General features: G+C 47.1%; 123 protein-coding genes, 10 tRNA genes, 4 rRNA genes, 1 pseudogene and 2 other annotated features (1 of these 140 cut by a window edge). Of the genes and pseudogenes, 134 read left to right on the plus strand and 4 right to left on the minus strand.

Features of this window, described 5'->3' with window-relative positions:
• Positions 1-250, plus strand: partial view of a 16S rRNA (cytidine(1402)-2'-O)-methyltransferase gene (rsmI, locus tag HUG15_RS00555; RefSeq protein ID WP_425504041.1) — the 3' end only. The gene continues 623 nt to the left of window position 1, outside the view; the window shows 250 of its 873 coding nt (coding positions 624-873); its start codon lies beyond the left edge, outside the window; the stop codon is at positions 248-250.
• Positions 251-290: 40 nt separating this feature from the next.
• Here rsmI and HUG15_RS00560 read toward each other — a convergent pair whose 3' ends face one another.
• Positions 291-587, minus strand: coding sequence for an AbrB/MazE/SpoVT family DNA-binding domain-containing protein (locus HUG15_RS00560; RefSeq protein WP_200126292.1), 297 nt, complete (start codon positions 585-587; stop codon positions 291-293).
• An 808-nt stretch (positions 588-1395) separates the two neighbouring features.
• Between HUG15_RS00560 and metG the strand changes: the two genes are divergently transcribed.
• From metG to spoVT, 21 genes are all read left to right on the plus strand, one after another.
• Positions 1396-3369: a methionine--tRNA ligase gene (gene metG / locus HUG15_RS00565; RefSeq protein WP_200126294.1), complete on the plus strand. Its 1974-nt coding sequence runs from the start codon at positions 1396-1398 to the stop codon at positions 3367-3369.
• 24 nt (positions 3370-3393) lie between these two features.
• Positions 3394-4167 (plus strand): TatD family hydrolase, encoded by a 774-nt coding sequence (locus HUG15_RS00570; protein WP_200126296.1) that lies wholly within the window; start codon positions 3394-3396, stop codon positions 4165-4167.
• A 61-nt stretch (positions 4168-4228) separates the two neighbouring features.
• Positions 4229-4816 carry a ribonuclease M5 gene (gene rnmV / locus HUG15_RS00575; RefSeq protein WP_200126298.1) on the plus strand — a complete coding sequence of 196 codons (588 nt, stop codon included), beginning with the start codon at positions 4229-4231 and terminating at the stop codon, positions 4814-4816.
• Positions 4813-5679: a 16S rRNA (adenine(1518)-N(6)/adenine(1519)-N(6))-dimethyltransferase RsmA gene (gene rsmA / locus HUG15_RS00580; protein ID WP_200126300.1), complete on the plus strand. Its 867-nt coding sequence runs from the start codon at positions 4813-4815 to the stop codon at positions 5677-5679. Before rnmV ends, rsmA begins: the two co-directional genes overlap by 4 nt.
• Positions 5680-6266: 587 nt before the next feature.
• Positions 6267-7139: a sporulation peptidase YabG gene (gene yabG, locus HUG15_RS00590; RefSeq protein ID WP_200126304.1), complete on the plus strand. Its 873-nt coding sequence runs from the start codon at positions 6267-6269 to the stop codon at positions 7137-7139.
• A 182-nt stretch (positions 7140-7321) separates the two neighbouring features.
• Complete coding sequence (locus HUG15_RS00595) at positions 7322-7576, plus strand: Veg family protein (RefSeq protein ID WP_200126306.1); 255 nt, start codon at positions 7322-7324, stop codon at positions 7574-7576.
• 115 nt (positions 7577-7691) lie between these two features.
• Positions 7692-7871, plus strand: a complete 180-nt coding sequence (locus tag HUG15_RS00600) for a small, acid-soluble spore protein, alpha/beta type (RefSeq protein ID WP_200126308.1) — start codon at positions 7692-7694, stop codon at positions 7869-7871.
• A gap of 252 nt (positions 7872-8123) precedes the next feature.
• On the plus strand, positions 8124-8984 hold the full coding sequence (gene ispE / locus HUG15_RS00605; RefSeq protein ID WP_200126310.1) for a 4-(cytidine 5'-diphospho)-2-C-methyl-D-erythritol kinase: 861 nt from the start codon (positions 8124-8126) through the stop codon (positions 8982-8984).
• Between the two features lie 61 nt (positions 8985-9045).
• A complete protein-coding gene (gene purR, locus HUG15_RS00610) occupies positions 9046-9867 on the plus strand; it encodes a pur operon repressor (RefSeq protein ID WP_200126312.1) in 822 nt (273 codons plus the stop codon).
• An 18-nt stretch (positions 9868-9885) separates the two neighbouring features.
• Entirely contained in the window at positions 9886-10263 is a 378-nt protein-coding gene (locus tag HUG15_RS00615) for a RidA family protein (RefSeq protein WP_200126314.1), read from the plus strand.
• Positions 10264-10549: 286 nt separating this feature from the next.
• Complete coding sequence (gene spoVG, locus HUG15_RS00620) at positions 10550-10837, plus strand: septation regulator SpoVG (protein WP_200126316.1); 288 nt, start codon at positions 10550-10552, stop codon at positions 10835-10837.
• Positions 10838-11096: 259 nt separating this feature from the next.
• Complete coding sequence (locus tag HUG15_RS23560; RefSeq protein WP_425504042.1) at positions 11097-11213, plus strand: helix-turn-helix domain-containing protein; 117 nt, start codon at positions 11097-11099, stop codon at positions 11211-11213.
• A 21-nt stretch (positions 11214-11234) separates the two neighbouring features.
• Positions 11235-11792: an RNA-guided endonuclease InsQ/TnpB family protein gene (locus tag HUG15_RS22785; RefSeq protein WP_246516605.1), complete on the plus strand. Its 558-nt coding sequence runs from the start codon at positions 11235-11237 to the stop codon at positions 11790-11792.
• Between the two features lie 11 nt (positions 11793-11803).
• Positions 11804-12055: a zinc ribbon domain-containing protein gene (locus tag HUG15_RS23565; RefSeq protein WP_425504023.1), complete on the plus strand. Its 252-nt coding sequence runs from the start codon at positions 11804-11806 to the stop codon at positions 12053-12055.
• Between the two features lie 284 nt (positions 12056-12339).
• Positions 12340-13704 (plus strand): bifunctional UDP-N-acetylglucosamine diphosphorylase/glucosamine-1-phosphate N-acetyltransferase GlmU, encoded by a 1365-nt coding sequence (gene glmU / locus HUG15_RS00640; RefSeq protein WP_200126324.1) that lies wholly within the window; start codon positions 12340-12342, stop codon positions 13702-13704.
• Between the two features lie 58 nt (positions 13705-13762).
• Complete coding sequence (locus HUG15_RS00645) at positions 13763-14713, plus strand: ribose-phosphate diphosphokinase (RefSeq protein ID WP_200126327.1); 951 nt, start codon at positions 13763-13765, stop codon at positions 14711-14713.
• A 118-nt stretch (positions 14714-14831) separates the two neighbouring features.
• The gene (locus HUG15_RS00650) at positions 14832-15458 is read left to right on the plus strand and encodes a 50S ribosomal protein L25/general stress protein Ctc (protein ID WP_200126329.1); all 627 of its coding nucleotides are present in this window, start codon (positions 14832-14834) and stop codon (positions 15456-15458) included.
• 184 nt (positions 15459-15642) lie between these two features.
• On the plus strand, positions 15643-16203 hold the full coding sequence (pth, locus tag HUG15_RS00655) for an aminoacyl-tRNA hydrolase (RefSeq protein WP_200126331.1): 561 nt from the start codon (positions 15643-15645) through the stop codon (positions 16201-16203).
• Positions 16204-16324: 121 nt separating this feature from the next.
• Positions 16325-16555: an anti-sigma-F factor Fin gene (locus tag HUG15_RS00660; RefSeq protein WP_200126333.1), complete on the plus strand. Its 231-nt coding sequence runs from the start codon at positions 16325-16327 to the stop codon at positions 16553-16555.
• Between the two features lie 179 nt (positions 16556-16734).
• Positions 16735-20283: a transcription-repair coupling factor gene (gene mfd, locus HUG15_RS00665; RefSeq protein WP_200126335.1), complete on the plus strand. Its 3549-nt coding sequence runs from the start codon at positions 16735-16737 to the stop codon at positions 20281-20283.
• A gap of 176 nt (positions 20284-20459) precedes the next feature.
• Positions 20460-20999, plus strand: a complete 540-nt coding sequence (gene spoVT, locus HUG15_RS00670) for a stage V sporulation protein T (RefSeq protein WP_281393577.1) — start codon at positions 20460-20462, stop codon at positions 20997-20999.
• A gap of 302 nt (positions 21000-21301) precedes the next feature.
• Here the strand turns inward: spoVT and HUG15_RS00675 are convergent, their stop codons facing one another.
• Positions 21302-21451, minus strand: coding sequence for a hypothetical protein (locus HUG15_RS00675; protein ID WP_200126337.1), 150 nt, complete (start codon positions 21449-21451; stop codon positions 21302-21304).
• 358 nt (positions 21452-21809) lie between these two features.
• Between HUG15_RS00675 and HUG15_RS00680 the strand changes: the two genes are divergently transcribed.
• Positions 21810-21998 (plus strand): hypothetical protein, encoded by a 189-nt coding sequence (locus HUG15_RS00680; protein WP_211202316.1) that lies wholly within the window; start codon positions 21810-21812, stop codon positions 21996-21998.
• Here the strand turns inward: HUG15_RS00680 and sda are convergent.
• Positions 21964-22161, minus strand: coding sequence for a sporulation histidine kinase inhibitor Sda (gene sda / locus HUG15_RS23570; protein ID WP_200126341.1), 198 nt, complete (start codon positions 22159-22161; stop codon positions 21964-21966). The genes HUG15_RS00680 and sda overlap by 35 nt on opposite strands.
• Positions 22162-22601: 440 nt before the next feature.
• Between sda and HUG15_RS00690 the strand changes: the two genes are divergently transcribed.
• The 3 genes and pseudogenes from HUG15_RS00690 to HUG15_RS00700 all read left to right on the plus strand — a co-directional run.
• Positions 22602-23960 carry an RNA-guided endonuclease TnpB family protein gene (locus tag HUG15_RS00690; protein WP_200126343.1) on the plus strand — a complete coding sequence of 453 codons (1359 nt, stop codon included), beginning with the start codon at positions 22602-22604 and terminating at the stop codon, positions 23958-23960.
• 114 nt (positions 23961-24074) lie between these two features.
• On the plus strand, positions 24075-25004 hold the full coding sequence (thpD, locus tag HUG15_RS00695) for an ectoine hydroxylase (protein WP_200128788.1): 930 nt from the start codon (positions 24075-24077) through the stop codon (positions 25002-25004).
• A gap of 53 nt (positions 25005-25057) precedes the next feature.
• Positions 25058-25459: pseudogene (locus tag HUG15_RS00700) on the plus strand (transposase); the annotation flags it as partial.
• A gap of 707 nt (positions 25460-26166) precedes the next feature.
• On the opposite strand, the gene HUG15_RS00710 reads toward HUG15_RS00700, so the two are convergent.
• Positions 26167-26661, minus strand: coding sequence for a cob(I)yrinic acid a,c-diamide adenosyltransferase (locus tag HUG15_RS00710; RefSeq protein ID WP_200126347.1), 495 nt, complete (start codon positions 26659-26661; stop codon positions 26167-26169).
• A 67-nt stretch (positions 26662-26728) separates the two neighbouring features.
• Here HUG15_RS00710 and HUG15_RS00715 point away from each other — a divergent pair, with 67 nt between their 5' ends.
• From HUG15_RS00715 to cwlD, 108 genes are all read left to right on the plus strand, one after another.
• Positions 26729-27289, plus strand: coding sequence for a cysteine hydrolase family protein (locus HUG15_RS00715; protein ID WP_200126349.1), 561 nt, complete (start codon positions 26729-26731; stop codon positions 27287-27289).
• A 208-nt stretch (positions 27290-27497) separates the two neighbouring features.
• Positions 27498-28973: a bifunctional methyltransferase/pyrophosphohydrolase YabN gene (gene yabN / locus HUG15_RS00720; protein ID WP_200128789.1), complete on the plus strand. Its 1476-nt coding sequence runs from the start codon at positions 27498-27500 to the stop codon at positions 28971-28973.
• Between the two features lie 9 nt (positions 28974-28982).
• Entirely contained in the window at positions 28983-29243 is a 261-nt protein-coding gene (locus tag HUG15_RS00725; protein ID WP_200126351.1) for an RNA-binding S4 domain-containing protein, read from the plus strand.
• A 180-nt stretch (positions 29244-29423) separates the two neighbouring features.
• Positions 29424-29726 (plus strand): sporulation protein YabP, encoded by a 303-nt coding sequence (gene yabP / locus HUG15_RS00730; protein ID WP_200126353.1) that lies wholly within the window; start codon positions 29424-29426, stop codon positions 29724-29726.
• The gene (gene yabQ / locus HUG15_RS00735) at positions 29723-30268 is read left to right on the plus strand and encodes a spore cortex biosynthesis protein YabQ (protein ID WP_200126355.1); all 546 of its coding nucleotides are present in this window, start codon (positions 29723-29725) and stop codon (positions 30266-30268) included. The genes yabP and yabQ overlap by 4 nt, the downstream gene beginning before the upstream one ends.
• Before the next feature lie 40 nt (positions 30269-30308).
• A complete protein-coding gene (locus tag HUG15_RS00740) occupies positions 30309-30710 on the plus strand; it encodes a septum formation initiator family protein (RefSeq protein WP_200126357.1) in 402 nt (133 codons plus the stop codon).
• Between the two features lie 109 nt (positions 30711-30819).
• On the plus strand, positions 30820-31188 hold the full coding sequence (locus HUG15_RS00745; RefSeq protein WP_200126359.1) for a S1 RNA-binding domain-containing protein: 369 nt from the start codon (positions 30820-30822) through the stop codon (positions 31186-31188).
• A 412-nt stretch (positions 31189-31600) separates the two neighbouring features.
• Complete coding sequence (gene tnpA / locus HUG15_RS00750) at positions 31601-32032, plus strand: IS200/IS605 family transposase (RefSeq protein ID WP_200123369.1); 432 nt, start codon at positions 31601-31603, stop codon at positions 32030-32032.
• 664 nt (positions 32033-32696) lie between these two features.
• Positions 32697-32773: transfer RNA gene (locus tag HUG15_RS00755), tRNA-Met, on the plus strand.
• A 539-nt stretch (positions 32774-33312) separates the two neighbouring features.
• Complete coding sequence (gene spoIIE, locus HUG15_RS00760; RefSeq protein ID WP_246516449.1) at positions 33313-35799, plus strand: stage II sporulation protein E; 2487 nt, start codon at positions 33313-33315, stop codon at positions 35797-35799.
• A gap of 157 nt (positions 35800-35956) precedes the next feature.
• Positions 35957-36697 carry a VWA domain-containing protein gene (locus HUG15_RS00765; protein WP_200126362.1) on the plus strand — a complete coding sequence of 247 codons (741 nt, stop codon included), beginning with the start codon at positions 35957-35959 and terminating at the stop codon, positions 36695-36697.
• A complete protein-coding gene (locus tag HUG15_RS00770; protein ID WP_200126364.1) occupies positions 36678-37655 on the plus strand; it encodes a serine/threonine protein kinase in 978 nt (325 codons plus the stop codon). Before HUG15_RS00765 ends, HUG15_RS00770 begins: the two co-directional genes overlap by 20 nt.
• 39 nt (positions 37656-37694) lie before the next feature.
• Positions 37695-38453 carry a threonine/serine exporter family protein gene (locus HUG15_RS00775; protein ID WP_200126366.1) on the plus strand — a complete coding sequence of 253 codons (759 nt, stop codon included), beginning with the start codon at positions 37695-37697 and terminating at the stop codon, positions 38451-38453.
• Between the two features lie 11 nt (positions 38454-38464).
• Entirely contained in the window at positions 38465-38899 is a 435-nt protein-coding gene (locus HUG15_RS00780; protein ID WP_200126368.1) for a threonine/serine exporter family protein, read from the plus strand.
• The gene (gene tilS / locus HUG15_RS00785) at positions 38889-40286 is read left to right on the plus strand and encodes a tRNA lysidine(34) synthetase TilS (RefSeq protein ID WP_200126370.1); all 1398 of its coding nucleotides are present in this window, start codon (positions 38889-38891) and stop codon (positions 40284-40286) included. Before HUG15_RS00780 ends, tilS begins: the two co-directional genes overlap by 11 nt.
• 58 nt (positions 40287-40344) lie before the next feature.
• Positions 40345-40887 carry a hypoxanthine phosphoribosyltransferase gene (hpt, locus tag HUG15_RS00790; RefSeq protein ID WP_200126372.1) on the plus strand — a complete coding sequence of 181 codons (543 nt, stop codon included), beginning with the start codon at positions 40345-40347 and terminating at the stop codon, positions 40885-40887.
• 159 nt (positions 40888-41046) lie between these two features.
• Positions 41047-43116, plus strand: a complete 2070-nt coding sequence (gene ftsH / locus HUG15_RS00795) for an ATP-dependent zinc metalloprotease FtsH (protein ID WP_200126374.1) — start codon at positions 41047-41049, stop codon at positions 43114-43116.
• 109 nt (positions 43117-43225) lie between these two features.
• Positions 43226-43990, plus strand: a complete 765-nt coding sequence (locus tag HUG15_RS00800; RefSeq protein ID WP_200126377.1) for a type III pantothenate kinase — start codon at positions 43226-43228, stop codon at positions 43988-43990.
• A 220-nt stretch (positions 43991-44210) separates the two neighbouring features.
• Positions 44211-45110, plus strand: coding sequence for an Hsp33 family molecular chaperone HslO (gene hslO / locus HUG15_RS00805; protein WP_200126379.1), 900 nt, complete (start codon positions 44211-44213; stop codon positions 45108-45110).
• 86 nt (positions 45111-45196) lie between these two features.
• The gene (cysK, locus tag HUG15_RS00810) at positions 45197-46126 is read left to right on the plus strand and encodes a cysteine synthase A (protein ID WP_200126381.1); all 930 of its coding nucleotides are present in this window, start codon (positions 45197-45199) and stop codon (positions 46124-46126) included.
• Positions 46127-46289: 163 nt separating this feature from the next.
• Positions 46290-46880: an anthranilate synthase component II gene (locus tag HUG15_RS00815; RefSeq protein ID WP_200126383.1), complete on the plus strand. Its 591-nt coding sequence runs from the start codon at positions 46290-46292 to the stop codon at positions 46878-46880.
• A 96-nt stretch (positions 46881-46976) separates the two neighbouring features.
• The gene (folP, locus tag HUG15_RS00820) at positions 46977-47765 is read left to right on the plus strand and encodes a dihydropteroate synthase (RefSeq protein ID WP_200128791.1); all 789 of its coding nucleotides are present in this window, start codon (positions 46977-46979) and stop codon (positions 47763-47765) included.
• Entirely contained in the window at positions 47758-48117 is a 360-nt protein-coding gene (folB, locus tag HUG15_RS00825) for a dihydroneopterin aldolase (protein WP_200126385.1), read from the plus strand. Before folP ends, folB begins: the two co-directional genes overlap by 8 nt.
• The gene (gene folK / locus HUG15_RS00830) at positions 48118-48651 is read left to right on the plus strand and encodes a 2-amino-4-hydroxy-6-hydroxymethyldihydropteridine diphosphokinase (protein WP_200126387.1); all 534 of its coding nucleotides are present in this window, start codon (positions 48118-48120) and stop codon (positions 48649-48651) included.
• Positions 48603-48830, plus strand: coding sequence for a helix-turn-helix domain-containing protein (locus HUG15_RS00835; protein WP_200126389.1), 228 nt, complete (start codon positions 48603-48605; stop codon positions 48828-48830). Before folK ends, HUG15_RS00835 begins: the two co-directional genes overlap by 49 nt.
• 5 nt (positions 48831-48835) lie before the next feature.
• Positions 48836-49825, plus strand: a complete 990-nt coding sequence (dusB, locus tag HUG15_RS00840) for a tRNA dihydrouridine synthase DusB (RefSeq protein ID WP_200126391.1) — start codon at positions 48836-48838, stop codon at positions 49823-49825.
• Between the two features lie 60 nt (positions 49826-49885).
• Positions 49886-50023 carry a hypothetical protein gene (locus tag HUG15_RS00845; protein WP_200126393.1) on the plus strand — a complete coding sequence of 46 codons (138 nt, stop codon included), beginning with the start codon at positions 49886-49888 and terminating at the stop codon, positions 50021-50023.
• 92 nt (positions 50024-50115) lie between these two features.
• Positions 50116-51612 carry a lysine--tRNA ligase gene (gene lysS / locus HUG15_RS00850; RefSeq protein ID WP_200126395.1) on the plus strand — a complete coding sequence of 499 codons (1497 nt, stop codon included), beginning with the start codon at positions 50116-50118 and terminating at the stop codon, positions 51610-51612.
• Positions 51613-51981: 369 nt separating this feature from the next.
• Positions 51982-53538 (plus strand): 16S ribosomal RNA (locus tag HUG15_RS00855).
• A 197-nt stretch (positions 53539-53735) separates the two neighbouring features.
• Positions 53736-56671, plus strand: a 23S ribosomal RNA gene (locus HUG15_RS00860).
• 69 nt (positions 56672-56740) lie between these two features.
• Positions 56741-56857 (plus strand): 5S ribosomal RNA (rrf, locus tag HUG15_RS00865).
• Between the two features lie 9 nt (positions 56858-56866).
• Positions 56867-56942 (plus strand) — tRNA-Val (locus HUG15_RS00870).
• 4 nt (positions 56943-56946) lie between these two features.
• A tRNA-Thr gene (locus HUG15_RS00875) sits at positions 56947-57022 on the plus strand.
• A gap of 16 nt (positions 57023-57038) precedes the next feature.
• A tRNA-Lys gene (locus HUG15_RS00880) sits at positions 57039-57114 on the plus strand.
• Positions 57115-57119: 5 nt separating this feature from the next.
• A tRNA-Gly gene (locus HUG15_RS00885) sits at positions 57120-57194 on the plus strand.
• A gap of 3 nt (positions 57195-57197) precedes the next feature.
• A tRNA-Arg gene (locus HUG15_RS00890) sits at positions 57198-57274 on the plus strand.
• 103 nt (positions 57275-57377) lie between these two features.
• A tRNA-Pro gene (locus HUG15_RS00895) sits at positions 57378-57454 on the plus strand.
• Between the two features lie 13 nt (positions 57455-57467).
• Positions 57468-57543 (plus strand) — tRNA-Ala (locus HUG15_RS00900).
• A gap of 100 nt (positions 57544-57643) precedes the next feature.
• Positions 57644-59200 (plus strand): 16S ribosomal RNA (locus HUG15_RS00905).
• Together the 16S, 23S and 5S rRNA genes with 9 tRNA genes alongside form the textbook arrangement of a ribosomal RNA operon.
• A gap of 104 nt (positions 59201-59304) precedes the next feature.
• Positions 59305-59381, plus strand: a tRNA-Ile gene (locus HUG15_RS00910).
• 48 nt (positions 59382-59429) lie between these two features.
• Positions 59430-59505: transfer RNA gene (locus tag HUG15_RS00915), tRNA-Ala, on the plus strand.
• 529 nt (positions 59506-60034) lie between these two features.
• On the plus strand, positions 60035-60505 hold the full coding sequence (locus HUG15_RS00920; protein ID WP_200126397.1) for a CtsR family transcriptional regulator: 471 nt from the start codon (positions 60035-60037) through the stop codon (positions 60503-60505).
• Positions 60506-60525: 20 nt separating this feature from the next.
• Positions 60526-61068, plus strand: a complete 543-nt coding sequence (gene mcsA, locus HUG15_RS00925; RefSeq protein WP_200126399.1) for a protein-arginine kinase activator protein McsA — start codon at positions 60526-60528, stop codon at positions 61066-61068.
• On the plus strand, positions 61068-62156 hold the full coding sequence (gene mcsB / locus HUG15_RS00930) for a protein-arginine kinase McsB (RefSeq protein WP_200126401.1): 1089 nt from the start codon (positions 61068-61070) through the stop codon (positions 62154-62156). Before mcsA ends, mcsB begins: the two co-directional genes overlap by 1 nt.
• On the plus strand, positions 62153-64609 hold the full coding sequence (locus tag HUG15_RS00935) for an ATP-dependent Clp protease ATP-binding subunit (protein WP_211202317.1): 2457 nt from the start codon (positions 62153-62155) through the stop codon (positions 64607-64609). Before mcsB ends, HUG15_RS00935 begins: the two co-directional genes overlap by 4 nt.
• A gap of 90 nt (positions 64610-64699) precedes the next feature.
• Entirely contained in the window at positions 64700-66085 is a 1386-nt protein-coding gene (radA, locus tag HUG15_RS00940) for a DNA repair protein RadA (RefSeq protein WP_200126405.1), read from the plus strand.
• A gap of 18 nt (positions 66086-66103) precedes the next feature.
• Positions 66104-67177, plus strand: coding sequence for a DNA integrity scanning diadenylate cyclase DisA (gene disA, locus HUG15_RS00945; RefSeq protein WP_200128792.1), 1074 nt, complete (start codon positions 66104-66106; stop codon positions 67175-67177).
• A 151-nt stretch (positions 67178-67328) separates the two neighbouring features.
• Positions 67329-68447 (plus strand): PIN/TRAM domain-containing protein, encoded by a 1119-nt coding sequence (locus tag HUG15_RS00950; RefSeq protein WP_200128793.1) that lies wholly within the window; start codon positions 67329-67331, stop codon positions 68445-68447.
• A gap of 255 nt (positions 68448-68702) precedes the next feature.
• Positions 68703-69419, plus strand: coding sequence for a 2-C-methyl-D-erythritol 4-phosphate cytidylyltransferase (gene ispD, locus HUG15_RS00955; RefSeq protein WP_200126407.1), 717 nt, complete (start codon positions 68703-68705; stop codon positions 69417-69419).
• Positions 69391-69870: a 2-C-methyl-D-erythritol 2,4-cyclodiphosphate synthase gene (gene ispF / locus HUG15_RS00960; protein WP_200126408.1), complete on the plus strand. Its 480-nt coding sequence runs from the start codon at positions 69391-69393 to the stop codon at positions 69868-69870. The genes ispD and ispF overlap by 29 nt, the downstream gene beginning before the upstream one ends.
• Before the next feature lie 75 nt (positions 69871-69945).
• Positions 69946-71421, plus strand: coding sequence for a glutamate--tRNA ligase (gene gltX, locus HUG15_RS00965; protein ID WP_200126410.1), 1476 nt, complete (start codon positions 69946-69948; stop codon positions 71419-71421).
• A 5-nt stretch (positions 71422-71426) separates the two neighbouring features.
• Positions 71427-71637 (plus strand) — a binding site (T-box leader).
• 93 nt (positions 71638-71730) lie between these two features.
• Positions 71731-72378, plus strand: coding sequence for a serine O-acetyltransferase (gene cysE / locus HUG15_RS00970; RefSeq protein WP_200126412.1), 648 nt, complete (start codon positions 71731-71733; stop codon positions 72376-72378).
• Between the two features lie 7 nt (positions 72379-72385).
• Positions 72386-73792, plus strand: coding sequence for a cysteine--tRNA ligase (cysS, locus tag HUG15_RS00975; protein ID WP_200126414.1), 1407 nt, complete (start codon positions 72386-72388; stop codon positions 73790-73792).
• Entirely contained in the window at positions 73789-74199 is a 411-nt protein-coding gene (locus HUG15_RS00980; RefSeq protein WP_200126416.1) for a Mini-ribonuclease 3, read from the plus strand. Before cysS ends, HUG15_RS00980 begins: the two co-directional genes overlap by 4 nt.
• Positions 74186-74944, plus strand: coding sequence for a 23S rRNA (guanosine(2251)-2'-O)-methyltransferase RlmB (rlmB, locus tag HUG15_RS00985; protein WP_200126418.1), 759 nt, complete (start codon positions 74186-74188; stop codon positions 74942-74944). The genes HUG15_RS00980 and rlmB overlap by 14 nt, the downstream gene beginning before the upstream one ends.
• Positions 74941-75450, plus strand: coding sequence for an NYN domain-containing protein (locus HUG15_RS00990; RefSeq protein WP_200126420.1), 510 nt, complete (start codon positions 74941-74943; stop codon positions 75448-75450). Before rlmB ends, HUG15_RS00990 begins: the two co-directional genes overlap by 4 nt.
• Positions 75451-75610: 160 nt before the next feature.
• Positions 75611-76261 (plus strand): RNA polymerase sporulation sigma factor SigH, encoded by a 651-nt coding sequence (gene sigH, locus HUG15_RS00995; RefSeq protein ID WP_425504043.1) that lies wholly within the window; start codon positions 75611-75613, stop codon positions 76259-76261.
• Positions 76262-76667: 406 nt separating this feature from the next.
• Positions 76668-76808 carry a preprotein translocase subunit SecE gene (secE, locus tag HUG15_RS01000; protein WP_246516450.1) on the plus strand — a complete coding sequence of 47 codons (141 nt, stop codon included), beginning with the start codon at positions 76668-76670 and terminating at the stop codon, positions 76806-76808.
• A gap of 73 nt (positions 76809-76881) precedes the next feature.
• On the plus strand, positions 76882-77415 hold the full coding sequence (nusG, locus tag HUG15_RS01005; protein ID WP_200126424.1) for a transcription termination/antitermination protein NusG: 534 nt from the start codon (positions 76882-76884) through the stop codon (positions 77413-77415).
• Positions 77416-77589: 174 nt separating this feature from the next.
• Positions 77590-78015, plus strand: coding sequence for a 50S ribosomal protein L11 (gene rplK / locus HUG15_RS01010; protein WP_200126426.1), 426 nt, complete (start codon positions 77590-77592; stop codon positions 78013-78015).
• Positions 78016-78106: 91 nt separating this feature from the next.
• The gene (gene rplA, locus HUG15_RS01015) at positions 78107-78805 is read left to right on the plus strand and encodes a 50S ribosomal protein L1 (RefSeq protein ID WP_200126428.1); all 699 of its coding nucleotides are present in this window, start codon (positions 78107-78109) and stop codon (positions 78803-78805) included.
• 35 nt (positions 78806-78840) lie between these two features.
• Positions 78841-79011 (plus strand) — a sequence feature (ribosomal protein L10 leader region).
• 53 nt (positions 79012-79064) lie between these two features.
• A complete protein-coding gene (gene rplJ, locus HUG15_RS01020) occupies positions 79065-79571 on the plus strand; it encodes a 50S ribosomal protein L10 (RefSeq protein WP_200126429.1) in 507 nt (168 codons plus the stop codon).
• A gap of 27 nt (positions 79572-79598) precedes the next feature.
• Positions 79599-79967 carry a 50S ribosomal protein L7/L12 gene (gene rplL / locus HUG15_RS01025; RefSeq protein WP_200126431.1) on the plus strand — a complete coding sequence of 123 codons (369 nt, stop codon included), beginning with the start codon at positions 79599-79601 and terminating at the stop codon, positions 79965-79967.
• Positions 79968-80042: 75 nt separating this feature from the next.
• Entirely contained in the window at positions 80043-80642 is a 600-nt protein-coding gene (locus HUG15_RS01030; RefSeq protein ID WP_200126433.1) for a class I SAM-dependent methyltransferase, read from the plus strand.
• A gap of 356 nt (positions 80643-80998) precedes the next feature.
• Positions 80999-84541, plus strand: a complete 3543-nt coding sequence (gene rpoB, locus HUG15_RS01035) for a DNA-directed RNA polymerase subunit beta (protein WP_200126435.1) — start codon at positions 80999-81001, stop codon at positions 84539-84541.
• A gap of 240 nt (positions 84542-84781) precedes the next feature.
• Positions 84782-88399, plus strand: a complete 3618-nt coding sequence (gene rpoC / locus HUG15_RS01040) for a DNA-directed RNA polymerase subunit beta' (protein ID WP_200126437.1) — start codon at positions 84782-84784, stop codon at positions 88397-88399.
• A gap of 405 nt (positions 88400-88804) precedes the next feature.
• Entirely contained in the window at positions 88805-89218 is a 414-nt protein-coding gene (gene rpsL / locus HUG15_RS01045) for a 30S ribosomal protein S12 (protein ID WP_200126439.1), read from the plus strand.
• A 30-nt stretch (positions 89219-89248) separates the two neighbouring features.
• A complete protein-coding gene (gene rpsG / locus HUG15_RS01050) occupies positions 89249-89719 on the plus strand; it encodes a 30S ribosomal protein S7 (protein ID WP_200126441.1) in 471 nt (156 codons plus the stop codon).
• Between the two features lie 60 nt (positions 89720-89779).
• A complete protein-coding gene (fusA, locus tag HUG15_RS01055) occupies positions 89780-91858 on the plus strand; it encodes an elongation factor G (RefSeq protein WP_200126443.1) in 2079 nt (692 codons plus the stop codon).
• Between the two features lie 93 nt (positions 91859-91951).
• Positions 91952-93142: an elongation factor Tu gene (gene tuf, locus HUG15_RS01060; protein ID WP_200126445.1), complete on the plus strand. Its 1191-nt coding sequence runs from the start codon at positions 91952-91954 to the stop codon at positions 93140-93142.
• Positions 93143-94399: 1257 nt separating this feature from the next.
• Complete coding sequence (rpsJ, locus tag HUG15_RS01065; protein ID WP_200126447.1) at positions 94400-94708, plus strand: 30S ribosomal protein S10; 309 nt, start codon at positions 94400-94402, stop codon at positions 94706-94708.
• A 30-nt stretch (positions 94709-94738) separates the two neighbouring features.
• The gene (rplC, locus tag HUG15_RS01070) at positions 94739-95362 is read left to right on the plus strand and encodes a 50S ribosomal protein L3 (protein WP_200126448.1); all 624 of its coding nucleotides are present in this window, start codon (positions 94739-94741) and stop codon (positions 95360-95362) included.
• A gap of 25 nt (positions 95363-95387) precedes the next feature.
• Positions 95388-96011, plus strand: a complete 624-nt coding sequence (gene rplD, locus HUG15_RS01075) for a 50S ribosomal protein L4 (protein WP_200126450.1) — start codon at positions 95388-95390, stop codon at positions 96009-96011.
• Positions 96011-96298, plus strand: coding sequence for a 50S ribosomal protein L23 (rplW, locus tag HUG15_RS01080; protein ID WP_200126452.1), 288 nt, complete (start codon positions 96011-96013; stop codon positions 96296-96298). Before rplD ends, rplW begins: the two co-directional genes overlap by 1 nt.
• Before the next feature lie 26 nt (positions 96299-96324).
• Entirely contained in the window at positions 96325-97167 is an 843-nt protein-coding gene (gene rplB / locus HUG15_RS01085; RefSeq protein ID WP_200126454.1) for a 50S ribosomal protein L2, read from the plus strand.
• Between the two features lie 90 nt (positions 97168-97257).
• Entirely contained in the window at positions 97258-97536 is a 279-nt protein-coding gene (rpsS, locus tag HUG15_RS01090) for a 30S ribosomal protein S19 (protein WP_200126456.1), read from the plus strand.
• Positions 97537-97557: 21 nt separating this feature from the next.
• Positions 97558-97899, plus strand: coding sequence for a 50S ribosomal protein L22 (gene rplV, locus HUG15_RS01095; protein WP_200126458.1), 342 nt, complete (start codon positions 97558-97560; stop codon positions 97897-97899).
• A gap of 3 nt (positions 97900-97902) precedes the next feature.
• A complete protein-coding gene (rpsC, locus tag HUG15_RS01100) occupies positions 97903-98562 on the plus strand; it encodes a 30S ribosomal protein S3 (protein ID WP_200126460.1) in 660 nt (219 codons plus the stop codon).
• A 2-nt stretch (positions 98563-98564) separates the two neighbouring features.
• The gene (rplP, locus tag HUG15_RS01105) at positions 98565-98999 is read left to right on the plus strand and encodes a 50S ribosomal protein L16 (protein WP_200086938.1); all 435 of its coding nucleotides are present in this window, start codon (positions 98565-98567) and stop codon (positions 98997-98999) included.
• Positions 98989-99192: a 50S ribosomal protein L29 gene (gene rpmC, locus HUG15_RS01110; RefSeq protein WP_142089651.1), complete on the plus strand. Its 204-nt coding sequence runs from the start codon at positions 98989-98991 to the stop codon at positions 99190-99192. The genes rplP and rpmC overlap by 11 nt, the downstream gene beginning before the upstream one ends.
• Positions 99193-99208: 16 nt before the next feature.
• Positions 99209-99472, plus strand: a complete 264-nt coding sequence (rpsQ, locus tag HUG15_RS01115) for a 30S ribosomal protein S17 (protein ID WP_200126462.1) — start codon at positions 99209-99211, stop codon at positions 99470-99472.
• 30 nt (positions 99473-99502) lie between these two features.
• On the plus strand, positions 99503-99871 hold the full coding sequence (gene rplN, locus HUG15_RS01120) for a 50S ribosomal protein L14 (protein ID WP_200086943.1): 369 nt from the start codon (positions 99503-99505) through the stop codon (positions 99869-99871).
• Positions 99872-99926: 55 nt separating this feature from the next.
• Entirely contained in the window at positions 99927-100235 is a 309-nt protein-coding gene (rplX, locus tag HUG15_RS01125; RefSeq protein WP_200128795.1) for a 50S ribosomal protein L24, read from the plus strand.
• Between the two features lie 30 nt (positions 100236-100265).
• The gene (gene rplE, locus HUG15_RS01130) at positions 100266-100805 is read left to right on the plus strand and encodes a 50S ribosomal protein L5 (RefSeq protein WP_200126464.1); all 540 of its coding nucleotides are present in this window, start codon (positions 100266-100268) and stop codon (positions 100803-100805) included.
• Positions 100806-100831: 26 nt separating this feature from the next.
• Positions 100832-101017 carry a type Z 30S ribosomal protein S14 gene (locus HUG15_RS01135; RefSeq protein ID WP_200086959.1) on the plus strand — a complete coding sequence of 62 codons (186 nt, stop codon included), beginning with the start codon at positions 100832-100834 and terminating at the stop codon, positions 101015-101017.
• Between the two features lie 30 nt (positions 101018-101047).
• Positions 101048-101446: a 30S ribosomal protein S8 gene (gene rpsH / locus HUG15_RS01140; RefSeq protein ID WP_200126466.1), complete on the plus strand. Its 399-nt coding sequence runs from the start codon at positions 101048-101050 to the stop codon at positions 101444-101446.
• Positions 101447-101474: 28 nt separating this feature from the next.
• Complete coding sequence (rplF, locus tag HUG15_RS01145) at positions 101475-102011, plus strand: 50S ribosomal protein L6 (protein ID WP_200126468.1); 537 nt, start codon at positions 101475-101477, stop codon at positions 102009-102011.
• 50 nt (positions 102012-102061) lie between these two features.
• Positions 102062-102424, plus strand: coding sequence for a 50S ribosomal protein L18 (gene rplR / locus HUG15_RS01150; protein ID WP_200126470.1), 363 nt, complete (start codon positions 102062-102064; stop codon positions 102422-102424).
• Between the two features lie 21 nt (positions 102425-102445).
• Complete coding sequence (rpsE, locus tag HUG15_RS01155; RefSeq protein WP_200126472.1) at positions 102446-102943, plus strand: 30S ribosomal protein S5; 498 nt, start codon at positions 102446-102448, stop codon at positions 102941-102943.
• A gap of 12 nt (positions 102944-102955) precedes the next feature.
• Complete coding sequence (gene rpmD / locus HUG15_RS01160; RefSeq protein WP_200126474.1) at positions 102956-103144, plus strand: 50S ribosomal protein L30; 189 nt, start codon at positions 102956-102958, stop codon at positions 103142-103144.
• A gap of 31 nt (positions 103145-103175) precedes the next feature.
• Entirely contained in the window at positions 103176-103616 is a 441-nt protein-coding gene (gene rplO / locus HUG15_RS01165; protein ID WP_200126476.1) for a 50S ribosomal protein L15, read from the plus strand.
• Positions 103616-104911 (plus strand): preprotein translocase subunit SecY, encoded by a 1296-nt coding sequence (secY, locus tag HUG15_RS01170; protein ID WP_200126478.1) that lies wholly within the window; start codon positions 103616-103618, stop codon positions 104909-104911. Before rplO ends, secY begins: the two co-directional genes overlap by 1 nt.
• Before the next feature lie 43 nt (positions 104912-104954).
• Positions 104955-105611 carry an adenylate kinase gene (locus HUG15_RS01175; RefSeq protein WP_200126480.1) on the plus strand — a complete coding sequence of 219 codons (657 nt, stop codon included), beginning with the start codon at positions 104955-104957 and terminating at the stop codon, positions 105609-105611.
• The gene (gene map / locus HUG15_RS01180; protein ID WP_200126482.1) at positions 105608-106354 is read left to right on the plus strand and encodes a type I methionyl aminopeptidase; all 747 of its coding nucleotides are present in this window, start codon (positions 105608-105610) and stop codon (positions 106352-106354) included. Before HUG15_RS01175 ends, map begins: the two co-directional genes overlap by 4 nt.
• Positions 106355-106444: 90 nt before the next feature.
• A complete protein-coding gene (infA, locus tag HUG15_RS01185) occupies positions 106445-106663 on the plus strand; it encodes a translation initiation factor IF-1 (protein ID WP_114373692.1) in 219 nt (72 codons plus the stop codon).
• Positions 106664-106700: 37 nt separating this feature from the next.
• A complete protein-coding gene (rpmJ, locus tag HUG15_RS01190) occupies positions 106701-106814 on the plus strand; it encodes a 50S ribosomal protein L36 (protein ID WP_200086976.1) in 114 nt (37 codons plus the stop codon).
• A gap of 21 nt (positions 106815-106835) precedes the next feature.
• Positions 106836-107201: a 30S ribosomal protein S13 gene (rpsM, locus tag HUG15_RS01195; RefSeq protein ID WP_200126484.1), complete on the plus strand. Its 366-nt coding sequence runs from the start codon at positions 106836-106838 to the stop codon at positions 107199-107201.
• A gap of 13 nt (positions 107202-107214) precedes the next feature.
• Positions 107215-107607: a 30S ribosomal protein S11 gene (gene rpsK, locus HUG15_RS01200; protein WP_200086994.1), complete on the plus strand. Its 393-nt coding sequence runs from the start codon at positions 107215-107217 to the stop codon at positions 107605-107607.
• 152 nt (positions 107608-107759) lie between these two features.
• Positions 107760-108704 carry a DNA-directed RNA polymerase subunit alpha gene (locus HUG15_RS01205; RefSeq protein ID WP_200126486.1) on the plus strand — a complete coding sequence of 315 codons (945 nt, stop codon included), beginning with the start codon at positions 107760-107762 and terminating at the stop codon, positions 108702-108704.
• 38 nt (positions 108705-108742) lie between these two features.
• Positions 108743-109099 (plus strand): 50S ribosomal protein L17, encoded by a 357-nt coding sequence (gene rplQ, locus HUG15_RS01210; RefSeq protein WP_200126488.1) that lies wholly within the window; start codon positions 108743-108745, stop codon positions 109097-109099.
• Positions 109100-109238: 139 nt separating this feature from the next.
• A complete protein-coding gene (locus HUG15_RS01215) occupies positions 109239-110075 on the plus strand; it encodes an energy-coupling factor transporter ATPase (protein WP_200126490.1) in 837 nt (278 codons plus the stop codon).
• Positions 110051-110923 carry an energy-coupling factor transporter ATPase gene (locus HUG15_RS01220; RefSeq protein WP_200126492.1) on the plus strand — a complete coding sequence of 291 codons (873 nt, stop codon included), beginning with the start codon at positions 110051-110053 and terminating at the stop codon, positions 110921-110923. Before HUG15_RS01215 ends, HUG15_RS01220 begins: the two co-directional genes overlap by 25 nt.
• A 2-nt stretch (positions 110924-110925) precedes the next feature.
• Entirely contained in the window at positions 110926-111726 is an 801-nt protein-coding gene (locus HUG15_RS01225; protein WP_200126494.1) for an energy-coupling factor transporter transmembrane component T family protein, read from the plus strand.
• Positions 111727-112001: 275 nt separating this feature from the next.
• A complete protein-coding gene (gene truA, locus HUG15_RS01230; protein ID WP_200126496.1) occupies positions 112002-112751 on the plus strand; it encodes a tRNA pseudouridine(38-40) synthase TruA in 750 nt (249 codons plus the stop codon).
• 153 nt (positions 112752-112904) lie between these two features.
• Positions 112905-113342 (plus strand): 50S ribosomal protein L13, encoded by a 438-nt coding sequence (gene rplM, locus HUG15_RS01235; RefSeq protein ID WP_200128796.1) that lies wholly within the window; start codon positions 112905-112907, stop codon positions 113340-113342.
• An 18-nt stretch (positions 113343-113360) separates the two neighbouring features.
• Positions 113361-113753 carry a 30S ribosomal protein S9 gene (gene rpsI / locus HUG15_RS01240; protein WP_200126498.1) on the plus strand — a complete coding sequence of 131 codons (393 nt, stop codon included), beginning with the start codon at positions 113361-113363 and terminating at the stop codon, positions 113751-113753.
• A gap of 350 nt (positions 113754-114103) precedes the next feature.
• Complete coding sequence (locus HUG15_RS01245; protein WP_200126500.1) at positions 114104-114535, plus strand: DUF2521 family protein; 432 nt, start codon at positions 114104-114106, stop codon at positions 114533-114535.
• A gap of 64 nt (positions 114536-114599) precedes the next feature.
• On the plus strand, positions 114600-115304 hold the full coding sequence (gene cwlD, locus HUG15_RS01250) for an N-acetylmuramoyl-L-alanine amidase CwlD (protein ID WP_200126502.1): 705 nt from the start codon (positions 114600-114602) through the stop codon (positions 115302-115304).
• The last annotated feature ends 39 nt before the right edge of the window (positions 115305-115343 follow it).

Genomic DNA, 115343 nt, shown 5'->3' on the forward strand with positions numbered 1-115343 from the left:
GGAAGAATTGGCGAGGATCGGGCGTGAAAACGGTTGGAGAGGAGAATGTTGCTTGATTGTAGCGGGAGCCTCGGACGAAGAATTGGAAGAAGATCAAACCTCCCTTTGGTGGAAGGGGATGTCGGTCATTCAACATGTGAATGCTTATGAAGCTATGGGATGGGATCGGAAGGCCGCGCTTAAACAGTGTGCCGCCGATCGAAAAATGAGCAAAAACGATGTGTATGCCATTTATCATGGGCTAGAATAACAAAGACGGATCGCGTCGGACGATCCGTCAATTAATATGATTAAGAGATGGTTGATTTTGAATTTTCCACGTATTGCTGAAGTTGTCCGATGATCTGCTCGGCACCTTCAGGACTCAAGACGATATTCCCGTCGGCGATCGATAGATTATCGTTGGATACTTCCCCTGTGACTTGGCACGTTTTGGAAGGTGTATATTTTTGTAGAATAATCTGGTCTTCACTGACGTAAATCTCCATCGCATCCCGATTGGCGATATCCATTGATTTCCGTAACTCCATCGGAATGACTATGCGTCCGAGTTCATCTACTTTTCGAACAATGCCGGTAGATTTCATTTTTTTTAGCCTCCTTGAATTTTTTATAGTGCATGATGCGAGTGTTGATTTTCAACACTTTTTCTCTCTATTATAATTAGAATACCAAGAATGTAAATACAAGTCAATTAAAAACATATCATACCATTTATCTACTAATAGAGTGTACGATTCGTTTTTGACGACAGGGCAAAGTCAAAGTACAATAGTTTATTAATCGAATAAGGTTCTACTTTCCATTTTGTGGATTATTTTATTTCCTTTGTTCCTCTCAGCACATCTCGACCTCCGTTTGGGGGATTACTTGTGACCAAAATGTTCTCAACGAAGGGAACGCTACTTCGTGAGGGATCGGAAGCGAGATGTGATCCCAAAATGAGGGAATAGATATTTTCGTGTCTCCGACTCAGCGACACAGTGCTTATATTTGGACGAGATATGTTTTTGGTGATCACCCACCTTGACAGATGGCTTTGACTTTTCTATCCTTTTAATTAAGTATACGAATAGCAATACGTTCCTGCGAACGGATGAGTAAATGCTCACGTGTCTACAGAGAGCCGAGACTGATGAGAACCGGTGGCAAACGAGGCATTGAAGATGGTCCGGGAGGTTTTTTTCTCGAGCTGTTTGACAGTAAGGGGAGGACGTCTGTCTGCGTTATTGACCGTCGCCGGTGGATAAAACCGGCGATCCTAAGCTCTTGATCATCGCAATCAGGAGGAAAAAGGGTGGTACCGCGTGAGTGAACTCTCGCCCCTGTATAGGGGCGGGAGTTTTTTGATTAACGATCGGGAAAAAAGCCCATGATGAAAATAAGGAGGTTCTTATGTCTAAGCCAACGTTTTATTTAACAACACCGATTTATTACCCGAGTGGAAAGTTGCATATCGGCCACGCGTATACGACGGTGGCCAGTGATGCATTGGCTCGTTACAAACGTCTGAAAGGCTATGATGTTATGTTTTTGACGGGCACAGACGAGCATGGCCAAAAGATTGAGCGAAAAGCTGAAGAAGCGGGAACGACTCCGCAAGCATTTGTGGATGGGATTGTCGAGAGTATCCGTTCCCTTTGGGATAAACTGGATATTTCCTATGATGATTTTATTCGGACAACGGAAGAACGGCATATCCGATCCGTTCAACAAGTCGTTGAACAACTGAAAGAGCAAGGGGATATTTATTTAAGCGAGTACGAAGGTTGGTATTCCGTTTCCGATGAAACATACTATACGGAACTGCAACTGGATGATCCGGTCAAGGAAAACGGAAAAATTGTGGGTGGCAAGAGCCCGGACAGTGGGCACCCCGTTGAATGGGTGCGGGAAACGTCCTATTTCTTCCGGATGTCGAAATACGCGGATCGCTTGCTTGCTTTCTATGAAGAAAATCCTGATTTTATCCAACCGGAAACGCGTAAAAATGAAATGATCAATAACTTCATCAAACCGGGGCTTGAAGATCTGGCTGTCTCCCGTACGGCATTTTCCTGGGGCGTCCCGGTCAAAAGCGATCCTGAACATGTGGTGTATGTATGGATTGACGCCTTGCTAAATTACATTACCGCGCTTGGCTATGGGACTGCAAATGACGGGAAATACCAACATTACTGGCCGGCGGATGTTCATGTCGTCGGAAAAGAAATTGTCCGTTTTCACACGATTTATTGGCCGATCATGCTGATGGCGCTTGATCTCCCGCTTCCGAAAAAAGTGTTTGGCCATGGCTTCGTGCTTATGAAAGATGAAAAAATGTCGAAGTCGAAAGGAAATGTCGTATACCCCGAAACATTGGTGGAGCGGTATGGCCTGGATGCAGTTCGCTACTATTTGCTTCGTGAAGTGCCGTTCGGCGCCGATGGCCTGTTTACGCCGGAAGCATTCGTTGACCGCATTAATTTTGACCTCGCGAACGACCTCGGCAACTTGCTAAACCGGACGATCGCGATGATTAATAAATATTTTGACGGCAAGCTGCCTGAATATATTCGCGACGGAACGCCATATGACAGCCAGCTTGTGGAGCTTGCCTACGCGACGGTGACGAAGGTGGAGAACCATATGGAAGACATGGAATACTCCGTCGCGTTGACGGCAATCTGGCAATTCATTAATCGCGCCAATAAATATATTGATGAAACGCAGCCATGGATGCTTGCAAAAGACGGTGATCGTGAGCCATTACAAACGGTCATGTATCATTTGGCGGAATCCCTCCGTTATATCGCCGTTTTGATCCAGCCGTTTTTGACGAGGGCTCCGCTTTCGATTGCAAACCAACTCGGTTTTGAAAATCAGGAAGCGTTGTTGGCGTGGGATTCGCTTGAAACGTTTGCCCAACTGCCGGCGGGCACTAAAGTGATTGAAAAAGGAACGCCGGTATTTCCGCGTATCGACGTAGAAGAGGAAGTTGCCTACATCACAGAGCAAATGACGGGAGGCGCTTCGTCCCCAGATGATGACGCCGAAGGAACAGAAGGGCTCATAACGATTGACGACTTTAAAAACGTTGAATTGCGGGTAGCGGAAGTTATCGAGGTAGAACCTGTGAAAAAAACCGATCGTTTGCTGAAAATCCAACTGGATTTGGGAACGGAAAAACGTCAAGTCGTATCCGGCATCGCCGAGCACTATGATGAAGCCACACTCCTTGGCAAAAAGCTTATTTGTGTGAGCAATCTTAAGCCGGCAAAATTAAAAGGCGAAGATTCGCAAGGAATGATTCTGGCCGGTCAAGCGGATGGCGATTTACGTGTCGTCACCGTTGATGGCGATCTGCCAAACGGCACGGTCATTTCCTAATCTCCGGGAAAGAAGGAAAAGCATATGGTTCAATTATTCGACACTCATGTCCATTTGAATGTGGAGCAGTTTGACGAAGATAAAGAAGCGGTGATCGATCGAGCCCGCGAAGCCGGCGTTACGATGATGAATGTCGTCGGCTTTGACCGCGATACGATAAAAGGGGCGATCGATCTCGCTGAAATGTATCCTTTTATTTATGCAACGGTCGGCTGGCACCCTGTAGATGCTGTTGATATGGCACCGGAAGACTTGGATTGGATCGAATCTTTGGCGGCACATCCCAAAGTGGTCGCGGTAGGAGAAACTGGCTTGGATTATCACTGGGATAAATCTCCGGCCGATATTCAAAAGGACGTGTTTCGTAAACAAATTGCATTGGCGAAAAACGTCAATCTTCCTCTTGTTATTCACGGTCGCGAATCACAAGAAGACATCGCGGTTATCATGGAAGAAGAGGGACTGGGCTCTGCCGGAGGGATTATGCACTGTTACAGCGGGGATCTGGAAACGGCAAAACGCTTTTTGGCGCTCGGTTTTCATCTTTCTTTTGGTGGGCCCGTTACGTTTAAAAACGCGCAAATGCCGAAAGATGTTGCAAAAGAAGTGCCATTGGATCGATTGTTAATTGAAACGGATTGTCCTTTTCTAGCCCCACATCCTTATCGCGGGAAACGTAATGAACCGGCGTATGTTGTAAAAGTGGCGGAGAAGCTGGCGGAACTTCATGGCCTTACGTATGAACAGTTAACGGATGTAACCATGAACAATGCAAAACAATTGTTTAATATTGATTAGGGAGCGCACCGGTTTAAAGTGCCAGATTATCTTACCGGAAGCTTGACGAAGGAGTGCTCGAATGGGAAAAACCAAACCCGTGGTGGAAGAATGCATCGTTGTTGAAGGCAGAGATGATACGGTGGCGGTTCAACGTGCTGTTAAGGCAGACACAATTGAAACGATCGGTTCGTCGGTGCCGCCACACGTGATCGAGCAAATTAAACTCGCTGCAAGCCGCCGCGGTGTTATTATTCTCACGGATCCGGATTATCCCGGCGAACGCATCCGCCGGATCATCACGGAAGCTGTTCCCGCTTGTAAACATGCGTTTATAAGCAAAAAGGACGCAAAGACTGCTGACGGAAAAAGAATCGGTGTCGAACACGCCCAACCGGAAACGATCCGACGTGCACTTGAAAGCGTTCGGGAGCCTGTTATCCAGCACCAAGAAAAATCGGAACTATCCATCGGGGAAGTGCGTGCAGCCGGTCTCTTATCCGGCCCGAACGCGCGCGAGAGGCGTGCCCTCGTTGGTGAATGCCTTAATATCGGGTATGCCAACGGCAAGCAGTTTTTGAAACGGTTGCATATTTTTCGTATTGGCCGTCAGGAGTTTCACGATGCCGTAGCCAAAGTGAAGCAACAAAACGAGGAGTCTTCGCAATGACTAAAGAAATCGCTACGCCGTCAAGAACAAGGGAAATCATGGATCAACACCATCTTTCTTTTAAAAAAAGCCTTGGGCAAAATTTTATGCTGGATGGGAATATTTTGAATAAAATGGTGGACGCCACGGAAGTAACTCCCGAAGATGGCGTTATTGAAATTGGTGCCGGCATTGGCGCACTTACGGAGAAACTTGCAAAACGTGCGAAAAAAGTCATCGCTTTTGAGATTGACCGGCGTTTCCTCCCTGTACTGGCAGACACGCTTTCGGCTTACGAGAATATAGATATTCGCCATCAAGACATCTTGAAAGCGGATTTGCAGGAACTTTGCGAGACGACATTTAATGATACGCGGCATATTGTTGTGGCCGGCAATTTGCCGTATTATGTTACGACACCGATCTTAATGGGGTTTTTGGAGCAAAAACTGCCGATTAAGACGTTGACGGTCATGATCCAAAAAGAAGTCAGTGAACGTTTGGCCGCCGTACCGGGCACAAAAGCATACGGTTCTTTGTCCATTGCTGCGCAATATTATGCGGAAGCAGAAGAAATCATGTCAGTGCCTGCGACTGTGTTTATGCCGCGCCCAAACGTAGACTCGATGATTATCCGTTTTAGGATCCGAAACCAACCGGCTGTAGATGTGGAAGATGAACGTTTATTTTTCGAGTTAATAAGGGCTGCGTTCGCCCAGCGGCGCAAAACGCTTACGAACAACTTGCGGCAATGGCTAGGGAAAAAGGCTGATTTACAAGAAGTGTTTCAGCTTGCCGGCCTTGATGGCACACGCAGGGCGGAGACGCTTGCGTTGGAGGAATTTGCCGCATTGGCCGATGTTTTGTCAAAAAAAAGGTTATAGTCAGGTGTTTCCTGAACAGGCAGGCGCTTTGTTCAGGAATATTTTTTGTCGCCCCGCCCTCGGTCGCTATGAACCGGTCATGAAGCCTGAAATCGTCGCTCCGCCCCTGATTCGGTCGCCATGAATGGCCCATGGCACCCGGAATCGCCACTCCGGCCCTGATCCGGTCGTCATGAACCAGTCATGAGCCCCGAAACTGCCGTTCCGCTCCCGATTCGGTCGCCATGAATGGCCCATGGCACCCGGAATCGCCACTCCGGCCCTGATCCGGTCGCCATGAACCAGTCATGAGCCCCGAAACTGCCGTTCCGCTCTCGATTCGGTCACCATGAACGGCCCATGGCACCCGGAATCGCCACTCCGCCCCTGATCCGGTCGTCATGAACCAGTCATGAGCCCCGAAACTGCCGTTCCGCTCCCGATTCGGTCGCCATGAATGGCCCATGGCACCCGGAATCGCCACTCCGCCTCGAATCCGGTCACCATGAACGGCCTATGGCACCAGAAACCGCCCCGCCCCGCCGTCTCGACATCATTCACCCTGCCCACGTCCTCCGCATAGGCTAATGCATGAAGGAGGAGTCGCGATGTCATTAGAAATCGGTGATCTCGTTACCCGCTATTCCTATAACGAAGATGTTTTATTTCGGATTACGCGCATTCACGATGACGGGATGTATGAATTGAAAGGTGAAGATTTACGGTTGGTTGCGGATGCGCCATATGAAGATTTGCATAAGATTGATGACGATGAACGGGCCAAACGGGAAAAAGAACAACAAAAAAAAGAAGAGCAATGTTATCATCTTTTTCGGCAAGATTTCCGTTTGCTTAGAGAAAAAAACGATTATGAAATGTCATCAAACTATTCCACTTCCAGTCCCCTCTACTTTGAAATGAGGGGTCGTGTTTTGCATTTGGATGGGGATCCTGCTTATTTACAAAAATGCACGCTTATGTACGAACGGTTGGGAATACCTGTGTACGGTGCCCATATGAAAGAAACGGAAATGCAAAATCAAGTGGCTTCACTTCTTGAAATGGTGCAGCCGGAAATCCTTGTTATCACCGGCCATGACGCATATTCCTCGGCACAGGGAGGTCGAAGAGACAAAAAAGCCTATCGGCATTCTTATGCTTTCGCACAGGCGGTGAGGGAAGCGCGAAAAGTTGTCCCGCAATTGGATAATCTCATCATTTTCGCAGGAGCCTGCCAATCATATTTCGAAACGCTTATCCGAGCAGGGGCGAATTTTGCGAGCTCTCCGGCACGTGTGAACATTCACGCGCTTGATCCGGTTTATATTGCCGCTAAAGTGAGTATGACCCCTTTTATGAATCGTGTGCAATTACATGAAATATTGCGCAACACCCTCTCTGGTGAAGATGGCTTAGGCGGCATTGACACAAAAGGGGTTTTGCGGCGCGGAATGCCTTTGCGTGACGAAACAGAAATGTAAATGTGCCTTTTCCGATGATCTGTATAATTACGTGTTTGAATGCACATGATAAGGGAAATCTTGCCGTTTAACAATTAGGTATTGACAGGACAGAATTGAACTTGATACAATTTATTGTTTTGTATGATTTGACATGAACGGTAATATATGATATCATCATATGCGTGAGGTGGGGTGAAGAGATGGGTGAAACGTTAGTTGAGATTAAGGAATCCCTTGAAGAAAACGTCGGAAAACGGATTACGCTGAAAGCCAATGGCGGGCGCCGCAAAATCGTTGAGCGCTCAGGGCTGTTGGAAGGAACATACCCCTCGGTTTTTATTGTGAAATTGGATCAGGATATACACAAAATTGAACGTGTATCCTATAGTTACACGGATATTTTGACGCAAACCGTCCAACTTACGGTTTGCGCAGATGAAGAACTACAAGCGTGAAAATAAGCCAGAACGATAGCTGTCATTTCCGTTAGAAAATGACAGCTATATTTTTATGGCCAAATATGTACACTATAAAAGTACGGCATATTAAAATTGCGGGGGGATGGTTCTTTTGAGCCGGAAGCGCGGAATAATGTCAGATGCTTTAAAAGAAGAGATCGCCAAAGAAATCGGGGTTTATGATACGGTCCAACAAGAAGGTTGGGGTGGCATAAAATCAAGAGATGCCGGAAACATGGTCAAACGGGCCATCGAGATGGCTGAAAAGGATTTGGCAACCAAGCATCAGTAAAAATGCCGTGCACTCCGGGGTAACATAATGCCCCGGGGTTTTTAGCGGGTAAGAAAGTATAAATCAACTTTCTTACCCGCATAAGTGCAACTAAGGTTTTTCTATGTATAAAGCGTGGCTGTAGCTGTACAGTGACGCATTTTTCCACTAAAATGATTTTAAGTGATGATCGTGAGAAATTACATTGCACCATTGACGGCGCTTATGCTGGTGAATTTTCGGATAGTTGAACGAAAAAAGGAGCAATAGACGTTGAAGTGTTCTCTAAAAGCCCCCGCTAAAATAAATTTATCGTTGGATGTGATCGCCAAACGCCCGGATGGCTATCACGAAGTTGAAATGATTATGACAGAAGTGGACTTGGCTGATCGGCTGGATTTTGTGACTCGCGACGACGGGGAAATCGTTGTGGAAATGTCTGAAGGATTCATCCCCCAAGATACACGCAACCTCGCCTATCAAGCAGCACAATTGCTGAAATCCAAATTTCAGACGAGCGAAGGCGTACATATATACATTAAAAAAAATATTCCGGTAGCAGCGGGGCTGGCAGGAGGAAGCAGTGACGCGGCAACGGTTTTACGGGCGCTTAATGAGATATGGGGGCTTTCACTTTCCATGGAAGAGCTCGCGGAGTTAGGCGCAACTATCGGATCCGATGTCGCGTTTTGTGTTCATGGCGGTACGGCAAAGGCAACCGGACGTGGGGAAAAAATAGAAAAACTACCGGCACCGCCCCCTTGTTGGGTGATATTGGCAAAACCGCCAATCGGCGTTTCGACCGGAGACATTTACAGTCAAATTTCCGTTCCTAACCGCTCTTATTCTCCGGCCTCCGAAATAGAAGATGCCATTTACGCCAAAGATTACGCTCGGATTTGCAACCATCTCCATAATGACTTGGAAACCGTGACGCTCGCTCTGTATCCGGAAGTTCGTCGTATTAAGAAGCGTATGATAGAATCCGGTGTGGATGCAGCATTAATGAGCGGAAGCGGTCCGACTGTATTTGGGCTCGTCAAGCATGAAAACCAGGTGAATCGTGTGTATAACGCTCTTCGGGGTTTTTGTGAACATGTGTATGCCGTTCGTCTCCTGACAGAAACTTGCTAAAACCGAATGATAATGATATATTTTCTTTAAATATTCGTGTTTTGGCAAGAGGTGGCGGGATATGAAAAAATTAAAACGAAGTGGTCGTCTCGTTGATATGACTAATTTTTTACTCAAACATCCGAATCAGTTAATTCCTCTCCACCGTTTCTCGGAACGTTATGCGGCGGCGAGATCATCGATTAGCGAAGATTTGGGAATTGTAAAAGAGATCTTTGAAAACGAGCAAATGGGATATTTAACGACGGTACCGGGCGTAAGCGGTGGTGTGCGATATGAACCTGCGGTTTCTGCCCGGGAGGCAGAAATCCTTGTTGAAAGGCTTTGCCGACAGTTGGAGGAACCTGATCGGTTGCTCGCGGGTGGTTATTTATACATGATGGATGTTCTCGGGCAACCGGGATGGATGAATGAAATTGGCCGTTTGTTTGCGGGGATTTATCGGGGAGAAAACATTGATGTTGTTATGACTATGGCTACCAAGGGCATTCCGTTGGCTTATGCAGTTGCTGCTTATCTTGATGTGCCGATATGCATTGCCCGGCGGGATCATCGTGTCACGGAGGGGTCAGTCGTAAGCATCAATTACGTATCCGGATCTGCTAAACGGATTCAAACAATGTCTTTGGCACGCCGAAGTATACCCGAAGGCAGTGATGTATTAATCGTTGATGATTTCATGAAGGGGGGTGGAACGGCGAGAGGGATGAGCGAATTATTAGCAGAGGTAAATGCGCATCTCGTTGGCATCGCCGTACTCGTTGAAGCACGTCACAGTGAAAGGCTTATCGACGATTACATTTCATTGGTCCGCCTTGATGAGGTGAACGAACAAGAGAAAAAAATTAATGCGTGCCCGGGAAATTATACGGCCTATTTATAACGAATAAGGAGTGTTAGCATGAAAACCATTTATACGAATCAAGCCCCTGAAGCGATCGGTCCATATTCACAAGGGGTTATCGTCAACAACCTATTTTACAGCTCGGGTCAAATCCCGCTAACCCCAAATATGGAAATTGTCGGGGATGGCATCCATGAACAGACGGAACAAGTGCTCAAAAATGTGCAAGCTGTGCTGAAAGAAGCGGGAGCATCCATTGACTCGGTTGTAAAAACAACAATCTTTATTAAAAATATGAATGATTTCCCCGTGATAAACGACATTTACGGGCGTTATTTCAATGAACATCAACCGGCTCGCTCTTGTGTTGAAGTGGCGCGGTTGCCAAAGGATGTTCAAATCGAAATTGAAGTGATCGCATTGGTGAACGAATAATGGAGAGGCCACCTTTTCCTAAGGTGGTTTTAAACACTTTAACTTTGTTAAAGTATAGGTAAAACTCAGGCTTCCACTATAAAGACTTGGTGGAAGCCTGAGTTTTTCTAAAATCTTTATAATTGCACAGGGGGAGCTCGACGCAGTGCCAAAACGGGTTTAAATTTAAGAGACGTTAAAATTTTAATTTTTTTACCTTTTGAAAAGGATTTTGTCCGTCCGGTGTGGAACATTGTAGCCCAGAGATCTTTTAAGCACTACATTAAAAGGTGGTGAAAAAGAAAAAATGGAAGTTACAGATGTCAGACTCCGCAGGGTGAATACATCCGGTCGTATGCGAGCCATTTCTTCCATTACGATCGATCAGGAGTTTGTTGTTCATGATATTCGTGTGATCGATGGAAACAACGGTTTATTCGTTGCGATGCCGAGTAAACGGACCCCTGACGGAGAATTTAGAGATATCGCCCACCCGATTTCTTCCCGGACGCGCGAGAAAATCCAAACGGCTGTGTTGGAAGAATACGAACGGCAAGGGGAATATGTGAAATATGAAGAAGCAGGGGTTTCCTAAAGAGCCAAGGGCCTTGTACGCGTGATGTACAAGGTCTTTTCAATGAAATTCACACACGAAAAAATCGCTTCGACATCAGTATGCAGGAATGTTTTAAATGCCGCATTACTTTTTTCAATCTGATTGAAGTTTCACTTTATCTCTAAACGTGTTTGCTCAAAAATTACAAAGGTAAAATGTAGATCAAAGTATGGTATACTTTAAAATGGGGATGCCTATGAGCCACAGCGCCTATAAGTTCAAAATTGAACCGGATGAAATGCAAAAAGAAACAATTCTTCAAACCCTTTCCCTGTGTCGATGGCTCTACAACACTGCTTTGGAACAACGTATTTATGAATACAAGACACATAAACAGACCCTAAAATGTACTTGAACGATTGGATAAAGCCTATCAATCCTTTTTCAATCGGTTAAAGAAGGAAGAAAAGGCGGGTTTTCCCCGCTTCAAAGGAAAAAACGTTATCATTCTTTTGTCTATCCTAAAAGCGGTTTTTCCTTAAAGGGAAAGTATATTTTTCTCTCCAAAATTGGCGATGTACGAATCAAAAAACATCGAGAAATGAGAGGGGACGTAAAGGCCTGCACAGTCATCCATAAGAATGGAAAATTCCATGTGTCTTTATTGTGTGAAATCGAACCACAAGAAAACCCTATGACCGATAAAGCAAAAAAACCAAAAGCCATAGGTATTGATCTTGGTATTTCTCACTTAGCGATTACATCAGATGGCGACTTATTTGACAATCCAAAACACTCGCAATATGAAGAACGAAAATTGAAACACCTTCAACGATTGGTATCAAAGAAAAAGAAGGGATCCAGCAGGCGCAAAAAGGCTGTACAGCTCCTCGCAAAACAGCATGAACGAGTGGTCAACAAACGAAGGGATGCCGCTCATAAAACTCACGACAGTTGGTTAACCACTATCACATCATTGTATTTGAAGACTTGAATATTCAAGGGATGGTGAAAAATCACCGCTTGGCAAAAAGTATAACAGACGCTGCTTGGCGACAGTTGATCAAGTTCACGACTTACAAAGCTGAGAATGTTGGTAGTGAAGTGCGACTGATCAATCCCTATAACACAAGTCAAATGTGTTCTGGTTGCGGTGCATTTGTGAAAAAATCATTATCCGAAAGGACACACCGCTGTTCTTGTGGATATGAAGAACATCGGGATATCCTGCAAAAAACATATTACACCTTGGCTTGATCGAAGAACTAAAAGAAACCTCATAACAAAATAACAGGTGCGGAACGTGCCTTCGTGGAGAGCACGAGGTTGCTCGGCTCTATGAAACGAGAAACATCAAAAGATGTATCTGATTTTTTTCAGATGCTCGTCATTGAAATGACGAGAGGTTCACGATATATTCGTAGTATGAAAAAAACACTTATCGAATGTAAACAGTAGCAATAGAAGTGGAAGCAATAGGTTTTCGCATTTTCTAACCTCTAACCTCTCACTTCCCACTTCTAGCATTGGGAGGATTTCGGATGGACAATCGATATGCAATCGTTCTTGCCGCAGGCAAAGGAACACGAATGAAATCAAAAAAACCAAAGGTTTTACATACCGTAGGCGGTAAGCCGATGGTTTCACATGTCGTGGACCAGGTTCAGACTGCCGGATTTGAACAAATCGCCGTGGTAATTGGCCACGAAGGCGAACAAGTGCAACAAGTGCTTGGGAATGACGTCGACGTTGTCTGGCAAATAGAACGTTTGGGGACGGGACATGCCGTTCAGCAAGCGGAACCCCTGCTCGGAAATAAAAAGGGCGTGACCCTGGTGATTAGCGCTGATACCCCGCTGATTTCAGCCGTTACCATGCAAGCGCTAAGCGACCATCACGAGCATAGCGGTGCGGCAGTAACCGTTTTAACGGCGCGTATAGATGATCCCACAGGGCTCGGGCGCGTGATTCGCGATACCCGGACGGGTGGTGTGGAAAAAATCGTTGAACATAAAGACGCAACCGCTAAAGAACGGGGTATATCCGAAATCAATACAGCCACCTATTGCATTGATAACGAAGCACTTTTTTCCGCGCTTCAAGAAGTGACGAACGATAATGCCCAGCAAGAATATTACTTGCCGGATGTCATTGAAATTCTCAAAGCGCGGGGAGAAAAGGTTTCGGCTTGGGAAACGCCCGATGCTTCCGAGGCGCTCGGGGTCAATGACCGTGTGGCATTGGCGGATGCCGAACAAGCCATGCAAAAGCGGATCAACGAATATTGGATGAAACAAGGCGTTACCTTTGTGGACCCTGCCCATACATACGTATCGGCCGATGCCGAATTGAGTCCCGATACGATGCTTTATCCGGGCACGATGTTGCGCGGGCGAACCGTTGTTGGAGAAGGTTGTGTCATAGGGCCCCACTCGGACATCAGCAACAGTACCATCGGCGATATCACAACGATTAAGCAATCGACAATTTCATCAAGCGCGATAGGGGAGCAGGTTCAAATTGGTCCATTTGCACACATTCGTCCGGAAACGAATGTTGCCGCAGGGGCAAAAGTAGGCAACTTCGTCGAAATAAAACAGTCAGATCTCGGGAAAGATTCAAAAGCGAACCATTTGAGTTATATCGGGGATGCCAAAGTTGGTGACGGCGTTAATCTTGGTTGCGGTGCGATTACGGTCAATTACGATGGGAAGGAAAAACATTTAACGACCATTGAAGATGGGGCTTTCATCGGCTGCAACGCGAATCTTGTTGCGCCGGTAACCGTCGGGAAAAACTCATTTATCGCTGCCGGCTCAACGATTACTGAAAATGTGCCCGGGGACACGTTGTCCATTGCACGATCCCGGCAGTCAAATAAAGAAGGCTACATGAAAGGAAAATAGGACGACCGGCGATCACCGCCGTCGCTCACTCTTACCCAGTGCGAAGGAGAATGGAAACATGTCCATGTATAATGATCCAGCGTTGAAAATTTTTACGCTGAACTCAAACCCGAAACTTGCTGAGGAAATCGCCAAACATATCGGTGTTGAATTAGGTGAAACGTCCGTCAAGCGTTTCAGTGACGGCGAAGTGCAAGTGAATATTGAAGAGAGCATTCGCGGGTGCGATGTTTACCTCGTTCAATCCACGTCCGATCCGGCCAATGAGCACCTTATGGAACTGCTCATCATGATCGATGCTTGTAAACGGGCATCTGCAAAAACGGTGAACGTCGTCATTCCTTATTACGGGTATGCGCGTCAAGACCGAAAAGCACGCTCCAGAGAACCGATCACTTCCAAGTTGATTGCCAATTTGCTGGAGAATGCAGGGGCAACAAGAATTTTAACCCTCGATTTACACGCTTCACAGATCCAGGGCTTTTTTGATGTTCCGGTTGATCAGCTACTTGCCACCCCACGATTTGCCTCTTATTTTAAAGAGAAAAACCTGGATGATATTGTGGTCGTTTCCCCGGATCACGGAGGGGTTGTGCGGGCAAGGCAAATGGCTGACCGCTTGGATGCACCGATTGCGATCATTGATAAACGCCGCCCGCGTCCGAACGTCGCGGAAGTCATGAACATTGTCGGTGAAATTGAAGGGAAAACCGCCATTATTGTGGATGACATTATTGATACAGCCGGCACGCTTCAATTGGCAGCCGAAGCGCTTATTGAGAAAGGGGCTAACCGAGTGTATGCCTCTTGTACGCATCCGGTCCTTTCAGGCCCGGCAATATCACGTATTCAAGAGTCAAAACTCGAGGAACTGGTGGTAACCAATACGATCGCCCTTCCGGCGGAAAAACAAATCCCGCAGATTACCCAGCTCTCTGTCGGTTCACTTATGGCAGATGCGATCATTCGGGTGCATGAACAAACATCAGTGAGCTCGCTTTTTAATTAAAAAATGTTGCATTGAGCCCCATCTAATGCTATTATATCGTATTAGAGTGCGTGTGCTTTGATCGAGGGAGCGAAAAAAGCTAACGATAGAACTATTGAAAAATAGATGAGGTGAAAGTATGGCAACATTAGAAGCGAATAAAAGAGAAGATTTGCGTCGTTCCGAAACGCGTAAGTTAAGGGCCGAAGGCTATGTGCCGGCGGTATTGTATGGAAAGAAGACAGATAGTACACCTGTCTATGTTCCGAGCATTGCATTCACAAAGACATTGCGCCAGGTGGGATGGAATGGCATTATCGATTTGACAGTCGATAATGGCAGCAAACATCAAGTGATGGTACATGATTTGCAAAAAGATGTAATCAAAGGGCATAACACACACATTGATTTTTTTGAAGTGGACATGACCTCCGAGATGGATGCTGATGTCGCTGTCAACCTCGTTGGGGATGCGCCGGGTGAATCCGAAGGTGGAGTGCTTTCCCACATGCTCTATACAGTCTCGGTTCGCGCGCTTCCGAGGGATATTCCGGAACAAATTGATGTCGATATCAGTGAGCTCGGCATTAATGACTCGATCTTAGTAGGCGACTTAAAAGCAGGCCAAAACTTTGAATTCAGCAGTGAAGCGGAAGAAACGATCGTTTCCGTGCTTCCGCCGACAGAAGAGGAGCCTGAATCTGAAGGCGACGAAGAACAAGAGCCTGAGCTCGTTGACAGCAAAGAAGACGAAAACGAAGAATAAGATGTGCGGATTGGAAGGGCATAGCCTAAAGGTTATGCCTTTTTTACACTATCAGAATGTATAAATTGTTCGGATGATAGTATAAGAAAAGACTTTGACTTTCGCCATCCTTGGCGATAAGTCAAGTTTTTCTACCACCATTTTTTCTACCTTTTTCCGTAGCTCCTTTAAAGGAGGTTTACATTTGAAAGTACTTGTTGGACTCGGCAATCCCGGGTTAAAATATACGAAGACCCGCCACAACATTGGGTTTATGGTGATAGATGATCTCGCGAAAGAATTGGACATCAAGCTAAAAAAACATAAGACGTTTCACGGGGAATATAATGAAGGGACCATTAACGGAGAACGTATTTCGTTATTGAAGCCGTTAACGTATATGAACCGCTCAGGGCAATCTGTTCAAGCGGTTATCAATTATTTTGACATTGATCCCGCGAATGTCCTCATCATTTATGATGAACTTGATTTACCTGTCGGGACGGCGAAGTTTCGAAAAACAGGTGGACATGGGGGGCACAATGGCCTTCGTTCCATTATCGAGCATGTGGGCACGAAAACATTTAATCGTGCGCGTATTGGCATAGGACGCCCGCCCGAAGGGAAGTCGGTAACGGCGCATGTGCTTGATCGTTTTACCAAAGAAGAGCGTTCTGAAATCGAGCAAGTGCGCCGGCATGTCACAAAAGCTTGCAACAATTGGCTGGAAAAAGATTTCGATCACGTCATGAACCAATTTAATTAAGCGAAGGCTGTAAGGTTTCTTCTCACCTCCAACCTCTCACTTCCCACATCTGATTAGTATATCTCCGTTTTCAATCGTTGACACTATGGATAAGTGTGAATGGAAAGGAGAGCGGCTGGTGATGGCCATTTATTACCATTGCAGGCAATGCGGAACAGAGATGGGCACAATTTCAACATCCGAAGCAAAACAGCGGGATCTCGGATTCGATGTCCTCTCCCGGCAAGACCAAGAAGAAATGATGCATGTGGATCAGGCGGGTCATGTTCATATGGACATTCTTTGTGAATCCTGTCACGAAGCAACAGCACTAAACCCTGAGCTTCATGAGCAACAGCGTTGGGTTCATTAGATAACGCGAAAGAAAGGCTTTGGACATCCTCCAGAGCTTTTTCGGGTGTTCAGGAGGAGATTCACGGGGAGATGCGTTTAAGAATAGTTTGAAAAATAAATAGATGAGTGAATCATCATGTGGTTTCGATCTCGCCATACTGAAAAGAAATGAGTTGTAGCAGGGGAGGAGTCGTGCTCATGAAGGCGATTACACAGAAGTTAATGGAAAATAAGCATATTCAAAGCATAGAGGAAGGTTTGGAAAACGGATTACACGAACAACTGTTGACGGGATTGAGCGGTTCGGCGAAAACGATCCTATCATCTGCGCTTTATCATTTGGGGCGAAAGCCGCAAGTGCTTGTCACCTATAATTTATTGCAAGCGCAAAAATGGCAAGAGGACTTAAGTGATTTACTTGGAGAGGAAAATGTCTATTTATACCCCGTGAACGAATTGATATCCGCGGAAATTGCGGTTGCCAGTCCGGAGATGAGAGCACAACGCATGGAGGTCATGAATGCGCTTTTTGCTGATTTTCAAGGGGTGGTTATCGTGCCAATGGCGGGGCTCAAGCGATTGTTGCCGCCAAAAGCGGTTTGGGGAAAGAGCCAACTATCCCTTCATGAGCAAGATGATCTGGACGTGGATGATTTGTTAAAACGCTTTGCTTCAATGGGGTATTCACGTGTTGACATGGTTTCCGCTCCGGGGGAATTTAGTGTGCGCGGCGGAATCATCGATGTTTATCCGCTAACCGAACAACATCCACTCCGTATTGACTTGTTTGATACCGAAATTGAATCCATTCGTTACTTTAATGCGGAAGATCAACGTTCGTTGGAAAAAATTCGTCATGTTCAGATCGGCCCGGCAGATGAGGTTGTTTTGTTTGATGAACACTGGCAACGCGCGAACGAGAAACTGGACGCAAATTTGGACGAGACCATTAAACAGGTAAAAGACGCGGAAACAAAGGACCTCTTGCAGCAAAAATTGTCGCAGGAGCGTGATCTGTTAAACGAACAGATTCGCTTTCAAGGCTTATACAAATACATGACGTATTTTTATACGGAAGCAAACACGCTTGTGGACTATTTGCCTGAGAATGCGCTTGTAATGATCGATGAAATTAGCCGTGTTCAAGAAACAGCAGAACAATTGGATCAAGAAGAAGCAAATTGGCAAATGGCATTATTGGAACAAGGGGATGCCCCGCGCGGGATACGTGTGTCTGAATCTTTCCAAGATGTGCTGCAGGCGATTCAACAACAAATCGTCTATTTCTCATTGTTTTTGCGAAGTGTTCCGGCGACGCAACCGCAAAACATCGTTAATGTTAATTGTAAAGCCATGCAACAATTTCACGGACAGATGCCAGTGTTGCAGGGAGAGATGGAACGATGGATGCGGGGGGATTTTACGGTTGTTTTCGTTGCAGCCGATGAAGAGCGTGGCCGTCGTTTGCAACATATCTTAAGCGATTATAAGATTGATGCGGAATGGGTGTCGCGTGACACGGAATTGCAAAGCAGGCGTGCGTATATCATGGAAGGGGATTTACACAACGGTTTTGAACTTCCCTTCGATCAACTTGCCATCGTAACGGAACGGGAGACGTTTACAAAGAAAGTCACCCGTAAGCGAAAACAACAAAAATTATCGAATGCAGAACGGATTAAGAGTTATTCCGAGCTACACGTCGGAGATCTTGTTGTTCATGTTGATCATGGAATTGGCAAGTACTTAGGTGTGGAAACACTGGCTGTCAATGGATTGAATCAGGATTATATCCATATTTCTTACGCAGGCAATGACAAATTATACGTTCCGGTCGAACAGATTGATCAAGTGCAAAAATATGTCGGTTCCGAAGATAAAGATCCGAAAATTTATAAACTTGGAGGGCAAAGTTGGAAAAAAGTCAAGCGGAAGGTACAGTCGTCCGTTGAGGATATTGCTGACGATCTCGTCAAGCTGTATGCCGAGCGCGAGGCTTCACAAGGGTATGCTTTTTCAGGGGATCAGCAGGAGCAACGAGATTTTGAAGCATCTTTTCCTTACCAGGAAACAGAGGATCAGTTAAAAGCCATTAACGAAATAAAAGAAGACATGGAGCGGGAGCGTCCGATGGATCGCCTGCTATGCGGGGATGTCGGTTATGGGAAAACGGAAGTGGCCATCCGCGCGGCTTTCAAAGCGATCATGGATGGGAAACAAGTGGCGTTGCTCGTCCCGACGACGATTCTTGCCCAACAGCATTTTGACACAATTTCCGAACGTTTTTCCGATTATCCCATCAACATCGGGCTTCTTAACCGTTTTCGCACGCGCAAGCAACAAACGGAAACTCTCCGGTCTTTAAAAACCGGCGGACTCGATTTGGTGATCGGGACCCATCGGCTGCTGTCCAAAGACGTTCAATTTAAAGATCTCGGCTTGCTGATCGTCGATGAAGAACAACGTTTTGGCGTGACACACAAAGAAAAAATCAAGCAATTGCGCGCCAATATTGATGTGCTTACACTAACCGCGACACCGATTCCGCGAACCCTTCATATGTCCATGCTCGGGGTACGTGATTTATCGCTTATCGAAACGCCTCCGGAAAATCGTTTTCCTGTGCAAACGTATGTGTTGGAATATAACCCGTCGCTCGTCAAGGAAGCGATTGAACGTGAATTAGGCCGCGGAGGGCAAGTGTTCTTTTTGCACAATCGTGTAGATAATATTGAGCGAATGACCGAGCAGATTTCCATGCTCGTTCCCGAGGCCGAAGTGTCCTATGCCCATGGCCAAATGCAGGAGCAAGAATTGGAAGCAGTCATGATCGATTTTCTCGAAGGGCATAAAGATGTATTGGTAACGACAACGATTATTGAATCCGGTGTGGACATCCCGAATGTTAACACCTTAATTATCAATCATGCGGATCGTATGGGGCTTTCCCAGCTGTATCAAATCCGTGGCCGTGTCGGTCGCTCGAATCGAGTCGCTTATGCCTATTTTTCGTATCAGCGGGATAAAGTGCTTACGGAAGTTGCGGAGCAACGCTTGCAAGCGATTAAAGAATTTACGGAGCTTGGGTCTGGGTTTAAAATCGCTATGCGGGACTTATCGATCCGGGGAGCCGGAAACTTGTTGGGAGCTGAGCAACATGGTTATATCGACTCCGTCGGTTTTGACATGTATTCGCAAATGCTGAAAGAAGCGATTGATAACCGCAAAGGGGTACAGGAAAAAGTGGAAACGAAACATTCCGATATTGAACTGGATGTGAAAGTGGAAGCTTATATTCCGGAAGATTATATTAAAGACGCCAAACAAAAAATTGAAATGTACAAACGTTTTCGCGGCGTAGAGACGTTTGATGACTTAAGCGATTTACACGATGAAATGATTGACCGTTTCGGTGAATATCCGGATGAAGTTCGTGCCCTGTTCTCGATTTCGAGGATTAAGCTATTTGCCCAACAGGAAGGGGTAGAGGCGATATCGGAAAGTAGCGGCAAATGCACAATCATGCTCTCGGAGGAAACCTCAAATGTCATCGACGGAGCCTTGCTCTTTAAATTCGTCAATGAATTGGGCAGAGATGTCGTTGTCGGGACCGAAGGAAAGAAAATTAAGCTGATCATCCATGCCAAACGTTTATCCTCGGCGGTTTACGTCTCTTTGCTCGAACGAATTCTCGCCCGGATTCCGGAAGTAAGGAAAGACTATATGTCAGAGTCGGTTTCTTCGTGAATGGATGGATACCCACTTCCATTGCTGATTTTGCTAGTGGCGGGTGCCGGTATGTTAAATTTCTTTGATGATGGGTGAATAGTTCTTTTTTGGATGACGGATACTACCAGTAATCACGTAAAGCAGGCAAGTTTGGTCACTAAAAGAAAATTCATCTAGGAAAGAGAGGCATCAGCATGAAAGCTACTGGTATTGTCCGTCGAATTGATGATTTGGGCCGTGTGGTCATCCCGAAAGAAATAAGGCGAACGCTTAGAATACGTGAAGGCGACCCGTTGGAAATTTTTGTCGATCGAGATGGGGAAGTAATTTTAAAGAAATACTCCCCGATCTCCGAACTCGGTGATTTTGCGAAGGAATATGCCGAAGCTTTGTATGACAGCTTGGGACATCCGATTCTTGTTGCCGACCGTGATTCTTACATTGCCGTATCCGGAGGATCCAAGAAGGATTACGCCCACAAAAGTATTGGTGACGTCGTTGAGTCAGCAATAAACAAAAGACAAACGATGGCAGAATTTGAACATGGGGAATATAACCTTGTTAGTGATCACCGTGATGCGATGCAAGGGTACGTCGTTGCCCCGATTATTGCAAATGGCGACCCGATTGGAGCGGTTGTCATGGTGGCTAAAGACAAAGCGCCGGATGAACAAGTTGCCCGTACACTCATTGAGACCGCTGCCGGATTTCTCGCGAGACAAATGGAGCAATAAACATCGCCATGAGGGATCAAACCTGGCTTCTTATTTTTACTAGATAGGAAAAAAACAGCCGGAGACGCTTTAGAAGATGCCGGCTGTTCCGGTATTATGACATAAGGATTGACCCCAAATATCATACTCGAAGCAGGCTCGTCTATGAGCCTGCTTTACACATTTATATTTATAATATTAAGACATTTAAATGTTGAAAAATCGTATGGGTGATGAGGTAGAACCAGTGTGCCTGCGAAGGAAATGTTCTGTATATGGATCAGCTTATTAGGGTTAACTGAGTCCACCTCATCAAGTTTATTTCACATTTTGCGGAAAAAGCGTCTGAATTTCTTTTTCTGTTGTTTAGGCTCCGTTTTTATTTCATGCGCTTTGTTTTCACCTGCTTCCGCCTTTTCCTGTTCAGCGAGGTCTTTCTCGATCAGTTCGCGGCCTTTTGTATAAATGAGCATTTTAATCCTCCTTCATCTCTTTAATTATTCTCACTATTCATATGCAAAGAAACAGGTGGCAGTACTTTTTCTTTTTTTCATCTCCTTTCTTTTCCATAAGGTTTAGCGCAATTTCGCAATTTATTTAAATTCTTGATTCATCGCAAGCATATCACAGTATTATTCATTTTGGGAAGAGGGAGTGTGTGGAAATGGAAAGTATCATGAAGCGTTTGGCGAATGCTACATATGGGTAAATAATGATATCTTGGTAGGTAAGAAAGTAAAAATCAACTTTCTTACCTATATAAGTTGGGCTAAGGCTTTCGCCATAAAAGCTTGGCGAAAAGCCAAGTTTTCTAAAACGGAAGGGATGAGAATGTTGCCAACCTTTGATGTTAAAGTTTCGTTGAAAAATGGACATGTGATTCATATGGAAGAAGAAGGCGAAAATGAAAACGAAGTCAAAAACGAATTTATGGGAGAAAGCGGTACGTACAACAAAAACGGCGTTTCCTTTTATAAGGAGCACGTCATCTCGGTAGAAGTATCCGAGCATTCGAATTAAGCGCCTTGCGGGGCGCTTTACTATTGGTTGGCCAAAATCGTTGTGTATGTTCCGTGCGTTTGCGAATTTCCGTTTCAAGCAGCAACAAAAAAACTTGATCGAAATCATTGCCTTTCGCTAATTCGTATGATTCTAATAAAAGTTCATTTGTAATATGTTTCATTATATCTCCTTCTCAAATAATTCTTTAAGCCTAGTACATATGGATTATACAAGACAAAAAATAATTGTACAACCATTAGGATAAAAAAGAAGGGCGTTAGCCACTGCTAGAAAAAGGAATAAGCTGAAAAAATGGGCTGATTTTGATCACAAAATTTCACAGATTTTCTGATGTTGATAGGAAGCGGCACATCGTTTATAAGTCGTTTGCGCTTAGGATTCTTACTCGTTAACATGGGCATTGAACAAAAAAGTTAGCGCCGCATTCCCCTTCAAAATCTTTGATGGGGGTTAGGCGCTAAGGTCTTGATCAATTTATTTTTAAAATCATATTGGTTAAGTATAAGATTAGACTTTGCATAAAGGGTAAGGTATAATAAAATCAAACAAACGTTTCCGTTATAAATAACCTTTGAAAACGTTTGGAAGGAGGGTTTGATGATGAACATAGCCAAAACGTTATCGCACAAGATTACGAATCACTCTCGTATCTTTGACGCAACGCTGGATATCTACAACGACGCACTGGCTTATATTATCGAAGTGATAGATAAAAAATTCGATAACCTTGATGGAATGACGACGAAGTCTATCGTTCCTTCGGTGGAAAGGCTCATTCATACGACTAAATCAAACCCTCATCCGAAGTACCAAGCATTTAGCGCTCGTTTTTATAAGTTTCCTTCGTATTTTCGAAGAAGCGCCATTGCTTCGGCTTTCGGGAAAGTGAAAAGTTATCGCTCCAATCTGCGTAACTGGGAAGAAGAGAAGGCAATTGCTCTTTCCGAGGGGAAAAAATTTAAAAAGAACCCTCCGAGGTTACAATTAAAACACAAGGAATTCCCGGTGTTTTATCGCGGGAATATGTTTAAGAGAACATCGGATACAACAGCTCAAATCAAAATTTTTCATAACAATGATTGGGTCTGGGTAGATATCACCTTTAAAGACCAAGATTTATATAAACGTGGCGTTTGGGATTGGAAAGAAAACAACCCTACGCTTGTTAAAGTCGGAAAAAAGTATTTCCTGAATATTAGTTATCAATCCAAAGTGACATTAAATAAGACAAAAATCAACGGCCAAAAAATATGTGCGATAGACCTTGGCATCAACAACTCTGCGGTTTGTTCGGTCATGGATATAAAAGGCACTGTCTTGGCTCGTAAGTTTATTAACCAGCCAAAAGAAAAAGACCGGTTATATACGTTGACGAACAAACTACGCAAAGAACAACGGACGTCGGGTTGGATTGCTGCGCCGAATTATTGGCGTCGTATCAATGGGCTTCAAAAACACATCGTGAATGATACGTCGCATGACATTGTTACATTTGCGAGCGAGAATGAATGCGATGTCATTGTTTTTGAATACCTAGATAAGATGAAGACGCCGAAAGGGTTTTGGGGCGCAAAGAAACTTCGTTTTAAACTCCGTTATTGGCGAAAGAAAGGGATTCAGAACAAAGTAACGGAAATGGCGCATTATCTTGGTATGCGTATGTCGAGAGTGAATGCTCGGTATACAAGTGCCTTGGCGTATGATGGTTCCGGAAAAGTGGAACGTAATATGAAAAAAGACCTTGCCACGTTTACAACGGGCAAAGTCTACCATGCCGATTTATCAGCGTCATACAACATCGGCGCGCGATATTTTGTTCGTGGCATCCAAAAATCCATGTCGGAAACGAAATGGTTGTCCCTTCAGGCAAAAGTACCTGAAGTGGCAAAAAGGACATATACGACTTTGTCTTCATTAATTAGCCTTGCGAAAGCATTAGAGTCGCCGAAGGGGGCTTAGTCCGCTTTTGTTTGTGCTGTATTTAAGGTAAGGGATGCTCCATCAAAATCTTTGATTTAGATGGAGAGGTTCACCGTTAATCAAACTAAACCAATGAATGAAGGAGTGTTTCAGATGCGTACAGATTTTTATCCGTCAAGAGTAGGAAGCGGTGCTAAACTAATGAAGCGCGAAGATCCGGTCATTCATAATCGAGGGCAGTTTGATGGACCACTTAACGCTTCTGATCTCGACGCTTACGAGGAGAACGGTTTTCTCATGCTAAACGATGTGTTTTCGGAAGATGAAGTGGATATTATGGCTGAACAACTGAAACAGACGTTGGAAAATGCCAAAGGGGAAAAGTCGGATACCGTCGTTACTGAACCGGAAGGCGATGAAGTCCGATCCATCTTCGAAGTGCATAAAAACAATGATTTTTTTAGGAGACTGGCTTCCAATGAGCACATTGTAAAAGCTGCACGCCAATTGCTCGGCAGTGATGTATATATTAATCAATCCCGTATTAACTTCAAGCCGGGTTTTAGCGGCAAAGAGTTTTATTGGCATTCGGATTTTGAAACTTGGCACGTGGAAGATGGGATGCCAAAACCGAGAGCGGTAAGCTGCTCAATCATATTAACCGATAATTACGAATATAATGGACCTTTAATGCTCATCCCCGGTTCCCATCAATGGTTTGTATCTTGCCCGGGGGAAACGCCGGAGAATAATCACAAACAATCCTTGCAAAAACAAGAGCTAGGTATTCCCGATCAAGAAAGTTTAACGCAACTTTTTGAAAAAGCAGGAAAACGTATCGAAACAGCCACCGGAAAAGCAGGTATGGTCCTCTTTTTCGAAAGCAACACGATGCACGGTTCTGCCGGCAATATTTCCCCATTACCGAGAAGCAACGCGTTCTTCGTGTTTAACTCGATCCATAACCAACTGGAAGAACCATTCGGCAATACGAAGCCACGTCCGGAATTTCTCGCGAACCGGGAAGGGATTAAGCCGATCGAACCACAACCTACCTTTGAAAAAGAAAAAACGACGACGTAACCGATTGTGAAGACCACCCGGGGAAGGGGTGGTCTTTATTTCACTTTAAGGCGATCATCGCTGACATCGGCAACGACATGAGCCGATTTCCATCGGCCGCTCATTTATGCTCATGGGCCGGGATCGCTCCAGGGAACCATGAAAGTGCCGGAAAACGAAAGTCAGGTAAAACCAAGAAGGGCAACAAAAAGTTAAAATCCGCCCTTACAGAAGCCGCCCGCGCCGTAGCAAGAACCAAAGACACCTACTTGTCTTCCCAATACCATCGAATTGCTGCACGCCGAGGGAAGAATCGAGGCGCCGTCGCCGTTGCCCATTCGATTTTGACGAGCGCTAACCATATGATGCAACGGAGGGAACCCTATCGGGAATTGGGCCCCACCTATTTTGACGAGCGAAAGAAAGAAGTGGTCACTCGACAAGCAATCAAGCGTTTAGAAGATCTAGGCTATGAACAGGAAGCGATCGAAAAAAAGAGACAAGATGAGAGGATTAAATTGGAAAAATCGCTCCTTGATATCCTCTCTCCGGAAATTATCTCTGAGAAAACAGGATTGAACATCGATGAGGTTAAAAAGTTGAAGGAATAGGCGGGGAATATTGTGATCGTGCAAACCTATTAAATAACATTCGAAGAAGACCAAGCGGCAATATGATCGGTGAAAGGACCCGCTTGAGTAGTGTTCGCATCCATGAAACCCGAATTCGTCATCAGCTGCTTGATTCAGTCGCCATGAAGCAGTTATGAAGCCCGAAAAAGCCAACCGTCACTCGTTTCAGTCGCCATGAAGCAGTTATGAAGCCCGAAAAAGCCAACCGTCGCTCGTTTCAGTCGCCATGAAGCAGCCATGAAGCCCGAAAAAGCCAACCGTCACTCGTTTCAGTCGCCATGAAGCAGTTATGAAGCCCGAAAAAGCCAACCGTCGCTCGTTTCAGTCGCCATGAAGCAGCCATGAAGCCCGAAAAAGCCAACCGTCGCTCGTTTCGGTCGCCATGAAGCAGCCATGAAGCCCGAAAAAGCCAACCGTCGCTCGTTTCGGTCGCCATGAAGCAGCCATGAAGCTCAAAATTGCCAACAGCCACTCGTTACGGTCGTCATGAAAGCGCCTATGATTCCCGAAAGCCCTCACGCCACAGAAACATTCATGTGCCTCGCCCGTCGTCATTCTTCCTCCCGGCCAACGTTCCTGAATACTTTTTCTCCGCGTTCGTATTCGATATCGGGTTGGCCGGCGCGAGCATTTACGATGCGGCAAATGACAAATAAATAGTCGGCTAGACGGTTTAGGTATTGGCGTACGTACGAGTTGACACCCGTTTCATTTGCCAATTGAACCACCCGTCGTTCTGCCCGCCGGACAACCGTACGTGCCACGTGAAGATAGGCTGCGGCCGGCGTCCCCCCGGGTAAGATAAAACGTTCCAACGCGGACGTTACTTCATTATAGAAATCAATGTGTTCCTCGAGGACCGTCACCATAGTTTCGTTTACTTTGTAAGCGATCTTTTTTTCCGTTAAGAATGCGGTTGCCACTCCGATGAAGCTGTTGGCTTCCTCGATGGTTCCGTAAGCCTCGACTTGTACACTTGATTTTGAGGTGCGTCCCCCGACAATGCCCGTATCCCCGTCATCGCCGGTTCTTGTATAAATGCTCATTTTTTGTCTCCCTCGTATAAGATTGATCGTTTGCCGCAAGGGGAAAGGATAATAAGGAGGGGTATCCATGTCCATGCAAAAACAATCAGAAACCGCGTTACTGCTTATTGATTTTATCAATAATCTAGATTTTCCGGAAGGCGAATTGTTGCGCCCGCAGGGAGAAGAAGCGGCCAAACAGGCAAAAAAATTGAAGGAAAAGGCGAAGGAGCGAAACCTTCCTGTCATTTATGTCAATGACAATTATGGGCAATGGAAAAAAAGTTTTCACGGAGTTGTGAAATTCTGTACCGAGGAGGGTTCAAAAGGAAAGAAAATGTCAGAAATGGTTTTGCCGAAAGAGGATGACTATTTCATACTGAAGCCACAGTTTTCCGGTTTTTTTGAAACACAGTTGTCGCTGTTACTTAAGCAACTAAAAGTGCAAAACATTATTATCGCCGGCGTGGCAGGCGATAAGTGCATCCATTTTACGGCTAATGATGCTTACATGCGGGGGTACGGTATTTTTGTGCCAAAAGATTGTACGGCTTCCAATTACAAAGAATCAAATGCGCGCGCTTTATCTCTAATGGAAGATATTTTGGGGGCGGATACGACCGGTTCGGCGTATATGGAATTGCCTTAGTGGACGCGTTCCAACTCGGGCCATGAAGCCCGGCCCTAGAGGAACCGCTCCATTCCAGTCACCATCCATGAAGCGGCCACGAAGCCCCAACCCGGAAAAAGGAGCTGACAAGTTAGTATGGATTGTTTTTAGCCGCTGTACCCGGGTGTGCTATACTGTTCGTCAGGAAGTTTGATTGAAAGAGGGGCGTTACGTCGTGAATGAAACGATAAAACCTGAAATTGAAATTATAGGGTTGGGTCCGGGGGGACTCGGAAAACTGACGTTGGACGTGTATAAACGGCTAAAAGATGAGAAAAAGGTGTACGCGCGTACAACACATCACCCTGTAATTGCTGAATTGCAATCCGAGGGGTTGGAATTTGCGTCGTTTGATGCCATTTACGAGGCGCATGAATCATTTCCGCCGATTTACGAGGAAATTGCGGAGGCACTGCTCGGTGCGGCCGCGGGGTCCTCCGGGGAAGGCATCCGTTACGTCGTCCCGGGCCACCCGCTCGTTGCGGAAGAGACAGTGCAACGTTTGCTTGCTGCGGAAGCCGAGGGCCGGGTTAGCGTGAATATTATTGGCGGGGCAAGTTTTTTGGACCCTGTTTTTTCGGCCCTTCGTATCGATCCGAATGATGGATTTCAATTGCTTGATGCGACGAATTTTACAGCAGATGACCTTTCATTAACCCAGCATTTGATCATTTCGCAACTGTACGATGGCTTCATTGCTTCGGAAGTGAAGCTGACGTTAATGGAGCACTTCCCCGATGATTACGAGGTGACGTTGGTGAAAGCAGCGGGAAGCCCTGACGAGGAAATGGCGACGCTTCCGCTTTATGCGCTTGATCGGGAGATGAACGTTAGCAATCTTACGGTGCTTTACGTCCCGCCGGCGCCGGATGAAAGCTATTTGCGCCATACGTTCACGCGACTTCGGGACGTCATTCGCGTATTGCGAGGTCCTAACGGCTGCCCATGGGATCGTAAGCAGACCCATGTTACATTGAAGCGATTTTTGCTTGAAGAAGCGTACGAGGTGCTTGATGCGATTGATGAGGAAGATGATGATCATCTGGTTGAAGAGCTTGGCGATGTGCTTTTGCAAGTGCTCCTGCACGCGCAAATCGGCGAGGATGAAGGTTACTTCAACATTGCTGATGTCGTTGCCGGCTTAACGGAGAAAATGATTCGTCGCCACCCCCATGTTTTTCATGAAAAAATAGAAGGGGATCGCGCCGAAGACGTTGAATTACGTTGGGACAAAATAAAAGAAATGGAGAAAAAAGACCAAACGCCAGCTTCGCTTCTTGATAACATTCCCCGTTCAATGCCGTCGCTGATGACAGCATTTGAACTCCAGAAAAAAACGGCAAAGGCTGGATTCCAATGGCACGAAGAAGCGCCGATGTGGGAAAAACTCGAAGAAGAGATCGCGGAGTGGAAGGAAGCTTTGAAGGAACACAATGATGAAGAAGCGAAAAAAGAATTCGGCGACGTCCTTTTCATTCTTGTTAATCTTGCACGTTCCTTCAATATTCAACCTGAGGAAGCATTGCTGATGACAAATCGAAAGTTCATCCGCCGTTTTCAATATATCGAAATGCAATTAAAAGCAAATGGCAAAACGCCGGAAACCTCGGACTTAACGGAAATGGATCGCTATTGGGACGAAGCAAAAAAGAAAGGAATATAAGGTGATGATATGCGGATTGATAAGTTTTTAAAAGTTTCTCGCCTCATTAAAAGGCGGACGGTTGCAAAAGAAGTGGCCGGTGCAGGACGCTTGCAAGTGAATGGACAGATCGCCAAGGCCGGGACGGAAGTCAAGCCCGGTGACGAAGTGACCATTCGTTATGGAAGAAAAATAGTGAAAGTACGAGTGGAAAGCCTGGAGAACGCGGCGCAAAAAGGAGAAGCTACATCCCTGTACACGACGCTGGAAGAAACGAAAGTAGATGATTAACTGAACAAGCGCTTTTTCACACTTGGCAGGTAAGAAAGTAAAAATCAACTTTATTACCTGCATAAGTGCAACTAAGGCTTTTCGCCATAAAAGCTTGGCGAAAAGCCAAGTTTTCTAATTCTTTTTTCCCTTCATGGTGCATAAACTAACGGCAATGAATGCCATCTTGGGGGGATGATTATGAGCGACTATGTGCCGAACCAACGCTATAAAAACACAAACCATGAACATGATATCGTGCTAAAAGGGCGAAAGACGTTGGAAATTAGCGGTGTCAAAGAAGTGGAGAGCTTTGACAGCCGGGAATTTTTACTCGAAACCGTCATGGGGTATTTATCGGTACGGGGGAGTGACTTGTATATGAAAAACTTGAACGTGGAGGAAGGTCTTGTTTCGATCGAAGGCAAAATCGATGACCTGATCTACGTTGATGAACAAAGCCACGGGAAACCGAAAGGCTTTATCGGGAAGTTGTTCAAGTGACCCTTGACGTTCAGTTCCAAACGTTTTTCGCTATGCTGATGACCGGCGCTGTTATTGCTGCCCAACTTGATGTTTATCACCGCTGTTTGCCGCGTAAAGCCAGAAAAAAATGGCCGCAAGCGTTATTCGATCTATTCTTTTGGGTTGTACAGGCTATCCTCGTTTTTTATGTTTTGTTTCAAATGAATCTTGGAGATTTGCGAATCTATGTTTTTCTATCGATCTTGCTAGGTTTTTTAATCTATTGGCAGACCGTTCGTCCATTGTTTTTACGCGTGCTGGAAGTGTTGATTAGAATTATAGAGACAATTTATTCGATGATTTTGAAAATCTTCTATTTGTTCTTGTGGACTCCTGTGGTATGGTTATACAAAGGAATAAAACAATTGCTTATCATTGTCTATCGCAGCATAAGATGGCTTCTCTATCAACTCGGCCTTTGGTTATTACAGCCGTTGTATCGGCTTGTGGGCGGTCCCCGTGTTGTTTCACGGGTGACCTGTTGGGGCAAGCGTCTGAGAAACTGGTTTTCCGGGAGATGAGCAATCGTTTTGCCTGTAATCGTAAGAGGAGGGAAGGCAAATGTCCGGGACACCCCCAAACCGCAAAGTTACACCATTAAACAGGAAAAAGATGAGCGACAAAGAACAAGAACGGCTTGCGATAAGAGAACAACGACGCAAGCGCGGATTAAGACGGCGACTAACCGTCATTGGGATCGTGGCCAGTATCGTTGTTGTTTTCGCAGGCATCGGGCTTATTTCGCAATACGGCATGATCCAAGCGAATAATGCCGAAAAAATCGAACTGCAAGAGCAATTGGAAGAACTCGAGGCGAATGAAAACGATCTGGAACGGGAAATCATGAACTATAATGACGAGGAATACATTACTGAAGTCGCTCGCAAAGACTATTATATGTCCAAACCAGGGGAAACGCTTTACCAATTACCTGAGGATGAAGACGAAGACGACGATGACTAACCGGTCCCTGATTTTCTAACCCGTCACATAATCATCGTGTATGCTTAAACTATTTTAGGGGGAAAAGAACCCTTAAGCTGAAAAAAATGAAGGAGGAGCATTTAGCAAAATGTCGATTGAAACAGGCAGTAAGTATCAGGGTAAGGTATCCGGCATCACCCACTTTGGTGCGTTTGTAGACTTACCGGAGGGCAAAACGGGCCTAGTGCATATAAGTGAAGTCGCCGATCAATATGTGAAGGATATCAATGAGTTTATAAAGGTTGGGGATGACGTTACGGTAAAAGTGCTTAAAGTCGGGGATGACGGGAAAATCGGCCTATCGATCCGCAAGGCACAAGAGAGCAAGCAAGGAAAAAAACGGGAGCCAAAGGTGTCGTTCGAAGACAAGATGAACCGTTTTCTAAAAGATAGCGAAGAGAATCTGGCAACCCTCCGAAAACAATCCGATAAAAAAGGCGGTAGGTCGAGACGATAACTTACACTGTGTGAACCTCTCCACCTAAATCAAAGATTTTAATGGAGCCTCCCTTGTCTTAAATACAGCTCAATTTCTCGCATTGTCATTCCCTTCGGGAAGTTTTACGCCAGATTTAGGCTAATGAATGAAGACAAGTTCCGGAATGTTCTTATTCGCAGCATAGAAACTTTTGTCTACAATGCGAACCTTATTATTTCTAACAAGGGTTTTAAACGCCGGATATTTTACATGCCGAACGTATTTTCGGCACAACCCCATATATCCAATTATCAATGAACGAATATAAAGTCCGTACCTCTTCATTGGGCGGTGTTTATGTTATAGAAGCGTGGTCTAACTCCACCGTCTTTAGACGGTATAAGCTTTTAGCCTTGCCTTTGAATGTCCATACTTAAACCGAGGTGAGAGTATGGATGAATACAAAAGAAGTAGCCACGCGGTCTATGACATCAAATACCACATTATATGGGTTACAAAGTATAGATATCATGTGTTACGTGGCGACATTGCCCACCGAGTAAGGGAACTAATCAGACAAGGATGTGAAGCGAGAGGGATCACGATAGTACAAGGAAGTGTAGGGAAAGACCATATTCACTTATTATTGTCCTGTCCGCCGAGCATAGCACCGAGTAAGATATTGCAATATCTCAAAGGGAGATCATCAAGGTTAATCCAAGACGAATTCCCCGCCCTGAAGAAAAGATATTGGGGTCAGCACTTATGGGCGAGAGGATATTTTTGTGCAACAGTAGGAAATGTGACGGAAGAAATCATTAGAAATTATATCGAAAACCAGACCAGCGAGAAGAGGAACGATATATTCAGGATTGATGATTGAGTTCCAGTCAAAATCAGTATGCTTGAGCTTAAGGTCTTTCAGCAGACTTCAGTCTGAAATGCGACTTTCAGTCGCGGACAATTTATGTCCAAATCCACCTGCTTTAGCAGGTGGGTCGTTTAAACGATAGATACATTATACCAAACTTTAGTTCCTGATACTAGTCCTGTTAGAGATCTTTTTTATTGCGAAGAAGAAATAAAAAGAGCGCCTAACCCCCACTAAATCGGAGATTTTGAAGGGGAATGCGGCGCTAGAAGTGTTCAACTGTATAGAAAGATGGAAAAGAGAGGCCCGCCTCTCTTTTTGCATTTTATGAATGGTTACCTTCGGGAAGGATAAAAGATAAGTTTTTTTAACTGCCAGAATAGAGTTTGGCGGATTCAAAGCGTTGCACGGTAATCAAATGAGTTCGCAAATGCAATAAAACACGATAAGTTCAATATCCTCTTCCTCTTTCCGTGGGGTGTCGCAACGCGTCATGGTTGTTTTGGGACATATAAACGAATGATTTGCGGATAGAAGCGATGTTGGCTCGTGAAAGAAAATGTTGAGGAGGAGCAAAAAAACAAAGCGTGACCCCGTCCAGCGCAAAAAGCTGAAAAACTATGCAGATCCCATTGACTTAAAAAAAAACAATGGTTATAATTAACCTTGGCTTTATGGCGGTGTAGCTCAGCTGGCTAGAGCGTACGGTTCATACCCGTAAGGTCGGGGGTTCGATTCCCTCCGCCGCTACCATCAAATGAATGCGAATTAAACAGAGGCCCGATGGTCTCTTTTTTTAATTTGGGTATGATTGGACAAAACATTGAATGGCTGATAAACCTTTTGATTTGGCTGATATATTGCAAAATTTGGCTGATATCAAAGTGTTTTCGGCTGATAAACATATAGTCTAGAAGGCAAACAGTGACGGTGGCGACTAATATTGAGCGCGGTCCGTTAATTCTATTTTTTGAATATTACAACATATTACGGTGAGCATATACAAATGTCGAACTTTTCTATATACCAAATTCTCATTGTCGGAACTTCCATTTATCCATGTTTTATCGATGCAATATGTGCGAATTCTTTCCCCGCTAACGTCCCTCCGTTTTCTAAAGTCGTTTCCTCCAAGATAATTTTCAAGCCGCAAACGCCGATAGAAACAGCCTATTTCCCAATCTGTGAAAGTCGTCGAACGATTTTTGCCATAAAAACTGAATTGTGACAAACGTTGCGCTGTTAAGCCTCTATACTCGACTACCAAGAAAACAAAAACGGTGGTGGTGCAGATGTTGCAAAAAGAAGCAGTGCAAGATCAGCTAGGAAAAATTCCAAGGCCGGCTGATTGGATGGCTCGGATAAAAAGTCTTTGGAAAAAAGGAACAGATGCTCTAAGAAAAGGCACGACAGTCATGTTTTTAAAATGGGGCTTGCTGTTGTTCCTTGTGGGCGTGATGTTGGGACGAGCCGCTATTTTATCGGATCTTTACCCTTTTGCGCTTCCTTTTTTCGCCGCGGTTCTTGCCTGGAAGAAGGAAAGGGCCTTATTGGCAGCGGTGGCCGTAATTGCCGGGACAGCGTGGGGACTTACCTTTAACATTCCATATGTCCTTGCCGGATTGTTGCTATTCCTTCTTTTCTACCGCGTGGCACAATATATAGGGGCAAATCGAAAATGGACACTGCCCGCGGCTGTTTTCTTCGCTTCACTAACATCCAGGGTTGTCGTCACGGGCGTGGGAGGGGCGGCCATGACACAATATCATTGGTTTATGGCCACGATTGAGGCGGGACTGGCGCTCATGTTGACGATGATATTCTTGCAAAGCTTGCCGTTATTAGGTGCTCGTAAGAAACAGCGTGCGTTAAAAAATGAGGAAATCATTTGTTTTATCATATTATTGGCTTCCGTGATGACCGGAGCGATCGGATGGGTCATTTACGGTCTTGGCGCAGAGCATGTGCTCGCCCGTTATCTCGTGTTGTTGTTTGCTCTCGTCGGCGGGGCGGCGATTGGTTCAACCGTTGGGGTTGTTACGGGCTTGGTGCTCAGTTTGGCGGCGGTTGCTAATTTGTACTACATGAGTTTACTCGCGTTTGCCGGTTTGCTCGGCGGGTTGTTAAAAGAAGGAAAAAAACTTGGCGTAAGCATGGGGCTCCTCGTTGGAACCGCTTTAATCGCCTTGTACGGAAACGGCATGAACAATGCTGCCATTACGGTGATGGAGTCCGGGGTCGCTGTCTTGCTGTTTTTACTTACACCGAAAGCGCTAACCGATTACATGGGGAAATATATTCCCGGAACGATGGAACATTCCAACGAGCAACAACGATATCTTCGAAAAATTCGCGATGTAACGGCTTCGCGTGTCGAGAAATTCTCGGATTTGTTTCAAACGTTATCCGCCAGTTTCTCATCGCCGGAAGATCGATATCAACAGATGGATGACGAGGGTGAGGGGGATCGTTTTTTGGCTGATATTACGTCGAATACCTGCCAGAAGTGTTTTCGTAAAGAAAGGTGCTGGGTGGAGCGTTTCGATACAACTTATGATGTCATGAACAGCATTATGACTGACATTGAACAGACCGATAAAGTAGAATCGCGGACGTATGAACGGCTGAACCGGCATTGCATTTATCCGGACCGCATTGTTCGGGCGATGAAAGAGCAGTGGGAACCACATGAAATACGGCGACTGTATGCGCGGCAAATGGAAGAAAGCAGAAACCTTGTGGCTGATCAGCTGCAAGGCGTCTCTGAAGTGATGGGTGCATTTGCCAAGGAAATCCAGAAGGAAAAAGAAGCCCATCATTACCAGGAGGAACAAATTTATGCTGCGCTGTTTGATGCCGGGCTTAATATCGAACAAGTGGACATTTTTAATCTAAGTCCCAGGGATGTTCATATTGAAATTGAACTTGGGAACGGGATGAATCACGAAGAAGCAGAGAAGCTCATTGCCCCGATGCTTTCGGGAATACTGTCCGACCATATTATTGTGGAGGTGATAGATGATACAGCATCTGAAAATCGGGTGACATTTGCGTCTGCCAAGACGTACGTGGTTGATACGGGATCGGCGACGGTAGCACAGGGGGGAGCTTGGATATCAGGAGATAATTATGCCGCCATGCAACTGGGATTTGGAAAATTTGCCGTAGCCATCAGTGACGGCATGGGGAACGGCCACCGTGCACATCGGGAAAGCTCGGAAACGTTGGAGTTGTTGCAAAATATACTGAAATCGGGCATTGACGAAGGGGTGGCGATCCAATCCATGAATTCCTTATTATCTTTACGGGCAGATGATGAAATGTTCTCTACCCTGGATTTAACGATCATTGATTTGCAGACGGCGGATAGCAACTTTCTTAAAATTGGTTCAATGCCGAGTTTTGTTAAGCGAAAAGAGCGGGTCTTTTCGATTGAAGCCGGAAATCTGCCGATGGGAATCGTTTCGGAAGCAAATTTTGAAATGAAACAAGAACGGCTTCAAGATGAAGATATTCTCGTCATGATGAGTGACGGTCTATTCGATGGTGCGCGATGGATTGAAAATAAAGAATGGTGGATGAAGCGGTTAATTCGTGAAATTGAATCAGTTGATCCGCAAATCATTGCGGACGTTTTGCTCGAAGAGGTGATGCGCATGAGTGAAGGGGGGATTGCGGATGACATGACTGTTGTCGTTGCGAAGGTACGCCGCAACACCCCGAAATGGGCAACGATTCCCATGGGCAGATGGGTACAGCCGTTTGCGAAAAATGCATAGTGTAGTATAACCTCCCTCGTATTCGTCAATGATGGTGATAACCAAATTGACTTGGCAGGTATAAACCAACTTACTTACCTGCATAAGTGCAACTAAGGCTTTTCTCCATAAAACCTTGGCGAAAAGCCAAGTTTTCTAACGAGGGAGGATATGGCATATGGGACCAGGGACATTAAGGCAAATATTGCTCATAACGGATGGTTATTCCAATGAAGGTGGGGATCCTTCGGCAGTTGCAGCGCTGGCCAGGGAGCAACAGGTCACCGTCAACGTCATTGGTGTGCTTGAGGAAGGAGCGATGAACCAACAGGCACAAACAGAAATTGAAAACATTGCTTTAGCCGGCGCCGGCATCCAACAAATTGTTTATAAGAAACAGTTGGCGCAAACGGTACAAATGGTGACCACGCAGGCAATGACGCAAACGTTGCAAGGGGTGGTCAATCAAGAGTTGTCACAAATTTTGGGAAAAGATCGGGAATGGGACGAGCTACCGCCGGATAAACGGGGCGAAGTGATGGAAGTTGTAGATGAGATCGGAGAGGTCGTTAACTTGGAAGTGGTAATTCTTGTGGATACGAGCGCCAGCATGCGTACCAAATTGCCAACGGTCCGAGAAGCATTGGAAGATTTATCGATTAGCATGGCCTCTCGGGGTGGGGACAATGAATTTAAAGTGCTTGCTTTCCCGGGGAAGAAACGCGATGCAGACGTTGTACGGGAATGGACGCGCGGGTTGGATCAATTAACAGGTATGTTCCAAAAAATAACGACCGGAGGGATCACTCCGACCGGTCCGGCATTAAAAACCGCTCTTAACCATTTTGACAGGAAGAAAAAAAGGAGCTTGATCTCCCGTGGAGAAGAAGAATCCTATCTTGAAGAACGAGGCTCCTGATCTCCCAACCGGTACGAGGATCCTCGGAAAGTGGCACCGCAACCCTTATTACATTCGAAAAACATTGGGAAGAGGTGCAACAGGTATCGTATATTTGGCGGATGCACGTACAGGGCCTGTCGCGCTAAAAGTCGGGCACAATCATGTGTCGATCACTTCCGAGGTAAATGTTTTGAAGCATTTTGCCAAGGTCCAAGGCCAAATACTTGGGCCTTCTTTTATCGATGCTGACGACGTCATTGTTGATAGGGAAAAGTATCCATTTTACGTCATGGAGTATTTAAAAGGGGAGACTCTATTTCAGCATATCGACCGTCAAGGAAAAGAGTGGGGACCGGTTCTTCTTGTGCAACTCTTGGGGGATTTGGATCGTCTGCATCGCGCCGGGTGGGTTTTCGGTGACCTGAAACCGGAAAACTTGATCGTTGTCGGCGGCCCTCCCTATCGAATTCGATGGCTCGATGTCGGAGGAACGACAATACAGGGGCGTGCGGTAAAAGAGTATACGGAATTTTTTGATCGTGGCTATTGGGGGCTGGGCGACCGTAAGGCTGAGCCTACCTATGATTTGTTTGCTGCCGGGATGATTTTACTGAATATCACTTATAAACGGCGATTTGAAAAAGGACGCGACGGCAAGGAAACATTATTGGCGTATATTGAACGATCCCTCGTGCTTGCCCCCTACCGGCAATGGCTGAAAAAGGCACTGTTCGGCCAATATCCGGATGCGGAAAAAATGCGAGAAACGTTGATGAATATTATTTCCAAAGAAGAAAAACCTGTAACTAAGAATGCTTCGCCTCGACAGAAGCAAAAAATCGGGAATCGCCGCAAGAAAAGAAAAAAACAAAAACGAAGCAGGAAGAAACGTACGTTCGAAACTGTTGACGCTGTTTTAGTCATTTCTTTTCTATTGCTTGCATCTGCTTTATACTGGGTGGGACAAGTGATTTAAAGTAGAAAAGCACAGTGGTTCCCTTAGGGGACAGAAATCATGGCAGAAAAGGGACGCTTGGTTGATTTATGTCTTTTTGCCGGGAAATTGATGGTTACTTACGGGGCGGAAACTTACCGGGCAGAAGATATCATGAATCGCATGGCGGTCGCGGGGGGCTTAAAGAATGTCCACAGTTTCGTGACGACGACCGGTATTTTTTTATCGGGGGTTCAAGATAATGGCGATAATTTAATGCAGATGATCCGGATCGTGGATCGTTTCCAGGATTTAAATAAAGTGGCGGAAGTGAACCAACTTTCTCGGGATTTTGTGATGGGGCGCATCGACGAGGTAGAGGCCAATCAACAACTGTTAAAAATATCGGCGGCACGGATGAATTATCCGCTTTGGCTCATTTATATTGCCTCCGGTGTCGCGGGCGGGGCATTTTCCTATTTAGTTGGCAATACGAAGTTTGATATGATCCCGGCAGCCATGGGCGGGTTGATGTCCACATTATTCCTCGTTTTGTTTCAACATTATTTACACGCAAAATTTTTCTCGGAATATCTCGCTTCGTTTTTTGGCAGCATTACAGCGTTGACGTTAGTGCACAGCGGGTACGGAACGAGCGTCGATCAAGTGATCATCGGGACGATCATACCGCTTGTGCCCGGAATTCCGCTAACAAATTCCGTTAGGGATCTGATGAACGGTGATTTGATTTCCGGACTCGCCCGCGGGGCAGAAGCTGCATTAACCGCGCTCTCGATTGCAGCTGGTGTTGCTACAGCTGTATCATTGTTTTTGCCGTAGGAGGCCGCAAGATGTGGGAACTTTTGATTTGCTTTATGGCAACGGTAGCATTTGCGATTATTTTTAATACTCCTTCCCGGTTGTTATGGAGGATCGGTTTGATCGGTGTCCTTGCTTGGACCATTTATAGCTCCATTCAAGACATTAATGTTTCCTTCATCGCTGCTGCCGCAGTAGCCGCTTTTTCTGCATCGCTTATGAGTTATGGATTGTCGCGGCACCATCGTGTTCCCGTGACAACATTTGCGATTCCCGGCATTATTCCGCTCGTTCCCGGAGGGAAAGCATATGAAACAATGCTGGCGTTTGTCGAGGAGAATTACATAGAAGGACTGACGCAGGGAGCGGCAACATTATTGCACGCAGGTGCTATCGCGGGCGGCGTCGTGTTTGCGCTGTCGATTTTTTCCATTGGCAGGGGGGTTGATCAAAGGTATGAAACGTAAAATCGATGCGTTTGCCGCGCGCTTCGGTATGTTCTCGCGAGTGTCTTCTGTATTGGTTGCCGTATCCGGGGGTGTTGACTCCATGGCATTGCTCCACTATCTCCTGTCACAAAGGGATGAATACGGCATTACGGTGATGGCTGCTCACTGTAATCATGGACTGCGCAAAGAAGCTGAAGAAGATGAGAGGCTTGTAGAAAGTTTTTGCGCAGAACACCACATTCCTTTTTTTACAAAATACCTTGATCTGCCGAAAGACGGGGGCAAATCGATCCACCCGATCAGTCGGAAAATGCGCTACGATTTTTTTTCCGCGATCATGAAAAGGGAAAAGTTGGACATACTAGCGACCGCGCACCACGGTGATGACCAAATCGAAACGATTCTCATGCAACAGATGCGAGGATTTGACTATTACAGGGGGCAGATGGGCATCCCCGTTGAACGCCCGTTTTCGGGAGGAAGGCTTATCCGTCCTTTTTTACCGGTGACGAAAAAAGAAATTATCACGTATGCACAAACGCACGCGGTCCCATGGCGGGAAGATGAAAGCAATCTAAAAGATGATTATACGAGAAATCGCGTGCGTAAGCAGTTGCTGCCGACGTTGAAACAAGAAAACCGTGAAGCCCATACACACTTTCAAAAATTGGCTGAGGATTTCAGGGTCGATGCGGCCTATTTAACTCAGCAGGCGGAAAAAGTGCTTTCTGAGACAGCCGTGCAAACGGAAGATGGGTATGTGTTAAAATTACATCGATTTCGTGAAGCCCCTATTGCTTTACAACGGCGCGTGATTCACTTACTATTGACTTATCTTTACAATCAGAAACATGGGCAATTTTCTCGCATACATATTGAGGAATGTTTCGAATTAATTTCGGATACGCATCCGTCAGCACAACGATCATTGCCGAATCATATAAAGGTTTATCGCAATTATGAACAATTGCATTTCACGGATGCTGAGCGTATTTTTTATGATGCACAGAGGCCCTTGCAGGCAGTGTCCGATCTCCCGGCAAAGGTTGAAACCGGGCTTGGGACGCTTATATTTGAACCTTTCAAAGGGACGATTCCACCCCATGATGATACGTCGTTTTATTGCCCGATATCGAAGTTGAACTTGCCACTTTCGGTGCGCGCGAGGAACCCCGGAGATGTTATCCGGCCGCTTGGCCTTGGCGGTACCCAAAAATTAAAACAAATAATGATTGATGAAAAGGTGCCTCGCCCTGAACGTGAATGGTGGCCGATCATTACCGATGCAACAGGGGCGGTGCTTTGGGCACCTTTACTGAAAAAAAGTGAAGGTGCGGGACGTGCCGGTGAAGAAGATGATTATGTTTGGATGCAACTCGTCAAAAAGGAACATGCACATACGTAAAATCCAATGATATTTAGAGGGATGGAGTCAAATTCATAAATGAGGGTGCCGAAAAAGAATGAAGGAAGATATTGAAAAAATATTAATCAAAGAAGATGAAATCAAAGCGAAAACGGAAGCGATTGGCCAACGCATGACACACGAATACAAAGACCGTTTCCCGCTCGTTATCGGAGTGCTTAAAGGCGCCATGCCTTTTATGGCGGATCTGACCCGGGCGATTCATGCCCATCTTGAAATTGATTTTATGGATGTTTCCAGCTATGGAAACCAAATGGTCTCTTCCGGAGAAGTTAAAATTGAGAAAGACCTTGATTCTTCCGTGAAGGACAGGGATATTATCATCGTGGAGGATATTATTGATAGCGGTTTGACGTTAAGCTATCTCGTCAGCTTATTCCATCATCGCCAGGCGAACTCCGTCAAGATTGTAACGTTATTGGATAAACCGGAAGGGCGAAAAGCTGACATCGTTCCGGATATTGTCGGTTTTACAGTGCCGGATGAATTTGTTGTCGGCTACGGGCTCGACTATGCGGAACGGTACCGAAACCTCCCGTACATCGGCATTCTAAAGCCGGAGATTTACCGAGGTTCTTGATTGGATAGAAAGCGCAAATGTGATAAGATTACTTTTGTTGTACTTTAAGAAGGTTTAACTATGTAAAGGATTAAAGTATAAGTAAAACTATGTCTTCCGCCATAAGAACTTGGCGGCAAGCCAAGTTTTTCTATTGTTACCCGCGGGAGGAGGTCAGGAATGAATCGAACAGTAAGATATACATTTTTTTGGTTATTTGTTCTTCTAATACTTATCGGGATTGTTCAGCTGTTTACAGATGATCCGGTTGAAGATGAAATAATGAATACGGATGAATTCATGCAAGCACTTGAACAAGATGAGATCGCCACGATGACCGTTCAACCTGAGATGGACGTTTACCTCATTGAGGGTGAGTTGGTGAATGGGGGCGAAGAAGACGAATCGAATGAATTTACCGCGTACATTTTACGCTCTCCGGAAATTACAAACATGTTGCTGGATGCGATGGAAACAAATGAGTCATTAACGGCTATTGATACAGAACCTGGCGAAGAACCGGGAGGCTGGTTGCAATTTCTCGTAGCGGTGATTCCGTTCATCATCATTTTTATCCTTTTCTTCTTCTTGCTGAGCCAGATGCAAGGCGGCGGAAACAAGATGATGAATTTCGGGAAAAGCAAGGCGAAAATGCAATCGGAGGACAAGAAAAAAGCCCGTTTTAAAGATGTCGCCGGTGCCGAGGAAGAAAAGCAGGAACTTGTGGAAATCGTGGACTTCTTGAAGGATCCGCGCAAGTTTGCAAACATTGGCGCGCGTATTCCGAAAGGGGTGCTTCTCGTTGGACCTCCGGGAACGGGTAAGACCTTGCTCGGACGGGCAGTTGCCGGTGAGGCAGGCGTTCCTTTCTTCTCCATCAGCGGTTCCGACTTCGTGGAAATGTTCGTTGGTGTTGGTGCATCCAGGGTGCGTGACCTATTTAACAATGCAAAAAATAACGCCCCTTGTATTATTTTCATCGACGAATTGGATGCTGTTGGACGTCAGCGTGGCGCAGGCGTTGGCGGTGGCCACGATGAACGCGAACAAACATTAAACCAGTTGCTCGTTGAGATGGATGGGTTTGAAGGAAATGAAGGCATTATTATCATTGCCGCAACCAACCGTTCCGACGTTCTTGACCCGGCATTGTTGCGCCCGGGACGTTTTGACCGTCAAATCACCGTCGGATTGCCGGACGTAAGGGGCCGTGAAGATGTATTGAAAGTTCATGTTCGCGAAAAACCGATCGATGACGATGTTGAACTTCCTGTCATCGCGCAGCGAACACCCGGCTTTTCAGGTGCCGAATTGGAAAACCTTCTAAATGAAGCCGCGTTAGTCGCCGCAAGAGCCAATAGCGTCAAGATTAAAATGGTGCATATTGAAGAAGCGATTGACCGTGTCATTGCCGGTCCTGCGAAGAAAACGAGAGTTATCTCCGAGAAAGAGAAAAATATTGTCGCCCACCACGAAGCCGGCCATACGGTCGTTGGGGTGAAGCTGCAAAATGCGGATGCGGTGCATAAAGTTACGATCGTTCCGCGCGGGCAAGCGGGCGGTTACGCCATGATGCTTCCGAAGGAAGATCGCTACTTTATGACAAAACCGGAATTGCTTGATAAAATTGTTGGCCTGCTCGGCGGACGCGTATCTGAGGACATCATTTTTGGAGAAGCAAGCACAGGTGCGCACAATGATTTCCAACGTGCGACCGCCATTGCGCGAAAAATGGTCATGGAGTATGGCATGAGTGAAAAATTAGGGCCATTGCAATTTGGTTCTTCCGGTGGGGGGCAAGTATTCCTCGGCCGTGACATTCAAAATGAGCAAAATTATTCCGACGCAATCGCCCATGAGATTGATAAAGAAGTGCAAAAGATCATTAAGGATAGTTACGAGCGCTGTCGTCAAATCTTGACGGAGAACAAAGATAAACTTGAACTTGTCGCTCAGAATTTGCTTGAATTAGAGACATTGGATGCCGAGCAAATTTATTCTCTCGTCGAAGAAGGAAAGTTGCCTGAGGGCCATCATTCCAACCAGACACAAGAAGATGCTCTGAAAAACTCGGGAAATGCAGATCCTGTGGACGATGAGAACGTGAAAGTTAACATTGGCTCACATGGAGAAGAGCAACAAGAAACGGAAAACGGGCAATCACAAACGAATGAAGTGTCCGATGAAAAAAATCAAACCGAAGAACGAGGCGACGAAGGGGAACAAGAAGACGATAATCGCCGCTCATAGCTACCTTCGTGGTATTGCATTGGGGATGTCCACTGGGCATCCCTTTTTCTGGGCAGGTAGGAAAGTATCTGCATAAGTTTTTCTAAAGAAATCGGAAAGGGTTGAACCTATGATTCTTGTTGTCGATATTGGGAATACACATATTGTTTTTGGGGTATACAAGGAACGGCAATTGCTAAACCATTGGAGAATTTCAACGGTTCATGACAAAACCGAAGATGAATACGGCGTATTAATGTGTACACTCCTTGAAAACAAACAGATTGCCGTCGATAAGATTAAAGGCGTTATCATCTCGTCGGTAGCACCCTCGCTCATGTTCGCGTTTGAACATATGGCTCAGAAGTATTTTAAGCAACCCCCCATGGTTGTTGGCCCGGGCATCAAAACAGGATTAAACATTCTATATGACAATCCACGTGATGTAGGTGCTGATCGTATCGTGAATGCAGTAGCGGCCATTGAAGAATATGGAACGCCTCTCGTCATCGTTGATTTCGGTACGGCAACGACATTTTGTTATATCGATGAGAAGGGAAGCTATGTAGGAGGGGCGATCGCCCCCGGCATTACAATATCAACAGATGCCTTGTATACCCATGCGTCAAAACTTCCGCATATTGAAATCACGGCGCCCCAATCCGTTGTCGGCCAAAATACAATCCATGCGATGCAATCGGGAATTTTCTATGGTTATATTGGCCAGGTTGACGGAATTGTCAATCGAATGAAGGCACAAGCGGCTAAAGAACCAACGGTGATCGCCACAGGGGGACCATCGGAATTAATCGGCCAATCTGCTGCCTCGATCGATACCGTCGATGCATTTTTGACGCTAAAAGGACTGAAGATGATCTATGATAAAAATAAATAGGCTATTCATCAAAATCTATCGTTAATATCAGTGAATAATGATGGTCATAACACGAGCTAGCTAGCGGAGGGAAAACATGGGGACTCCTGCGGGAAAGCGTTGTATTTTTTCGTAGTGGTGACTAACTTTCTTGATTACACCTATTTGTCAACTATAGATTTTTGTGTGACCCAATTAAGCATTAATAAAGTGCGAAAAGCATAAAGGAGGTTTTTTTCCTTTGCAAGATTATCTTATAAAAACAACAGCCTTTGAACAACAAGTGCGCGTATACGCGGCGATAACGACTGATATGGTAAACGAAGCCGTGCGGCGTCATCAAGCCTATCCTACGGCGTCGGCCGCGCTTGGTCGTGCGATGACCGTTTCTACGATGATGGGTGCAATGATGAGCGGCGACGATAAACTTACGGTGAAGGTTGAAGGGGACGGTCCTCTCGGCCCGGTCATCGTCGACAGCACGGCAGAAGGAAATACAAGGGGGTATGTGCACAATCCCCGGGTTCATTTTGAATTAAATCGTTTCGGCAAACTTGATGTCGCCCGCGCTGTTGGACATAGCGGTCATATTGCTGTCGCCAAGGATCTCGGTATGAAAGAAACGTTTACGAGCCATTCCCCTATTGTATCGGGAGAATTGGGAGAAGACTTCACGTATTACTTTACGACGTCCGAACAAGTTCCTTCCTCTGTCGGACTTGGCGTCCTTGTGGATACGGATCATTCTGTTTTAACAGCGGGAGGATTTATCGTACAAGTTTTACCCGGAACAGAAGAAGCCGTCATCGATCACGTGGAGAAACACATTGAAGCGGCTCCGCCAATCTCAAAATTAATTGAACGGGGGTACAATCCGGAACGCATCGTCGAGACGGTCACAGGCGGAGATTATCAATTTTTGGAAAAAATGCCCGTGCAGTTTGAATGTTCATGCTCAAAGGAACGGATTGGACGCGCGATGGTTGGGTTGGGAAGCGAGGAAATCAAATCGATGATTACGGAAGATCACGGCGCGGAGACGGAATGCCATTTTTGCCATGCCAAATATCAATTTAACGTTGAAGATTTAATGCAATTAAAACAAGAAGCATTGAGTCAGGAAAATTACAAGGGGCGATAACTGGCTCCGTTGACAAATAGAACCGATTCGGGTACAATGAATATAATACCAATAAACATACTGGGAATTAAGAGGAGGAAGAATTGATGAGCAAAGTAGTTAATTCCATTACTGAACTAATTGGGAATACCCCTCTCGTGAAATTAAATCGACTAACGGGAGAAAACGATGCCGATGTTTATTTAAAGCTTGAATTTTCCAATCCAGGAAGTTCTGTAAAAGACCGTATTGCCTTGGCAATGGTTGAACGGGCTGAAAAGGAAGGCAAATTAAAACCCGGCGATACGCTTATAGAAGCGACGAGTGGGAATACAGGGATAGGACTCGCGATGGTTGCCGCCGCGAAAGGCTACCGTTCCGTTCTCGTCATGCCGGATACGATGAGCCAGGAACGCCGTAATTTGTTGAGAGCATATGGAGCAGAACTCGAACTGACTCCCGGTGCAGAGGGCATGGGCGGCGCGATCCGTAAAACGAATGAATTGGCTGAAGAAAAGGGTTACTTTATTCCGGAACAGTTCGAAAATCAAGCCAATGTGGACATCCATCGGGAAACGACAGGCCGGGAATTGCTCGAACAAGTGGATGGACAAATTGATGCATTTGTAGCCGGGATAGGTACCGGCGGAACGATAACCGGTGCCGGCCGACTGTTAAAAGAACACCATCCGAACCTCAAAAACATTGCTGTTGAACCGGCGGACGCACCTGTGTTGTCTGGTGGCGAAAAAGGCCCTCATAAAATCCAAGGCATTGGTGCCGGGTTTGTTCCGGGAATTTTGGATACGGAAGTCTATGATGAAGTTGCAACAGCGACAACCGACCAAGCCTTTGAATACGCTCGCCGCGCTGCTCGTGAAGAAGGCATCTTAGGCGGTATTTCTTCAGGCGCCGCGATTTATGTCGCCGTGGAAGAAGCCAAAAAGCAGGGGAAAGGAAAGAAAGTCGTTGCCGTAATTCCGTCCAACGGTGAACGTTATTTAAGTACACCGCTTTATCAGTTTGATGATGAGTAATTATTAGAGGTATCTTTTCTTCCTGCCGGAGAAAACAAGTGCTTAGCCTTGTTTTCTCCGTTTTTTTAATAGTGCTTGATTGGTCATTGATTGCCCCTTTTGTCAATGATAAACTATAAAGGAGTTACTGAGAGGAGTACGGATGAGCAGAGGAGGAGAAGAGATGTTATTTGTGATTGATAATTATGATTCATTTACGTATAATCTCGTTCAATATTTGGGTGAACTAGGGGAAGAATGTTTGGTGAAACGTAACGATGAAACATCGGTGAAGGAGATCGCGGAGATGCAACCGGACCGGTTAGTGATATCGCCGGGGCCTTGTGATCCCAATCAAGCCGGGGTCACGCTTGAAGCGGTTCAATATTTTAGCGGTCGGCTTCCCGTTCTCGGTGTTTGCTTGGGGCATCAGGCTATTGGTCAAGTATTCGGTGGCAAAGTCGTACAGGCGTCCCGATTGATGCATGGGAAAACTTCTCGTTTGATTCACGATAACCAAACATTATATAGAGGGATTCCTCAAGAAACGAACGTCATGAGGTACCATTCTTTAACGGTAGAATCGGCTTCTCTGCCTGATTGCCTGGAGGTTACGGCTTGGACGGAGGAAGGAGAATTGATGGGTTTCCGGCACCGTAACCACCCAACGGAAGGCGTCCAATTTCATCCGGAATCGATCATGTCCGAGCATGGCAAGGAGATGCTCGCCCAATGGCTGGCTGCGTATACAACCCCTGACCTTTTGGGCGTTTAATTTAAACTCGGAGTTGCAAAGGAGGGGGCGGAAATATTGGTTAGCGATCGCTCAATTTATGGAGATGGATGGACACTCGACTTTTCCGAAAAAACAATGGTAATGGGTGTTTTAAACGTGACGCCCGATTCATTTTCCGATGGGGGTTTTTATAGCACTATTGACCAGGCGGTGGCAAGGGCTAAAGAAATGGTGGCAGAAGGTGCGGATATCATAGATATCGGCGGGGAATCAACACGCCCGGGCTTTGAAGCAGTTTCCTTGGAAGATGAACTTTCTAGGGTTTTGCCGGCAATACGTGCTGTGTCAAAAGCCGTGGATGTTCCTATTTCGATTGATACGTATAAAGCTGAAACAGCTCGGCAAGCGATAGAAGCAGGCGCTGATATCATTAATGACATTTGGGGCGTTAAATATGACGAACAAATGGCTACGGTCGCTGCCGAAGCTCAAGTGCCAATCATCTTGACGCATAACCGGGAACATCCGTCCTATGATGATCTTATTCCGGAGATTATTGCTGATTTGAAAAAGAGTATTGATACATGCATATCAGCAGGGGTGAAGCATTCCAACATCATTCTTGATCCCGGCATTGGTTTTGGGAAATCACACGAGGATAATCTGGAAACGATGCGCCGTTTGGATGAGATCGTGGAACATGGGTTTCCGGTTTTATTGGGAACCTCAAGGAAATCAATCATTGCCAAAACCCTCGGCCTCCCGGCTCATGAACGCTTGGAAGGCACCGGGGCGACAGTTAGTCTCGGCGTCGAACGTGGCTGTGATATCGTGCGTGTTCATGATGTAAAAGAAATGGCTCGAACTGTACGGATGATGGATGCAATGCTCGGAAAAGGAAAGGTTGGGGTTCCGTTTGGATAAGGTGTTTGTGACCGGAATGAAATTCTACGCATATCACGGTGTTTTTCCCGAAGAAAACAAGCTCGGGCAACGCTTTATCGTAGATGTTGTATTGGAAGCCGATTTAAGGGCAGCGGCTGACCGTGATGATATAGGGAAAAGCGTTGATTACGGAGAGGTTTATGAAGTAACAAAGCAAGTCTTGGAAGGGCGAACGTATCAATTGGTGGAATCGATTGCCGAGAAAGTCGCTGAACAAATGCTGAACACTTTTTCCATTGTGGAACGGACAACAGTGAAAGTCATCAAACCTGATCCTCCCATCTCCGGCCATTACGACCATGTCGCGATTGAAATTGTGAGGAGCCGGTAAATGAATACTGCTTATGTTGCACTAGGATCAAATATTGGGGACCGGGCAGGGTATTTGCAAAAAGCGCTTAAAGAAATTAATCGAGAGCAGACGATCCGGATATTCTTGATTTCCTCAATATACGAAACCGAACCGGTAGGTTTTGAATCACAGCCTTATTTTCTTAATATGGCAATCGCGATTAAAACCGATGACCCTGCCGAACATTTATTGGCAAAGCTACAATCGATCGAGTCACGGTTGGATCGCGTGCGGAACAAGGAACAAAATGGTCCGAGAACGATGGATCTTGACATTCTTTTATTTAACGATGAGAATATGGAGAAGAATGGGTTGTGTATCCCTCATCCGCGCATGCACGAGCGTGCTTTTGTGCTCGTTCCCATGGCAGAAATTGCTCCGCGAGAAGCAATTCCGACTTGCAAACAAACGATCGAACATATTTTACATTTAATGCCGGAAAGACTTAGAAAGGAAGTCCGTTTATGGAAACGACAAGGGCAGGGGGAAGAGTTCGGGCTTTTCGAAAATTGAAAGGTTATACCCAGCAAAGCTTTGCAAAGAAAATGCATATGTCCGTATCCGTTATCGGTGAAATCGAACGCGGAACAAGACCGGCGGAAGAAGACTTTATTAAACGTGCATCCGATCTTTTGGACATTTCGATTGAAGAGTTGTTGGGCGAAAATCAAATTGAGGATCAGAGTCGGTGAGATACATGTTACAAATTGGAAATATTAAAATGGACAACCAAGTGGTTGTGGCGCCTATGGCCGGTGTCAGCAATCCCGCGTTTCGTTTGATTGCCAAGGAGTTTGGTTCCGGCCTTGTTTGTGCCGAAATGATTAGCGACAAGGCTATTTTACATGAGAATGAAAAATCCATGAAAATGTTATATGTGGACGAAAGGGAGAAACCCCTCAGTCTGCAAATTTTCGGAGGCGACAAAGAATCGCTTGTTGCTGCCGCTCAAGTTGTTGATCAACAAACGAATGCAGATATTATTGATATTAATATGGGCTGCCCGGTGCCGAAAGTGACGAAATGCGATGCCGGTGCGCGCTGGTTGCTCGATCCCGATAAAATTTATGATATGGTCGACGTAGTCGCCCGCAATGTACAAAAACCGGTGACCGTGAAGATGAGAACCGGCTGGGATGACGATCATGTTTACGTGCTCGACAATGCACAAGCAGTGGAATCGGCAGGTGGTCAAGCCGTATCGGTGCACGGTCGGACCCGTTATCAAATGTATGAAGGTTTGGCGGATTGGGACCTTATTCGGGAAGTGAAAGAGACGGTGAACATTCCGGTCATCGGGAATGGGGATGTCAATACCCCTCAAGATGCCAAACGTTTACTTGACGAAACCGGTGTTGACGGCGTGATGATTGGGCGCGCGGCATTAGGCAATCCATGGATGCTATATCGCACTGTAAAATACTTGGAAGATGGTTCGTTACCTGATGAACCTAACGCCAAAGAAAAAATGGATGTCTGCATGCTTCATATGGATCGCTTGATTGAATTAAAAGGCGAAAAAATTGCTGTGCGTGAAATGCGAAAGCATGCAGGATGGTATTTGAAAGGGATGCGCGGCAACGGAAAAGTGCGAGGCAAGATTAATGAACTCGACCATAGGGATGATGTGGCAGAGGTTTTGTACCGGTTTGTCGAGGGCTTGGAAGGAGCGGCCACTGTGCAATAGGCGGAAGTCAGAGGTCGGAATCAGATAACAGAAATCAGAAGCCAGAGGTCAGATCATGATATGTGGAAGAAGCAAGCAGAGGACTTCAGTTTGGCTTCTGGCATCCGAAGCCTGGCTTCCGGAATTGCGGGTGCTTACGACCGGGCTGAAGCAATGGGGCTAACAGCGGAAAAACATAAGTGTGCTGCCAGTGCTTAGGCTGGCAGCTTTTTATGGGATCGGCGGGTAGCGCCCGTTGCCTCGGTCCATGTCAGTAACCGGCAATTTTATCAGAAAGGGGAGATAATCATATGGCAAAAGACAATCAGCAAAATGAGCAAATGCTTGTGCGCCTTGAAAAATTACAACAGTTGCAAGAACAAGGGTATAATCCGTTTGGCGTGCGTTTCGACCGGACCCATACAGCTGAAGCGATGCATGAAACCTATGATGAATACAGCAAAGAAGAGCTGGAAGAAAAAGAAGGGGGAGAGACGGTAGCTGTTGCCGGTCGCTTGATGACCAAGCGCGGAAAAGGAAAAGCCGGTTTTGCCCATATACAGGATCTCAGCGGCCAAATTCAATTGTATGTCCGAAAAGATGCCGTAGGCGAGGAGCAGTACGAGCGATTTCAGACATGTGATATCGGAGACATTGTTGCCGTTGAGGGGGTTGCTTTCAAAACGAAGGTCGGTGAATTATCCGTTAAGGCCCATGATTTTCATCTGCTGACAAAATCGTTACGACCACTTCCGGATAAACACCATGGGCTAAAGGATATCGAACATCGTTACCGACAACGTTACCTTGACCTTATCGTCAACCCTGATGTTCAGGAAACGTTCATCAAACGGGGGCAAATTTTACAATCGATGCGTCGTTATTTAGACGCGCAAGGTTTTCTTGAAGTAGAAACGCCGATGATGCACCAAATCCCCGGCGGAGCCTCTGCTCGTCCATTTGTCACGCATCATAATGCGTTGGACATTGACCTTTATATGCGAATCGCCATTGAGCTTCATTTGAAACGCCTCATTGTCGGCGGCCTTGAAAAAGTGTATGAAATCGGACGCGTATTTCGAAATGAAGGTGTCTCTACACGACATAACCCTGAATTTACGATGATCGAATTATACGAGGCGTATGCCGACTTCCGGGACATTATGACCTTAACGGAAAATTTAATCGCTTCTATCACAAAAGAAATCCATGGGGAGACGCGAGTGCAATATGGCGATGAAACGATTGATCTTTCTCCCTCATGGAGACGCGTTCACATGGTAGACCTGATAAGAGAAGAAACAGGTGTAAATTTTTGGGCAGACATAAGCGATGAGGAGGCTCATCAGCTTGCCAAAGACCATCGTGTTCAAGTGGATAATCATATGACATTCGGCCATATCGTGAATGAGTTCTTCGAGCAACTGGCGGAAGATAAGCTCGTGCAGCCTACATTTGTCTATGGGCACCCTGTTGCCATATCTCCGTTGGCACGCCAGAATGCAGAAGACTCCCGTTTTACGGATCGGTTCGAATTGTTTATCGTTGGCCGGGAACATGCGAATGCTTTTACGGAATTAAACGATCCTGTTGATCAACGGGCAAGATTTGAAGAACAGGTCAAAGCGCGAGAGCGCGGAGATGAAGAAGCGCAAATGATGGATGAAGATTTTTTGGAGGCATTAGAATACGGGATGCCGCCTACAGGCGGATTAGGCATTGGCATTGATCGCCTAGTCATGTTGCTTACAAATTCGTCGTCGATCCGCGATGTGCTCTTGTTCCCGCAAATGAAGTCAAAGGATTAAAATGGGCACGGACACTGCATTGGTATAATCGCTAATGCAGTGTGTATACCCCGTCATGTCCGTGCATGAAGAGGAGTTTGAACCCCGAGCTGATGCAAGTGTAAAATTTGTAGAAATTAATACTTGTCATAAATGTTATCAGGTGGTATATTTTTATTTGTCGTTGCCTCGCGCAACAAAGGGCAACAAAAATTGATTAAAAAAGTTGTTGACACGGCTTTTTGATAGTGGTAGCATTATAAGAGTCGCCGTAAGGAAACGCGACTTTATCATTTGCCCATTGAAAACTGAATGAAAGCCAAGCGAACGAAAGAAAGAAGCAAGGAGTCAGCGCTTTGCCCACCCCCGTGAGCGAAGCGGAACTTAACATTTATGGAGAGTTTGATCCTGGCTCAGGACGAACGCTGGCGGCGTGCCTAATACATGCAAGTCGAGCGGGCCACCGGAGGTGCTTGCACCTCCGGCTGGTCAGCGGCGGACGGGTGAGTAACACGTGGGCAACCTGCCTTTGAGTTTGGGATAACACCGGGAAACCGGTGCTAATACCAAATCGATCCTTACTCGCGCCTGCGAGCGAGGAGAAAGACGGTCAATGGCCGTCGCTCAAAGAGGGGCCCGCGGCGCATTAGCTGGTTGGTGGGGTAAGGGCCTACCAAGGCGACGATGCGTTGCCGACCTGAGAGGGTGATCGGCCACACTGGGACTGAGACACGGCCCAGACTCCTGCGGGAGGCAGCAGTAGGGAATCATCCGCAATGGGCGCAAGCCTGACGGTGCAACGCCGCGTGAGTGAGGAAGGTTTTCGGATCGTAAAGCTCTGTTGTGAGGGAAGAACAGCTTTTGGAGGAAATGCCAAGGGTTTGCCGGTACCTCACCAGAAAGCCACGGCTAACTACGTGCCAGCAGCCGCGGTAATACGTAGGTGGCAAGCGTTGTCCGGAATTATTGGGCGTAAAGGGCACGCAGGCGGTGAGGCAAGTCTGATGTGAAAGGCCGGCGCTTAACGCCGGAATGGCATTGGAAACTGCCTGACTTGAGTACAGAAGAGGAGAGTGGAATTCCACGTGTAGCGGTGAAATGCGTAGAGATGTGGAGGAACACCAGTGGCGAAGGCGACTCTCTGGTCTGTGACTGACGCTGAGGTGCGAAAGCGTGGGGAGCGAACAGGATTAGATACCCTGGTAGTCCACGCCGTAAACGATGAGTGCTAGGTGTTAGGGGTTTCGATACCCGTAGTGCCGAAGCAAACGCAATAAGCACTCCGCCTGGGGAGTACGACCGCAAGGTTGAAACTCAAAGGAATTGACGGGGGCCCGCACAAGCGGTGGAGCATGTGGTTTAATTCGAAGCAACGCGAAGAACCTTACCAGGCCTTGACATCCTCTGACCGCCTTGGAGACAAGGTATCCCTTTTGGGCAGAGAGACAGGTGGTGCATGGTTGTCGTCAGCTCGTGTCGTGAGATGTTGGGTTAAGTCCCGTAACGAGCGCAACCCTTGAATGTCGTTGCCAGCATTAAGTTGGGCACTCGACATTGACTGCCGGTGACAAACCGGAGGAAGGCGGGGATGACGTCAAATCATCATGCCCCTTATGGCCTGGGCGACACACGTGCTACAATGGACGGTACAACGGGCAGCGAAGCCGCGAGGTGGAGCCAATCCCCAAAAAAGCCGTTCTCAGTTCGGATTGCAGGCTGCAACCCGCCTGCATGAAGCTGGAATCGCTAGTAATCGCGGATCAGCATGCCGCGGTGAATACGTTCCCGGGCCTTGTACACACCGCCCGTCACACCACGAGAGCCGGCAACACCCGAAGTCGGTGAGCGAACCCTTATGGGACGCAGCCGCCGAAGGTGGGGCCGGTGATTGGGGTGAAGTCGTAACAAGGTATCCCTACCGGAAGGTGGGGATGGATCACCTCCTTTCTAAGGAGCACCACGGCCCCTCGGTGAAGGGGCCGGAGGCCAAGCGCTTAGGCTTTCATTCAGTTTTGAGCGGGCAACTGCTCAAGTGGGAAAGGCGTTCTTTGAAAACTGAATAACGCGATAAAGCTTGAAACGACACACACCGGGTGTCAAAAAAGAAACGAGCGTTTCTTGGAAGAAAGGCCCATGCCTTGTGTGGTTAAACAAGGAAGGGCGCACGGTGGATGCCTTGGCACTAGGCGCCGATGAAGGACGGGACGAACACCGAAATGCTTCGGGGAGCTGTAAGTATGCTTGGATCCGGAGATGTCCGAATGGGGGAACCCCTTCTCCGTCATGGGAGAAGATCATCTGCCCAAAGGATTAAGCAGATGAAGGCAGACCCGGCGAACTGAAACATCTTAGTAGCCGGAGGAAGAGAAAGCAAACGCGATTTCCTGAGTAGCGGCGAGCGAAACGGAAGCGAGCCCAAACCGGACGGCTAGCCCGTCCGGGGTTGTAGGACACGCCATACGGAGTAAGAAAGGGGCAGTGTAGCGGAAGCGACTTGGAACGGTCCGCCACAGAAGGTAAGCGCCCTGTACGCGAAACACAGCCCTCTCCGGCGTGGATCCTGAGTACGGCGGGTCACGAGCAACCCCGTCGGAAGCAGGGAGGCCCATCTCCCAAGGCTAAATACGACCTAGTGACCGATAGTGAACCAGTACCGTGAGGGAAAGGTGAAAAGCACCCCGGGAGGGGAGTGAAAGAGAACCTGAAACCGTGTGCCTACAGGTGGTCAGAGCCCATTCAAGGGTGATGGCGTGCCTTTTGTAGAATGAACCGGCGAGTGACGATGGCGTGCGAGGTTAAGTTGAAGAGACGGAGCCGCAGCGAAAGCGAGTCTGAAAGGGGCGTATGGAGTACGTCGTCGTCGACCCGAAACCGTGTGATCTACCCATGTCCAGGGTGAAGGTCGGGTAACACCGACTGGAGGCCCGAACCCACGTAAGTTGAAAATTACGGGGATGAGGGGTGGGTAGGGGTGAAATGCCAATCGAACACGGAGATAGCTGGTTCTCCCCGAAATAGCTTTAGGGCTAGCCTCGGATGAGAGAGTCCTGGAGGTAGAGCACGGATTGGATGAGGGGTCCCCACAGGATTACCGAGTTCAGTCAAACTCCGAATGCCAGCGACTTGTTCTCCGGGAGTCAGACGGCGAGTGCTAAGATCCGTCGTCAAGAGGGAAACAACCCAGACCACCGGCTAAGGTCCCCAAGTATGGATTAAGTGGGAAAGGATGTGGCGTTGCTTAGACAACCAGGATGTTGGCTTAGAAGCAGCCATCATTGAAAGAGTGCGTAATAGCTCACTGGTCGAGTGACGCTGCGCCGAAAATGTACCGGGGCTAAATCCATCACCGAAGCCGTGGCCCGGCGCTCAACACGTTGAGTGCCGGGGGTAGGGGAGCGTTCTGTGTGCGGGGAAGGTCGACCGAGAGGACGGCTGGAGCGCACAGAAGTGAGAATGCCGGTATGAGTAGCGAAAAGAAGGGTGAGAATCCCTTCCGTCGAAAACCTAAGGTTTCCTGAGGAAGGTTCGTCCGCTCAGGGTTAGTCGGGACCTAAGCCGAGGCCGAAAGGCGTAGGCGATGGATAACTGGTGGAAAGTCCAGTACCACCGATGGCTGTTGGACCGAAGGGGGGACGCAGAAAGGTAGGGCGAGCGTGCTGCTGGAGTAGCACGTCGAAGCGACCGAGGCTGTTGGGCAGGCAAATCCGCCCAACGCGAAGGCTGAGGCGTGAGCGCGAGGGAATTAAAGTACCGAAGTCCCTGATCCTCCGCTGCCGAGAAAAGCCTCTAGGAAGGCCATGGGTGCCCGTACCGCAAACCGACACAGGTAGGTGGGATGAGAATTCTAAGACGCGCGGGATAACTCTCGTTAAGGAACTCGGCAAAATGACCCCGTAACTTCGGGAGAAGGGGTGCTCTTGCGGGTGATGAGCCCGCGGGAGCCGCAGTGACAAGGCCCAAGCGACTGTTTACCAAAAACACAGGTCTCTGCGAAGTCGAAAGACGATGTATAGGGGCTGACACCTGCCCGGTGCTGGAAGGTTAAGAGGAGGCGTTAGCCGAGAGGCGAAGCGTCGAATTGAAGCCCCAGTAAACGGCGGCCGTAACTATAACGGTCCTAAGGTAGCGAAATTCCTTGTCGGGTAAGTTCCGACCCGCACGAAAGGTGCAACGACTTGGGCACTGTCTCAACGAGAGACCCGGTGAAATTATATGACCTGTGAAGATGCAGGTCCCCCGCGACTGGACGGAAAGACCCCATGGAGCTTTACTGTAGCTTGATATTGGGTTTTGATATGGCTTGTACAGGATAGGCAGGAGCCTAGGAAGCCGGAGCGCTAGCTTCGGCGGAGGCGCTGGTGGGATACTGCCCTTGCGATATGAAAATCCTAACCTCGAACCGTGAGCCGGTTCAGGGACAGTGTCTGGTAGGCAGTTTGACTGGGGCGGTCGCCTCCTAAATGGTAACGGAGGCGCCCCAAGGTTCCCTCAGAATGGTTGGAAATCATTCGCAGCGTGCAAAGGCAGAAGGGAGCTTGACTGCGAGACATACAGGTCGAGCAGGGACGAAAGTCGGGCTTAGTGATCCGGCGGCCCCGCATGGAAGGGCCGTCGCTCAACGGATAAAAGCTACCCTGGGGATAACAGGCTAATCTCCCCCAAGAGTCCACATCGACGGGGAGGTTTGGCACCTCGATGTCGGCTCATCGCATCCTGGGGCTGAAGTCGGTCCCAAGGGTTGGGCTGTTCGCCCATTAAAGCGGTACGCGAGCTGGGTTCAGAACGTCGTGAGACAGTTCGGTCCCTATCCGTCGCGGGCGCAGGAAATTTGAGAGGAGCTGTCCTTAGTACGAGAGGACCGGGATGGACACACCGCTGGTGTACCAGTTGTTCCGCCAGGAGCATAGCTGGGTAGCTACGTGTGGATCGGATAAGTGCTGAAAGCATCTAAGCACGAAGCCGACCTCAAGATGAGATTTCCCGCGAGACCCCTTAAAGACGATAAGGTAGATAGGTCTGGTGTGGACGCGTGGCGACACGTGGAGCTGACAGATACTAATCGGTCAAACGGTTTATCCACCCATGGGTCACCCGGAAGCCGTCGGTCAAGCTTAAGCGTTATTCAGTTTTGGGAGAATGGCTCCCACGGTCAGGTGACGATAGCGAAGAGGCCCCACCCGTTCCCATGCCGAACACGGACGTTAAGCTCTTCAGCGCCGATGGTAATCGGGCGGCAACGCCCCGTGAGCGTAGGACGTCGCCTGGCAAAGTTTGTGGAGGGTTAGCTCAGTTGGGAGAGCATCTGCCTTACAAGCAGGGGGTCGACGGTTCGAGCCCGTCACCCTCCACCATTATGCCGGTCTAGCTCAATTGGCAGAGCAACTGACTTGTAATCAGTAGGTTGGGGGTTCAAGTCCTCTGGCCGGCACCATTTTACATAACATAATGAGCCATTAGCTCAGCTGGCAGAGCATCTGACTTTTAATCAGAGGGTCGGAGGTTCGAATCCTCCATGGCTCACCATTTTAGCGGGAGTAGTTCAGCGGTAGAACACCACCTTGCCAAGGTGGGGGTCGCGAGTTCGAATCTCGTCTTCCGCTCCATAGGCGCCCGTAGCTCAATTGGATAGAGCGTCTGACTACGGATCAGAAGGTTAGGAGTTCGAGTCTTCTCGGGCGCGCCATTTATTGTAAACTGAAAGTGGGTAATTAGAAGTTGGATTAAAAGATTTGCTACAAAAAAATCAAGGGATCCAACCTCAAACCTCTAGCATCTAATTTTTAGAACGGGAAGTAGCTCAGCTTGGCAGAGCACTTGGTTTGGGACCAAGGGGTCGCAGGTTCAAATCCTGTCTTCCCGACCATGATATAAAATTTGGGGCCTTAGCTCAGCCGGGAGAGCGCCTGCTTTGCACGCAGGAGGTCAGCGGTTCGATCCCGCTAGGCTCCACCACTATTTGCCCATTGAAAACTGAATGAAAGCCAAGCGAACGAAAGAAAGAAGCAAGGAGTCAGCGCTTTGCCCACCCCCGTGAGCGAAGCGGAACTTAACATTTATGGAGAGTTTGATCCTGGCTCAGGACGAACGCTGGCGGCGTGCCTAATACATGCAAGTCGAGCGGGCCACCGGAGGTGCTTGCACCTCCGGCTGGTCAGCGGCGGACGGGTGAGTAACACGTGGGCAACCTGCCTTTGAGTTTGGGATAACACCGGGAAACCGGTGCTAATACCAAATCGATCCTTACTCGCGCCTGCGAGCGAGGAGAAAGACGGTCAATGGCCGTCGCTCAAAGAGGGGCCCGCGGCGCATTAGCTGGTTGGTGGGGTAAGGGCCTACCAAGGCGACGATGCGTTGCCGACCTGAGAGGGTGATCGGCCACACTGGGACTGAGACACGGCCCAGACTCCTGCGGGAGGCAGCAGTAGGGAATCATCCGCAATGGGCGCAAGCCTGACGGTGCAACGCCGCGTGAGTGAGGAAGGTTTTCGGATCGTAAAGCTCTGTTGTGAGGGAAGAACAGCTTTTGGAGGAAATGCCAAGGGTTTGCCGGTACCTCACCAGAAAGCCACGGCTAACTACGTGCCAGCAGCCGCGGTAATACGTAGGTGGCAAGCGTTGTCCGGAATTATTGGGCGTAAAGGGCACGCAGGCGGTGAGGCAAGTCTGATGTGAAAGGCCGGCGCTTAACGCCGGAATGGCATTGGAAACTGCCTGACTTGAGTACAGAAGAGGAGAGTGGAATTCCACGTGTAGCGGTGAAATGCGTAGAGATGTGGAGGAACACCAGTGGCGAAGGCGACTCTCTGGTCTGTGACTGACGCTGAGGTGCGAAAGCGTGGGGAGCGAACAGGATTAGATACCCTGGTAGTCCACGCCGTAAACGATGAGTGCTAGGTGTTAGGGGTTTCGATACCCGTAGTGCCGAAGCAAACGCAATAAGCACTCCGCCTGGGGAGTACGACCGCAAGGTTGAAACTCAAAGGAATTGACGGGGGCCCGCACAAGCGGTGGAGCATGTGGTTTAATTCGAAGCAACGCGAAGAACCTTACCAGGCCTTGACATCCTCTGACCGCCTTGGAGACAAGGTATCCCTTTTGGGCAGAGAGACAGGTGGTGCATGGTTGTCGTCAGCTCGTGTCGTGAGATGTTGGGTTAAGTCCCGTAACGAGCGCAACCCTTGAATGTCGTTGCCAGCATTAAGTTGGGCACTCGACATTGACTGCCGGTGACAAACCGGAGGAAGGCGGGGATGACGTCAAATCATCATGCCCCTTATGGCCTGGGCGACACACGTGCTACAATGGACGGTACAACGGGCAGCGAAGCCGCGAGGTGGAGCCAATCCCCAAAAAAGCCGTTCTCAGTTCGGATTGCAGGCTGCAACCCGCCTGCATGAAGCTGGAATCGCTAGTAATCGCGGATCAGCATGCCGCGGTGAATACGTTCCCGGGCCTTGTACACACCGCCCGTCACACCACGAGAGCCGGCAACACCCGAAGTCGGTGAGCGAACCCTTATGGGACGCAGCCGCCGAAGGTGGGGCCGGTGATTGGGGTGAAGTCGTAACAAGGTATCCCTACCGGAAGGTGGGGATGGATCACCTCCTTTCTAAGGAGCACCACGGCCCCTCGGTGAAGGGGCCGGAGGCCAAGCGCTTAGGCTTTCATTCAGTTTTGAGCGGGCAACTGCTGTTCCTACATATTTTAACAGATGGGCCTGTAGCTCAGTTGGTGAGAGCGCACGCCTGATAAGCGTGAGGTCGGTGGTTCGAGTCCACTCAGGCCCACCATCTTTTAGAAATTAGAAGTGGGAAGTTGGATCTGATATCTAAAATAATGGGGCCTTAGCTCAGCCGGGAGAGCGCCTGCTTTGCACGCAGGAGGTCAGCGGTTCGATCCCGCTAGGCTCCACCATAATCATTAATGAACACAGACGGCATTGCGGTCTTTTTTTTTATGGAATTAATAAAGGTAAGTATTTCTTGGAAACTAATGTAAAACCGCTAAATTATGCGGTTGCCTGGGTTTGTGGAAAAAGCCCTGCAAAATCAGCGTCGGTTTCGTTCATGCACGGGCTATGGACCCTGAAAGAGCCGTATTCCCCCGGTTTCGGTCGTCATGCCCGGGTCATGGAGTCCGAAGTGGTGAATCTCTCCGTGTTCAGTCACCATGAACGTTATGGACCCCGATAGCAGCTTAGTCTTTTTTATTTTCTCCTCTCCACCCTCTTTCCCTTTCACTCCTCTCAATACCGCGAATCCTTTTTTGTTTTCCGACTCAAATTTTAGTCTTATGGCATGAATCTTTTTATTTCAGGCTATCCTGTTACCGTGGATGGCGCCTTTTTAATCGGCAATGATAGTGAGGCAAGTGCTGACTTGAAAATGCAATGAATTTGTATTATATTAAAGTCAAAGATAGTCAAGGTCAGGGGGTGGGTATGATGGGGAATAACATTTCTGATGTCATTGAAAAGTATATAAAATCAATTTTAACCGAAGAAGAGCAGAATTTAATTGAAATAAAAAGAAGTGAACTTGCCAAGCACTTTGAATGCGTGCCTTCGCAAATTAACTATGTGATTCGCACTAGATTTACAGTTGAGAAGGGCTATGTTGTTGAAAGCAAACGTGGAGGCGGCGGTTATATTCGGATTACAAAAGTGCGGCATGCGGATCATCAGGAATTATGTGATCAATTAATTGATCACATTGGGAAGGCCATTGATCAAGGGACAGGGAAAAGCGTTGTTCTTCGATTATTGGAAGAGGGGGCCATTAGCAAGCGAGAAGGGAACATGATGCTTGCAGCGATCGAACGAGAGGTTATCTCTCTTCCGGTTCCTGCTCACCGCGATATGATCCGGGCAAATGTTTTGAAAGCAATGCTTTCGAGTTTAAAGTATAAGATTTAACTTAGAGGGGAAGTGGGTTCGTGCAGTGCCAGGAATGTAATCAACGGCAGGCAACCCTGCATTTCACGAAGATTGTTAATGCGGAAAAAACAGAGATGCATTTATGTGAAGTGTGTGCCAAAGAAAAGGGCGATGAGTTCCCGGGCTCAAATAGTTATTCCATTCATGACCTCCTGTCGGGTTTGTTGAATGTAGATCCAAGCACGGGGAGCGGTGCAGGTTATTCCCAGAAAGTGCAAAACGAATACGCTTTGCAATGTCCGAAGTGCAGGATGCATTACAAAGATTTTATAAACAATAGCCGCTTCGGTTGTTCTTATTGCTATCAAGCGTTTAGTGCCAAGCTTGACCCGATTCTTAAACGTGTGCATGGAGGAAATCATACACACACCGGAAAAATTCCGAAACGTCAAGGTGGCCGACTAAAGTTGCAAAGGGAAATATCCTCATTAAAAACGAAAATGCAAGAGCACATTGATCGTGAAGAATTTGAGTATGCCGCCGAGGTTCGCGATAAAATTCGGGAGTTGCAAGAAGCCAAGGAGAAGGAGGAGGGGCAGTAATGTCTCTGGAGCAATTTATCTCTAATGCCATTAGTCCGTGGATGAAAAATCCCGGCCCTGACGATGACATTGTCATGAGCACACGCATTCGGTTAGCCAGAAACCTTGAAGATTTCCCCTTCCCTTCTTCCACATCCCAAGATGCGGCGAGGGCACTTTATAAACATGTCTATGAGCGATTGTCCCAAACAAGCAAAGAAATGGTCGGGAAATTGATATGGTTGCCGATGGATGGGCTTTCAACAATTGAAAAAACCGTTCTTGTCGAAAAGCATTTAACGAGTCCGCAATTTGCAAAAGAATCTAAGCAAGGCGCTGTTGTATTGAATAACGATGAAACGATCAGTATGATGGTAAATGAGGAAGATCATTTAAGAATCCAATGTTTATCTCCCGGCTTTCAGTTATCCGAAGGCTATAAATCTGCAGATAAGCTTGATGATTGGATTGAATCCCATGTCACCTATGCGTTTGATGAAAAAAAAGGGTATTTAACGAGTTGTCCCACAAATGTGGGTACAGGTATGCGGGCTTCGGTTATGATGCACTTGCCAGCGCTTGTCACTACGCAACAATTAAATCGAATTTTGCCTGCCGTTAGTCAGTTGGGACTTGTTGTTAGAGGAATTTACGGAGAAGGCAGCGAAGCTAGAGGGAACCTGTTCCAAATTTCTAACCAGATGACGTTAGGCAAATCAGAAGAGGATATTATCGAGGAATTACGCGGCGTTGTGCTCCAACTGATCGAAAGGGAGCGAAACACCCGGCGGGAGTTGCTTAAGCATAATCAATTACAGCTTGCTGACCAGGTTCATCGCTCCTATGGTATTTTGGCAAACAGTCGCATCATAGAATCGAAGGAAGCCGGTAATCACCTGTCCACGCTTCGGTTAGGGATCGATTTGGATTTAATCCGTGGCATAGAGGGTAATATCCTTAATGAGTTGATGGTTTTAATTCAGCCTGCGTTTCTGCAACAGTTTGCAGAACAGGAATTAACAGCCGATGGCCGCGATGAGCGACGGGCAACGTTAATTCGCGAAAGGTTAAAGCTTGAAAATATACAAGACGGAGGTGGCGAAACATGATGTTTGGCCGTTTTACAGAGAGAGCACAAAAGGTACTCGCGCTCGCCCAGGAAGAAGCTGTGCGGCTTGGCCATACAAATATAGGAACCGAGCATATCCTGTTGGGCCTGCTGCGTGAAGGTGACGGTATTGCCGCTAAAGCCTTGCAAGCCTTGAACTTGGGGTCCGACCAAGTTCAACAAGAAGTCGAGAATCTTATAGGCCAAGAAGCAAACGGAACAATGAAAAAACAAACACCCCATTACACACCCCGTGCAAAAAAAGTGATTGAATTGTCCATGGATGAAGCTCGAAAATTGGGCCACTCATATGTGGGCACCGAGCATATTCTCCTCGGCCTCATTCGTGAAGGCGAAGGCGTGGCAGCACGTGTATTGAACAACTTGGGCGTAAGTTTGAACAAAGCTCGCCAACAAGTGCTGCAATTGCTTGGAAGCAATGAATCCTCCGGCAACAATGGCCAACAGGGAGGAAGTGCGGCAGGAGGCACTGTTAACACGCCCACCCTTGATAGTCTGGCCCGAGATCTTACGGCAGTTGCAAAAGAAGAGAACCTTGATCCGGTCATTGGCAGGGAGAAAGAAATTCAACGCGTGATTCAAATCCTTTCGAGGCGGACAAAAAATAACCCGGTGTTAATCGGAGAGCCCGGTGTCGGTAAAACATCCGTAGCCGAAGGATTGGCACAATCGATTATTGCCAATGAAGTTCCGGAAACTCTGCGAAGCAAACGAGTAATGACCTTGGATATGGGGACTGTCGTTGCCGGCACGAAATATCGCGGGGAATTTGAAGATCGATTGAAAAAAGTGATGGAGGAAATTCGCCAAGCCGGAAACGTTATATTATTCATCGATGAGTTGCATACATTAATCGGTGCCGGTGGCGCTGAAGGGGCCATTGATGCTTCCAACATTTTAAAACCGTCATTGGCACGTGGAGATTTGCAATGCATTGGTGCAACGACCCTTGATGAGTACCGTCGCTATATCGAGAAGGATGCGGCTCTTGAGCGCCGTTTCCAGCCTATTCACGTTGATGAACCTACATTGGAAGAATCCACGCAAATCTTGACCGGCTTGCGTGACCGCTATGAGGCTCACCATCGGGTAACGATTACAGATGAAGCGATCGAAGAAGCGGTAAGAATGTCCAATCGCTATATCTCCGACCGATTCCTCCCCGATAAAGCGATTGATCTGATTGATGAGGCGGCTTCCAAGGTGAGGCTTCGTTCTTATACCGCTCCGTCGGATTTGAAAGAAAGAGAACAAAAGTTAGAAGAAACACGCAAGGAAAAAGATGCGGCTGTTCAAAGCCAAGAATTTGAAAAAGCTGCCTCCCTTCGTGACAGTGAACAACGCCTTCGCGAGGAATTGGACGAACGCAAGAACGAATGGAAAGAAAGGCAAGGCCAAGAAAATACAGAGGTGGCCATGAATGATATAGCCGAGGTCGTAGCCAGTTGGACAGGAATTCCCGTTACGAAATTGGCTGAAGAAGAAACCGAACGCCTCTTGCGAATGGAAGATATCTTGCACGACAGGGTTGTCGGGCAAGATGAAGCCGTTGATGCGGTTTCCAAAGCGGTGCGCCGTGCCCGCGCAGGTCTGAAAGATCCTAACCGCCCCATTGGGTCCTTTATTTTCTTGGGACCGACCGGTGTTGGGAAAACCGAATTGGCCCGTGCCGTTGCGGAAACGCTCTTTGGGGATGAAGACGCGGTTCTCAGGATTGACATGTCCGAGTATATGGAAAAATACACGACAAGCAGGCTAGTAGGCTCGCCGCCGGGATATGTTGGTTATGATGAGGGCGGCCAACTTACGGAAAAAGTCCGCCAGCGCCCCTATTCCGTAATTTTATTGGATGAAATTGAAAAAGCACATCCGGATGTCTTTAATATCTTGCTTCAAGTATTGGAAGACGGTCACCTTACGGATTCCAAAGGTCGAAAAGTGGACTTTAGAAATACAGCCATTATTATGACCTCCAACGTAGGAGCCGCGTCGTTGAGTAACAAATTCGTCGGATTTACGACTAATACGACAGATCAAAAGCACACGGATATGAAAACGAAAGTCATCGACGAATTAAAGAAAACGTTCCGCCCCGAATTTCTAAACCGAATTGATGAAACGATTGTGTTCCATAGCCTTGAAAAGAAACACATTAGGCAAATCGTTGGATTAATGGCCAATGAACTGAAAAAACGGCTTAATGAACAAGAAGTCAACTTTGAACTTACCGATGAAGCAATGGAAAAAATTGCCGATGAAGGATTTGATCCCGATTACGGAGCACGTCCGCTTCGCCGTGCTTTGCAGAAGCAAGTGGAAGACCGTTTATCCGAAGAGTTGTTAAAAGGCAACATTGAAAAAGGACAAACGGCGGTTATTGCTTATAAAGACGGTGCGTTTGAAGTTCAGTTAAAGTCTAAAGTAACATCGTAAGTATGAAGCCGGGTTTTTTTCCCGGCTTTTCTTTTCACGGAAACGGTTTAGCCAGGCACTGGTTCCATACGATAGAGAAGGGGGAGAATGATGGCGAAAACAAAGACCAAGTTTGTTTGTCAGGAATGTACGTATGAATCCCGGAAGTGGATGGGCCGTTGCCCTTCATGCCAGAATTGGAACACGTTAGTAGAGGAGATAGAACAGGATGAGCCGAAACGCCCGGGCAGCACGGTGCGTTCCGTTGGCAGTAATCGCCCACAAAAAATTAGCCAGATAAATACCCAAGACGAACCGCGAATGACAACGAAATTATCAGAATTAAATCGTGTTTTAGGAGGGGGGATTGTCCCCGGTTCCCTCGTTCTTGTCGGAGGCGACCCCGGGATCGGCAAGTCCACGCTGCTTTTGCAACTTTCCACGCTTTTGGCTGAAGACGGAAGGAAAGTGTTATATATATCCGGAGAGGAATCGGTGAAACAAACGAAAATGCGTGCGGATCGTTTGAAAGCCAAAGCGGATACCTTGTACGTGCTTACCGAAACGGATACTTCATTGATTGATCAGGCAGTGGATATGGTGCAACCGGATGTGTTGGTCATTGATTCCGTCCAAACGATGCAAACGCCGGATATTTCCTCTGCCCCCGGAAGTGTTGCACAAGTGAGGGAATCAACATCTGTTTTTATGAGCATGGCAAAATCCCGGGGCATTTCGGTGTTCGTTGTCGGTCACGTGACGAAACAAGGGTCGATTGCAGGACCGAAAATGTTGGAACATATGGTGGATGCGGTTTTATATTTTGAGGGGGAACGGCATCATACATTTCGAATTTTACGGGCAGTGAAAAATCGCTTTGGTTCCACAAATGAAATCGGCATATTTGATATGAATGAAGAAGGTTTGCGGGAAGTGTTGAACCCGTCGGAAATTTTCTTGGAAGAGCGTTCGGAAGGGGTTGCGGGTGCAACTGTTGTGGCCTCCCTTGAAGGAACCCGTCCCGTGTTGGTAGAGTTGCAAGCCCTTGTTGCTCCGACCAGCTATGCTAATCCCCGACGTACGGCAACCGGAGTTGACCATAATCGTGTTTCCTTGCTGATGGCGGTATTGGAAAGGCGAGTAGGCATGTTGCTTCAAAATCAAGATGCTTATATTAATGTTGCGGGTGGCGTAAAATTGGATGAACCGGCTGTAGATTTGGCACTGGCGACGAGTATCGCTTCGAGTTTTCGCAATCAAGCGACACGACCGACGGATGTTGCGATCGGTGAAGTAGGCTTAACGGGGGAAATACGCAGAGTTTCCCGTATTCAGGAGAGGGTGAAGGAAAGCGCGAAACTAGGGTTTGAACGATGTATCATTCCCGAAAAAAATATGGGTGGCTGGAAAGCGCCCGACCAAATGACATGTGTAGGTGTTGGCTCCTTGGAAGAGGCATTGGATGTGATGCTTGATCAACGAGTAAAAACTTGGTAATAGGAAGTGAAACAAACGATGAGTGACCGTGACCGTGATCATTTTATCAATCATGTATTCCCGTTCCTTGCACCCGGAACCCCTTTCAGGGAAGGGGTGGATAATGTATTGCGCGCGAGGACGGGAGGGCTGATTATTGTTGGATTTAGCGAGAATGTTGAAAAAATTGTGGACGGTGGTTTTGAAATTGAAGCAGCGTATTCCCCTGCCCAACTCTATGAATTGGCAAAAATGGATGGCGCCATTATCCTCAGCAAAAATGTTGATACCATTCTTTATGCAAATGTTCAACTTGTACCGGATAGCAAAATACATTCAAATGAAACCGGCATGCGCCACCGTACGGCAGAACGTGTGGCCAAATCTACCGGGGAGCTTGTGATTGCCATCTCTGAACGCCGCCATGTTATTACTTTGTATCAAGGCGATCATCGTTATGCGCTCAAGGATATGGGTGTCATTTTGACAAAAGCGAATCAAGCCATTCAAACATTGGAAAAATATAAAGCGGTATTGGATCAGAGCATTACGAATCTCGGAGCCCTTGAATTTGAAAGGCTCGTCACCTATCAGGATGTTTCGCAAGTTCTCCATCGCGTGGAGATGGTCTTGCGAGTGAAGCGAGAACTGATTACTTATGTGCACGAACTGGGAAACGAAGGCCGACTCATCACGATGCAACTCAATGAGATTTTAACGAACGTGGAACGGGAAGCGTTTTTACTTTTGAAAGACTATGTCAATCATAAAGAAACAGATGCCTCCGAAGCATTTCGTGAATTACAAATTTTATCGGAGAAAAAGCCGTTAAACGATGAGATGATCCTACGATTGCTCGGGTATACAGGACGGCTTGAAAATCAGGAAAGGATATTATCTTCACGGGGATACCGGTTGTTGCATCGCATTCCGAGGCTTCCCTCCATGATTATCGATAACATTGTCGAGTATTTCAGCACTTTGGACGCGATTAGCAATGCGAATTTAACCGATTTTGGAAAAGTGGAAGGAATTGGGGAAACAAGAGCGAAATTAGTAAGGGAGGGGCTAGAACGCGTGCAAGAGCAAATGTTTATTGATCGTCATATTTAATCTTTTTGTGATGAAAGTGTAAGGCGTAAACTGATAGTATAGGGGTACATTCCCCGGAAGGGAGTGATGTTTTTTCAAGGAAAGTAAATTTGAGATTCAAAGGTTAGACGGAAAGCTTTTTGGCAATAATGAAAAGAGGGAGGTGAATGATATTCTAAAACGAATGGTGCAAGTGTTTTTTGTCGTTATTGGTGGGGCCCTCGGTTTTATATTTATGTCCGAAATTATTTCATCATTGAACATGCAACTGCCTGCCTGGTTGATGAATGAGTATGTAGGTGGCAGCGTTGGTGCACTGTTATTCTTTATTTTATCTATGTGGGTGGCTGATCCGATTGTTCGCGCGTTAAGTGTTGTCGAGGAGGCGATTATAAAGGCGCCGATTACAAATGTGTTATTTGGCACCATAGGATTAATGTTCGGGTTGATCGTTGCCTTTTTGATTGGGCTTCCGTTGGGAGAAATTCAAATTCCGGTAATCAGCCAGGTTGTGCCGATATTTATGACGATTATTTTAGGTTACTATGGTTTCCGCATTGGCTCTCAAAAGCGGGATGAAATTGTTGCCCTTGCCGGCGGTTTAGGCAAGAGCGGCAATAAGGACCGTAAAAAAGGGGATAGCCGGGCCGCTCTTAATGAAAATGAAAGCGAGCAACCGTCGGTTCCCATAAAAATTTTTGATACCAGTGTGATCATCGATGGACGCATTTCCGATGTTTGTCGGACACGTTTTCTGGAAGGGACGATTGTCATTCCCAAATTTGTGCTTGATGAACTGCAACATATTGCAGATTCCTCCGATGCTTTGAAGCGGAATCGGGGCAGAAGGGGCCTTGATATTCTTAATCAAATCCAGAAGGAAAGCTCTGTCGAAGTGAAAATCGAGGATATCGATTTCGAAGATGTAGATGCTGTTGACAGTAAACTCGTTAAATTGGCGCAAAAAACGAATGGCGTTGTCGTAACGAATGATTTCAATTTGAATAAAGTGTGTGATCTGCAGGGCGTCGGTGTATTAAATATTAACGATCTTGCCAACGCGGTCAAACCGGTTGTTTTACCCGGGGAAGAAATGTCCGTGCAAGTGATTAAAGATGGCAAAGAAGAAGGCCAGGGCGTCGGATATCTTGATGATGGCACGATGATCGTCATCGAAGATGGCCGTTCCTATATCGGTCGTCAATTGGACGTCATTGTGACGAGCGTGTTGCAGACGAGCGCCGGCAGGATGATTTTTGCAAAACCAAAATTACTTGAAAAAGCGCTTTAATTCTCATTGTTTCAAGCCCTGATCATTATAAAGTTAGTGGTCAGGGCTTCTCTTATATGCCGGTTGCTTTTCAGCCCCTTTCAATTGTATCATAAAGTGAATCTTCCATCAGAGGGGCTTTTCCTCTGATGGTTAGTTGAACGAATCGGGGTGTTAGTCGCCCGTTAACTCCCGCTTGCGAGTTTGAAGCGGGAGTTTTACGGGCGCTTACCACCGGGATGAAGGTTGTTATTACAAGGGGGGCGGGAAAAAAGGATGGCATATACGGTAATTGTACCGGCAGCCGGTCAAGGGAAGCGTATGAATGCAGGGGCCAACAAGCAATTTTTAAACATTCAAGCAGTTCCGCTTATCGTTCGTACGCTGCAAATATTTGAAAATGACGAAGCTTGCCAGGCAATGATTGTTGTTGCTAACAAAGATGAAATTATAGAGATGAAACGGTTATTCACGGATTATGGATTAAGCAAAGTGACAGCACTCGTTCCCGGCGGTCAGGAGCGTCAAGAGAGTGTGTATGCCGGCCTGTCGGAGATCAAACAGACGGAAGGGGTCGTTTTGGTTCATGACGGTGCCCGTCCGTTCGTCCGTCCGGAAGAGATTCGAAGACTTGTGGCCGAAGTTGGGGAAACACAAGGAGCTGTATTGGCGACGAAGGTGAAGGATACCATAAAGAAAGGCTCTCGCGAGCAAATTGTGACAGAAACATTGGCGCGCGATGAGCTGTGGGCCGTTCAAACCCCACAGGCATTTTCTTATAAGCTGTTAAAAAAAGCACATGATGTCGCGAAAAAGAAAGCTTTTACAGGGACGGACGATGCCGGCCTCGTTGAACATATAGGGGGCAGGGTGCGACTCATCCCCGGAAATGAAGAAAACATAAAATTAACGACGCCGTATGATATCGGCATCGCCGAAATGATACTCGAAAAAAGAAAGGAAGATGAGGATGAGAATCGGGCAAGGTTTTGACGTGCATGCCTTTGCGAAAGACCTGCCGTTGATCATTGGCGGTGTGTCTATTCCGTATGACTACGGGTTAGAAGGGCATTCCGATGCTGATGTTTTGTTGCATGCCATTGCCGATGCTTGCCTGGGCGCTATCGGCGAAGGGGATATCGGCCGCCATTTTCCGGACACGGACCCTGCCCATGCCGGCGCGGATTCGGCCGATTTATTGAAAGAAGTGTTTGAGTTGGCGGAGCATAAAGGGTATACGCTCGGCAACTTGGATGCAACGATTATCGCCCAGAAGCCGAAAATGGCTCCTTACATAGCACCTATGCGCGAAAGAATCGCCGAGCTGTTCCGTTCGGAGCTCTCCCAAGTGAATGTGAAGGCGACAACTTCCGAAAAGCTTGGGTTTACCGGCCGTGAAGAAGGCATTGCGGCAATGGCGGTTATTTTACTGGAAAGCAAATAATATCGTTTATTTTGGATGTATGGTACAATCTTTGCAAGAGAAATCAGGACGTAAGGGAATAGGAAGGTGTTAGCGATGACACAGGAAGTCCGGGTTCGATTTGCGCCAAGCCCAACGGGACATTTGCATATCGGCGGCGCTCGGCAAGCGCTTTTTAATTATTTATTCGCCCGGCATCATAACGGTAAATTTATCGTGCGGATTGAAGATACGGACCAAGCGCGGAACATCGATGATGCGACGGATAAATTAATGGAGAGCATGAAATGGCTCGGGTTGGATTGGGATGAAAGCATCGAAAACGGCGGTCCCTATGCCCCTTATCGAAGCAGTGAACGATTCGACATTTATGCCGAATATATTGAACAATTGCTTGAAGAAAATAAAGCCTATCGTTGTTATATGACCAGCGAAGAACTTGAAGCAGAGCGGGAGGCGCAAATCGCACGAGGGGAAATGCCGAAGTATAGCGGCAGGGACCGCGATTTGACGAGGGAACAAGAAAAAGCATACGAAGCAAAAGGCATCAAGCCGGTGGTGCGTTTTCGTGTTCCCGACACCAAGGAAGTACCTTCTGTTGCCATCAACGATGTTATTCGCGGGGAAGTGAGTTTCGAAACGGATGGGATTGGCGATTTTGTCATCGCCCGCTCCGACATGGTGCCGACCTATAACTTCGCGGTCGTCGTCGACGACTATTTGATGAAAATCACCCACGTGATTCGCGGAGAGGAACATTTGTCCAATACCCCAAGACAAGCCCTTGTATACGATGCATTTGGATGGGAGCGGCCGCATTTTGCCCATGCGCCGCTAATTCTTAACGAAGACAGGCAAAAAATGAGCAAGCGGGAAGAATCGATTATGCAGTTTGTCGAGCAGTATCGGGATTTCGGTTATTTGCCGGAAGGCCTTGTCAATTTCCTTGCATTGCTCGGATGGTCACCGGGCACGGAGGAAGAAAAATTTACCGTCGATGAACTGATTGAAAAATTCTCCCTCGAGCGTGTGTCAAAAGCGCCGGCGGTGTTTGATAAAGACAAACTAGCGTGGATGAACAACCAATACATGAAAGAAGCGGATTCTGACCGATTGACGGCGCTTGTCATTCCCCATTTGCAAGAGGAAGGCTTAGTGGGATCATCCTATACGGAAGAGGACCGGGACTGGTTGAAGAAACTTGTAGAGATTTATCAAGAACAAATGCATTACGCTGAAGAGTTTGTTTCATTAGCCTCCCTATTTTTCCAATCATCGATTGATTACGAGACAGATGCTTTAGATGTGCTAAACGAGGCCCATGTTCCCGAGGTAATGACAACGTTGTCTGCACAGTTGGACCAAGTCGAAGCCTTTGAAGCGCCGGAGATAAAAAAAGCAGTCAAAGCGACGCAAAAGGAAACCGGCTATAAAGGAAAAAAATTATTCATGCCGATTCGCGCGGCTGTTACCGGCCGAACACACGGGCCGGAATTGCCGAAAGCCATTGAACTACTCGGAAAGGAAACTGTACAGGCAAGATTAGCCGACGCGTCGCATATACAACAATAAAGTGAAACCGAACGTTGACAAGGAAGAGTAATCGATTGTGTTTCTTTCCAGAGACGGCTACAGAGCTGGGAGTAGCCGAAGAAGCCATCGGTGAATGCCCCTTGGAGTCTTTCGTTGAAAATCTAAGTAGGCGAAAGCGGCTCGCGGCCGTTAAACCGTATGAGGGGAGCCTTTTTGGCTCTAACAGGGTGGAACCGCGTGAAAAGCGTCTCTGTGCGTTAGGCACAGAGTTTTTTTATTGGCAGAATTTTTTCCGGCGGAAAAGAATCGTCGGTTGAAACAATCATTCATAAGGGGTGAGGGGGAACTATGTGGCGAACATTAAAGCGTGACATTGATGTTGTTTTTTTGCGTGATCCGGCGGCAAGAAACCGTCTTGAAGTTATATTGACGTACGCTGGCGTTCATGCGGTTTGGAGTCACCGCATCGCCCATTGGTTTTATAAAAAACGCCGATATCTTATCGCTCGGATAATCTCGCAAATCAGCCGTTTTTTTACCGGGATCGAAATCCATCCGGGAGCGGTTATCGGGGAACGATTGTTTATTGACCATGGCATGGGGGTCGTTATCGGAGAAACGTGTGAAATCGGCAACGATGTTACGATTTACCAAGGCGTGACCTTGGGAGGGACAGGGAAAGAACAAGGGAAACGGCATCCGACGGTTGAAGATCATGTACTATTTGCGACGGGCGCGAAAGTATTAGGGTCGATGCGGATCGGGCATCATTCCAATATCGGCGGTGGAGCCGTTGTTCTTAATGAAGTGCCGCCCAATTCTACTGTTGTCGGTGTCCCGGGGCGTGTCGTTGTGCAGGATGGTGTGAAGGTAAATCAGGACTTGCAGCACCATTTACTGCCTGATCCCGAGGATGATCGCTTTACGGCCTTGGAAAAAGAAGTGGAACGGTTACGTTTGGAATTGAAAGAGCTTAGGAAGAAAGAACAGGAGTGAAAGAACGATGGCGGTACAAATGTACAACACGTTAACGAGGCAAAAAGAAACTTTTCAACCTCTTGAAGAGGGAAAGGTAAAGATGTATGTGTGCGGACCGACGGTTTATAATTATATTCACATCGGTAACGCCAGATCTTCGATTGTTTTTGACATGATCCGGCGCTATTTGATCTATCGCGGTTATGATGTACAGTATGTCACGAATTTTACCGATGTGGATGACAAAATTATTGATGCTGCCAAAGAAGCCGGTGAAGATGTTTTTGCCCTGGCCGAGCGGTTTATCCGCCAGTTCCATGAAGATACGTCGGCATTGGGGGTGAAACGGGCAGATATTCATCCGCGTGTAACGGAGACGATGACTGATATTATCACTTTCATCGAATCGCTCATTACTAAAGGCTACGCGTATGCATCCGATGGAGATGTTTATTTTAAAACGAAAGCTTTTCCCGATTATGGAAAGCTGTCGGGACAATCCACCGACGACCTTCAAGCGGGTGCCCGTATCGAAATTGGCGAACAAAAACAGGACCCTTTGGATTTTGCATTGTGGAAAGCGGCAAAAGACGGGGAAGTGTCTTGGGACAGTCCTTGGGGCAAAGGGCGGCCCGGCTGGCACATCGAATGCTCGGCGATGGTAAAAAAATATTTGGGAGAGACGATTGACATTCATGCCGGCGGGCAAGATCTCATGTTTCCCCACCATGAAAATGAAGTAGCGCAATCGGAGTCTTTGCTGGAGGAGCCGATGGCAAATTATTGGCTTCATAACGGCTATCTTCAGATTGATAATGAAAAAATGTCCAAGTCGCTCGGAAATTTCGTGCTCGTCAACGATTTAGTTCAACAACACGATCCCGAAGCGATCCGCTTCTTTATTTTACAATCGCATTACCGGCACCCGCTTAATTTTAACGCTGAATTGGTGGAAGCCGCAGGAGCCGGGTTGGCGAGGATCCGCACGTTTGTGGAAAATGTCCGGCACCGTTACCGGGCGAGTGCGGATTTTGCAGGGAACGAGCAGTGGTTAAAGAAGATTGCGGATTTTAAGGATCGTTTTATCAAGGAGATGGACGACGATTTCCACACGGGAAATGCGATTACGGTTTTGTTTGATTTTGTAAAAGAGGGGAATCGCTATTTGCAAGACCCTCATACGTCCAAAGATGTATTGCAAAAAATGCTGGATGCATTTGCGGAGTGGGGAGACGTGCTAGGCATTTCTTTTTCCGTCGAAGAAGAGCTGTTGCCGGCTGATATCGAAAATTATATCGAACAACGAAAAGAAGCGCGGGCGCATAAAAATTTTCAGGAAGCCGACCGCATTCGGGATTTGTTAAAAGAGAAGGATATCGAGCTTGAAGACACCCCGCAAGGCACGCGTTGGAAACGAGTGTTGAAATCATGAGCGCCATTGATCCTGCGCAGCTAAATGGTTTGGCACTCGCGTATATCGGGGATGCTGTCTATGAGTTGTATACACGCACCCATTTTTTGCAGGCAGGGTATACGCGTGCTGGGCAGCTCCATCAGAAAACGACGTCTTACGTGAGCGCGAATGCACAAGCCAATCATTTGCATCGTTGGTTGGAGAATCAACGGTTGAACGCGGATGAAGAGATTATCGTCCGCCGCGGCCGCAACGCAAAATCGGGAAACGTCCCGAAAAATACCGATGCGTTTACGTATCGGTACAGTACCGGCTTTGAAGCTCTGATTGGTTATTTACACCTTTGCGGTCATCATGAACGGTTAAAGGAGTTGTTGTCGGAAATGCCCGGCATTTGGGAGGATGAAAACGATGAACGAGAATGAGTGGTTAACCGGCCGCAACCCTGTGTTTGAGGCGCTTCATTCTTCTGCATCCGTTCAAAAAATTTGGGTGGCACAAGGGGTGAAGAAAGGGGCTATACAGGGATTGATTTCCAAAGCGAAAGAAAGAAACATTGTCATCACGTACGTGCCCCGAAAAAAAATAGATCAGCTGACCGGTGTTCAAAACCATCAAGGCATTGCAGCTTCGGTTTCGGCTTACGCCTATGCAGAGATGGACGCTTTGTTTGATCGCGCGGCGCAAAAAGGACAAGCACCTTTTTTTATTCTGTTGGACGGCATTGAGGATCCGCAAAATTTAGGGACTATATTGCGGAGCGCGGATGCAGCCGGCGCTGACGGTGTCATCATCCCCAAACATGGGGCGAGCGGCCTCACCGGCGCGGTAGCGAAAGTTTCATCGGGTGCGATTGAACATGTTCCGGTCGTAAAGGTGACAAATCTCGTGCGAACGATGGAACGTTTGAAAAAAGAAGGGTTTTGGATGGTCGGAACGGATGCCCGTGCTGAAGCCGATTACCGTGAACTGGATGGGGATATGCCTGTTGTTTTGGTCATTGGCAGTGAAGGAAAAGGGATGAGTCGTCTCGTGAGAGAAGCCTGCGACTTTTTATATCGGATTCCGATGTCGGGCGAAGTTTCTTCTTTGAATGCTGCCGTGTCGTGTAGCCTCCTGATGTATGAAGTGCAGCGGAAACGCCATCCATTGGGAGGTGCAACGCGATGAAAGAAATCGTGCTTGTCGATGGCTATAACATCATCGGAGACTGGCCGGCATTGAAACATGTCAAGAAATATTCGCTCATAGAAGCGCGGGATTTACTCATTGGAAAAATGGCAGAGTATCAAGCGGTGACAGGGAGGCGAGTGATTATTGTTTTCGATGCCCATATGGTGCCTGGTACGGGGAGCAAAGATAAACACCACCGTGTAGAGGTTGTTTATACCCGCGAGCGGGAAACCGCAGATGAGCGTATTGAAAAGCTCGTAAGTAAACTGAAAAATGTCGAAACACAAGTATATGTCGCCACGTCGGATTATGTGGAGCAATCGGTGACATTTGGAAGTGGCGCGCTTCGTACATCTGCCCGCGAGTTAAGAATACAAATGGATGATGTTGAACAACATGTCGCCGAACGGGTCTCGCGGGTGAAAAAAGTAAACGATTATGGGAATCGTGTCATATCTAAAGACGTCGCTGAATATTTTGAAAAGTGGCGTCGAAACAATTAATAAGTGATTGACTTGCCGTATTGTGCTCTTTATACTACTAGATACAGAGACTTTCATAAAAGGAAAGATCCCGCGCAACTCCGGCCGGTCGATCACCATGGCCTGTGGCGCACGAACACCGGGATAAACGATACATAGAAGGCGAGGGCGAGGGATGGTTGTGAATGTACACTTCATAGAGACGAAACAGCGATACGTTGAGGAGACAGAAGAAGAGCGGCTTATAAAAAAAGCACATCAGGGAGACTCCGCTGCGTTGGAGAAATTGATTCACAAGTACAAAAACTTTGTCCGTGTAAAATCCCGATCTTATTTTCTTATGGGGGCTGATCACGAGGATATTGTACAAGAAGGGATGATTGGTCTCTTTAAGGCCATTCGTGATTTTAAGGGAAACAAGCGCTCCTCTTTTCGCGCTTTTGCGGAACTTTGCATCACGCGCCAAATTATTACCGCGGTCAAAGCCGCTACCCGTCAGAAACACTTTCCTTTAAATTCATATGTATCGTTGGACAAGCCCATTTATGATGAAGAATCGGAGCGCACGTTGATGGATGTGATTTGCGGCACCATTGTCACAAACCCTGAAGAAATGCTCATTAATCAAGAAGACTGGGAAGATGTTGATCATAAAATCACCGAATTATTAAGTGAATTGGAACAAAAAGTACTTCGCCTTTATTTGGACGGGCATTCCTATCAGGAAATTTCTGTCGCTGCAGATGCACATGAAAAATCGATTGATAATGCATTGCAACGGGTAAAAAGGAAGCTTGAAAAATTTACGCGAAAAAAGAAAATTTTACTCTAAAAAAAGACAGAATCTTCGACTGTTTTCGAGGATTTGCACACATCCAAATGAGCGCGGGTCGTCGATTCGTGCTCTTGTTTTTCGATGAGCGAAATGCCTCTGATTGACACTGGGGGCCTGCTATGGTACAGTTTATGGCATGATTTGCAGCTAACCGGGATTCAATACTTATACAAATAGAAAGACTTGAGTTGAAAACAGACCGGGAGCGGTTGTTTTTTTATGTTTGCAGGTAAGAAAGTATAAACCAACTTACTTACCTGCATAAGTGCAACTAAGGTTTTCGCCATACAAGCTTGGCGAAAAGCCAAGCTTTCTAATAAAGATTTTTTCGAGGCCAATAACAGGGGAGGGGCTCGTAATTATTAAAAATAGTGTCAAGTTCCTGCGTGAAGTAGGAAAAGAAATGAAACGTGTCACTTGGCCAACACCGGGAGAACTTTTCAAGTATACGCGAACGGTGGTGGTTACACTCATCTTTATTACGATTTTTTTCGCGCTTGTAGACTCTGGGCTGTCTTATCTCGTGGAAACATTCCTCGCTTAAGAGATGGGATGATCGAGTAAGGAAGCTAATTTGCGGAAGGAGGAAAGGGATCAATCAACCGGTCCGTTCAATTATGGAGAAAAACTGGTATGTGGTCCACACGTATTCCGGGTATGAAAACAGGGTGAAAATTAACCTGGAAAAGCGGGTGGCGTCCATGGAGATGTTGGACAAGATCTTCAGGGTGCTTGTCCCGATGGATGAAGAGAAGGAAACGAAAGACGGAAAGACGAAGACCGTCAGCAAAAAAACATTTCCCGGATACGTTATCGTGGAAATGATTATGACCGATGATTCTTGGTATGTGGTACGAAACACTCCGGGTGTCACCGGTTTTGTCGGTTCACCCGGAGCAGGTTCAAAACCCAACGCGCTTTTACCGGACGAAGTGGACGACATTTTGCAGAAAATGGGTGAAGATGTACCAAAAGCGGAAATTGACGTTCAATTGAAAGAGTCGGTAAAAGTGAAAGATGGTCCGTTCACTGATTTTACGGGCACTGTAGAAGAAATTAATGGGGAACAACAAAAGCTCAAAGTACACGTCAATATGTTCGGTCGGGAAACGCCTGTAGAGCTTGATTTTAATCAAGTAGAAAAAGTATAACCGTAAGAGGGAAAAGACAAGATGGATGTGATCTTCTTGCCTGCATAATTAAAAATGCTTGCGGTTTATCTTTTTAGATGATACGATTTATTTTGTTTGCTTCGATTAAGAAGTGATAAGTGGGAGGGCAGCTGTGCCCGAAACACCACAATACGAATGAAGGAGGTGTGTCGCGTGGCTAGAAAGGTAGAGAAAGTAGTTAAACTTCAAATTCCTGCAGGAAAAGCCAACCCGGCACCGCCAGTCGGTCCTGCACTCGGTCAGGCTGGGATCAATATCATGGGTTTTTGTAAAGAATTCAATGCTCGCACCCAAGAGCAGGCAGGGACGGTTATCCCTGTAGAGATTAGCGTTTATGAAGATCGCTCCTTTACATTTATCACAAAAACGCCGCCGGCTCCGGTTTTGCTAAAAGAAGCCGCAGGTGTAAAAGGCGGATCCGGTGAACCGCATAAGACGAAAGTCGGCAGTGTGAGCGCCGATAAAGTTCGCGAAATTGCGGAAGCGAAAATGGAAGATCTTAATGCCGAAAGTGCAGAAGCAGCCATCCGTATGATTGAAGGCACTGCGCGTAGCATGGGCATCACGATTGAAGGATAGATCATATTCCGGATTTGACAAAACCGGTGTATGGTATGGTTCTACGTGGGAGGTAAAACCGTTAATACCACAATAGAGGAGTTGAAATGAAATGCCTAAAAAACAAGGGAAAAAATTTATAGATGCACAAAAACAAGTGGATACGTCACGCAACTACACATCCGTCGAGGCATTGGAGCTCGTGCAAAAAGTAGCTCCAGCGAATTTTGATGAGACGGTAGAAGTTGCGGTTCGTCTCGGTGTTGATCCGCGTAAAGCCGATCAACAAATCCGCGGTGCCGTTGTTCTCCCTCACGGAACAGGGAAAACAAAGCGTGTACTCGTATTTGCAAAAGGCGAAAAAGCAAAAGAAGCTGAGGAAGCCGGCGCCGATATTGTCGGCGAGGAAGAGCTTGTCAATCGTATTCAACAAGGTTGGTTGGATTTTGATGTCGTTGTGGCGACACCCGATATGATGGCTCAGGTTGGTAAACTCGGACGCGTGCTTGGTCCCCGCGGCTTAATGCCGAACCCGAAAACAGGGACGGTAACGATGGATATCGCTCAAGCGGTGAACGAAATTAAAGCAGGTAAAGTCGAGTACCGTGTGGAGAAAGCAGGAAATGTGCATGTGCCGATCGGAAAAGTGTCTTTCGATGCGCAGCAGTTGAACGAGAATCTTAATACGGTCATCGACACGCTTGCAAAGGCAAAACCATCTGCCGCCAAAGGCGTCTATATGCGAAATATCTCGGTCGCTTCTTCCATGGGACCGGGTGTAAAGGTAACGACAAGCGGAATTAGTGTTTGACACTCGCTTTTGTCTTGCCTATAATCAACATTGGCAAACGAAAATCGTATCAACCGTAGACAGCAGGTGCGCGTTTTGTGCTTAATGTCCTGCCGAGGTTTATTTCACATCATAGCGGACAATCCGGTTTGGGCTGTTCAAATGAGGAGAAGACCTTTTTATGTCTACGTAAAACGCGGTGTAAAGAGGTCTTTTTTATGTTCCAAAGACGCTCAAACCCGTTCTGCGTTAGTGATTAAATAGAGTAGGGGGTGGAATGATGAGCACTGTGCTCGAACAAAAACAAGCGGTCGTACAAGAAATTGCCGATAAGCTTGCGAACAGTGAATCGATTATTTTCGTCGATTACCGCGGACTCAATGTCGCTCAAGCAACGGAACTTCGCAGCAAGCTTCGTGAAGCGGACGTAGAGTTTAAGGTATATAAAAATACAATGACACGCCGCGCGACGGAAGAAACGAACTACACGGATGTTGATGAGCATCTCGTCGGGCCGACAGCAATTGCTACGAGCCGTACCGATGCAGTGGCAGCCGCGAAAGTTTTGCATAACTTCTCGAAAGAGAATGAAGCACTTGAGATCAAGACAGGCATCATCCAGGGAGAGGTAACAGCTGTTGACGACATCAAGCAACTTGCCGAGCTTCCTTCTTACGACGGGCTTATGTCCATGTTGCTCAGTGTCTTGCAAGCGCCGCTTCGCAACTTCGCTCTTGCTTCCAAAGCAGTGGCTGACCAAAAAGAGGGAAACGAAGACGCATCTTAAACTATATTCCTTAAGGAGGATATTATAATGGCAAAAGAACAAATCATTGAAGAAATTAAAGGCATGACCGTTCTTGAACTGAACGATCTTGTCAAAGCCATCGAAGAAGAATTCGGAGTAACTGCAGCAGCACCGGTTGCTGTCGGCGGTGGCGACGGTGGCGGAGAAGCTGCCGAAGAAGAACAGACGGAATTTAACGTTGTGCTAAATAGCGCGGGTGCTTCCAAAATTAACGTCATCAAAGTTGTGCGCGGCATAGCAGATCTTGGCCTTAAAGAGGCAAAAGCGCTTGTGGACGGTGCTCCGGAAACAATCAAAGAAGGCGTGAGCAAAGAAGACGCCGAAGACATGAAGAGCCAGCTTGAAGAAGCCGGCGCAGAAGTTGAATTAAAATAAAAGCATTGTAAACGAAAAAGCTTCCCTGCAACTGTGTAGGGAAGCTTTTTCTCCACGACGAGGAGGTGAAAACCGTTGTCGCAACATTATTACAGCCGGCATCCGGAGTCATCGAGTGAAGAGCGATCGTTTACAATCGAAGTGAAAGGACGCTCGTTTTCTTTCGTTGCCGACCACGGGGTTTTTTCAAAAGAAGGATTGGACTTCGGGAGCCGTTTTTTGATTGAGTCATTTACCGATCCTGATATTTCCGGTCCGCTCTTGGATATGGGGTGTGGATACGGACCAATCGGGATTGTTCTCGCGGCATTTTCCGAGCGCCGCGTAGTGATGAGTGATGTGAATGAGCGGGCGGTAGCGCTTGCGCGGCAAAATGTTACCCGTAACGATGCAAATCGGGTGGAAGTTGTGTCGGGAGATCGTTTTTCGGGTGTGGGGAACGAGGAACGGTTTTCGGCAATTGTGATGAATCCTCCGATTCGGGCAGGGAAAGCGACGGTGCACGCGATTTATTCGGAGGCCTATGATTACTTGCTGCCCGGGGGTGCGCTCTGGGTTGTGATCCGAAAAAAACAAGGGGCACCGACAACAAAACGAAAACTTCAAGAATTATATAGGGAAGTCGTTGAAGTGAAGAAAGCAAAAGGGTATGTCGTTTTGAAGGCCCAAGCATGATTTCGGAGGTGCGAAGTGAGAGGTGAGCGCAAAAAATGGTTGACCTTCAGGTTGCTTTATGGTACTATCATATAATGCGTATAACTATATGAATCGTATCGTTTTTCTTTTCATTTACTCGTATAAAGGTTATTGGGTTTGGGAACACTGGTATAATCCGAAAAAATTGCCCCGAAACGATTTTGGGTTAAATTCATTGTACTACGTGTTGCCCCCTTGTATATAACTGACGGCATCATTCTTTTAAAAATTAGCCGATTGCTATTTAAAGAATGATCTTTTTTCTCTCGTAGCATGGGCCGTGCCGGGGGCCTGAAGGATGCTAAACAATATACGGATTTTGAGGGGTGAATTCGTTGACAGGTCAACTTATTCAGTATGGACGTCATCGCCAGCGAAGAAGCTATGCAAGAATTAGCGAGGTACTTGAGCTACCTAATCTCATTGAGATTCAAACGTCTTCCTATCAGTGGTTTCTCGATGAAGGGATGCGAGTCATGTTTCAGGACATCTCCCCTATAGAAGATTTTACTGGCAATCTCGTCTTGGAATTTATCGACTATAGCCTTGGTGAGCCGAAGTACTCCGTCGAAGATTCTAAAGAGCGGGATGTCACGTATTCTGCTCCATTACGTGTGAAGGTCCGTCTCATGAACCAGGAAACCGGTGAGGTGAAGGAACAGGAAGTATTCATGGGTGACTTCCCGCTCATGACCGATACCGGAACATTTATTATTAACGGGGCCGAACGCGTGATTGTTTCCCAACTTGTTCGTTCTCCCAGTGTTTATTACAACCAAAAATTCGATAAAAACGGGAAAAGAGGGTTTACCGCGACCGTCATCCCGAATCGCGGTGCTTGGCTTGAATTTGAAACGGATGCGAAAGATATTACGTACGTACGGATCGATCGCACCCGGAAAATTCCCGTAACGGTCCTATTAAGGGCACTTGGCTTTGGGTCAGACCAGGAGATCGTTGATTTAATAGGTGAAAATGAGTTTCTGCGCAATGCTTTGGAAAAAGACAATACGGATGATACGGAGAAAGCGCTGTTGGAAATCTATGAGCGTCTTCGTCCCGGCGAGCCGCCGACGGTAGACAATGCCCGCAGCTTGCTTGAATCCCGCTTTTTTGATCCGAAACGATATGATTTAGCGAATGTAGGGCGCTATAAAATCAATAAGAAGTTGCATATTAAAGAGCGTCTTTTTAATCAAGTTTTAGCAGAGACCCTAGCGGATCCGGAAACCGGGGAAATTCTCGCGGAAGAAGGAACACTCATTGACAGGCGTGTGCTTGACCGTTTGCTTCCCTATCTGGAAGATGGTCTCGGGTTCACATCCTTCAGGATCGCCGGAGGTATTGTTGACGAGGAGAGCGAAGTAACCGTTCAATCGGTTAAAGTTTATGCCCCTAACGATCCGGATGGCGAGCAGACGATTGAAGTTATTAGCAACGGGACCTTGGATTCCGGGATCAAAAACATTACGCCTGAAGATATCGTCGCTTCCATTAGCTATTTCTTCAATTTGCTTCATGGTGTCGGCGGCACGGATGATATTGATCACCTCGGAAATCGCCGTTTGCGCTCGGTCGGTGAATTGTTGCAAAATCAGTTCCGCATTGGTTTATCCCGAATGGAACGTGTCGTGCGCGAACGTATGTCTATTCAAGACCCGAGCCAAATCACGCCGCAAGGGCTCATTAATATTCGTCCGGTCATTGCTTCCATCAAAGAGTTTTTCGGAAGCTCTCAGCTTTCGCAATTTATGGATCAAACGAACCCGCTTGCCGAGCTGACCCATAAGCGTCGTTTGTCTGCGCTCGGTCCCGGCGGTTTAACGAGAGAACGGGCCGGTATGGAAGTTCGTGACGTTCACTATTCTCACTATGGGCGTATGTGCCCGATTGAAACACCTGAGGGTCCGAATATCGGCTTGATCAACTCCTTGTCCTCGTATGCAAAAGTCAACGAATTTGGGTTTATGGAGACGCCTTATCGGCGTGTCGACCCGGAAACAGGGGTTGTCTCCGGTCGCGTGGACTATTTGACGGCGGATGAGGAATTGAACTACGTTGTGGCCCAGGCTAACGCGAGACTAAATGAAGACGGCACGTTCGTCGATGATCATATCATTGCTCGTTTCCGTGAAGAAAATACAATCGTGTCGAAAGATCGCATTGATTACATGGATGTTTCCCCGAAACAAGTTGTCTCGGCGGCAACAGCATCCATCCCATTCCTGGAAAACGATGATTCCAACCGTGCGCTGATGGGGGCGAATATGCAGCGCCAAGCCGTTCCGTTGTTGGAGCCTGAAGCACCTGTCGTCGGAACAGGCATGGAATATGTTTCCGCAAAGGATTCCGGTGCGGCCATCACCGCCGCTCATCGCGGGATCGTCAAACGTGTGACGGCAAGAGAAATCCGGATGCGTCGTCTTGAAGAAGTAGACGGAAACGAAGTTGAAACTGATGAAGATGTATATAGAATGTCCAAGTTTATCCGTTCCAATCAAGGCACGAGCTATAATCAACGCCCGATTGTCGAAGGCGGCGATGTCATCGATAAAGGAGAAGTATTGGCCGACGGACCTTCGATGGATAAAGGGGAAATGGCGATTGGCCGAAATGTGCTTCTTGCCTTTATGACTTGGGAAGGATATAACTATGAAGATGCCATCATCCTCAGTGAACGGCTCGTAAAGGATGATGTATTCACCTCCATTCATATTGAAGAATATGAATCGGAAGCGCGTGACACGAAGCTTGGACCGGAAGAGATCACGCGCGATATCCCGAACGTCGGCGAGGACGCTTTGCGAAACCTTGATGATCGGGGCATTATCCGTGTCGGTGCCGAAATTAAAGACGGAGATATCCTTGTCGGCAAAGTGACACCGAAAGGGATGACCGAACTTACCGCTGAAGAACGCTTGCTTCATGCCATTTTCGGTGAAAAAGCGCGTGAAGTACGCGATACGTCGTTGAAAGCACCTCACGGTGGAGACGGCATTGTCCTCGATGTGAAGATCTTCAACCGTGAAGACGGCGATGAGCTGCCGCCTGGTGTGAATCAGCTTGTCCGTGTGTATATCGTGCAAAAGCGAAAGATTCACGAAGGCGATAAAATGGCCGGGCGGCACGGAAATAAAGGCGTTATTTCCCGGATTTTGCCAGAGGAAGATATGCCTTTCATGCCGGACGGCACGCCGGTAGACATGATGTTAAACCCTCTAGGGGTGCCTTCGCGAATGAATATCGGACAAGTGCTGGAAATGCACTTGGGCATGTCTGCGCGTGAACTTGGCATTCATGTTGCGACACCGGTCTTTGATGGTGCCCGTGAAGAAGATGTTCAGGAATCGCTCGAAGAAGCAGGGATAGCCAGCGACGGCAAAACGGTTTTATATGATGGGCGCAGCGGTGAGGCTTATGATAATCGTGTGTCTGTCGGTGTCATGTATATGATTAAGCTGGCGCATATGGTGGATGACAAACTGCATGCCCGGTCCACCGGTCCCTATTCATTGGTTACGCAACAACCGCTGGGCGGTAAAGCGCAATTTGGCGGCCAGCGATTTGGCGAGATGGAAGTTTGGGCACTTGAGGCCTACGGTGCTGCATATACGTTGCAAGAAATCCTAACGGTAAAGTCTGACGATACGATTGGCCGTGTTAAAACGTATGAGTCGATCGTTAAAGGCGAGAATGTACCGGAACCGGGCGTTCCGGAATCGTTCAAAGTGTTGATTAAAGAACTCCAAAGCCTTGGCATGGACGTAAAAATGCTTTCCAGCAATGAAGAAGAGATTGAAATGAAAGAGCTGGATGATGAAGAAGACCAGTCGAGCGAAAAAATGAACCTGAAATTGGAGTCTACGGAGAACGCTTAAGCATGTAAAAGAGGCAGGTGAAGGACGCCCTTTATAGCGTTCTTCACCCTTGTCACCCACGCTCCATAGACGGAAGTCAGATTTCAGGGGCCAGAGGTCGAAAAAGACTTTTTTCAGGGTCTTTCGATTTCCGGCTTTCAATGTCTGACTTCCGGAAACGTGGGCGACGAACACCCCGATTCCCTCTGACGGAAGTTTTCTAATGACAATTCGTGCGCTAAGAAAGGGAGGGACCACCCTTTGATAGATGTCAATAATTTTGAATACATGAAAGTAGGCCTTGCTTCTTCCGATAAGATCCGCAATTGGTCGAGAGGAGAAGTAAAAAAACCTGAAACCATCAACTATCGGACATTGAAACCGGAAAAAGATGGCTTGTTTTGCGAGCGTATTTTTGGTCCGCAAAAGGACTGGGAATGCCATTGCGGGAAATATAAGCGTGTCCGCTATAAAGGAGTTGTCTGTGACCGATGCGGGGTTGAAGTAACACGGGCGAAAGTACGCCGTGAGCGTATGGGGCACATTGAACTGGCAGCTCCGGTATCACACATTTGGTATTTTAAAGGTATTCCGAGTCGGATGGGGCTCGTTCTCGATATGTCCCCTCGCTCCCTCGAAGAAGTCATCTATTTTGCTTCATATGTTGTTACGGAAACAGGTGACACACCACTTGAATATAAACAGTTGCTTTCCGAAAAAGAATACCGCTCGTATTATGATAAATATGGACGTTCTTTCACCGCGCAAATGGGTGCGGAAGCGATTCGCAAGATTTTATCCGATTTAAATCTCGAGCAAGAAGTAAAAACGTTGCGAGATGAGCTTGAAACGGCACAAGGACAACGCCGCACACGTGCCATTAAACGTTTGGAAGTGCTGGAGGCTTTTCGCCATTCAGGCAATCACCCGGCATGGATGATCATGGACGTTCTCCCTATCATCCCGCCGGAATTGCGTCCAATGGTTCAGCTGGACGGTGGCCGGTTTGCCACTTCTGATTTGAATGATTTGTATCGTCGGGTGATTAACCGAAATAACCGCTTAAAGCGTTTATTGGATCTCGGAGCGCCAAGCATCATCGTCCAAAACGAAAAACGTATGCTCCAGGAAGCTGTTGATGCGCTTATTGATAACGGGAGGCGTGGCCGACCGATCACCGGTCCGGGAAACCGTCCGTTAAAATCACTTTCCCACATGCTCAAAGGGAAACAGGGACGATTCCGGCAAAATCTGCTCGGGAAGCGTGTCGACTACTCCGGCCGTTCGGTTATCGTCGTAGGTCCGAGTTTGAAAATGTATCAGTGCGGACTCCCGAAAGAAATGGCGCTGGAATTGTTTAAGCCTTTTGTCATGAAAGAGTTGGTGGCAAATGGATCGGCTCATAATATTAAAAGTGCCAAGAGGAAGGTCGATCGTGTCCAACCGGAAATATGGGATGTCCTTGAAGATGTGATCAAAGAACATCCGGTATTGCTAAACCGGGCACCAACGCTACACAGGTTGGGAATCCAGGCGTTTGAGCCGGTACTCGTTGAAGGTCGGGCCATTCGCCTGCATCCGCTCGTTTGTACGGCTTACAACGCGGACTTTGACGGGGACCAAATGGCGGTTCACGTGCCGCTATCGGCAGAAGCGCAAGCGGAAGCCCGGGTTCTGATGATGTCTGCGCAAAACATTCTAAACCCAAAGGACGGAAATCCGGTCGTTACGCCTTCACAGGATATGGTACTCGGGAACTATTACCTTACCTCCGAGCGTAAAAATGCCGCGGGTGAAGGGGCCGTATTCAAAGACAGCAACGAAGCAATTACGGCGTACCAAAATGGCTTTGTGCACCTGCATACACGTGTGGCTGTTTCGGTTTCTTCGATGAAAAGCAGTATGTTTCCCGAAAAAGCGAAAGATCAGTTGTTGCTGACATCGATCGGGAAATTGATATTCAATGAAATTTTACCAAGCAGCTTTCCGTATATTAATGAGCCCTCTGCCGGCAACTTGGTAAACGAAACACCGGAAAAATATTTTGTTCCGAAAGGAACGGATGTAAAAAGTACGCTAGCGGAAATGGAAATCGTGTCTCCATTTAAAAAAGGCTTTCTCGGTGACATCATCGCTGAAGTATTTAAGAAATTCCAGGTTACGGAAACCTCCCGGATGTTGGATAGCATGAAAGATCTTGGGTTCTACTACTCAACAAAAGCCGGTATTACAGTGGGCATTTCCGATGTGGTTGTTCTACCTGAAAAGAAAGAGATCCTCGATGAGGCCGAGGAGAAAGTTAACCGTGTGATGAAGCAGTTTAGACGCGGTTTGATCACGGAAGATGAAAGATACGACAAAGTCATCTCCATTTGGAGCGAAGCAAAAGAAACGATTCAAGAGCGTCTGATGAAAACACTGGATACGGCGAACCCAATCTATATGATGAGTGACTCCGGTTCTCGCGGGAACGCCTCTAACTTCACGCAGTTAGCCGGAATGCGCGGGTTGATGGCTAATCCGTCCGGACAAATCATCGAACTTCCCATTAAATCCAGTTTCCGGGAAGGTTTGACGGTATTGGAGTATTTTATTTCCACCCATGGTGCGCGCAAAGGTCTGGCAGACACAGCGCTGAAAACCGCCGATTCCGGTTACTTGACCCGCCGGCTCGTTGATGTTGCCCAAGATGTCATCGTTCGTGAAGACGATTGTGGAACAGATCGTGGGCTCTCGGTTGAGACATTACGGGAAGGAACGGAGATTATCGAAGGTCTATACGACCGGCTTGTGGGGCGCGTAGCGTTTCAAACGGTCATTCACCCTGACAGCGGCGATGTCCTCGCGGAAAAAAATGACTTGATCACTGAAGATACCGCGAAAGCGATTGTCGATGCCGGTATTGAAAAGGTAACGATCCGTTCTGTCTTTGCCTGTGACACTGCCCGTGGCGTTTGCAAAAAATGCTATGGCCGTAATTTGGCGACCGGCAGCGATGTTGAGGTTGGAGAAGCGGTTGGCATTATCTCCGCGCAATCCATCGGTGAGCCGGGAACACAGTTAACGATGCGTACGTTCCACACCGGCGGGGTGGCCGGTGATGACATTACCCAAGGTCTCCCGCGTATTCAAGAACTTTTTGAAGCCCGTAACCCGAAAGGGCAGGCGCTTATTACCGAACTTGAGGGTACGGTAAGTGAGATTCACGATGCGGGAGACAAGAAAGACATCATTATCAGCGGGGAGATCGAATCGAAATCTTATACAACCGCGTACGGTGCACGGTTACGTGTGGCAGAAGGAGATCATGTTGAAGCCGGCCAAGCGCTCACGGAAGGTTCCATTGATCCGAAAGAATTGCTGAAAGTAACCGGCATTAAGGAAGTTAAGGAATACTTGCTCAAGGAAGTTCAGAAAGTCTATCGTATGCAGGGCGTGGAAATTGGCGATAAGCACGTAGAAGTCATGGTTCGGCAGATGCTCCGTAAAATCCGCGTAAATGACTCGGGGGATACGGATGTATTGCCTGGCACATTGGTGGAAGTGAACCACTTCAATGATGTTAACAAAGATGTGCTTCGCAGCAACCAGCGCCCGGCGGTCGGTACACCTGTTATTCTTGGGATCACAAAAGCTTCCCTTGAGACTGACTCTTTCCTATCGGCGGCCTCCTTCCAGGAAACAACCCGTGTCCTTACGGATGCGGCGATCAAAGGAAGGGCAGACGCGTTGCTCGGCTTAAAAGAAAACGTGATTCTCGGAAAACTCGTACCGGCGGGAACAGGCATGCAACGCTATCGCTCTCTCAAAGCGGATAACGGCGAAGAAAATGAAGCAGAAACTGTGGAGGAGCCTGAAAGTGCTCTTTCGCGTCGGTAAAATCGGTATGTGTTGAATGTGAGAATTAGCCGTGTGGGGTGGAAAATGAAGGTCTTTTCCACCCTTGCCGGCATCCGTCAATGAATGATAGGATCACCAAAAATAAATTGACATCGTATTTTCCCTTTGGTAAAATATCAAAGGTGCGCGTGATTTCCCGAAAAAAGGGAACTCATAATAAGATATCAGTTCGGCAAAGCCTTAAATAAAAGGGTAAATGCTGAAAAACGGTAAATGGTTTTTGCTCGGCAGTCTCGTCTGTCTGGTAAGAACATTCCTTTTGCTTTGATGTGAACCACCTGGAACAGTGGTCTTATAAAACCTGGTTGGGCAAGGGTTCACGAGCAATTAGCATCATTCAATTACTCGCGCGGAAAATGTGTTTAAGAAAGGAGGAAAAAATCGATGCCAACGATTAATCAGCTTGTTCGCAAGCGACGCCAAACAAAACCGAAGACATCTGATTCGCCGGCACTTAACAAAGGTTTTGACAGCATTAAGAAAGTGCCGACCAATCAGTCTTCTCCGCAAAAACAAGGTGTTTGTACACGTGTCGGCACAATGACACCGAAAAAACCAAACTCGGCATTGCGTAAGTATGCCCGTGTTCGCTTGACCAATGGGATTGAAGTAACGGCATATATCCCGGGAATCGGCCACAATTTGCAAGAGCATAGTGTTGTGCTTATTCGCGGAGGCCGTGTGAAAGACCTTCCGGGTGTGCGCTATCACATTGTCCGAGGCAGCCTAGACACTGCAGGTGTCCAGGGTCGTAAGCAAGGCCGTTCCAAATACGGAACAAAACGTGCAAAAAAATAAACTTCAGTGATTAAGGAAGGAGGGTTGGACATGCCTCGTAAAGGTCCCGTGCCTCGTCGCGAAGTATTGCCGGATCCAATTTATAATTCCAAGTTGGTGACTCGGCTCATTAACCGTATTATGATTGACGGCAAAAAAGGGAAGGCGCAAAATATCCTGTATAAATCATTCGACTTAGTCCGTGAACGTAGCGGTGAGGAACCAATGGAAATCTTCGATCAGGCGTTGAAAAATATTATGCCTGTGCTTGAAGTTAAGGCCCGACGTGTCGGCGGTGCCAACTATCAGGTGCCGATCGAAGTGAAGCCCGACCGCCGTACGACCTTAGGATTGCGTTGGTTGGTCAGCTACGCGCGTTTGCGTGGAGAAAAATCAATGGAAGAGCGCTTGGCGAATGAAATATTGGATGCAGCCAATAATACCGGCTCCGCTGTCAGAAAGCGTGAAGATACGCATCGTATGGCAGAAGCAAATAAAGCCTTCGCCCATTACCGTTGGTAATGTTGTCGCTCTTTAAGCAGGAAACCCGCCAGAAATGGATGAAAGGAGAAAGTGTAGGCCATGTCAAGAGAGTTCTCCTTGGAGAAAACACGTAATATCGGCATCATGGCTCACATCGATGCCGGTAAAACGACGGCCACGGAACGTATTTTGTTCTATACCGGCCGTACTCATAAAATTGGAGAAACACATGAGGGTGCTTCCCAAATGGACTGGATGTCACAAGAGCAAGACCGTGGGATTACCATCACATCTGCCGCGACAACAGCCCAATGGAAAGATCACCGTATCAACATCATTGATACACCCGGGCACGTCGACTTCACGGTCGAAGTGGAACGTTCCCTGCGTGTCCTTGATGGCTCGGTAGCTGTTCTTGATGCGCAATCAGGCGTTGAACCGCAAACCGAAACGGTGTGGCGTCAGGCTACGACCTATCATGTGCCAAGAATTGTTTTCGTCAACAAAATGGATAAAGTAGGCGCGGACTTCCTCTATTCGGTTAGTACATTAAGAGATCGTCTCGGAGCGAACGCTCACGCCGTTCAGCTCCCGATCGGTGCCGAAGATGAATTCGAAGGAATCATCGATCTTGTGGAAATGAAAGCCCACTATTATTTGGATGACTTGGGCAAGGACACAGAAGTCCGCGAGATCCCCGAGGAGTACCGTGAACAAGCAGACACCTATCGTGAGCAACTGATTGATGCCGTTGCAGAATTCGATGAAGATTTGATGATGATGTACCTGGAAGGCGAAGAACTGAGCAACGAGGATGTAAAAAAAGCAATCCGTAAAGCAACATTGGATATTGAATTTTACCCTGTCTTTTGCGGATCGGCTTTTAAAAACAAAGGCGTTCAATTGATCTTGGATGGAGTCATTGATTACTTGCCGGCACCGACGGACGTTCCCGCCATTAAAGGGATCAAGCCGGATTCGGAAGAAGAAGTAACTCGTGAAGCTGATGACGAAGGGTCATTTTCAGCTCTGGCTTTTAAAATTATGACCGATCCTTATGTAGGCAAATTGACATTCTTCCGCGTTTATTCAGGTACACTCTCATCCGGGTCTTACGTACGCAACTCTTCAAAAGATAACCGCGAACGCGTCGGCCGAATTTTGCAGATGCACGCCAATTCACGGGAAGAGATTTCTAAAGTCTACTCCGGTGATATTGCCGCCGGTATCGGTTTGAAAGACACGGCGACAGGTGATACACTTTGTGATGAGAAGGATCGGGTGATCCTTGAATCAATGGACTTTCCGGAAACGGTTATCTCCTTGTCGGTAGAGCCGAAATCAAAAGCGGATCAAGACAAAATGGGCGTTGCACTCGGCAAACTTTCGGAAGAAGATCCTACGTTTAAAACGTATACAGATGAGGAAACGGGCCAAACGGTCATTTCCGGTATGGGTGAATTGCACCTGGACATCATTGTGGACCGTTTGAAACGGGAATTTAAAGTCGAAGCCATCGTCGGCGCGCCGCAAGTCTCTTATCGTGAAACGATCAAAGCCTCTGCACAATGTGAAGGCAAGTTCATTCGCCAATCCGGAGGTCGTGGTCAATACGGCCATGTTTGGATTGAGTTTAGTCCGAATGAACAAGGCGCAGGCTTTGAATTTGAAAATGCGATCGTTGGCGGAGTTGTCCCGCGGGAGTACATTGGCTCAGTGGAACAAGGCGTGGAAGAAGCGTTGCAAAACGGTTTGCTTGCCGGTTATCCATTGATCGATGTAAAAGCGCGACTGTATGATGGGTCTTACCATGATGTGGATTCCAATGAAATGGCATTTAAAATTGCCGCTTCAATGGCGCTTAAAGAAGCAAAATCCAAGTGTGAACCAGCCCTGCTCGAACCGTTGATGAAAGTGGAAATCATCGTTCCTGAAGAATACATGGGCGATGTTATGGGTGACGTTACGTCACGGCGCGGCCGAGTTGAAGGAATGGGTGCCCGTGGGAACGCGCAAATCATCAGTGCTTTTGTGCCACTTGCAGAGATGTTTGGGTACGCAACAAACCTTCGTTCCAACACACAAGGACGCGGAACATATTCGATGCATTTTGATCATTACGCGGAAGTGCCGAAAAGCATTTCCGAAGAGATCATTAAAAAGAACACCGGTGAATAGTTAATTTCACTAAAATCAAAAGCCTAGAAAGTAGATCAGCGATCATGCTTTCTTGCTATATAAAATACCTTAACCTAAGGGAGGAACATTTCAATGGCAAAAGAAAAATTTGACCGGTCGAAAACGCATGCCAATATTGGCACAATCGGACACGTAGACCATGGAAAAACAACGTTGACTGCAGCGATTACAAAAGTTCTTCATGAACAATCCGGCACTGGTACCGTCATGGAATATGATGCAATTGATGGTGCTCCGGAAGAGAAGGAACGCGGAATTACCATCGCGACTTCCCACGTTGAGTATGAAACGGAAACTCGTCACTACGCACACGTGGATTGCCCGGGACACGCGGACTACGTGAAAAACATGATCACAGGCGCCGCGCAAATGGACGGATCCATCCTAGTTGTATCCGCCGCTGACGGCCCGATGCCGCAAACACGCGAGCACATCTTGCTTTCCCGTAACGTCGGTGTGCCGTCCATCGTTGTTTTCCTTAACAAAGTGGACCAAGTCGATGACGAAGAGTTGCTTGAACTCGTGGAAATGGAAGTGCGCGATCTCCTTTCCGAGTATGACTTCCCGGGAGACGACATTCCTGTTGTATCCGGATCTGCTTTGAAAGCTCTTGAAGGTGATGACGAGCATAAGCAAAAAATTCTTGACTTGATGAATGAAGTCGATGGTTATATCCCGACGCCTGAACGTGATACAGACAAGCCATTCATGATGCCGGTTGAGGACGTCTTCTCCATCACCGGTCGTGGCACGGTTGCAACCGGCCGTGTTGAACGTGGCATGCTCAACAGCGGTGACGAAGTAGAGATTCTCGGTATTACTGAAGAGAAGAGAAAAACTACCGTTACAGGTGTCGAGATGTTCCACAAAATTCTCGACTATGCTGAAGCGGGTGACAACATTGGCGCATTGCTACGTGGTGTTGCCCGTGAAGATATTACACGTGGACAGGTGCTCGCTAAGCCAGGTACAATCACACCTCACACGCAATTTAAAGCAGAAGTCTATGTGCTTTCAAAAGATGAAGGTGGCCGTCACACGCCATTTTTCCAAAATTACCGTCCGCAATTCTACTTTCGCACAACGGATGTTACCGGCGTGATCAACCTTCCTGAAGGCGTGGAAATGGTTATGCCCGGGGACAACATCGAGATGTCCGTGGAACTCATTCAACCGATCGCGATCGAGGACGGGACAAGGTTCTCGATTCGTGAAGGTGGACGTACCGTAGGTTCCGGTGTTGTCACAGAGATCGTGAAGTAAACATGAAAAAAAGGGCGCCCGTGTCGGGTGCTCTTTTTTTGGTAAATCAACTTTCTTACCTACATAAGTGCAACTAAGGCTTTTCGCCATCAAAGCTTGGTGAAAAGCCAGTTTTCTAACTTTTTCACGGATGAAATAAAATTTAATTAAACGTTTGATTAACGAAGGATGCGGTCCAGGTCTGAAAAGGGATCGGAGTTGCACCGTTTACTACATAAAATATCGGGTCAACACTAAAATTTATGGTTGAAAAATAGATGTAAGCATGAGCCATGGTAACCGCTGCGGTAAAACACTGCGCTTTTCCTTCGCTAGTTAGTGTTAATATCAATTATTACTGATATCAACAATTATGAAAAGGCAAAATGCCAATAAGTTTCTTTTTGCGTTCTGTTTTTATGAACAAGCACCTTTTATGTCGTAGGTGGCACGCTCACGTCATTATTATATTGCAAACAATCGTCAAGCTTTATATTTCAACGAACGCTGCGCGTTTACTCCCTCAAAGGGGGGGCGAGTTCCACTGAGGGGATAAGAGAAGGAAAGTAATCCCTCAGACGAAGGATAAGCTGCTCTGAGAGGAACAAGAGGAAGAAAGTAATGCCCCAGAGGGAGGTTGATTTGCCCTGAGAGGAACAAGAAAGGTAAAGTAATCCCTCAAACGGGGGCCGAGTTGCTCCGAGAGGAACAACAAACTGTGACGTATATCATTTTGCAATGTGGAAGGACTTTTGAAACACGCCACTTGTAGAGATTTTCGGCAATTCTTCCATTAATGAAACCTTTACCCTTCATTGGGCTATATATCACCAGTATTACGGAAACTTTTTGCTAAAAAATTGAAACCCTCAGTTTTGCAGGTCCCCGCCCGGTTACACCGACACCAAATAAACAATTCGGATTTCTTCATTATAAAAGCGTTCGGAACTAAGCTGCCCAAATTTATCAACATAGCTTTTGCTCACAAACTGTACTTCCTTTTTGCATTTGTTGCGCCAATGTTTAAGAGTCTTTTTATGAAAATAGCTACTCCGGGCGGAAAAAATCAAATTTCTGCTTGCAATCGCTGTTCGTAGCCTTTATAATGGTTAGGTGTGACAAAGAAGGTGGGAGGAGGCCATGCATACGGACCTCCCCTTTTTGATTGTCGAGCGAAGAAGTGGAAGGTTGCCCGACACACCCGGCCCCTTTGCCATGGCGGGTGGGGGGAATTTTCACGGAGCAAGTCTGAAAATCAGACGAAAAGGAGGGTTAAACATGGCAAATGACAAAATCCGAATTCGATTAAAGGCGTATGATCACCGAATCCTTGATCAATCATCCGCAAAAATTGTGGAAACCGCTAAGCGTTCCGATGCGAAAGTGTCCGGACCGGTGCCTCTTCCGACAGACCGATCGGTATACACTGTTATACGCGCGACGCACAAATTCAAGGATTCTCGGGAGCAATTTGAAATGCGCACGCATAAACGCCTTATCGATATTCTCAGTCCGACCCCGCAAACGGTAGACGCCTTGATGCGTTTGGATCTGCCTTCAGGTGTCGATATTGAGATTAAGCTTTAAATTTAACATGAAAAACAGGAGGTGTGACTGATGGCCAAAGGAATCTTGGGTAGAAAGATCGGCATGACGCAGGTATTTAAAGAGAACGGCGATGTTGTCCCTGTAACTGTCGTTCAAGCAAACCCGAACATTGTCATGCAGTTAAAAACAGAAGCAAATGATGGTTACGATGCGGTTCAATTAGGCATGGATGACAAAAAAGAACAACGTGCCACCAAACCGGAAAAAGGCCATGCTGAAAAAGCAAGCACGGCGCCCAAGCGCTACATTCGTGAATTTCGCAATATGAGTATTGGAGATCACGAAGTTGGTCAAGAGGTCAGCGTTAATACATTTGCATCCGGCGACGTCATCGACGTCACGGGTGTTTCGAAAGGGAAAGGCTTTCAAGGTTCGATTAAGCGTCACAATTACGCAATCGGTCCGAAATCACATGGTTCCCGTTACCACCGAGGTTCAGGCGCATTGAGCCCTATTGACACTTCGAAAACGTTCAAAGGGACAAAGCTCCCAGGACAGATGGGTGGCAATCAAGTGACGGTTCAAAACCTTGAGGTCGTACAAATTGATGAAGAACGTAACTTATTGCTCATAAAAGGGAACGTCCCAGGACCCAAAAAGGGTTATGTAAAGGTGCAATCTGTTAGTAAGTAATGTCTAAAAGAAAGGAGGAACCATCATGCCTAAAGTAACGGTATACAATCAAACCGGCTCGGAAGTCGGGGATACGGAACTTACCGATTCTGTTTTCGGAATTAAACCGAATGAAAGTGTTGTGCACGATGCGGTTGTTATGCAGCAGGCATCGCTACGCCAAGGAACCCAAAAAGCAAAAACCCGTTCCGAAGTTCGCGGTGGCGGTGCAAAACCTTGGCGCCAAAAAGGTACGGGCCGTGCACGCCATGGTTCAAACCGTTCCCCAATATGGACGGGCGGCGGTGTCATTTTTGCGCCGACCCCAAGAAATTACGGGTATAAACTTCCGAAAAAGGTTCGTCGTCTCGCGCTTCGTTCTGTACTTTCCGCAAAAGTTCAGGATGACGCCCTCATTGTTGTCGATGATCTTCATTTTGACGTGCCGAAAACAAAAGAAATGGTGAATATTCTTTCCAGTCTTTCCGCCGAAGAAAAAACGTTGATTGTTACAGCGGACGATAACGAAAACCTAAAGAAATCCGCGAACAATCTGCAGAACGTGAAAACCATCGACGCTAAAGGTGTGAGTGTTCTAGATGTGATTAACAGCGATAAGTTAATCATCACGAAAAAGGCTGTAGAGAACGTAGAGGAGGTGCTTGGCTAATGGATGCACGCGATGTGATTAAGCGCCCGGTAGTTACGGAACGCTCTACAGAGATCATGGAAGATAAGAAATATACGTTTGAAGTCGACATTAAAGCGAATAAAACCCAAATCAAACAAGCGATTGAAGAAATCTTTGAAGTTGATGTCGATAAGGTGAACACGATGAACTATAAACGCAAATTTCGTCGCTTCGGTCGTTTCGAAGGTTATAAACCCGCGAGAAAAAAGGCGATTGTAACGTTAACCGAGAACAGTGACGAGATCGAAATATTCGATGAAGTTTAAGTCTCACAGCAGAGGAGGGAAAACCAATGGCAGTTAAACGCTATAAACCGAAAACAGGCGGGCAACGTTTTATGACCGGGAAAAATTTCTCCGAAATCACAACCGATAGCCCGGAGCGGTCATTGCTTGCTCCGCATTCCAAAAATGCCGGCCGGAACAACCATGGCCGAATCACGACACGCCATCAGGGTGGCGGTCATAAGCGTAAATATCGGATCATTGATTTCAAGAGAAACAAAGACGGGGTTCCGGGTCGAGTAGCAACAATTGAATACGATCCGAACCGTTCTGCGAACATCGCGCTCATTCATTATGTAGACGGAGAAAAACGTTATATTCTTTCCCCGAATGGACTGAAAGTAGGAAACAATATAACGTCAGGATCCGATGCGGACATCAAAATCGGGAACGCCCTTGAAATTAAGGACATTCCAATAGGCACAACCATCCACAATATTGAAATGAGACCCGGGAAAGGCGGTCAATTGGCACGCGCTGCAGGTGCGCATGCACAAATTCTCGGACGTGAAGGCAAATACTCGCTTGTTCGTTTGAAGTCCGGTGAGACTCGTCTCATTCTATCCACGTGCCGGGCAACGATTGGACAAGTGGGCAACCTTGAAAATGAACAGATTAATATCGGTAAAGCCGGGCGCAGCCGTTGGCTCAATAAACGCCCTACGGTTCGCGGTTCAGCCATGAACCCATCCGACCATCCGCACGGTGGTGGTGAAGGACGGGCGCCGGTCGGCCGTGATGCACCCGTATCGCCTTGGGGTCAACCGTCCGTTGGTTATAAAACGAGAAAAAGAAATAAACCGTCAAACAAGTATATTGTTCAAGGTCGGAACAAAAAGAAAAGAAGATAATCGCGATCGTTTTAGCGCCAATACCCTAAGTCATCGAATTGGGGAGGCGCTATTCACACGTCGCGCCTATACAAGAAAGGAGGCTTTTAAATGGGTCGCAGTTTGAAAAAAGGACCATTTGTAGATGATCATCTAATGAAAAAGGTCGAAGCGATGGATGAGAATAACAAACGTGTTATTAAAACATGGTCACGCCGTTCCACGATATTCCCTAATTTTGTCGGACATACCATTGCTGTCCATGATGGACGCAAGCACGTGCCTGTTTTCATCCAGGAAGACATGGTCGGCCATAAACTTGGTGAATTTGCCCCAACACGGACGTATCGGGGACACGACAAGGACGACAAAAAAACGAGACGACGTTAACAAGAGAGGAGGTAGACTACAATGGAGGCTAAAGCAGTTGCAAAACAAGTTCGTGTCGCTCCTCGAAAAGCACGAATGGTCGTTGATCTCGTGCGCGGCAAAGACGTCGGAGAAGCCATTTCCATATTGAGGCATACAACGAGAGGCGTGTCACCAACTGTGGAGAAGGTATTGAAATCCGCGATTGCCAATGCGGAGCATAATTATGAAATGGAACCGGAAGATTTAGTGGTCAGTAAAGCTTACGTGGATGAAGGTGTCACCTTGAAACGTTTTCGCCCGAGAGCAATGGGACGCGCATCCAGAATCAACAAACGAACGAGTCACATTACAATCATTGTTTCAGAAAAGGAGGAAGGATAAAGCGTGGGTCAAAAAGTTAATCCCATAGGTTTTCGGATTGGTGTAATCCGTGACTGGGAATCAAAATGGTACGCAGAAAAAGAATACGCAACGTTGCTGCACGAAGACGTAAAAATTCGCGAGTATATTGAAGAGCGCCTCAAAGATGCTTCCATATCGATGATTGAGATCGAGCGGGCGGCAAATCGGGTGAACATTAACATTCACACAGCCAAGCCCGGCATGGTGATCGGTAAAGGCGGTTCCGAAGTTGAGGCATTGCGAAAAAACTTAAATGCCCTTACCGGTAAACGTGTGCACATCAACATCTCTGAAATCAAACAAGCAGACTTGGACGCGAAGCTCGTTGCTGAAAACATCGCTCGTCAGTTGGAAAACCGCGTATCTTTTCGCCGCGCAATGAAACAGTCCATTCAGCGCACAATGCGTGCCGGAGCAAAAGGGATCCGTACAGAAGTGAACGGACGCCTCGGCGGTGCGGACATGGCGCGCTCCGAAAGCTATAGCGAAGGAACTGTACCTTTGCATACATTGCGGGCGGATATTGATTTTGGCACAGCAGAAGCAGACACCACATACGGGAAGATTGGTGTGAAAATATGGGTATACCGTGGAGAGGTTCTTCCCACGAAAGGTGACCGTACAGACGAAGGAGGCGACTAAACATGTTAATGCCTAAACGCGTGAAATACCGTCGTCAAATGCGTGGCCGTATGAGAGGCCGTGCTAAAGGCGGCACGGAAATCACATTTGGCGAATATGGCCTACAGGCCCTGGAAGCATCCTGGGTTTCAAACCGACAGATTGAGGCCGCCCGTATCGCGATGACGCGTTATATGAAACGTGGCGGTAAAGTTTGGATTAAAATTTTCCCCGATAAACCTTATACCGCAAAGCCATTGGAAGTCCGCATGGGTTCCGGGAAAGGCGCGCCGGAAGGTTGGGTAGCCGTTGTTAAACCCGGTAGAATTATGTTTGAAATCGCGGGTGTCAATGAAGAAGTGGCACGAGAAGCATTGCGTCTTGCATCCCACAAGCTTCCGATCAAATGCAAATTTGTGAAACGTGAAGAAATGGGTGGTGAGGCAAATGAAGGCTAATGAAATCCGGGAAATGACCACGACGGAAATTGAGCAAGAGACGAAATCATTAAAAGAAGAACTGTTCAACCTTCGATTTCAACTGGCAACCGGTCAGTTGGATAACCCCGCCCGCATCCGCAACGTTCGTAAAGCAATTGCCCGTGCCAATACTGTTTTGAGAGAAAGAGAACTTGGCATAAACCGAGGGTAAAAGGAGGTAGCCGATTATGAGTGAACGCAATGATCGAAAAGTACGGATCGGTCGCGTTGTTTCCGATAAAATGGATAAAACGATCACCGTTGTCGTTGAAACGTATAAAGTAGATAAGCTATACGGCAAACGCGTCCGTTCTTCAAAGAAATTTAAAGCACATGACGAAAATAATGAAGCGAAAGTAGGCGACATCGTTAGAATTATGGAGACACGTCCGTTGTCCAAAGATAAATACTTCCGCCTCGTTGAAATCGTCGAAGAATCAGTGATTATTTAAGACATCTTTGATTGAAGGGAGGCCGTGAAAATGATCCAGCAAGAGTCGAGGCTAAAAGTTGCCGATAACTCAGGTGCACGGGAAGTACAATGCATTAAAGTGCTCGGGGGTACCGGGCGAAAAACCGCAAACATCGGTGACATGATCGTCTGCTCCGTCAAAAATGCAACGCCAGGAGGCGTTGTCAAGAAAAATGAAGTTGTGCGCGCGGTCATCGTTCGTTCCCGCAGTGGTGTGAGGCGGACGGACGGTTCGTATATCCGATTCGATGAAAACGCAGCGGTCGTTATTCGTGATGACAAAAGTCCGAGAGGTACACGTATATTCGGACCGGTTGCGCGTGAACTGCGCGATAGTCAGTATATGAAAATTATATCGTTAGCACCGGAAGTGCTTTAAAACTTGGAAGAACCATTGATGAGGGAGGTGCGAACCAATGGCGCAACAACCGAAATTGCATGTGAAAACAGGCGATAAGGTTAAAGTGATTACCGGGAAAGACAAGGGTATGGAAGGTGAGATCATCGCAGCTTATCCCAACCGTGAACGTGTCCTTGTCCAAGGGGTCAATAAAGTAACCAAACACATGAAACCTTCGCAGGATAACCCGCAAGGGGGCATCGAAGACATGGAAGCGCCTATCCATGTATCGAACGTGATGCTCATTGATCCGAAAAACGGAGAACCTACCCGGATCGGTTACAAAACCGAAGACGGTAAAAAGGTACGCATTGCAAAAAAATCCGGAGAGGTTATTGATTAGTAACGCTTGCTGAAAGGAGGCCCAAAAATAATGAACGCTTTAAAGGAACGTTATAAAGACGAAATCATCCCCCGCTTACACGACCAGTTCAATTACTCATCGGTAATGGCAGTTCCGAAGATCGAAAAAATCGTCATCAACATGGGCGTGGGTGAAGCTGTATCCAATCCGAAGACCTTGGATAATGCCATGGAAGAACTCGCTTTAATCACAGGGCAAAAACCGATCGTGACAAGAGCGAAACGGTCGATCGCGGGATTTAAACTGCGAGAGGGGAACCCGATCGGCACGAAAGTGACCCTTCGCGGAACACGCATGTATGACTTTCTGGAAAAGTTGATTCACGTATCCTTGCCTCGTGTTCGTGACTTTCGCGGGATTTCAAGCAAAGCATTTGACGGCCGCGGAAATTACACGCTCGGTATAAAGGAACAGTTGATTTTTCCGGAAATTGAATACGACAAGATCGACAAGGTCCGCGGCATGGACATTGTCATTGTAACGAGCGCCGAAACGGACGAGGAAGCGAAAGAATTGCTTACGCAAGTGGGCATGCCTTTTCAACGATAAATATCTAACGAAGGAGGGAATGCATTTTGGCTCGAAAAGCGATGGTCGAAAAGCAAAAGAAACCTCAAAAATATAAGGTTCGCGAATACACCCGTTGTGAACGATGCGGGCGGCCGAACGCTGTATATCAAAAATTTAAGCTTTGCCGGATTTGTTTCCGTGATCTTGCTTATAAAGGTCAGATTCCCGGTGTAAAAAAAGCAAGCTGGTAAAACCTGAGAGATGGAAGGAGGTTTATCGATATGGTTATGACAGATCCGATTGCCGATATGCTTACGAGAATACGCAACGCCAATACTGTGCGTCATGATAAGCTGGAATTGCCGGCATCAAACTTAAAAAAAGAGATTGCGCAGATCCTTAAACGTGAAGGGTATGTGCGCGATGTCGAATTCGTGGACGATAAAAAGCAAGGGGTTATCCGTATTTTTCTTAAATATGGGCAAGGGAATGAACGGGTTATCTCCGGATTAAAAAAGATAAGCAAACCGGGATTGCGTGTATATACCGGTTCCGATGAAGTTCCCCGCGTGTTGAACGGATTGGGCATCGCGGTTATTTCGACTTCATCAGGGATTGTTACAGACAAAGAAGCCCGCAAACAAAACATTGGCGGAGAAGTGCTCGCCTACGTATGGTAAGCGTGCACGAATGGAGGTGTAATATAAAATGTCACGTATCGGTGTGCTGCCATTAGAAGTGCCGGATAGTGTAACGCTTACGGTCGACGACGGACATGTAACGGCAAAAGGACCCAAGGGGGAATTGTCCCGTCAATTTAATTCAGGTATTACGATTCACTATGAAGAAGGGGTCGTTACGACGAAGCGTCCATCGGATCACAAAGACCACCGTTCCATGCACGGAACGACAAGAAGCCTTATCGCAAACATGGTGAAAGGTGTAACGGACGGTTTCGAAAAAAGCCTTGACCTTGTCGGTGTCGGTTACCGTGCATCAAAATCGGGCAACAAACTCGTACTCAACGTCGGCTATTCACACCCGGTTGAAATGGAAGAGCCGGAAGGCATTGAATTTGAAGTGCCATCAAACACAAGAGTACTTGTTAGAGGAATCGATAAACAATTGGTTGGAGCCGTCGCTTCGGATATTCGTTCCGTTCGCAAGCCGGAACCCTATAAAGGAAAAGGGATACGCTATACGGATGAAACAGTGCGAAGCAAAGTTGGAAAAACAGGTAAATAAACCAATGCCAAATGCTGCCTGAAGAAGGCAGGAAAGGAGGAACGTTTTTCATGGCGACAAAAATCAATAAGCAAGGGGCCCGCAAACAACGTCATAACAGAATACGAAAAAAGCTAAGCGGAACTTCGGAACGCCCACGCTTAAATGTTTTTCGCTCTTCAAACCATATCTACGCCCAACTTATCGATGATACAAAAGGTGAAACGTTGGCAGCTGCATCCACGTTAGACCCTGAATTTACTCGAGAGAACGGCGGAAACGTGAGTGCTGCTAAAGATGTGGGAGCGCTTGTTGCAAAGCGTGCACGTGAAAAAGGATATGAAGACGTCATTTTTGATCGTGGAGGCTATATCTATCATGGACGCGTAGCGGCATTGGCTGATGCTGCTCGTGAGGAAGGTTTGAAATTTTAAAGCATGAAGGAGGGACAATCTATGGCCATTGATCCAAATAAACTTGACTTGGAAGAACAAGTCGTTGCTATTAACCGTGTTTCAAAAGTGGTAAAAGGCGGCCGCAGCTTTCGCTTTGCAGCGATTGTCGTTGTCGGTGACCGCAACGGGCATGTAGGTTTTGGCATCGGGAAAGCCAATGAAGTACCCGAGGCGATTCGCAAAGCTGTGGAAAACGGAAAGAAAGCCCTCATTAAAGTTCCTCGTGTAGGTACGACAATCCCTCACGAATTGGTAGGGCGTTACGGAGCTGGCAAAGTATTGCTGAAACCTGCGGCTGAAGGTACGGGAGTTATTGCCGGCGGCCCTGTGCGTGCGGTTCTTGAACATGCCGGGATAAATGATATTCTTTCAAAATCACACGGCTCCAGCAATCCGATCAATATGGTTCGTGCTACGCTACAAGGTTTGAGCGAATTAAAAACGGCTGAAAATATTGCCAGACTACGCGGCAAAAGCGTCGAAGAATTGCAAGGATAGGAGGGAGTACAAATGGAAAATAAACTGGAAATCACCCTCACCCGCAGTTTGATTGGCAGACCGGAAGACCAGCGCGTAACGGTACGGACACTGGGACTGCGCAAAATAAACCATTCGGTGATCCAAAAGGACGATCCTGCCATTCGCGGAATGGTTAACAAAGTATCCCACCTTGTAAATGTAAAAGAAATCAGCAGTTAAGGGAACGCTTCAAGACAGGAGGTGTGAAAATATGAAATTGCACGATTTGAAACCAGCGGAAGGTGCTCGCAAAAAAGGGATTCGTCCCGGACGAGGATATGGGTCAAAACGGAGCAACACAGCCGGACGAGGAGAACACGGACAAAAGTCCCGTTCAGGCGGAAATGTACGTCCCGGTTTCGAAGGCGGGCAAAACCCGATCTACAAACGGTTGCCTAAACGCGGATTTACAAATCCAACTCGGAAGACTTATGCCGTCGTTAACATCGAAACCCTCAATCGTTTTGAAGAAGGAACGGAGGTTACGCCGGAGTTGCTTATCGAGACCGGCACCGTTAAAAAAGAAAATGATGGCATTAAAATCCTTGGGAATGGTCAATTGGAGACAAAATTGACAGTGAAAGCCAATAAATTTTCTGCCTCTGCAGTTAAGGCAATTGAAGCAGCCGGCGGTCGAACCGAGGTGGTTTAATGTTTAAGGGCTTAGCCAATATATTTCGCGCGGCAGATCTGCGTCGAAAAATATTCTTCACCCTGGCCATGCTCATCGTCTATCGTATCGGGACATTTATTCCAATTCCCGGATCCGACAGCGACGTTTTGGACTTCCAGGGGGAAGCATCAGCTTTCGGTTTTCTTGACACGTTTGGGGGGGGAGCGCTCGGCAACTTCTCTATTTTTGCGATGGGCGTCTTCCCTTATATCACTGCTTCCATTGTCGTCCAACTCTTGCGGATGGATGTTGTCCCGAAGTTTACGGAGTGGTCTAAGCAAGGGGAAGCAGGAAGAAGAAAACTGGCACAGTTCACTCGTTATTTCACTGTCGTATTGGCGTTTATTCAGGGGCTGGCAATGTCTATCGGTTTTAATGCCCAATTTCCGGGGCTTATTCCGGATCCGGGGGTTGCCACGTACCTACTTATCGCGCTCATTATGACCGCAGGGACCACCTTTCTCATGTGGTTAGGGGAGCAAATAACGGCAAAAGGGGTAGGGAACGGGATTTCCATCATGATTTTTGCCGGTATTGCTGCCGGTATCCCAAATGGGCTCAATCAAATTTACGCTACGCAAATCGAAGGTACAGGCGAGCAGCTGTTTATGGGCATTGTTACCATCCTTTTATTGGCACTTGCAGTACTCTTGATTATTGTCGGCGTTGTCTTTGTGCAGCAAGCGATTCGTAAAGTGCCAATCCAATATGCAAAAAGGGTGGTTGGCCGTCAGTCAACGGCAGGCGCGCAATCCACGCACCTTCCGCTGAAGGTAAACTCTGCAGGGGTTATCCCGGTCATTTTCGCGATGGCGTTATTTATCTTTCCGCCGACAGTTGCAAGCTTTTTGGGAGAAGACAATCCGATTGCCCAATGGGTGATCAATAATTTTGATTACACGCAACCGGTTGGGGCAATTGTTTATATCGGATTAATCATTGCTTTTACGTATTTCTATACATTTGTGCAGGTTAATCCGGAAACGATGGCAGAGAACTTGAAAAAGCAAGGCGGTTATGTGCCCGGTATTCGTCCCGGTAAAACAACGGAACATCATATTCGCCATATCCTGTATCGACTTACGCTTGTCGGCTCCCTGTTTTTGGCCACGGTTGCGATTTTGCCGGTGTTCTTTACGACTCAACTCGGATTGCCTGAAGCGATTCAAATCGGAGGCACGGGCTTGCTCATTGTTGTCGGTGTTGCACTGGACACGATGAAACAGATCGAAGGACAATTGCTGAAACGTAGCTACAAAGGGTTCATAAAATAAGGAGTAGCGAGTAAGACCAACGCGGGATATAAGGAGAGGTATCATGGATTTAATTTTAATGGGGCTGCCGGGTGTCGGGAAAGGAACACAAGCGGGCACGATTAGTGAAGCGTACCGGATTCCCCACATTTCAACAGGGAATATGTTCAGGGCGGCAATTAAAAACGAAACCGAACTTGGCATAAAAGCGAAGCGCTACCTTGACGAGGGAGAACTTGTGCCTGATGAGGTGACGATTGGGATCGTTCGGGAACGACTCGGTGAAGATGATTGCGCAGAAGGATTTTTGCTTGACGGGTTTCCGCGCACAATCCCGCAAGCGGAGGCGTTGGAGGGCATTCTCACAGATCTTAACCGTTCGATTGATTTTGTCATCAACATTGAGGTCCCTAAGGAAACGCTAATCAAACGTTTGGCAGGCCGTCGTGTTTCCCCTTCTTCCGGTGAAACGTATCACGTGGATTACAACCCGCCAAAAGTGGAAGGGATTTGTGATGTGGATGGCAGCAAGCTCATCCAACGTGATGATGACAAACCGGAAATGGTGAAAAAACGCCTGGAAGTGAACATTGAACAGACGCAACCGCTGATTGATTTTTATAGCCAAAAGGGTTATCTCCGTAATATCGATGGCAACCAAGAGATTGATGATGTGCATGGGGATATTGTTCAATTATTGGAAGGTTTGCAGCATGCATGATTATTCGTAAAACCGATCGGGAATTAAAGATTATGCGACATGCCGGAAAAATAGTGGCGTTGACCCATGAAGAACTTCAAAGCCATATTAAGCCGGGGGTTACAACCGCTGAACTTGACCAAGTCGCCGATCATTTTATACAATCGTATGATGCCGTTCCTTCATTTAAAGGCTATCATGGATTTACCGGAAGTATTTGTACTTCCGTAAATGAGGAACTTGTTCACGGTGTGCCGGGAAACAGAGTGTTAAAAAACGGTGATATCATTTCCATCGATATTGGAGCGAAGATTCACGGGTATCATGGTGATTCAGCGTGGACGTATCCTGTTGGTGCAATAACAGCCGAAACGGAGCAACTCTTGGAAGTGACCCGGAATGCTTTATACAAGGGGCTTGCGGAAGCAAAACCGAAAGAAAGACTCTCTAATGTCTCTCATGCGATACAGACATTCGTGGAGAAACATGGGTTCTCGGTTGTTAGGGAGTATGTTGGTCATGGTGTTGGTCAAGACTTGCATGAAGACCCGCAAATCCCGCATTTCGGCCCCCCTGGAAAAGGAGTCCGTTTGAAACCGGGGATGGTGCTTGCCGTTGAACCGATGGTAAATATGGGCGAGCGTTATGTCCATACTTTGGAAGACAATTGGACAGTGGTCACAACGGATGGGAAAAACTGCGCACATTTTGAACACACGATTGCGATTACGGATGCAGGATATGAAATTTTGACACAGGCCTGATACCGACGTGTGACTAATGCCAAATTGCGCCACGTGTAGATGCAATTTCGTAGAGACTACCTGATACTAGGAAGGGAGGAGAGTAAATCCATGGCCAAAGATGATGCGATTGAAGTAGAAGGCACAGTTATCGAGCCTTTGCCAAACGCCATGTTCAGAGTGGAACTGGAGAATGGTCATCGAATACTCGCGCATGTTTCCGGCAAGATCCGCATGCACTTTATCCGTATTTTACCCGGTGATAAGGTTACTGTGGAACTTTCCCCATATGACCTTTCCCGTGGTCGAATTACGTATCGATACAAATAACAATCGCAGGTTATCGATCACGAAGGAGGGAAAGAAAATGAAAGTCAGAGCTTCCGTAAAACCGATGTGTGAACGATGTAAAATCGTTCGCCGCGAAGGCACAGTAATGGTGATATGTTCAAACCCGAAGCATAAACAAAAACAAGGTTAACCGTAAAGGAGGTGTATGTTCATGGCACGAATTTCAGGAGTTGACGTTCCTCGCGACAAACGGGTCGTTATTTCACTCACGTATGTTTACGGGATTGGAAAAAGCCGTGCGGAAAAAATTCTTGAGGAAGCGGACGTACCGGTGGAGACACGGGTTCGCGATCTTACGGATGAAGAGCTCGGGCGCATCCGAACAGCTGTCGGAAACTACACGGTGGAAGGGGATCTTCGCAGGGAAAAGTCTCTTAACGTTAAACGTTTAATCGAAATTGGTTCCTATCGCGGCATCCGTCATCGCCGTGGGCTGCCTGCCCGTGGACAAAGTACGAAAAATAATTCCAGAACCGCGAAAGGTCCTCGGAAGACGATCGCGAATAAGAAGAAGTAAGGAGGTTTAAAAAATGGCCAAACCGAAAACAACATCCCGCAAAAAACGCCAACGTAAGCATGTGGATTCAGGGGTTGCCCATATTCGTTCCACATTTAACAATACGATTGTGACGATTACGGATACGCAAGGAAATGCATTGGCATGGGCAAGTGCCGGCAACCTTGGTTTCAAAGGATCACGTAAATCCACCCCTTTCGCCGCTCAAATGGCAGCTGAAACAGCCGCTAAGGGAGCGATGGATCACGGTATGAAAAACGTGGAGGTTGCCGTAAAAGGGCCGGGTGCCGGCCGTGAAGCAGCTATTCGTTCCCTGCAAGCAACCGGGCTTGAAGTGAATGTTATCCGTGATGTTACACCTGTGCCCCATAACGGTTGCCGCCCTCCAAAACGTCGCAGAGTATAACACGTCATAGGCCATTATAAGGTTTGAAAACACCGCGCTCTGTCAATAATGGTTAGACAAAGTGAGCATCAAAATGGCGGACTTTATGTACTGTGAATGGTGAAGTGTGCAATACGGATGCTGACGTTTTAAAGGAGGGTATCATTTAAAAGATGATCGAAATCGAAAAGCCGAGCATTGAAACGATTGAAGTCAGTGAGGACGGCAAATACGGGAAGTTTGTAGTTGAACCGCTTGAACGAGGCTATGGAACAACCTTAGGAAACTCCTTACGTCGAATTCTGTTATCATCCCTACCGGGATCAGCGATTACGAATATTCAAATCGATCAAGTCCTTCACGAGTTCTCAACAGTGGAGGGCGTCGTGGAAGACGTTACCACCATTGTGCTGAATTTGAAAAAACTGGCTCTCAACATCCATTCCGATGATGAGAAAGTGCTTGAAATTGAAGCAAGTGGCGAAGGTGCAGTCACGGCGCAAGATATTAACCACGATAGTGATGTTGATATTTTGAATCCCGACCTTCATATCGCTACGCTTAATCAAGGTGCGAAATTTCATATGAAAATGACCGCCAAACGTGGCCGTGGCTATGTTCCCGCCGATGGGAACAATCACGAGGACTTGGCCATCGGTGTGCTTCCGATCGATTCGATTTTCACACCGGTTGACCGAGTGAATTTCCAGGTCGAAAATACGCGCGTCGGTCAGATTACAAACTATGATAAGCTAACGCTTGATGTTTGGACGGATGGCAGCATTCGTCCGGAAGAAGCTGTGTCTCTAGGCGCCAAGATCATGAATGAACATTTAAGCATCTTTATCGGTTTGACAGACCAAGCACAAAATGCTGAAATCATGGTGGAAAAAGAGGAAGACCAAAAAGAAAAAGTGTTGGAGATGACAATTGAAGAGCTGGATTTATCGGTACGTTCTTACAATTGTTTGAAACGCGCAGGCATTAATACCGTGCAGGAGCTCACTCAGAAATCAGAAGAAGACATGATGAAGGTGCGCAACCTGGGACGTAAATCTTTGGAAGAAGTTCAAGAGAAACTGGGAGATTTAGGCCTCGGTCTTCGCGATGAGGAATAAACGCATCCAAAGAATTGGTCAAAAGGAGGGAAATAACTGTGGCATACAGAAAGCTAGGAAGAGATAGTTCAGCACGAAAAGCGTTATTTCGTGATCTCGCGACGGATCTTTTGATCAACGAAAAGATTGTGACCACGGAGGCAAAAGCAAAAGCGCTGCGCCCGATTGTGGAAAAAACGATCACGCTCGGCAAAGGTGGCACCTTGCATGACCGTCGGCAAGCAGCAGCATTTATCCGCAAGGAAGCGGCTGAAGAAGACCAGGATGCCATTCAAAAATTGTTTGATGACATCGGCCCGCGCTACGAAGAGCGGCAAGGCGGCTACACACGCATTATTAAAATGGAGCCGAGAAAAGGGGACGGCACCCCGATGGCCGTCATCGAACTCGTTTAATAGGTGTGAGGGCAGGACGATTCCAAAGTCGCTGTCCTTTTTTTCTGTTTGTTAACCACACGTAAAAAAGGTTAACAATTAAGCCGGCGCATGATACAATTTTATTTATTGGCTAGAAGCAAAAATAGGAGGAAGAACAATGCCGCCCCTTATTCATTGTGAACATCTATATTTTCGTTATCAGGAAGAACAGGATTTCATTTTACAAGACCTTTGTTTACAAATAAATCAAGGGGAATGGGTGGCATTGTTGGGGACGAACGGTTCGGGAAAGTCTACGTTTGCGAGGATGTTAAATGCACTATTACAGCCGGAGAGCGGTATGGTCATGGTTGGGGATTTGCAGACGCATAAGGAAGAAAACATATGGCAAATCCGCCAAAAGGTAGGCATGGTGTTTCAAAATCCGGACCATCAATTTGTCGCTGCTACCGTACGGGATGACATTGCTTTTGGGCTTGAAAATGCCGGTATCCCACGCTCGGAAATGCTCGATCGAATCGAGGAAGCAAGTGAACGGGCGGGGATCAAGGATATGTTATCGGCCGAACCTCATCGTCTTTCGGGTGGGCAAAAGCAACGAGCGGCGATCGCGGGTATTCTTGCCCTGCGTCCGGAGATCATGATTTTTGATGAAGCGACATCTATGCTGGACCCGAATGGCCGGGCGGAAGTCATGCAAACGATGGCCGAGCTCCATCAGTCCGGGATTACGATCATTATGATTACACATGAGCTGGAAGAAGCGCTTAAAGCAAGTCGGGTCGTTTTTATGGAGCAAGGGAATACGTTACGGGATCAATCGGCTTATGACTTTTTCCAAGCCCCTGACTTTTTGCTTTCCCGATCGTTTACGTTGCCTTATTTTTTACGTATGCAAGTAGCTTTACAAGCGCGAGGCGTCCATTTGGAACCTTTATCGTTAAGCGAACGCGAATGGGTGGAGCGATTATGCACATCTCCTTTGAAAATGTAAGCTATTCTTATATGATTGGTTCTCCATTTGAAAAGCGGGCACTTAATCATGTGGACATTACAATCGAATCGAAGGCGTTCACGACACTTGTGGGCAGCACCGGTTCGGGGAAATCGACGTTAATGCAATTGATCAATGGATTGGTGCTTCCTACGTCTGGACAGGTCCAATGCGGAAGCTTCCGTCTGCATCGAAAATCGAAACGAAAAGAAGTAAAACCGTTGCGGCAAAAAATCGGCATGGTTTTTCAATATCCCGAGCATCAATTGTTTGGCGCTACGGTTGAAGAAGACATGCTATTTGGGCCCAAGCACCTCGGTTTGGATGTGGAAAGAATTCGGAAACGGCTCCCTGAACTTTTGGATGTTGTTGGCATAAATAAGGAAGTGCTTTCTGTCTCGCCATTCAATCTTAGCGGGGGGCAAATGAGGCGTGTCGCCATTGCCGGAGTGCTTGCCGCCGATCCTGAAGTGCTAATTCTCGATGAACCTGCCGCCGGTCTTGATCCCGCCGGCCACCGCGCGCTGTTGGATGTATTGAAAGACTGGCATGACAAGCATGGGTTAACGACAATCCTAGTCACGCATGACATGGAAGATGCCGCGCGTTATGCCGATGAGGTCATCGTGATGGGTCCTGCAGGAAAGCCGGTGACAAGCGGAGTGCCGGCGCAGGTTTTCCGGGAAGCAGATCTGCTTGCCGATATCGGATTGGCTTCCCCTCCTTCGGCTCGTATAACCCGCGCTTTGCAAGAAGCAGGTTGGGATATCGACAACCTCCTATTGGAACCGGAAGCCTTGGCAGCGGTTATTGCCGATCAGTGGGCAAGTGTGAAAGAAGAGGGATAACCATGTTACAAAACATCGTCATCGGACAGTATGTTCCTGTTTCATCGCCCATGCATCGATTGGATGCGAGAGCAAAACTTCTATGCTTGCTTGCCCTTGCCGGTATCGTCTTCTTGGCAAATGAATTTTGGAGTTACAGTGCGTTGCTGGCTGCTGTCGGATCGTTTGTGTTGTTGTCACGGGTGCCGTTAAAATTTTTTCTCAAAGGATTATTACCGGTATTTATTTTAGTTATTTTTACGTTTTTTCTTCATGCATTTTTTACGAATGAAGGACAGGTCCTTTTTACAATCCTCGGTTTTTCCGTTTATAGCGGCGGGATCGAGCAAGGGGTGTTCATCGCTGTGCGGATTGGCGCCCTCGTCGTTTTTGCCTCATTGTTGACATTAACGACGACGCCGATTGATTTAACCGATGGATTTGAATATTTTTTGCGTCCCTTTAAGCGGTTTGGGCTGCCTGCCCATGAAATGTCCTTAATGATGTCGATCAGCATTCGTTTGATTCCGACGTTATTGTTGGAAGCGGACCGAATATTGAAAGCCCAGGCAGCGCGTGGCGCCGATTTTACAAAAGGATCATTGAAAACAAGGCTGGAGACGATGACGGCTTTTATCATCCCGTTATTCGTCCGTTCATTTAAACGGGCGGAAGATATGGCCACGGCGATGGACGCGCGTGGGTATCGAGGCGGGGAAGGGCGAACGAAATTGCGTGTTCTCAAATGGCGCGTGCAAGATACGGTTGCCTGTATGACCGTTATCGGTGTGGGCGTAGTGTTGGTCTTGCTGCGAAATGGCTAGTGGAACGCTTCATGGCGCCTGAATTGGAGGGAGTCGATCATTTTAGGGTGTCATGCCCGCTTCATGGAGCCCGAATTGGAGAGGGTCGATCATTTAGGGATATCATGCCCGCTTCATGATGCGCGAATCTGACAGCGCTGCCCTCTATCGGGCTTCATGAACATTCCATGGTGTCACCATGGGGGGGACGACAAAACTATAGGTTGTCGAATTTATTCTGAACGATGATGCACGCACATAGCGATTATTGGGCGTTTGCCTAGGAGGATACAGTTATGGCACGTTGGAAAGCGACCATCGCTTATGATGGAGCGGCTTTCTCCGGCTGGCAAGTGCAGCCGGGGAAGCGGACTGTGCAGAGGGAGCTTGAAAAAGGGCTCACAAGATTGCATAAAGGTGAAAATAAAAAGGTGGTCGCTTCCGGTCGTACCGACGCCCATGTGCATGCTCGCGGACAAGTCGTTCACTTCGATTCTTCTTTGCAAATTCCGGGTGTGCGTTGGCCGCGAGCGTTTGACACGGTGTTGCCGCGAGACATGCAGGTGCTTCACGTTGAACGTGTGGATGACCATTTTCACGCACGCTTTGATGCTAAAGCTAAAGAATATCGTTATTTTCTTCATGTCGGACGAGAGCGCGATGTATTCCAACGCCATTATGTGTATCATGTCTTTGCCCACGCTTTCGATCATGAAGCCGTGCTGCGATCATTGCAACCATTGGTCGGCACGCACGATTTTTCTGCCTTTTGTGCGAGCGATACGAATGTGGAAAGTAAAGTGAGAACATTAAATGGCGCCAGCTATGAACAAACCGGTGAAGATGAATGGTGTTTTCGGTTTAACGGAGACGGTTTTCTTTACAATATGGTACGGATCATCGTGGGAACAGCCATTGATATCGGAACACGCCGTCTCGCCGACGGGGATATGAGCCGAATTTTGCAATCCGGTGATCGCCGAGAAGCAGGAAAGACGGTTCCCGGGCACGGGTTGTATTTATGGAAGGTGCATTATGGCCCATAAAGACGGTTGTAACACGGGATCCGGCTATTGACATCACCGGCCGATTGTTATACGATGTTAGTTGGCATTTCGTCCTCCACTAGCCCCGGAGTCACGAATATGATGAACGTAAAAATAGATGAAAAGCGATTGATCGAAGGAGGGAATCCCCCAATGCGTCAGACATATATGGCTAAGGCAGAAGAAATCGAACGCAAATGGTATGTCGTCGATGCCGAAGGAAAAAGGCTCGGACGTCTGGCAAGCGAAGTAGCAACCATTTTGCGAGGAAAAAATAAACCGGAATTCACACCGCACGTGGATACAGGTGATCACGTCATTATTATTAACGCGGAAAAGGTGGAACTCACCGGCAACAAGATCACGGATAAAATGTATTATCGCCACAGTGGACATCCCGGCGGTTTAAAATCCACGAGAGCGTTGGAGATGCGTAAAAACAAGCCGGTAAAAATGGTAGAGCTTGCCGTGCAAGGCATGCTTCCGAAAAATGCACTCGGCCGGCAAACATTTAAAAAACTGCACGTATATGAAGGACCAAACCATAAACATGAAGCACAAAAACCGGAGAGCTTGGAGCTCCACGGATAATAAAAAGGAGGGATTGAATTGGCATCTTTGCAATATTACGGAACAGGCCGGCGCAAAAACGCCGTTGCGCGGGTATTCCTTTCACCGGGAAACGGAAAGGTAACGATCAACAAACGTGAGATGGATGATTACTTCGATCATGAAACGCTCAAAACGGTCATTCACCAGCCACTTGTAGAAACCGGCACCGATGGTCAATATGATTTAAAAATCACAACGAAAGGCGGCGGCTACACAGGGCAAGCAGGAGCGATTCAGCTCGGTGTCGCACGCGCTTTGTTGCAAGTTGATCCGGAATACCGGAAAGTGCTCAAAGACAATGGATTGCTCACACGTGATTCCAGAATGAAGGAACGGAAGAAATACGGCCTTAAAGGCGCCCGCCGTGCGCCGCAGTTCTCGAAGCGTTAAAAGAGCGACAAATATGTGGATACAGCCCTCAGGGAAACACCCCTGTGTCGGCTGTATTTTTTTATTGAGGTTGAAAAATAGGTGTGATTATGAACGATGGTAAGCGCTACGGAAAAACACTACGCTTTCCGTGGGCTTGCGCTCAGCCTCCTCGTTAGAAGTACGCTTTTTTTGCGGAGTCTCTGCGTTTTTCCTCCGCTAGCGAGTGTTGTTACCATAATTATTCATTGATATCAATTTTTTGGTAAAAAGAGTCCCAGATTTTTAAGCAAATGTTTATTTAAACCGTCCTCCCTTTCCCAGACATGTTTCGCCCGGTTGAGTCCCACACTAATCTTGAGGGGGCAAGCATGGGATCAGTCGTGTCTTTTCAAGAGCATAAGCGTTTAAAGGACTGGGAAGTGGAGAAAAAGTTACTGCACACGCTGAGTATGGAAGATATGGTCTATGCTACCGAAAAACACCTTATCCCCGCGTGTGGTGATTTTCAATTCCGCCACTCTTTTCTAGAGGAGATTTGTATGGATGTGGCGATCGAAACGTTTATCTCCTCGGCCAAACGAGGAATGACCGAGGCCAGGACCGGCAAGCCACAAGATAGTGCCGATGATGAAGAACAGGTGAACCAACGTGCGACTGAACTGCAAGCATTTATGATTGACTGGATTCAAGATGAGCACATCAACCGTGACCAAATCAAAAGCGGCGCTGAAGCTTATGTGTACCATTGGTGGCAAGTCGGTTTAAAAACAGGCAAAAATCGGTCACAATTGCGTCTTTAGGCGGGCATACGCCCGTCCCTTTTTTCATAGGATGGACTATCCCTTAGAAAAGGATGTTCTTTTTATGAAAAAAAAGATCTGGCTGGCCTCTCCCCTTTTGGCAATTGCTTTGATTGTCGGTATGTATAGTATTTTTTCCGTTGAGTGGTCAGAAAATACAAGTGGTCTACATTTGCCGTTAAGTGGCCAGGTGATTGTGATCGATCCCGGACATGGCGGCGTTGATGGGGGTTCGAGCTCCCGGGAGATGCTTATGGAAGATGATGTGGCACTAGAAATGTCTTTTAAACTTAGGGATTATTTACAATCAGCAGGTGCGCTTGTCCTGATGACGAGAGAAGAGGATGTTGATTTAGCTGCTCCTTCCACAGAAGGATTACGCAATCGAAAGGTGGAAGATTTGCAAAATCGGGTCCAATTGATTAACGAATCCGGCAGCGATTTTTTCATTAGTCTGCATCTGAACGCGGGTTCTGCGAATTGGAGCGGTGCGCAGACGTTTTATAATCCGGCTTTTACGGAAAGTCAAATGATGGCAGAAACTGTCCAAGGGGAATTGACACGGCAGTTGGAAAACACAAACCGAAAGGCTGCAGGCGTGAATAATATCTATATGCTTGATTCGACGGAAGTCCCTGGTCTGCTTATTGAAGCAGGTTTTCTATCCAATCCGGAAGAGGCCGCGCGTTTTGAAGATGAGGAATATCTCGACCAGATGGCTGCCGCCATCTATCAAGGATTGGCACGTTATGCTGTTGCTGAGGAATGAAAGTTCAGGCGTCTTTCTTAAATCCTATCCCCGAGGTGT

Source organism: Salicibibacter cibarius (assembly GCF_016495725.1).
Taxonomy (GTDB): Bacteria; Bacillota; Bacilli; order Bacillales; family Marinococcaceae; genus Salicibibacter; species Salicibibacter cibarius.

Bases quoted from the DNA above. Each gene is read 5' to 3' on its own strand.
- HUG15_RS00560 (WP_200126292.1), bottom strand. From the start codon at position 587: ATGAAATCTACCGGCATTGTTCGAAAAGTAGATGAACTCGGACGCATA.
- metG (WP_200126294.1), top strand. From the start codon at position 1,396: ATGTCTAAGCCAACGTTTTATTTAACAACACCGATTTATTACCCGAGT.
- HUG15_RS00570 (WP_200126296.1), top strand. From the start codon at position 3,394: ATGGTTCAATTATTCGACACTCATGTCCATTTGAATGTGGAGCAGTTT.
- rnmV (WP_200126298.1), top strand. From the start codon at position 4,229: ATGGGAAAAACCAAACCCGTGGTGGAAGAATGCATCGTTGTTGAAGGC.
- rsmA (WP_200126300.1), top strand. From the start codon at position 4,813: ATGACTAAAGAAATCGCTACGCCGTCAAGAACAAGGGAAATCATGGAT.
- yabG (WP_200126304.1), top strand. From the start codon at position 6,267: ATGTCATTAGAAATCGGTGATCTCGTTACCCGCTATTCCTATAACGAA.
- HUG15_RS00595 (WP_200126306.1), top strand. From the start codon at position 7,322: ATGGGTGAAACGTTAGTTGAGATTAAGGAATCCCTTGAAGAAAACGTC.
- purR (WP_200126312.1), top strand. From the start codon at position 9,046: ATGAAAAAATTAAAACGAAGTGGTCGTCTCGTTGATATGACTAATTTT.
- HUG15_RS00615 (WP_200126314.1), top strand. From the start codon at position 9,886: ATGAAAACCATTTATACGAATCAAGCCCCTGAAGCGATCGGTCCATAT.
- spoVG (WP_200126316.1), top strand. From the start codon at position 10,550: ATGGAAGTTACAGATGTCAGACTCCGCAGGGTGAATACATCCGGTCGT.
- HUG15_RS23560 (WP_425504042.1), top strand. From the start codon at position 11,097: ATGCAAAAAGAAACAATTCTTCAAACCCTTTCCCTGTGTCGATGGCTC.
- HUG15_RS23565 (WP_425504023.1), top strand. From the start codon at position 11,804: ATGGTGAAAAATCACCGCTTGGCAAAAAGTATAACAGACGCTGCTTGG.
- glmU (WP_200126324.1), top strand. From the start codon at position 12,340: ATGGACAATCGATATGCAATCGTTCTTGCCGCAGGCAAAGGAACACGA.
- HUG15_RS00645 (WP_200126327.1), top strand. From the start codon at position 13,763: ATGTCCATGTATAATGATCCAGCGTTGAAAATTTTTACGCTGAACTCA.
- HUG15_RS00650 (WP_200126329.1), top strand. From the start codon at position 14,832: ATGGCAACATTAGAAGCGAATAAAAGAGAAGATTTGCGTCGTTCCGAA.
- HUG15_RS00660 (WP_200126333.1), top strand. From the start codon at position 16,325: ATGGCCATTTATTACCATTGCAGGCAATGCGGAACAGAGATGGGCACA.
- mfd (WP_200126335.1), top strand. From the start codon at position 16,735: ATGAAGGCGATTACACAGAAGTTAATGGAAAATAAGCATATTCAAAGC.
- spoVT (WP_281393577.1), top strand. From the start codon at position 20,460: ATGAAAGCTACTGGTATTGTCCGTCGAATTGATGATTTGGGCCGTGTG.
- HUG15_RS00675 (WP_200126337.1), bottom strand. From the start codon at position 21,451: ATGCTCATTTATACAAAAGGCCGCGAACTGATCGAGAAAGACCTCGCT.
- HUG15_RS00680 (WP_211202316.1), top strand. From the start codon at position 21,810: ATGTTGCCAACCTTTGATGTTAAAGTTTCGTTGAAAAATGGACATGTG.
- sda (WP_200126341.1), bottom strand. From the start codon at position 22,161: ATGAAACATATTACAAATGAACTTTTATTAGAATCATACGAATTAGCG.
- HUG15_RS00690 (WP_200126343.1), top strand. From the start codon at position 22,602: ATGAACATAGCCAAAACGTTATCGCACAAGATTACGAATCACTCTCGT.
- thpD (WP_200128788.1), top strand. From the start codon at position 24,075: ATGCGTACAGATTTTTATCCGTCAAGAGTAGGAAGCGGTGCTAAACTA.
- HUG15_RS00710 (WP_200126347.1), bottom strand. From the start codon at position 26,661: ATGAGCATTTATACAAGAACCGGCGATGACGGGGATACGGGCATTGTC.
- HUG15_RS00715 (WP_200126349.1), top strand. From the start codon at position 26,729: ATGTCCATGCAAAAACAATCAGAAACCGCGTTACTGCTTATTGATTTT.
- HUG15_RS00725 (WP_200126351.1), top strand. From the start codon at position 28,983: ATGCGGATTGATAAGTTTTTAAAAGTTTCTCGCCTCATTAAAAGGCGG.
- yabP (WP_200126353.1), top strand. From the start codon at position 29,424: ATGAGCGACTATGTGCCGAACCAACGCTATAAAAACACAAACCATGAA.
- HUG15_RS00740 (WP_200126357.1), top strand. From the start codon at position 30,309: ATGTCCGGGACACCCCCAAACCGCAAAGTTACACCATTAAACAGGAAA.
- HUG15_RS00745 (WP_200126359.1), top strand. From the start codon at position 30,820: ATGTCGATTGAAACAGGCAGTAAGTATCAGGGTAAGGTATCCGGCATC.
- tnpA (WP_200123369.1), top strand. From the start codon at position 31,601: ATGGATGAATACAAAAGAAGTAGCCACGCGGTCTATGACATCAAATAC.
- spoIIE (WP_246516449.1), top strand. From the start codon at position 33,313: ATGTTGCAAAAAGAAGCAGTGCAAGATCAGCTAGGAAAAATTCCAAGG.
- HUG15_RS00765 (WP_200126362.1), top strand. From the start codon at position 35,957: ATGGGACCAGGGACATTAAGGCAAATATTGCTCATAACGGATGGTTAT.
- HUG15_RS00775 (WP_200126366.1), top strand. From the start codon at position 37,695: ATGGCAGAAAAGGGACGCTTGGTTGATTTATGTCTTTTTGCCGGGAAA.
- HUG15_RS00780 (WP_200126368.1), top strand. From the start codon at position 38,465: ATGTGGGAACTTTTGATTTGCTTTATGGCAACGGTAGCATTTGCGATT.
- tilS (WP_200126370.1), top strand. From the start codon at position 38,889: ATGAAACGTAAAATCGATGCGTTTGCCGCGCGCTTCGGTATGTTCTCG.
- hpt (WP_200126372.1), top strand. From the start codon at position 40,345: ATGAAGGAAGATATTGAAAAAATATTAATCAAAGAAGATGAAATCAAA.
- ftsH (WP_200126374.1), top strand. From the start codon at position 41,047: ATGAATCGAACAGTAAGATATACATTTTTTTGGTTATTTGTTCTTCTA.
- HUG15_RS00800 (WP_200126377.1), top strand. From the start codon at position 43,226: ATGATTCTTGTTGTCGATATTGGGAATACACATATTGTTTTTGGGGTA.
- cysK (WP_200126381.1), top strand. From the start codon at position 45,197: ATGAGCAAAGTAGTTAATTCCATTACTGAACTAATTGGGAATACCCCT.
- HUG15_RS00815 (WP_200126383.1), top strand. From the start codon at position 46,290: ATGTTATTTGTGATTGATAATTATGATTCATTTACGTATAATCTCGTT.
- folP (WP_200128791.1), top strand. From the start codon at position 46,977: ATGGTAATGGGTGTTTTAAACGTGACGCCCGATTCATTTTCCGATGGG.
- folK (WP_200126387.1), top strand. From the start codon at position 48,118: ATGAATACTGCTTATGTTGCACTAGGATCAAATATTGGGGACCGGGCA.
- HUG15_RS00835 (WP_200126389.1), top strand. From the start codon at position 48,603: ATGGAAACGACAAGGGCAGGGGGAAGAGTTCGGGCTTTTCGAAAATTG.
- dusB (WP_200126391.1), top strand. From the start codon at position 48,836: ATGTTACAAATTGGAAATATTAAAATGGACAACCAAGTGGTTGTGGCG.
- HUG15_RS00845 (WP_200126393.1), top strand. From the start codon at position 49,886: ATGTGGAAGAAGCAAGCAGAGGACTTCAGTTTGGCTTCTGGCATCCGA.
- lysS (WP_200126395.1), top strand. From the start codon at position 50,116: ATGGCAAAAGACAATCAGCAAAATGAGCAAATGCTTGTGCGCCTTGAA.
- HUG15_RS00920 (WP_200126397.1), top strand. From the start codon at position 60,035: ATGGGGAATAACATTTCTGATGTCATTGAAAAGTATATAAAATCAATT.
- mcsB (WP_200126401.1), top strand. From the start codon at position 61,068: ATGTCTCTGGAGCAATTTATCTCTAATGCCATTAGTCCGTGGATGAAA.
- HUG15_RS00935 (WP_211202317.1), top strand. From the start codon at position 62,153: ATGATGTTTGGCCGTTTTACAGAGAGAGCACAAAAGGTACTCGCGCTC.
- radA (WP_200126405.1), top strand. From the start codon at position 64,700: ATGGCGAAAACAAAGACCAAGTTTGTTTGTCAGGAATGTACGTATGAA.
- disA (WP_200128792.1), top strand. From the start codon at position 66,104: ATGAGTGACCGTGACCGTGATCATTTTATCAATCATGTATTCCCGTTC.
- ispD (WP_200126407.1), top strand. From the start codon at position 68,703: ATGGCATATACGGTAATTGTACCGGCAGCCGGTCAAGGGAAGCGTATG.
- ispF (WP_200126408.1), top strand. From the start codon at position 69,391: ATGAGGATGAGAATCGGGCAAGGTTTTGACGTGCATGCCTTTGCGAAA.
- gltX (WP_200126410.1), top strand. From the start codon at position 69,946: ATGACACAGGAAGTCCGGGTTCGATTTGCGCCAAGCCCAACGGGACAT.
- cysE (WP_200126412.1), top strand. From the start codon at position 71,731: ATGTGGCGAACATTAAAGCGTGACATTGATGTTGTTTTTTTGCGTGAT.
- cysS (WP_200126414.1), top strand. From the start codon at position 72,386: ATGGCGGTACAAATGTACAACACGTTAACGAGGCAAAAAGAAACTTTT.
- HUG15_RS00980 (WP_200126416.1), top strand. From the start codon at position 73,789: ATGAGCGCCATTGATCCTGCGCAGCTAAATGGTTTGGCACTCGCGTAT.
- rlmB (WP_200126418.1), top strand. From the start codon at position 74,186: ATGAACGAGAATGAGTGGTTAACCGGCCGCAACCCTGTGTTTGAGGCG.
- HUG15_RS00990 (WP_200126420.1), top strand. From the start codon at position 74,941: ATGAAAGAAATCGTGCTTGTCGATGGCTATAACATCATCGGAGACTGG.
- secE (WP_246516450.1), top strand. From the start codon at position 76,668: ATGAAACGTGTCACTTGGCCAACACCGGGAGAACTTTTCAAGTATACG.
- nusG (WP_200126424.1), top strand. From the start codon at position 76,882: ATGGAGAAAAACTGGTATGTGGTCCACACGTATTCCGGGTATGAAAAC.
- rplA (WP_200126428.1), top strand. From the start codon at position 78,107: ATGCCTAAAAAACAAGGGAAAAAATTTATAGATGCACAAAAACAAGTG.
- rplJ (WP_200126429.1), top strand. From the start codon at position 79,065: ATGAGCACTGTGCTCGAACAAAAACAAGCGGTCGTACAAGAAATTGCC.
- rplL (WP_200126431.1), top strand. From the start codon at position 79,599: ATGGCAAAAGAACAAATCATTGAAGAAATTAAAGGCATGACCGTTCTT.
- rpsL (WP_200126439.1), top strand. From the start codon at position 88,805: ATGCCAACGATTAATCAGCTTGTTCGCAAGCGACGCCAAACAAAACCG.
- rpsG (WP_200126441.1), top strand. From the start codon at position 89,249: ATGCCTCGTAAAGGTCCCGTGCCTCGTCGCGAAGTATTGCCGGATCCA.
- fusA (WP_200126443.1), top strand. From the start codon at position 89,780: ATGTCAAGAGAGTTCTCCTTGGAGAAAACACGTAATATCGGCATCATG.
- tuf (WP_200126445.1), top strand. From the start codon at position 91,952: ATGGCAAAAGAAAAATTTGACCGGTCGAAAACGCATGCCAATATTGGC.
- rpsJ (WP_200126447.1), top strand. From the start codon at position 94,400: ATGGCAAATGACAAAATCCGAATTCGATTAAAGGCGTATGATCACCGA.
- rplC (WP_200126448.1), top strand. From the start codon at position 94,739: ATGGCCAAAGGAATCTTGGGTAGAAAGATCGGCATGACGCAGGTATTT.
- rplD (WP_200126450.1), top strand. From the start codon at position 95,388: ATGCCTAAAGTAACGGTATACAATCAAACCGGCTCGGAAGTCGGGGAT.
- rplW (WP_200126452.1), top strand. From the start codon at position 96,011: ATGGATGCACGCGATGTGATTAAGCGCCCGGTAGTTACGGAACGCTCT.
- rplB (WP_200126454.1), top strand. From the start codon at position 96,325: ATGGCAGTTAAACGCTATAAACCGAAAACAGGCGGGCAACGTTTTATG.
- rpsS (WP_200126456.1), top strand. From the start codon at position 97,258: ATGGGTCGCAGTTTGAAAAAAGGACCATTTGTAGATGATCATCTAATG.
- rplV (WP_200126458.1), top strand. From the start codon at position 97,558: ATGGAGGCTAAAGCAGTTGCAAAACAAGTTCGTGTCGCTCCTCGAAAA.
- rplP (WP_200086938.1), top strand. From the start codon at position 98,565: ATGTTAATGCCTAAACGCGTGAAATACCGTCGTCAAATGCGTGGCCGT.
- rpmC (WP_142089651.1), top strand. From the start codon at position 98,989: ATGAAGGCTAATGAAATCCGGGAAATGACCACGACGGAAATTGAGCAA.
- rpsQ (WP_200126462.1), top strand. From the start codon at position 99,209: ATGAGTGAACGCAATGATCGAAAAGTACGGATCGGTCGCGTTGTTTCC.
- rplN (WP_200086943.1), top strand. From the start codon at position 99,503: ATGATCCAGCAAGAGTCGAGGCTAAAAGTTGCCGATAACTCAGGTGCA.
- rplE (WP_200126464.1), top strand. From the start codon at position 100,266: ATGAACGCTTTAAAGGAACGTTATAAAGACGAAATCATCCCCCGCTTA.
- rpsH (WP_200126466.1), top strand. From the start codon at position 101,048: ATGGTTATGACAGATCCGATTGCCGATATGCTTACGAGAATACGCAAC.
- rplF (WP_200126468.1), top strand. From the start codon at position 101,475: ATGTCACGTATCGGTGTGCTGCCATTAGAAGTGCCGGATAGTGTAACG.
- rplR (WP_200126470.1), top strand. From the start codon at position 102,062: ATGGCGACAAAAATCAATAAGCAAGGGGCCCGCAAACAACGTCATAAC.
- rpsE (WP_200126472.1), top strand. From the start codon at position 102,446: ATGGCCATTGATCCAAATAAACTTGACTTGGAAGAACAAGTCGTTGCT.
- rpmD (WP_200126474.1), top strand. From the start codon at position 102,956: ATGGAAAATAAACTGGAAATCACCCTCACCCGCAGTTTGATTGGCAGA.
- rplO (WP_200126476.1), top strand. From the start codon at position 103,176: ATGAAATTGCACGATTTGAAACCAGCGGAAGGTGCTCGCAAAAAAGGG.
- secY (WP_200126478.1), top strand. From the start codon at position 103,616: ATGTTTAAGGGCTTAGCCAATATATTTCGCGCGGCAGATCTGCGTCGA.
- HUG15_RS01175 (WP_200126480.1), top strand. From the start codon at position 104,955: ATGGATTTAATTTTAATGGGGCTGCCGGGTGTCGGGAAAGGAACACAA.
- map (WP_200126482.1), top strand. From the start codon at position 105,608: ATGATTATTCGTAAAACCGATCGGGAATTAAAGATTATGCGACATGCC.
- infA (WP_114373692.1), top strand. From the start codon at position 106,445: ATGGCCAAAGATGATGCGATTGAAGTAGAAGGCACAGTTATCGAGCCT.
- rpmJ (WP_200086976.1), top strand. From the start codon at position 106,701: ATGAAAGTCAGAGCTTCCGTAAAACCGATGTGTGAACGATGTAAAATC.
- rpsM (WP_200126484.1), top strand. From the start codon at position 106,836: ATGGCACGAATTTCAGGAGTTGACGTTCCTCGCGACAAACGGGTCGTT.
- rpsK (WP_200086994.1), top strand. From the start codon at position 107,215: ATGGCCAAACCGAAAACAACATCCCGCAAAAAACGCCAACGTAAGCAT.
- HUG15_RS01205 (WP_200126486.1), top strand. From the start codon at position 107,760: ATGATCGAAATCGAAAAGCCGAGCATTGAAACGATTGAAGTCAGTGAG.
- HUG15_RS01215 (WP_200126490.1), top strand. From the start codon at position 109,239: ATGCCGCCCCTTATTCATTGTGAACATCTATATTTTCGTTATCAGGAA.
- HUG15_RS01220 (WP_200126492.1), top strand. From the start codon at position 110,051: ATGCACATCTCCTTTGAAAATGTAAGCTATTCTTATATGATTGGTTCT.
- HUG15_RS01225 (WP_200126494.1), top strand. From the start codon at position 110,926: ATGTTACAAAACATCGTCATCGGACAGTATGTTCCTGTTTCATCGCCC.
- truA (WP_200126496.1), top strand. From the start codon at position 112,002: ATGGCACGTTGGAAAGCGACCATCGCTTATGATGGAGCGGCTTTCTCC.
- rplM (WP_200128796.1), top strand. From the start codon at position 112,905: ATGCGTCAGACATATATGGCTAAGGCAGAAGAAATCGAACGCAAATGG.
- HUG15_RS01245 (WP_200126500.1), top strand. From the start codon at position 114,104: ATGGGATCAGTCGTGTCTTTTCAAGAGCATAAGCGTTTAAAGGACTGG.
- cwlD (WP_200126502.1), top strand. From the start codon at position 114,600: ATGAAAAAAAAGATCTGGCTGGCCTCTCCCCTTTTGGCAATTGCTTTG.